Source organism: Desulfovibrio sp. (genome assembly GCA_016208105.1).
GTDB lineage: Bacteria > Desulfobacterota > Desulfovibrionia > Desulfovibrionales > Desulfovibrionaceae > Fundidesulfovibrio.
The window spans coordinates 401,833-517,175 of record JACQYS010000022.1 but is presented as its reverse complement, the minus strand read 5'-3'; the positions used below and the strand labels follow the sequence as shown (position 1 = coordinate 517,175).

Here is a 115,343-nt window from a genome sequence, read left to right as displayed (position 1 = left end):
CCCGGGACACGCCCTCGATGGCGAAGGTGAAGCTCACGTGCTCGATGGGGCTCACGTGCCCGGATTCCAGAATCTTGGCCACGAACTCGGCCTGCTTTTCGCGCGATATTTCCCCGGCCAGTAGCCTGGGCCACATGTCCGCCACGAAACCGGCGTGGTAGCACTGGCGGAAGGCGGCGTAGATGAGCGAAAGCGGTTCCGGGGTATAGGCCAGAAGGGCCACGTCGAGGTGTTTTGCGGGCATTGTCTCGCCTGTGCCCCGCCGCACAGGCGGGTTTAAGGGTGATTCTCCTGATTTGCCGCTTCGGCTATATGGGATTCCAAAGGGACGAAGTCCCTTTGGCCGCCGGAGGCATCTTCCTCTTCCAAGCGTCTTCAGCCCAGCGCGTGCGTCTTCAGGTGCTGGTAGGCCTTGGCCGTGGCCACCCGCCCGCGCGATGTCCGCTTAATGAGGCCGCACTGGATCAAATACGGCTCGTAGATGTCCTCCAGGGTCCGCACTTCCTCGGAGCAGGCCACGGCCAGGGTCTTCACCCCGACGGGGCCTCCGCCGAACTGGTCCACCAGGCAGGAGAGTATCTTGCGGTCCATCTGGTCCAGGCCGTGCGGGTCCACGTCCATGCGCCCAAGGGCCACGCGGGAGAGTTCCTCGTCGATGACCTCGATGGAGGACACCACGGCGAAGTCGCGCACCCGCCGCAAAAGTCGCCCGGCGATGCGGGGCGTGCCCCGCGAACGCTTGCCGATCTCCAGGGCCGCCTCCGGGGTGAGCTTGACGCCAAGTATCTTGGCGGCCCGGGTGACGATGGTGGCCAGTTCCTTGGGCGAGTAGAAATCCAGGCGGAAGATCACGCCGAAGCGGTCGCGCAGGGGTGAGGTGAGAAGTCCGATGCGGGTGGTGGCCCCCACCAGGGTGAAGGGCTCGAGATCAATTTTCACCGTGCGCGCGCCGGGCCCCTGGCCGATGATGAGGTCCAGCTTGAAGTCCTCCATGGCCGGATAGAGGATCTCCTCAACGGCCGGAGGCATGCGGTGGATTTCGTCGATGAAGAGGATGTCGTGGCTGCCAAGATTGGTGAGAATGGCGGCCAGATCGCCGCCACGTTCCAGCACCGGGCCCGAGGTGGAGATGAGGTTCACCCCCAGTTCCGAGGACATTATCTGGGCCAGGGTGGTCTTTCCCAGACCCGGCGGGCCGTAGAAAAGGGTGTGGTCCAGGGACTTGCCCCGCTCGGTTGCCGAAGAGAGATAGACCTGCAGATTGGAGCGCAGGTCGTCCTGGCCGATGAAATCAGCCAGGCGGTTGGGGCGTATGGTGTCTTCTACGGGCTTGGTCATGCTTTGGAGGCCGCGATCTTTTTCAAGCAGGCGCGTATGGCCTGGGCCACGTCCAGGTCCGGTTCGGCCTCCAGGGCCTCGCGCAGGATGGGACCGGCCTGGGAATCCGTATAGCCCAAGTTGACCAGGGCCGCCAGGGCGTCGCGGAACACGGACCCGGCCGGGGTCTGCCCGGACACGGCCTGGGGCGAGGCGGAGATGTCAGCCAGGGCGTACTTGAGTTCCAGGATCATGCGCTGGGCGCTCTTCTTGCCAATGCCGGGCACCTGGGACAGGGCCGCGACGTCCTCGCGCGCGGCAATGGAGGCCAGGTCCGCCACCGAGTAGCAGGAAAGCATGGAAAGCGCGGTCTTGGGGCCTAATTTGGGAACCTCGATGAGCGAGCGGAAGGCCCGGCGCTCCTCGCCTGAAGCGAAGCCGAAGAGGCGGGTGCCGTCTTCGCCGGTCTGGGCGTGCACGTACAGGGAGGTCTCTTCGCCCTTGCCCGGGAGGTTGGCAGCCGTGGGCGTGGACACGCTCAGTTCATAGCCGACACCCGAGGCCGTGAGGACCAGGCAGCTCTTTTCGGATTTCTCCAGGAGTTCACCGCGAAGATAGGCGATCATGGCTCCCCTGAGAGGCGCTTCACGCGCCTCTGGTTCAAGTGGCACACGGCCACGGCGAGCGCGTCCGAAGCGTCTGCGGCCAGCGGTTTTCGGCATCCGAGCACCTGTGCGACCATGAAGGCCACCTGCGACTTTTCAGCCCGGCCCACGCCCACCAGGCTTTTTTTCACCACGGTGGGCTCGTAGGCATGAACTCTCAGCCCGGCAACGGCGCAGCATGCCATGGCCGCGCCCCGGGCCTGCCCAAGCTTAAGCGCCGAGGAGACGTTCTTGGAGACGAACACATCCTCCATGGCCGCCTCGTCCGGCTTGTGGCTGGCCAGGAGCTTGGCCAGCTCCTCGAATATGGCCCCCAGGCGCAGGTCCATGTGGCCCAGGCGCTCCACCCGGATGACCCCGGCGTCAACCAGGGACAGCACTCCGGACTGTTCGCGGACGATGCCCCAGCCGGTGTTGCGCGAGCCGGGGTCCAGGCCAAGCACCACCACGGAGGCCATGTCAGGCCTCCACTCCGTTCATTACCATCACCATGCGCCTGCCGCCCTTGCTCGAAAGCAAGAAGGGATTCCAAAGGGCGCCGCCCTTTGGCCGCCGGAGGCTTCCCCCCTGGCATTCCTGCAGCAGCACGGCATGATCCGGCCCCTAGCCCAGCTCAGCCAGCAAGGCCTCGGGCAGTTCGAAGTTGGAATGGGTCCGCTGCACGTCGTCGTAGTCGTCCAGGGCGTCCAGGAGCTTTAAAAGCTTGCGGCCGGTCTCCACGTCCACGTCCACGGTGTTTTTGGGCACCATGGTGATCTCGGCGGACAGAAGCTCCATTCCGGCGTCCTCCAGGGCCTGGCGCACGGCGTCGAAGTCCTCGGGAGCGGTGTTTATCTCCCAGGTGTCGCCCTCGCCCAGCACGTCGTCGGCTCCGGCCTCAAGGGCGGCCTCCATCACCTGGTCCTCGGCGTACTTGGCCTTGTCGAGCTCGATGACGCCCTTCTTGTCGAACATCCAGCCCACGCACCCGGCCTCGCCCAGCTGGCCGCCGTTCTTGCTCATGATGGAGCGGATGTCGGCCACGGTGCGGTTGCGGTTGTCCGTGGCCGCCTCGATCAAGATGGCCACCCCGGCCTGACCGTAGCCCTCGTAGGTGATCTCGTCGATGTTGCCGCCGGCCAGCTCGCCCGTGCCCTTCTTGATGGCCGTGTCGATCTTGTCCTTGGGCAGGTTCACGGCCTTGGCCGCGGCAATGGCCGAGCGCAGGCGGGCGTTGATGCCCGGATCGCCTCCGCCGGACTTGGCCGCGAGCATCAGCTCCTTGGTGACCTTGGTGAAAACCTTGCCTTTCTTGGCGTCCTGGGCGCCCTTGCGCACCTGGATGTTCTTCCATTTCGAATGTCCAGCCATCTCTCCTCCGGATATGTCTATCAGCCCCGGTAACCGAGGCCTACGATGAACAGCTCGAAGCTCTCCGATCGGGAGCTTTTGGGTTTAGCGGTCTTGACCTTTTCAAAGGCCCCGCGCATGGAGTCCATGAACGGCTTCACATCCGGGCCCATGAACACTTTGGCGATGAAGTGGCCGCCCTGTATCAGGCAAGTCCCGGCCAGGGCAAGGGCCTGCTCGACAAGCTCCAGGGAACGGGCCTGGTCGGTCAGGCGGTTGCCCGTGGTGTTGGGGGCCATGTCGCTTATAACCAGATGAAAGGGTTTCATGGAATCAAGAAGCGCCGTGAACTCCGGCCCGGGTTCCAGGGCGTCGCACACCAGGAAGGTGACGTTCTCGGGAAAGGCGGTGTCCGTGGGGTTTCTGTCCACACCCACCACCCGTCCCGTGGGGCCGACCTTCTGGGCCGCATAAAGGGTCCAGGAACCTGGAGTGGCGCCAAGGTCCAGCACCTTCTGGCCGGGTTTTATAAGCTTGAAGCTCGCGTCCAGCTCCTGAAGCTTGTATACGGAACGGGCCGGGTAGTTCTCCTGCTTGGCGCGTTTGAAATAATGATCGTGCAGTTTTTTCATGGCCCCTCCGGCCCGGACCTGTAGCAAAGGCCGCGTGCACATGCCAGCCCTCCCCAGGCGGCTTCGCCTGAAAGACGAACTGGGCGTTACAAAAACGCTCACCAGCGGCCACGAGACCGTGAGGACGTCATCAAGCCGGAACTGGCTGGTGCTGGGGCTCGGGCCGGACCCGCAGGCCATGGCCCAGGGCTTGGCGCCGGACGCCGTGGTCAGCTACCTGGAGTGCCCCACTTTTTTCGACCAGGCCGGAGCCGACTGGCAGGCCGACATACCGGCCAACTGGCAACGGGTGTATACCTTTGATCCGCTAAGCGACCAGAACGTTCTCATGTATCAGGCTGCCATGCACCTGTTTCCCGGATTCTGGGGCCCGGTGGGAGCGGCCTTTGCCCTGCCTACCCCCGCCAAGCGCGACGGTTCTGGAGCAAAAACGGCTCTTATCCCACTGGTGCGCTCACGCCTTATCGCCTCGGAGGCCGCCCAGGCGCTCCAGGAAGAGGGGTTTCTGGTCCAGCCTGTGGCAGTAAACGGCCTGGTTCCAACCCTTGAGCAGAGCCAGCCCGAAATCTTTCTCTCCATCAACTTCGCGGGCCTCGATTCCTACGGAGCGGCGTATTCGCTGCTCGCCCGCGCCGAAGTGCCCGTGGCGGTCTGGTGCGTGGACAACCCCTTCCACTCCCTCTCGGGAGTAAAGAGCGGGTACTGGAAGGATGTCCACATCTTCGTCACGGACAGCTGGTTCGTGGAGCCCCTCAAGCGCCACGGCGCCAGGCACGTCCACCACCTGCCCCTGGCTGCCAACCAGGAGTTCTTCAAGGCCACCCCAAGCAGGCCGGATCTGGCTGACAAGCTTCTTTTCGTTGGCCGAAGCGCCTTTCCCGGCAAGAGCGACTTTTTCGCTGGCCTTACCGTGCAGGAGGACGCCTGGGCCGAGGCGCACACCATGCTCGCACGCGGTGAACGCCCGGATTTCGGATGGTGGGCCGCACGGTTGGGCATCGATTCGTTCTGGCCCGGCAGGCAGGCCCGCAGGGCCGGGTTCGCGGCGGAGGAGTCCGGCCTGGCTTGGCGGTCCATGGTGATACAAGAGGCTTCCAAGGCCGGAAACCTGGCCGTCTGCGGAGACGATGACTGGCGCAAGCACGTGGACGCCACGTACACCCTGCTCCCATCCGTGGACTACTACGGTCCCCTGGCCTCCATGTACGCATCGGCGAGGTATGTTGTGGGAGCCACCAGCCCCCTTCTGCCGCACGGGCTCACCCAGCGCCATTTCGACGTCTGGGCCGCTGGGGGCTGCCTTCTCACCGACGACACGCCGGGCCTGGGCATTTTCCCCGAGGAGCTGACCAAGCCGATCACGTTCAAGAGAGCCTCGGATATTGCAGTGGTGGCCAAGAATTGCGGCCCGGAACGGGACGGGCTCATCGGGCAGTGGCGGGAGCTCATCGCCAGGGAGCATACCTATGCCCAAAGAATACGCACCATCCTGGAGCGCATATCCCCTTGACCACCAGCGGCTAAGTGCCTAATGTGCGCGTCTCTTACGGGGGCGTAGCTCAGCTGGGAGAGCGCAGCGTTCGCAACGCTGAGGTCGTGAGTTCGATCCTCATCGCCTCCACCAAAGATTACAGGGCCTTACGGCGGAAGTCGTAAGGCCCTGAACTTTTTGGGATATGCGGCCGCGGGAAAGGCCTACAACTTACGGATTCATCACCAAAGTCTCAGCCCGCTCCGCGAGAAACGTCGCGTACCCCCGGTCCATGTGACGTGTTGAGAACAGATACACCGCTCCCGTGGACGCGGTGGTGAAGGTGATATCCTTACACTCCGGCCTCACAGCTATGGTTTTCAGGGCCGACTCTATCTCTTCAGGGGTTAGCCCGAAGGGCGGCGCCTCGAAAAGCTCCACCGGCACGGGTCGGGGGTAGTCCCGGCAGTTGGCCCTGATCTCTTCGGCCATGAGCGCCATCGGGGAGCCTTTGCGGTCCAGGATGAGGGCGTAGGTGCGGCTGAGAATGTCCGGGGCGTGGTAGAGGGTCTGGCCGGAGAGCCCCGTGAACGAAGCGATTCCGGGATTAGCCGACAGGGCCGCAGCGACCTCCTGCGGCAGTTCGGGAGCACGTTCAGCCTCCCCCCCCGCCATCATCGCCAGCACTTCGTCCAGCGTCACCAGCCGCACTTCCCGGCTGGCCTTGCAAACCGCCTCAACCGCGGCCTGCGCCAACGCCGCTTCCTGGGCGGCCTGAGCTGACCCGGAGTCCGTCACGCCCTGGGACAACGTGGCGTCTTGCCTGGGCTTCATCCCTTGCTCCCCGGGGTTCCCCCTGTGCTGCCCCCAGTGCTGCCGGGAGTGAGCTTGGCGGCCTGCAGCCCCTTGCCCACATCGGCAAGCCCAAGCCTGGCGTAGCTCTCCATGGTGGGCGCGCCCAGAGCCTTGTCCCAGCCCATGACCTCGTAAAATAAATCCATGGCCCGGGCGATGTCGGCCTGTTCCATGCGGATGGTGCCCTTGGTGAAGGGGGGCGTGTCACCCTTGTCGTGGTAGACCCATTCAGGCACCAGGTCGTGCGCCGCGCGCATGTCCGCCCGGCCCATGTCCCTTATGGTCAGGGCCCGGTGCAGGGTGAAGATGCGCTCGCCAATCAGGTCGAGCTCAGCCCGGTCCGTCTTCCTGCCCGTGGCCAGGCTATAGAACTTCGATTCCAGGCTGTCGTCGCCCGAGTAGCCCCGTTCCTTGAGGGGCGACGCCACCCAGGGCCCCATCCAGTTGCACAGACCAAGCGAGTCGTGCAGTTCCTTGCGCACCAGGGACCATCTGGCCCGCCTGGCCTTGGCCGCGTTCATGGGGGTGTAGTTGCCGGCCGCGTCCACGGCGTCGGCAGACCCCCAGATGTCCTCGGCCAGTTTCTTCTGCACCGCCAGGGGCAGGCCGTTTCGCACGAAGTTGCAGTGGGAATGGCACTGGGAGTCGCGGTTGTACTGGGTGTTTATGATCACCCCGCACTGGCCGTCGTCCTCGTTGGCGTGGTGCTTGGGGTGGCCCATCTTCCAGTAGAGGCTCGCATGGTCCTTGGTCCAGGACTCTTCGGGAACACCCCACTTGGAGAAGATGCCCCCCGTGCCCAGGCTCAGCACGTGGCCCAGCTCCCCCTTTCGCTCCGCGATGCGGGGGATGATGTCGAACAGGAAATCCGGATCGCCGGCCTCATACTTGTCCCAGGGGATGGAGGCGTATTCGTCCGAGCCGATCTTGGTTTTGAGAAGTCCGTCGTGATAAAGCTTCATCAGATCGCGCTGCAACTGGCCGTAGTTGCACCACAGCCCCAGGTCGTCAGCCAGGTGCATGCCCACCATGCAGGCTTCCAGGGCGGTCTGGCCCTTCAGGCCGCCGGGGAGCTTCTTAAAAAAGCTGCGCCCGAACAGAAGGCCGGTGCAGGTGTTCTGCCCCATTTCCTTGATGCCGTACTTGGCGGCCACCGAGGGCACCTTGACGATGGTATGGCAGCGGATGGGGCAGGCCGTGCAGCCGTTGCCGCGAACCGTGTGCTTCCAGGCGTTGTCGCCTAAAAAGAAGGCCGCGCTGTTGGTCCGGAAGGCGATGCGGTTAAGATCGTAGATGTTGCCGGTTATTTCGATGGGCGGTTCGGCCGCGCCCCAGCGTTTGCCCGGCTCGCCCACCCAGCGGGAACCCGGATTGTAGTACTCGGATTGGGGGGTGGGAAAGCTCGGCACCACGTGCTGGTTGTTGGCGCCGAGAATGGAAAGGTGGAACTTGACCAGCTTCTCCCACTCCGATTTGTCCCCCGCGATATGCACCGCGCCGCTTCCCTGCACCCCGATGGCCTTCAGATTCTTGGACCCCATCACCCCACCCACGCCGCCAGCGGAATGCGACACGGAATTGGCCACTATGGCCATGGGGGCAAGCTTCTCCCCGGCCTGGCCGATGGCCGCCACCGCGCAGTCCGCGCCCATTTCCTGGCTGATCTCCAGGGTGGCCCGTCGGATGCCCGAACCCCAGAGACGGGAGGCATCGCGGATCTCCACCCGGGAATTGCGGATGAAAAGCCATACAGGCCTGTCCGCCCGGCCTTCTATTATAATGCCGTCATACCCCGCGTATTTGAGCTTGGCCGCGAACTGCCCGCCCATGTGCCCCGAGCCAACAAGAGCTTTCGGCCAGACCGTGGGGAAAATGGTGGTCACGGCCGTTCGCCCGTTGCAGGGCACGCCCGTTCCGGCCAGCACGCCCGTGGCGAAGACCAGCTTGTTGGCCGGGTCGAATGGGCCGGTTCCGGCCGGGACCTCGTCCCAGAGCACCCGGTACCCCATGCCCGTGCCGCCGAGCATGTCCCCGTATTTCTCCACAGTATCCTGGGTGCTGATCTTTCCCGTGGAAAGATCCACCCGCAGCACCTTCCCGGCAAAGCCTCCGGTGGCAGCGGCCATAATGGGCTCCTTGAATAAACCTTACTTTGCGGCCGGATTTCTTCCGGACGGAACATGGCACTCGGCGCAGGCCTTGGCCTTGTTGGCCGGAATGAGGGACAAAAGCACCCCGCCCTTTTCCCCCTCCCGGGTGAGATCGCGCCAAGGGACATACCGTAGCGCTTCGGCCGGGCAGGCTTCCACGCACTTGGGCTTGCCGTTGCACAAAAAACACTTGGAGGATTTCTGGCGCTGTTCGTCAAAGGAGATAACGTTCCAGGGGCAGGCCCGCTGGCACATGCGGCAGCCCACGCAGGCAGCGGCGTTCACCACCCTGGCCCCGGTTTTGGGGTCGTCCGTGATGGCGTCCTGGGGGCAGGCCGTGGCGCAGGGTACCGGATGGGGGCATTGGCGGCACACGCCCTGGACCACCAACCCGTTGCCCCAGGAGCCCTGCATGCGCGGGCCTCCCGTCGGGCCTTCAGGGCCGAAATACAGCGAGCGGTCGATCTTGATGCGCGAAAGGGTGGGCTGGGCGCGGCCGTCGTTAAACTCCGTACAGGCCAGTTCGCAGCGCTGGCAGCCCACGCAGCGGGTGGGGTCGGCCAGCAGCATCCCCTTGGCGTTGTCCAGGATAACCAGCGGAGCATCCGCCCCGAACGCCTCGCATAACCCCAGAGCGGTGATGCCCCCCACGGCGCAGGCCGAAAACATGAGAAAGCCCCGGCGCGACAGCGCTGCCTCAAGGCCCGCCGCTTCGGCCGCCAGCTCGATGAGTTCAGGGTGTATGCCTCGTTTCATGTTCCCTCCCGCCGGGCAGGCCCTTGGCGCTCCCCGGCCTTGGCGCGCCGGAAAAATGATTATAACTGGTACTCCAAGACCTTGTGCACTTCAATCGCCAACCGCAAGCGGAAAATATGGACCCCAATATCGCCTTCGCCATCCAGGAATATCGAGAAGGGACGCTGCGCACCACCCGGGTGAACGCCATCCGGGAGATTCCCCTGCGCATCGTGGTCAACGGCCGGGATGTGGTCTCCATGCAGTGCACGGGCATTGAGCCCAGGTTCCTGGTGGCGGGGTATCTGTTCAGCTGCGGCCTGATCGAGACCGCGCAGGACATCACGGCCATGGATGTTACGGAAGACGGCCCAGGTATCACAGGTATCGAGGTACGAGTGGAGATAAGGGGAACCCCGGCCAGGCTTCTCGGCATGAGCCTCACCTCCGGCATGGGCAGGGACCTTCTGGCGCAAGCTGAGACGGAGACACCGGAGGGCAAACCCGGCCTGGCCCGCATCCCCTTGCCGGCCGAACCGTATCTGCGCCCGGAAAAAATACTGGACTTGGTACGCGAGCTCCACGCCCGGTCCACCCTCTACCGCCTGACCCGGGGCTGCCACAATTCGTCGCTGTGCACGGCGGAAGACATGCTTCTCTTCCGCTCGGACATCGGCAGGCACAACGCCATAGACACCATCGTGGGCCAATGTTTGCTGGAGAACATCGGTTTGCGGGACAAAATGATCGTGTCCACCGGGCGCATCGCCTCGGAGATCGTGCACAAGGCCGTGCGGGCCGGAATCGGGGTGTACGTGTCCGTAGCCGTGGCCACCAGCCAGGCCGTGGAAACCGCCAGGCGCTATGATCTGACGCTCATCGGCAACGCCACCGAGGACACATTCTGGGTGTACAACGACCCCGGCCGTCTGTTTTCCTAGCATTGGCTCCAGCCGCGAAGGCACCGCGTTCCGCCCGCACTATTTGGCCTGACACCCAGGTGTTCGGCCTGATATAGTTGATTTTTCGCAATTGCTGTTGCCCAATCCGGCCATCCCGAAGTATCATGTTCCTGAAACGGCATGATCGGCTTTGACGCGTCCGGCCTTGAAGGTCCCGCGCGGAGCAGATGCCGTTACGGCCCTGCCAACCATCATGGAGTACACCCGGATGGTCTCACCCTGGATAGACATCTCCGTGCCGCTTCGCACAGGCATGGTCCACTGGCCGGGCGATCCCCCCACCCGGATAAACCGCGTGCAGGACCTGACGCGCGGCGATGTCTGCACGGTGTCGCGCATCGACATGTGCGCCCACGCTGGCACCCACATGGACGCACCCGCCCACTTCATTCAAGGCGGCACCGCCATCGACAACATGCCGGTTGATACGGGCATCGGCCCCGCCCGGGTGATCGCCATCCAGGATTCACAATCCATCACCGCCCAGGAGCTGACCGGACACCGCATCAGGAAGGGCGAGCGTCTTCTCTTCAAGACCCGCAATTCTGGACGCTGCTGGGAAACCGACGATTTCTCCCCAGATTTCGTTTCCATAACCCCCGAGGCTGCCGCCTATCTCGCCTCGCGCAAGGTGAAGCTGGTGGGCGTGGATTCTCTCTCAGCCGGCAGTGCCCAGCCTGACGGGGACGAAACCCACCGGATACTCCTTTGGGCCGGGGTGTGGATCGTCGAAGGGCTTAACTTGTCGAAGGTGGAGCCGGGGCCCGTGCACCTTCTCTGCCTGCCCCTGAAGCTGGAGGGGGCCGAAGGGGCGCCAGCCAGGGCGATACTGCGCCAGGTCACCCGGGTCACCCGTCGAGGACGGAGCACGCGATGAACGCAGAAGAGAAAAGACTCCATGAGGACAGGAAAAAGAAGGCCCAGTGGAAGCTCTGGGGCCCCTACGTAAGCGAGAGGCAATGGGGCACGGTCCGCGAAGACTACAGCGACTCTGGCGACGCCTGGAACTCCTTCACCCACGACCATGCCCGTTCCCGCGCCTACCGCAACGGAGAGGACGGGCTGGCGGGAATAAGCGACGACCGCCAGATTCTCTGCTTCGCCCTGGCCCTGTGGAACGGGAAGGACCCCATAATAAAGGAGAGGCTTTTCGGACTGGCCAATGAGGAGGGCAACCACGGGGAGGACGTGAAGGAGTACTATTTCTACTTAGACAGCACGCCTACCCATTCCTACATGAAGTACCTCTATAAGTACCCTCAAGAGGCCTACCCGTATTCGGACCTGGTCCAGACCAACAAGGCCCGCTCCCGCCACGAAAAAGAATATGAGCTGTTGGACACCGGAGTCTTTAAGGACAATCGCTATTTCGACGTCTTCGTGGAATACGCCAAGGCCGCCCCGGATGACATCCTCGTCAGGATCAGCGTGTGCAATCGCGGCCCGGACCCGGCCCCTCTTCATGTGCTCCCCACCCTCTGGTTCCGCAACACCTGGTCCTGGCCGGACGGCGGCCCCAAGCCGGAACTTCGCGGCCTGGAAACCGGGAGTGGCAGGGCCATCCTGGCCAGGCATCCGGACCCCGCCATTCACGCGTCGCTGCCTGATTGCATCCTGCGCTGCGACGGTTCATGCGATCTTCTCTTCACCGAAAACGAGACGAACAACGAACGCATTTTCAAGACCCCCAACGCCTCACCGTACGTGAAGGACGGCGTGAACAACTATTTGGTGCACGGCGACGCGGGGGCGGTGAATCCGCAACAGACCGGAACCAAGGCCTGCGCCAATTATACGCTCGAGGTGGCCCCCGGGCAGGAAATCGTTTTGCGCCTGCGCCTTTCCCGCGCGCCGGATCCGGCTGACAGTAAAGCCTGCGAAAACGCCTTCGGGAACGGATTCGACAGCGTTTTCGCGCAAAGGATTCTGGAGGCGGACGAATTCTACCAGGCATTGACCCCGGACACGGTGGGCGCGGACGCGGCCATGGTCATGCGCCAGGCCCTGGCCGGAATGATGTGGAGCAAGCAGTACTACCATTTCGACGTGGACACGTGGCTCAAGGAGCACCAGGCCCACCCGCTCCACGGACCAAACCACTACTGCCGCAACAGCGAGTGGTTCCACATGGTCAACGACCACGTCATCTCCATGCCGGACAAATGGGAATACCCCTGGTACGCCGCCTGGGACCTGGCCTTTCATTCCGTGGCCCTGGCCCTGGTGGACACGGATTTCGCCAAGGACCAGCTCTCGCTCATGCTTCGGTCGGACTATATGCACCCGAGCGGCCAGGTGCCCGCCTACGAGTGGAACTTCAGCGACGTGAACCCCCCGGTGCATGCCTGGGCCACGCTCTTCTTGTACCGCACGGAGCAGTCCATGCGCGGCAAGGGCGACCTGGAGTTCCTCAAGCGTTCCTTCGCCAAGCTGATGCTCAACTTCACCTGGTGGGTGAACCGCAAGGACCGTTTCGGCAAGAACGTCTTCGAGGGCGGCTTTTTGGGTCTGGACAACATCGGCGTTTTCGACCGCAGCAAGGGCCTGCCCTCCGGCGGGGTCCTGGAGCAGGCCGACGGCACGGCCTGGATGGCCCTTTTCTGCCAGAACATGATCGAGATGAGCCTGGAACTGGCCGCCCACGACCCCACCTACGAGGAACTGAACCACAAGTTTCTGGAACACTTCGTGTGGATCGCTTCTGGAATGAACCGTCTGGGCCACGACGGCATGTGGGACGAGGAAGACGGCTTCTATTACGACGTCTTACGGCTTCCGGACGGGAGCGCCCATCGCCTGAAAGTCCGCTCCATGGTGGGCCTGTTGCCCTTGTGCGCCACCACCATCATCGAAAAGGGGCAGCGCGAGCGGGTGCCGCTTGTGAACGCCATGATCGACCAGCGTTTGAAAAAAATGCCTGAACTGCGCAGGAGCATGCACCCCATCGGCCCGGACCACAGAGGGGTCGGCGGCCGGGACATCCTGGCCCTGGTGAACGAAGAGAGGCTTCGCCGGATACTGGCCCGCGTGCTGGATGAGAATGAGTTCTTGAGCCCCTTCGGCATACGCTCCCTTTCGCGCCAGCACCTGGAGCATCCGTTCGTTTTTCGGGTCCAGGGAGAGGAACACCAGGTGGGCTACGTTCCAGGCGAGTCGGACAGCGGAATGTTCGGAGGCAACTCCAACTGGCGCGGCCCCATATGGATGCCGGTCAATCAGCTCATCATCCGGTCGCTCCTGCAATACTACCGCTACTACGGGGATTCGTTTCTGATCGAATGCCCCACCGGGTCCGGCAAAATGATGAACCTCTTTGACGTGAGCCAGGAGATATCAAATCGCCTGGCCCGGATATTTCTGCGCGACGAGTCCGGAAAGCGCCCGGTTTTCGGGGACATGGACATCTTTCAGACTGACCCCCACTGGCGCGACCATCTTCTCTTCTTCGAATATTTTCACGCAGACAATGGAGCGGGCCTTGGTGCGAGCCACCAGACGGGCTGGACAGGAGCGGTGGCAAAACAGCTCCAGCTCTTCGGTTTCGCGGACTCCAAGCGGGTGATTGATGCCGACGGAAGCGTTGTTTTCGTAAAAAAGAAGTGATCTTTTTGGGCTGACGCTCTTTCTATTTGGTTTCTTCTTCAAGAATCTTAAGCACTCTGGCCGCGGCATCCTCGAGTTCACGAAGCAGCGCGCCGGCCCCCTCCAGCATCCCCTCGCGCCCTGTCCGCTCCAGACGCATAGCGCACTGGCGCACAAAGCTTGCCCCCACCACGCCAGAGGCCCCCTTGAGGGTATGCGCGGCCCGGACCAGGAGGTGCTTGTCCCCGGCCTTGAGCGCTCCGCGCATTTCATCCAGCCGCTTCGCCACCTCGCGACCGAAAACTTCCACGAGCTCGCGCAGCATCCCGGGCTTGTCGGCATAATGGTCCCTGATCCACTTCCGGTCCAGGTCGGGAACGCGCTCCGCAGGTTCGCTGTTCTTTCCCGACGCATTGGCGCGTACCAGGCATCTCCCGTTCGCTACCTGATCGAGAACCCGCAAGAGCTCTTCGATATCCACCGGCTTTGGCGTGTAGCCGTTCATGCCTGCGGCAAGAAACCGTTCCCGGTCGCCTTTCAGGGCGTGGGCGGTCATGGCCACGATGGGAATGTTCGGATCATATCGGCCCGCGCTTGACTGGCGAATGACCCGGGTGGCCTGCACGCCGTCCATCTCTGGCATTGAGATGTCCATGAGGATGACGTCGTATTCTCCGGAGGCAAGCATTTCGAGCACGACCTTTCCATTGCAGGCCGTTGCCACCGTGTGCCCCGCCTCCTGCAAAAAAGACAGGGCAAACATCTGGTTCATTGTGTCGTCTTCAGCCAGCAGGATTCTCAAGGGCTTTCGCACGGGCTTTCCCGGGCATGCGTCTGGAGCCGCCTCGCCATCCGCGGCGCTCTCACCCGCCACAATGAGGACGGCTGAAAAGGAAAATGTCGAGCCGCTGCCAGGCGTGCTCTCCGCCCGGATCTCCCCGCCCATCATGCCAACGATCTTCTTGGATATGGCAAGCCCGAGACCCGTGCCGCCAAAGCGTTTCGTGGTTGACGAATCGGCCTGGGTGAAGCTGTCGAAGATCATGTCCAGTTTGTCTTCGGCGATTCCGATACCCGTATCGCGGACACGAAAGACCAGCCTGACCAGCTGACCTTCAGTTGGTTCGCCTGATGGCGCTTCATCCGGTTCAACCTCGACGCCAAGCGACACCTCGCCCGCGGGCGTGAATTTCAATGCGTTGCCAAGGAGGTTGACCAGAACCTGCCTGAGCCGTCCCTGGTCTCCGCTAAGGAAGTCGGGGACGGAATCGTCTACCGTGAGCTTCAGTTCAATCTTTTTCTTCTGGGCCTGGGCGGTGAAGCTCATCATGATTTTATCGAGCAGGTCCCGCAGGACGAAATCTTCCGTTTCCAGCTCGAGGCGCCCCGCCTCTATCTTGGAAAAGTCGAGAATATCGTTGATTATCTGCATCAACGCGTCGCCTGCGTCCAACACCCCCTCGAGGAACTCCCGCTGCTCTCCGGAAAGGTCCCGCCGGAGCACCAGCTTGGTGAGCCCCAGCATGGCGTTCATGGGGGTCCGTATCTCATGGCTCATGTTGGCCATGAATTCGCTCTTGGCGTTGCTGGCCGCCTCGGCAGCCTCTTTGGCCCGTAAGAGTTCCTCCTCCATTTGCCTGCGGTCGGTGATGTCCGCGATCAGGCCGTCGTAGGCCACCACCTTGCCGGCATCATCGCGCCTGGCCACCAGCGTGTTCGAAATCCAGCGAATACTGCCGTTCTTGTGGATGATCCGGTGCTCAAGGGGGAAGTACTGGTAGCCCGCAATGGCCTGACGGGAGTGTTCCAGAACGTTCGGGCTGTCATCGGGATGAACCATCTTGTGCCAGAGGTCCGGATCGGCGGCATAATCGTTCGACGTGTAGCCCGTGACAGCCTCGCATCCGGGTCCATGGTCGGTTGAAACCACTTGGCCGTCCTCGACCATGACCGTGTAGATGTAATTGGTCACCGAACCGAGAAGACGGCGATAGCGGGCTTCGCTTTCGCGCAAGGCCCCTTCGGCTTTTTTGCGCTCCGTAATGTCGCGATTGCTTCCGCGAATCCCCAGATATTCCCCATTGCCGCCGAAAATGGACTGGCTGCATTGTTCGATGAAACGCACTTCACCGTTTGGCCGCACTATCCTGAAAAGCAGCCCCTCCGATGTTTGCACCCCGCATGACTGCTGGTGACGATGGGCCAGGTACGTCGGGAGATCGTCGGGATGGATGATGCGCTCCAAAAGACTTGGATCGACCACGAATTCCGAGGACTCGCGGCCTGTGATGCGGCGGCAGGAAGGCGACTGGTACAGGGACTTTCCGTCTGGATCATGCCAGAACTCCCAGTCGTAGGTGTTCTCCGCCACGATGCGGTAGGTTTCCTCGCTCTTCCTGAGGGCTTCCTCCATGTTCTTGCGGCTGGTGATATCCTCGTAGGTGCCCAGCACGCCCCTGATTCTTCCCGAAGCGTCGCGCATCGGGACCTTGCTGGTACGCAGCCACAACGTGTTGCCGTCGGGCCCGGTCTGGGGTTCCTCATAGCCAAGCTTAGGCTGGCCGCTCTCGATCACCTCCCGGTCGTCGGCGCGGTATGCCTCGGCCTGATCCTCCCAAACCATTTCGAAATCGTTTTTGCCGACTATGTCTTCAGGGGAATTGAGCCCCGCATCGGAAGCGAAGGGTTTGTTGCACCCGAGATACTTGAGATCGAGATCCTTCCAGAAGACCCTGACAGGTATCGCGTCGAGGACTTGCAGCAGCATCTGATGAGACTCATGCATGACGCTCTGCTCCGCTTCGCCAGGCGCCGCGTGGGGGGATGAACCGGAAAGCGCCTCCTGGAGCTGGGCGTTTCCAAGGCGCGCCACGGCAAGCTCCGCGAGCAGTTCCAGCTTGGTCTTGTCAGCGTCCACGCCCTTTTCACCTCGGGTTAAATTGCGGCACGCCAGCCGGATGCGTGCAAGATGAGCTCATTAACACTAACCCGATAAAACTCTTCGCGCAATCGTGTTCGCGCCAACGTTTGCTCCTCTCGTGGCAATACCGGGAGCCATGCGCATGACCAGCCGAGAGCACAAGGGATGATCCCACGGCTTCAAGGCCCGAGCCTATCAATTAATATAGGTTAATAGAAAAACGGAGAGAAATATCATTCTTGACCTCAAAGGGTTCATAGGGCAACTAAAATAGAATAAACGTTTAACAGTGAGTCCTAACCCACGCGGGCTTGTCTCCGTGCGTTTTTTCGCGAGGACTCCGCACCACCGGCATGCCCCACTCCAAACACGCCGATCCTCTCTCCTTGCTCTCGGGCGGCCAGGCCCTGTCTCTCCTGGAGCTCGCCCAAAAATGTCTCTACTGCACAACGTACCAGGATTACCTGGAGATCTTTGAACAGCTGAAAAACGTTCTCCCCTTTGACGCGGCCACCTCCGGCCTGGCCAAGCTCGACCAGGACAGCAACATCGTTCACTACGAGCTGGCCAACATCAGTTATCCCGACGAGTGGATGAAAACGTATCAGGAGAAGGAATTCAACAAGGTGGATGTGATCGTGGGAGAACACTTCACGAAATTCTCGCCGCAGTTCTGGGCGAATACATACAAGAAGACCCCTCCGGCCAAGGAATTCATCCACCTGGCCGGTGATTTCGGCCTGGTCGACGGGTACACCTTCGGGGCGCGTCCGTTCGGGGTGTGCAAAAAGGCCAGTCTCTTTTCTTTCTCAGGCCGCTTCTCGAAATTCGATAAAAACATCATAGCGGTGTTGCAAATCATCATCCCCCATCTGCATCTGGCCGCATACAACACCATCTCGGCACTCAAAACAGTCCGGAACAGAGACGTCCTTTCCCACAGGGAAAAAGAGGTGCTTGGTTGGCTCAAGGACGGAAAAAGCTCCTGGGACATCTCCGCCATACTGGGGATAAGCGAGCGGACCGTGAACTTCCATGTCTACAACATCATGAAAAAGCTCGAAGTCGTGAACCGGGCTCAAGCGGTCGCAGTGGCAACCCACCTTGGAATGCTTGAGATTGACTGAACCAAGACACCAGCTCCGGCCTCTTTCTCCGGTTTATCTCTTCGAACTCTCTCCAATCCATTATGGCAGCCACAGCCACCACGCCATCCGGCATCCGGGTCGGCTTGCCCACAAGCGAGCACGGAAAGCCAAGCATGCTGAGCAGCCTGTACACCCTGTGCTCCACCACCAGATAGAGGTGGCGCACCCCAAAACGAACGCACCACTGATATACTAAACGATACAACAGCATCGACACGCTCACCATTCCTATCGGCGAATCGATTCTTGTTCCGCGCTCGCCACTGCTCACGCAAAGCCTTGATACTTCACATGTATCACTTGTTTTTACTATTTCATGATCACTGGACACGAGGCAGGAGAACTCCTTCTCAAGCATGAACCGATAGCTCGGCATGACAAGACGGAGATAGGACAATAACTCGTGATTCCTGTACACTCCGAAGTGTTCGGCGTGTTCATCGTACGAGTCGACCTCCCTGCCATCGGAGGCCTTCGGGACCCAACCGAGTTCTCCGGAAAACACTTCGTGCCTCAAGCGGTAAGCCTGTTCGACTTCATTCTGATAAACAATATTTTTTGCAGTTATATCACAATCTAGTACTATATCCCGTTTTTTATAGTATATTTGATTTTTAGTTACACATTTCCTGGCGATTTCCATGTGAAAAACTCCTTTTTCACATGGCCTAGATGTGCCCCACAAAATATTGAACTGTAATTTTTTACAGTCGCCGCCATCAACTGAAAAAAATAACAGGTTAAACTTACGGCACAGGAAGACGTAGAAAGATGCATCCTGACTTTTCCCGTTTCACTGGGATCCTCATGGGGGAGGTGTGCAATGAAAAGTTGTGACTCTTGCTGGTTCGCCCCGAAGTGGTCCTCGAGCGACCCTGAAGAAAAGGGTGTCTGTCGCTGGTCCGAGCTGTTCGATGGACCGCTCCCCGCGTCTTGGTGCCCCTGGATTGTGGGGGACAACCTCAAACAGGCCATCAATCGATGCCTTGTCCCGGTCAAACGGACCGACGGCAAGGAATGTGGGCGGTTCATGCCCACTACGGTGTAGCTTTAGCCGTGAATGCGTTACTGGTTTTCTCTCTGCGACAACCAGCCGTTCCATTCGACGCATGGTACGCATGACGCCTCTTGCCGCAAGCATGCTCACGTGTTCAACGCACTGGAAAGCCCCATTCCCTGGGGCTTTCCTTTTTTACCATCGCACTGCATCCCCCCACTCTCCCCGCAAGCCGCAACACGTTGGGACGCACAAGAAATATGGCTGTAACCTCCCGTTTTCCGTTGACATCCTGAAACAAAGTGCCGCAGTGTTTTTTCCACTTACATCGCGTCGAACGAAGTGGCCTCGCTAATGTGTACAAAGCAGGCGAATATGCTTTCTCCCTTTCAGAGCTTCCCTGTCGAATTCGAAGCCCTTGCCCAAAAAGCTCCAGTCTCCATCATGTTCATCGACAGCTCAGGCGTTGTCTCTTTTGTCAACGACTGGCACCTGGAGCATTTTGCCAGGGGGCTGCACGAAAGAAGTTATTTTCTCGGCAAATCCTTCTTCTCTCTTCCTGGAATCGTGTCCTCCGGGGTGGGTGATGCCATCAAACCGGTTCTGACCGGACAGGACGTTCTTCTCGAAAGAGTGTTCACGGCGGAGTTCAGCGGCGGTCAATCCGGGTATCAAACCATCCGGGCCGTTGGCGTGCGCTCGGGCAGCAATACCGGCGGCGCGGTCATCATCCGCGAGGATGTAACCCGCTGGGTGGAGATGGAACGGCATGCCCGCGAAGAACGCGTCCGGTTAAGAGCCCTTCTCAACGCCACGCAGGATTCGGCTGTCCTCATGGACGCGAACGGAAGACTTCTGGCCCTGAACGACGAAGCGGCCAGGCGGCGCGGGAAAAGCGTCGACGAGCTTCTGGGCAAAAGCATCTACAGGAACATGGACCCGGAAGCCGCCCAGTTCCGCCGGGCCATGGCCGAGAAGGTGCTCCTTTGCGGCAAGCCTGTGGAGTACGAAGAGCAGACGGGCGAGCGGACCTATTGGGTAAGCATCTATCCCCTCCCCGATGCGGCGGGTCGCACCGAGTATCTCGGATCATTCTCCAGGGACATCACCGAACGCAAGCACCTGGAGCGGGCCCTCATCCAGGCCAAGCAACGAGCCGAAGCATCCTTCGTGGCAAAAACCCAGTTTTTGGCCAACATCAGCCACGAGCTCCGCACGCCTCTGAACGGCATCCTCGGAGCGGCCCAACTGGCCGCGGACGATAGCCTGCCGGAGGAGCAGCGCGAACTCTGGAGCATCGTCAGCGAATCCGGGGAGCGGCTCCTGCGGTCCATCAATTCCCTTCTGGACCTGGCGGACATCACGTCCCACGCCCTGCAGCCGGCCATGCGCCCCTTCTCTCCCAAAAAGACCGTCTTGTCGGTCGTCGACAATTTCGAGCTTCAGGCGCGTCTCAAGGGCATATCGCTCAAGGCCGGCATCTCGCCGGACGTACCCGATGTTCTGACCGGCGACGAATTCCGCCTGCGCCAGATTCTCACCAATCTTCTTTCCAATGCGCTCCAATGCACACAGGAAGGTGAGGTACGGGTAAAGGTGGATGTCTTGCACAAAGCTTCCCAGGACAGCCGGGCGGCCGGCCCAATCACCTGCATCGGGGGCATACGCCTTGTTTTTTCAGTGGAGGACACCGGCATAGGCATCGCTCCTGAAAAACTCCCCTGCATATTCGAAAGCTTCTCCCTCACTGAAGACGCCCTTACCAAAACCCACAGCGGCGCGGGAGTCGGCCTGGCCATCGCCCGCAGCCTGGTGGAGCTCTTGGGGGGAAAAATCTGGGCGGAAAGCACTCCGGGTGCCGGGAGCACGTTCTCTTTCACCGCCTGCTTCTGGCCCGACGCGGACACGGCCGAAGGTGAACCGGGCCATGCGGCCAACATCGCGGAGGCGAACGGCATCCGGGTTCTCATCGTGGAGGACGAACACATCAACATGGCCACGGCATCGCTTATGCTCACCCGTCAGGGATACGCCGTGACCGGAGCCCAGGATGGCAGGGAAGGCTTGCGGGCGCTGAAGAACGGAAGCTTCGACGTTGTGCTCATGGACATTCAGATGCCTGTGATGGACGGCATCACAGCCACCAGGATGATACGGGGGGGCGAACTCCCCGGAGTGGACCGGCGTATCCCGATCATCGCCCTTACCGCGTACACCACGCAGAAGGACAGAACCCGCTTTCTCAAGGAAGGCATGGACGGATTCATTCCCAAACCTTTCAATGCCGACGATCTGACCGAAGCCATCGGCAAGGCGCTGATAGCCAGGGCAACCCTTTGAAATAGAGGGTTCTCTTTTCTTCCAATCCGTGCGAAATCATTCGGCATCCAGCCCCAGCAAGGAGCCGTTATGCCCCATCCGGACCAAAACCAGCAGGTCCAACTGCAAATCCCAGCCGACCTCGACTGCGTCTACCGCGACTTCTTCACCATCTTCGCGGGTCCCGACGACGTCATCCTCGAATTCGGCAACGTGAACCGCAGCGTCGCCAACCAAGTGAAGATCGCCGACCGCATCGCCATGACGCCCGCCAACGCCCTGCGGCTGCGTGAAGCGCTCGACAGGACCATCCTGGAAATGCAGCGCCGCGTATCCGCGTCGCGCACCGCGCAAGACGCGGGGTTCAACGGCGGAACAGCTTGAGCGCCAGGCGGGCAACCCAGGGAAACACCGCCAGCAGGGCCAGCGAGCCAAGAAGCTCCAGGGAGAGGACGTCGCGCACGTTGTCTATTCGGCCGAGTTCGGTCCCCGCGTTCACGAATACCGCCGTCCCGGGCAGCATCCCAATCTGCGACACCCAGTAGAAGGTGCGCAGCGGCATGGAAGTGAGCCCCATGCACACATTGATCAAGAAAAACGGCACCACGGGCACGAGCCTTAATGAAAACAGATACCATGCGCCCTCCTTGGCCAAACCAGCGTCGATCTTCCCCAGAACATTGGCGAAGCGGGACCTGACCGATTCCCGGAGCACATAGCGCGACAGGGCGCAGGCCAACGTGGCCCCAAGGCTCGACGCGAAGGACACGGTCACCAGCCCGGCCCAGAATCCGAACACCGCGCTGCCCGCCATGCTCAGCACCGCCGCCCCGGGCAGATTGAGCGCCGTGGCCGCAATGTAAAAAAGAAAATACCCGCCCAGCATAAGCACCGGGCGCTCTGAATAAAGAACCTGAAGAGCGTTTCGCGACCCCTTGAGCGACTCCAGGTTCAGATAACGCGGGCCATCCAGCACGAAAAACAGCGCCACGGCAGCCGCCACAACGGCAACCACCAAAGCTTTCCTTATCGTTTTTCCCGACATCTATTGCTCCTGGCCAGCCACCGGACTTTCTTGCCAGCGTTATAGGCCGGTGTTAAATAATGAGAATGGACTTCGACCCAGCGAAAATCGGCGTGGCCATCATCAACTCCGAGGCCTCCCAACACGGGAAGGACCGCCATGCGTTGTCCAGGCTGGGCTTTGAAAATATACATGTCTTCCCGGCATTTGGCGAGGCGAGGAAACACCTGCCGGAATCTTCCGTTCAGCTCATCCTGGTGGGAGATAGAGCCGGAGAACTCTCCGGCTCCGAATGCCTGCGCCTGATCAAGCACGATTCGGAAATCAAACACAAGGCTGTGGTCATGATTTCCTCGGAGGGTCGCAAGGAACGCGTGCTGGGCGCGGTGTCCGCCGGGTGCGGCGGCTACGTGCTCAGGCCCTACATACTGGACACCTTCGCCAAGCACCTGAAGGCCGCCTGGGAGAGCTCAAGGCCTGATGGGCACTGCCTGGAGAAGATCGAAAAGGGCAAAGAGCTCGTCAAGGCCGGACACTTCAGCGAGGCCATTGTCGAACTCCATTGCGTAACAGAAAAGGAAAACGACTCCCTGGAATGGTTCAACAAGGGGCTCGAACACCTGCGCAGACAGGAGTACGGCCAGGCCATCCTGTGCTTCAACAAGGCCCTGGCCGTGAACGCCATGTTCGCCGAGGCCTTCAAGGGGTTGGCCGATGCCCACAAGGGTCTTGGCGACATGGACAAATACCTCGAGTACTTAAACAAATCCGCCGAGATTCTGGCCATGCAGGACAAACTCCAGGAGCTTCGCGAACTCTATGTGGAGATCTTGAACCATGACCCGGAAGCCGCGAACCCGTACAACACCCTGGGGGTGCGCCTGCGGCGCTCCGGGGACCTCACCGGAGCGCTCCACGCCTACACCAGGGCGCTTGACTTAACGCCAACCGACGAGAACCTGCACTACAACATCGCCAAGGCGTACTTCCACGCGGGAAAACCCGGCGTCGCCGCCGACCATCTGCGCCAGGCGCTCAGCATCAGGCCGGATTTCACCGAAGCGGCGGACATGCTCGCATCCCTTGAAAAGAGTGGAACCTGAGCCCCTTCAACCAACTGCTCCCCTCCATCATCGCTTGATATTGCCCTACCTTGCGTTTATTACCGCCGCCTGGCGTGAAGTGACGCGGCCTTTAGCCCCCGAAACCTCAAAACCCGCGCCAGATCATCGGAGTATCATTCATGCCCGTTTCCGGGGGTCGCAACTTGCGCTCCATCAAAGCCGACGTCCTGCTCACCATCACCGCGCTGATCTGGGGCCTGGCCTTCGTGGCGCAACGCGTGGGCATGGAACACGTTGGCCCGTTCCTGTTCAACGGAGTGCGCTTCGCCCTGGGGGCCATCGCCCTTCTCCCCCTGGCGATCCGGTCCCGCCAGACCATGCGCCCGGCCCCGGGCCTTTGGGCCAATCCCTGGCAGGGATGCCTCTTCGCCGGTCTGGTCCTCACTTTCGGAGCAAGCCTGCAGCAGATCGGGCTTCAGTACACCACCGCCGGAAATGCCGGGTTCATCACCTGCCTGTACGTCATTCTGGTGCCACTGTTCGCCGCCCTTGGGGGCAAACGCACGCCTCTGGGGACCTGGCTCGGCGCCCTGACCGCCGTGGCCGGCATGTATCTGCTTTCTGTCACCGACGCATTCACCATCAATTCAGGCGATCTGCTGGAACTTCTGGGGGCCGTGTTCTGGGCCGGGCACGTGCTGGTGGCGGCCTGGTTCGCGCCGCGCATGAACCCCATCCACCTGGCCGTGGGGCAGTACGCCGTATGCTCGGTGCTGAGCCTCGTCATCGCGGTGGCGAGCGGGGAATCCTTCGCACCAGAGGGACTGATGCTCGCCGCCGGACCCATTCTCTACGGAGGCCTTCTGTCGGTGGGCGTGGCCTACACGCTGCAGCTGGTGGCCCAGCGCGACGCCAATCCGTCCCACGCGGCCATTATCCTGAGCCTGGAATCGGTGTTCGCCGCTTTGGGCGGCTGGTTTCTCATCGGGGAAGTGCTGACCGTGCGGGGTATGATTGGCTGCGCCCTGATGCTGGCCGGGATGCTCTTGTCCGAGCTGTGGCCGATGTTTCGTAAGAAGGCCTGATACCAAGAGGCGCAAGAGGAAGATGCCTCCGGCGGCCAAAGGGCCAGTGGCCCTTTGGAATCCCAAATAGCTTTGCGCCCGTCACCGGCATGCCGGTGGCGGGCGCAAAGCTTATTGAGGGTCCAGGGGGATCATCCCCCTGGCGGGAGAGTCCAGAGAGGGCGGCGCCCTCTCTGGCCGCGTTAATCCAGAGTCTGCCGGTAGCGCTTCACGGCCACTGTCATCATCACCACCAGAAAGAGCGCCATGGGCCACAGCTCGGGCGCGATGTCCGCAAAGCCGTTCCCTTTGAGCACTATACCACGCACCACCCGCAGGTAGTGGGTCAGCGGCAGCACCGACCCCAGCCACTGCGCCCAGTTAGGCATGCCCTGGAACGGGAACATGAACCCGGACAGCAAAATCGAGGGCAGGAAGAAAAAGAACGCCATCTGCATGGCCTGGAGCTGGTTCTGGGCCACGGTGGAGAAGGTGATGCCCACGGCCAGGTTTGCGGCTATGAACAAGATCGAAACACACAGAAGAAGCGGCAAGCTGCCGAGAATCGGCACCCCGAAGATCACCTTGGCCGCCAGGATGATGAGCAGCACCTGGATGTAACCCACCACGATGTAGGGAACTATCTTGCCGATCATCACCTCGAAAGGGCGTACCGGCGTGCACAGAAGGTTCTCCATGGTGCCGCGTTCGCGTTCACGGGTGATGGCCAGGGCGGTGATGATGACCATGGTCATGGTGAGCACCACGCCCATGAGCCCGGGCACGATGTTGAACTTGGTCTGTATCTCTGGGTTGTAGAGCCGCTGCACGCGAAGGTCCACGGGCCCGGCCTGGGCGCGGAGCGGGAGAAGCGGCCCGATGAGGTCGCGGTTCAGGCTCTGGCTGAAGATGACGTCCAACGCGGAGAGGGCGAACCCGGTGGCCGATGGGTCGGCCGCGTCGGCCTCCACCAGGGCGGTGGGCCGGTCCCCCCTGGCGATGAGCCGCCCGAAATCATCGGGGATGGTGAGAACGAACAGCACGTCTCCCCTGCTTAAGAGGCGCTTGGCCTCTGATTCCTTGGTGATGATGTTGGTTATGCGGTAATAGAGGCTGTTCTGCATGGCCGAGATGACTGTGCGGGAGAACTCCGAGTCGTCGTTGTTGAGCACTGCCAAAGGAAGGTACTGAGGGTTCGCGTTGATGGCGAAACCGAACAGCACCAGCTGCATGAGCGGAATGCCTATCATCATGGCGAAGGTCAGGCGGTCGCGGCGCATCTGCACGAATTCCTTGACCACCATGGCCCAGAAGCGGCGCGGAGAAAATAGGTTCATCCCTTGCCTCCGCTTAACGATTCGTTCATGAGGCTGATGAACACCTCTTCCAGGCTGGTGGCCACTTCACGAAACTCTTGGGGCCCGGACATGTAGGGGGCAAGGCTCTTTTCAAGGAGCTCCGGGTCCGGCCCTGAAACATGCAGGGTGTTGCCGAAGTGGGCCACCTGTTCGACTCCGGGAAGAGTCTTGAGAACCTTGGCCAGCTCGTAGAGCCCCTGGCCCGCCACCTCCCAGGTGGCCAGGCCGCGCCCGGCGACAACTTCCTCCACGGTTCCCTTGGTCAAGAGGTCGCCGTAGGCGATGTAGGCCAGGCGGTGGCAGCGTTCGGCCTCGTCCATGTAGTGGGTGGAGATGAGCGCGGTGAGGCCCTGGCCAGCCAGTTCGTGCACCTCGTCCCAGAAGTCCCGCCGGGCCTTGGGGTCAACTCCGGCTGTGGGTTCGTCCAGCAGGAGAAGCTCCGGTCCGTGGATGAGGCTCGAGGCCAGGGCCAGGCGCTGCTTCCATCCGCCGGAGAGCGTTCCCGCCAGCTGGTCCGCGTAGGGGGCAAGGCTCATGCGCTCGATCATCTCGCCCACCGCCTGCTGGCGGTTCTCCACGCCGTACACCCTGGCCATAAAATCCAGGTTCTCGCGCACCGAGAGGTCGCCGTAGAGGCTGAACTTCTGGGCCATGTAGCCCACTCGCGTCTTTATCCTGGAGGCGTCCTTGATCACGTCCATGCCCAGGCATTGCCCGCTGCCTGAATCGGGCTTCAAAAGGCCGCAGAGCATGCGGATGAAGGTGGTCTTGCCGGACCCGTTGGGCCCGAGAAAGCCGTAAATCTCCCCCTGCTCCACCCGAAGCGAGAGGTTGTTCACCACCACCTTGCCAGAAAAGGACTTGGTGATGCCGGTGACGTCGATGGCCGGACGGTTCACGACTTCGTACCCAGGCTTACGTCCACGGGCTGGCCGGGTTTTAACACCTTGGCGGTTTCAGGCTCGAAGCGGGCCTCCACCATGAAGACCAGCTTGGCCCTGAAGTCCTGGCTGTAGATCACCGGCGGCGTGTACTCGGCCTGGGGGAAGACGAAGTTCACCGTGCCCGTGAACGGCTTGGGGCAGCCGTCGCAGCGCACGGTGACCGTCTGGCCCACGGCCACCTTGCCCATGTCCGTTTCCGGAATGAAGAAGCGCACCTTCACGTTGGCCGGGGGCAAAAGCTTCACCACCGGGCTGCCGGCCTGGACCCACTCGCCCTTATAGTGGATCAGGTCGAACACCATGGCGTCCAGCGTGGCGTTCTGGAGTTTCTGGTCAAGGTACCACTGGGCCTGGTCCAGGTCGGCCTGGGCGGCCCTGGCCTGGGCCTGGGCCGCCAGGATCTGGTCGATGCGGGAGCCGAGCTTGCCTGTGGCCAGCTGGGCTTTGTAGTCGGCCAGGCGGCCCTGCGCGTCCAGATAGCGCGTGCGCGCCTGATCGTAATCCTCCTGGGCCACCGCGCCGGTGGCAAGAAGCGCGGCCCTGCGGTTCATCTCCAGCTTGTTCAGGGCCAGCAGCGCTTCGGACTGGTCTATCCGGGCCAGGATCTGGTCGATCTCGTCGGGGCGCAATCCCTTTTTCAGGTCGTTCACCGTGTCCTGGGCCTTGGCGAGGTTCGCCCTGGCCCTTTCCACGCCCTGCTGTTCCAGGGCGTGTTCCAGCACGAAAAGCCTGTCGCCCGGGCGCACCCAGGTTCCGCGTCCCACGGGCAGCTCGTCCAATCTGCCGGCCAGCTGCGAGGCCACGTACACGAACTCGCCCTCCACATAGCCCTGGTAGACCGATTCCGCCCCCTTGGAGCAGCCCTGGGCCAGAAGACCAAGCAACAAAACGGCAAGCAAGCGTGTTTTCATGCGTTCTCCCGGGCGGCTTTTTTCAGCAGTTCGCCAAGATAATCCGCCATATCAAGGACGGTGATGCCCGCGATGCGCTTCATGTGCGCGGGTATGGCCGGGGCGAAGCGTTTGCGCACCGGTTCGGTCAGGCAGGTGAACACCAGAGGACCAACCAGCGAGAAGTGGGTCAGGGCCGGATCCAGGCCGCACTGACCGGCCAGACTGGTCACCGAGCCGATGATCCGCGACCATTTGGAAAGCACCTGCTCGGGCAGGCTTTTTCCCTCGGACGCCAGCTCCCAGGCCATGATGCGCGGCAGCCTCGGGTCTTGCGTAAAGAGCAGAGCCACAGCCCTCAATATGCCCTGCAATTTTTCCAGGGCGCTGCCATCCAGGGAATCCACCCGCTCGACCGCTGTAGCCAGGCGCTCGAACTGGCGAAGGATCACCAGTTCATAGAGCCGGGCCTTGTCGCCCAGGCGGTAGTAGAGCATGGCCTTGTTCATGCCCGCACCCTTGGCGATGGCCTCCACCCGGGCTCCGGCGAAACCGTGCTCCGCGAACTCGGTGGTTGCGGCATCCAGTATGGCCATCTGCTGGGTGTCTGGGAGGGGAGTTACGGTCTTCATATTTACCGCATGGTTTAACCGGATGGTTAAACCTGGTCAAGCGTGATCTCGCGATGAACCCAATACGCTTGGCGGATGCGTCGATCCGGGAGGAAAACGGAAAAGAGGCCCAGCCAGGCTCGCTAGACCTTCACCTCGTAGCCCAGGTCAACCAGATCGGCGCGCTGGCCTCCCCGGATGCCCCAGTTCTCGCGGGGCTGCTCCACCACGATGATGAAGATGTCCCCGGCTGGAATCTTGAAGGCCGAGAGGTTCTCAACCACGCTGGCATACAGCGCCCCCTTGGCCTGGGCTGAGCGGCCCTGGAAGGCGAAGACCTCCACCAGAACGTACCGGTCGGACTTGCCCGGAGGCAAAAGCCAGTCGCTTGGATCAAACTGCTGGAAGCGGATGTTGCGGTCCGGCTCGGGAATGCCGAAAGCCTCCACCAGGGCGGCGTGCACACCGTTCATGATGCCCAGTTTTTCTTCGGCGCTCCACTGCCTGACCACGCTCACTCTTACCAAAGGCATTGTCGGCCTCTCTTGGATACGTTTTCGACAATATTTATTGAATAAAACCAACGAGGCTATTGAACCTTGTTCAAGGTCCTGGCTTCCTGCTCCGGAGTGGGGATGGCCCCCTTGGGTACGTCAGTGGTTTTGGCGGGGGGCTGGGCCTGCCCGGCTGGCGGGACTGCCGATGAGGGCTTCCGCGATTCCGCCTCGGGATGTGCGCCCCCTGCCTGCTCGGCCTGGGCTTCGCTGGCCTGGGCCTTGGCCCTTTCCATGAGCGCGGCAGGGGAAAGCTGCACCTCGATGTCGGACATGCGCTTCTGGATGTTATTAAGGGTTGCGAGCACCTCCTGGAAGTCCCGCTGGCGCTGGTTGGCGCATTCCTCAAGCTGGCCGCGCTGTTCGGCGAAGCGCCCCTCCAGGTCCGCCTGCATGCGCTCCTTCTCCAGGCGAAGAGACATCTTCTCCTCTTCCTGTTTTTTGCGCTCGCGCAGAACGTCCTCGAGCTGGGCGCGATTTTCGGATAATTCCTTTTCCAAAGTGAGGTAACGCGAGGCCACCAGCGTGGAGAGCGCGGCGGCCGCAGCGGTGACAACGGCGAATAAAATGAATGCTGCGGTTCTCATGACTGGAAATTACTCTCCAAATGTTCCATCCTCAAGACAAATCATTGCAAACCAAGCCCGGAAGTCCTACAGGACCACTCGCCTATGAACCTACCAATACTTCATCTCAAAAAACACGAGGAACGCCGCCTCATGGCCGGACACCTGTGGGTGTTCTCCAACGAGGCGGATACGGCCCAGAGCCCTTTGAACACTTTCACCGCCGGGGACCAGGCCGTCATCATGTCCGCCCGGGGCAAGACGCTGGGGGTCGGCTACGTCAATCCCGGCTCGCTCATCCTGGCCCGGGTCTGCGACAAAAACCCCAAGGCCAGGCTCGACCGCGCCTGGCTCTATTCCCGCATTTCCCAGGCCCTGGCCCTTCGCGAGACCCTTTTCGACAAGCCGTTCTACAGAATGGTGTACGGCGAGGGCGACCACATCCCGGGCCTTATCGTCGACCGCTTCGGCGACGTGCTCTGCGTGCAGCTGCTCACGGCAGGCATGGACCGCCTGCGCGAAGACGTGATCGACGTGCTGGACGAGCTTGTCCGGCCTGCCTCGATCCTCCTCAAGTGCGACTCCCGCTCCAGGCAGCTCGAAGGGTTGCCGCTCATCGTGGAGGCCGTGAAGGGCGAGCCCCCCTCCGAGGTGGAGGTCCCCGAGGGCCTTGGCCGTTACAAGGCAAGCCTGGCCTCGGGCCAGAAGACCGGCTGGTATTTCGACCAGCGCCCCAACCGGCTGGGCATTTTGCCCTTGTGCAAGGGCAAACGGGTGCTGGACGTCTTCTGCTACGCCGGCGCCCTGGGCATCGGAGCCGCGCTGGCCGGAGCCGATCACGCTCTTTGCGTGGACGCCTCCCAGGCGGCCGTCGACCATGTGACCGCCAACGCAGAACTCAATAACGTCTCGGACACTGTGGCCACCATAAAGGGCGACGCCGACGACGTGCTGGAGGAGTTGGCCAAGGAAGGCAGGCGTTTCGACGTGATAAGCCTGGACCCGCCAGCCTTCGTGAAGCGCAAGAAGGACCTGGAGCCCGGCATGGGCGCCTACCACAAGATAAACAAGTTCGCCGGGCGTCTTCTCGAGCCGGGCGGTTTCCTGCTCACTGCGTCCTGTTCGCAGCACATGGAAGCCGGCCAGTTCCAGCGTCTGGTGGCCTCGTCCCTTTCCGGGCGCAAGCGCGCCCAGCTCGTCTGGCGCGGTGGCCAGGGGCCCGACCACCCCATCCACCCCTCCATGCCTGAAACAGATTACCTGAAATCGCTTCTTTTCCGGGTGAATGCTTCACAAACCCCGGATCACGATTACACTGAATAAACCATGAACGCCGCCTCGGACTTCCTGCTGGCTCCCATCACCAAGCTCGGACGAACGGCCATAGGGCTCACGCTCGGGCTCGGGTCGTATTCCGTGTTCACGTTGCGTGGCTTGGGGCACATGGTCAGCCTGCCGCTGCAGTGGGCCAAAATGGTGCAGCAGGTGTACTTCATCGGGGTGAAGTCCGTTTCGGTCATCGCGCTCATAGGGCTTTTCACCGGCATGGTCCTGGGCCTTCAGGGCTACTACACCCTGGTGAAATTCGGGGCCGAGGGGCTTTTGGGCGCGGCGGTGGCCCTTTCGGTGATCCGCGAGCTTGGCCCGGTGCTCACGGCCATCATGATCACCGGCCGGGCCGGCTCCTCCATGGCCGCGGAGCTTGGCATCATGCGCATTTCCGAGCAGATAGACGCCTTGGACGCCATGGACGTGAGCCCGGTGCGGTATCTGGTCGGCCCCAGGCTGGCCGCCTCGCTCGTCTGTTTTCCGCTGCTCACGGCCATGTTCGACGTCATCGCCGTGTGGGGCGGCTACCTGACCGGAGTCCTGATGCTTGGAGTGAGCCCGGGAATCTACTGGGCGCGCATTTACGACAGCGTGGCCATGCAGGACGTGTCCGGAGGTTTCGTGAAATCCCTGGTATTTGCCGTGCTGGTGGCCTCCGTCTGCTGCTACGAGGGCTACTACACCCACAGGCGCCCGGGCGGCTTCGGTGCAAAAGGGGTGGGGCTTTCCACCACCTCGGCAGTGGTCACTTCCTGCGTTTCCATATTGGCTTCGGACTACGCGTTGACCTCTTTTCTGCTGTGATACTGTTGATTTCCGAGACGATGAGGCATATTTCGTGGACACAATGAAGAATCGTTCAGTAGAATTGGCGGTGGGACTGTTCGTGATGGCCGGGCTTTTGTGCGCGGCCTATCTTACCGTCAAGCTCGGCAAGCTCGAGGTCCTAAGCGGCGACACTTACGCAATAAAGGCCCGCTTCATAGACGTGACCGGCCTCAAGGAAGGCGCTGGCGTGGAGCTTGCAGGCGTGCGCGTGGGACGGGTGGAAGCAATCACGCTTACTCCGGACAAGCGCGCGGTGGTCACCATGAATATCCAGAAAGGCGTCAAACTGAGTGAGGACGCCATAGTGTCTGTGAAGACAAGCGGCCTTATCGGCGACAAATATCTTAAGATCACCCCAGGCGGAGCGGGCGACCCCCTTCCACCCGGCGGACTTCTCACCGATACCGAGTCATCAGTGGACATCCAGGAGCTCATCGGAAAGTACGTCTTCGGAGGGGTGAAGGAGGAAAAGAAATGATGGCACGTGCTTTGAACGTGCTGGCCTTTGCTCTGCTTCTGGTTCTTTCATCCCAGACGGCCATGGCCGGACAAGCCAAGGATTCCTTGAAGGAAAGCGTGGACGAGGTGCTCAAGGTGCTTTCGGCCACCAAACCCGGCGAGTCCGGGCGGACCGAGAAGCTCTACCAGGCCGTAAGCAAGGTCTTCGATCCCGAGGAACTGGCCAAGCGCACCCTGGCCTCGCACTGGGATGCCTTCAACCCCGATGAGCGCAAACGCTTTACCTTGGCCTTCGTCAAGCTCCTGGAGCGCACCTACCTGCGCCGCATCGAAGCCTACACCGACGAGAAGGTCGTTTTTCTGGACGAGTCCGCGCTTGGCGAGGGCCGCTCCGAAGTGAGCACCAAGATCGTCACCTCCACCAAGGAAGTGCCCATCGTCTACAGACTCATCAAGAAGAACGACTGGAAGGTCTACGACGTGGTGATCGAAGGTGTCAGCTTGGTGCAGAACTACCGCAACCAGTTCAACCAGATTCTGGCAAAGGAATCTCCGGCCCAGCTTATCGGCCGGGTCGAAACCATGGGCCAGGCCAGCTAGGAATCTTTGACCATGCGCTCCACAAACCGCCCCCTCATTTCGCTCCTCTCCCTTTTTCTCCTGTTCGCTCTCACGGCCGGTTGCGCTTCCAAGAAGGCCGCCAAGGCTCCCGTGGACTCCGAAGACGCGCCCCAGGTCCAGATAGCCGACCCCATCGAACCCTGGAACCGCTTCTGGTTCGGTTTCAACGACGTGTTCTACATGGGGCTGGGCAAGCCGTTCAGCAAGGCCTACACGACCGTTTTTCCCAAGTACGCCAGGGACCGGATCGAAAACGCCTATTCGAACTTCCTTTTTCCTGCCCGCTTCGTCAACGCCGTCCTGCAGCTGCGCCCGGACAAGGCATCCAGGGAGCTGGGTCGTTTCATCATCAACTCCACCTTCGGCCTGGGCGGCCTCTACGACCTGGCCGCCACCAATCCCAACATGGGGCCGCAAAGACTTGGTTTCGGCCAGACGCTCGGAATATGGGGCATGGGCCACGGGTTCTATCTGGTGCTGCCCATCCTCGGGCCCTCGTCCCTGCGCGACGCGATTGGCCTGGGAGTGGACGCGGCGGCACAGCCCACCTCGTACATTGAGGTCCCCTTCCTGCTTACCGCCGCCATCAGCGGGGCTGGCCGGTTGAACCGGATTCCGGAAACCCTGGACGTGTACGAGGAGCTCAAGCGCTCGGCGGTGGAGCCCTACAGTGCGGCCCGGGACGCCTATGCCCAGCTGCGGGCCAAAATAGTGGAAGATGCGTTGAGGGATGCCTGGGTCAGGTCGCTGAACCAGTAGAGCCCTTACCTGGCCATTGTAAAAGTTGGTCTTCTTAAGCCTGTTCAAAAAGTCCGCTGGCAAGGCGCAGGAAAAAGTCAAGGCTGACCAAAACGCAGGACAGCGTTTTGAGGCAATGCCCTTGGGCATTACCCGAAGGGTCAGCCCCCAGGACGGGGGCTGATCAAGCGTATTTGACATACGCGAAGGTTTGACTTTTGAACGGCAACGCCGCCAGCGGGTGTTTTTCAACAGGCGATTACGGGTGCTTGAAGGCCATTTCGTCCTTTAAGGAAAGGTGTTCGCCCGCGAGGCAGTAGGTGTTCCGGCCAGCCTCCTTGGCCTTGTACATGGCCGCGTCGGCTTTTTGAATCAGCACGCGAGGGTCGGCCCCGTCCCATGGGTAGAGCGCCAAACCGATGCTGGTGCTCACGTTGACCCGCACCCCGGACAGCACCCGCGTCTCGCACACGGCCTTCAGGACCTTGCGGGCCACCGCGGTCACGCCTTCCGGGGTCTTCACCTCGGGCAGGATGATGAGGAATTCATCCCCCCCCATGCGCCCCAGCGTGTCGGACTTGCGCAAGAGCCCGCCGATATTTCCCGCCACCATCTTGAGCAGCATGTCACCCACGTCGTGGCCGAGACTGTCGTTGACCGCCTTGAATCCGTCGAGATCCAGGAGCATGACCGCAAGCAGGCTTCCCCGCCGGCTGGCCAGGGCCAGCCCCTGTTCCAGCCTGTCTTCCAAAAGAAATCTATTGGGCAGTCCCGTAAGGGCGTCGTGATAGGCCATGTGCTTGATGGTGTCTTCAGCCATGCGGCGCTCGGTCACGTCCCGGACCATGAGCACATACCCGGAAGGTTTGCCTTCGCTCCCCCAAATCCCGCTGACTTTGGCGTTGATGAACCGGTTTGACGCGCCGTTGTCGATCACGGCTGAAAAACGATGGCTGTTTCCCTTCTTCACCTGGGACAGGCCGCGGCGGACACGGCTGACGGGAACCCCGATTCTCTTGTGGAATTCCAGGATGTCGGAACCGATTGAGCCAGCTTCTCCCGCTCCCAGAATGCCCTGCGCCGCATGGTTCACGAAAGCCAGGACATCGCCCTCCGTGGCGGCAATGCCCAGCTCCATGGAGGCATTCAGGATCGTGTCCAGATAGCAGGTCTTTTTTGCGGCCTCTTCCACCGCCTCGCGCAAAAGCTGGTCCTTCTCGCGGATGACCTCTTTGAGCATCTCCACGTAGCGGGCTTCCATGCCCTTGACGATATCCGACTGGGTGACCAGCCCCTCGGTGCTGCCATCAGAGCCAACGACAAGAAGGCGCCGGACCTTATTCTCGCGCATGATCGCCGAGGCCTGGTGGACCGGGGTATCGCTCGAAACGGTGAGCACAGGCCGGGACATGACCTCGCCCAGGGACGTGTCGGCCAGCTTCCAGCCGTCGGCCACCACGGCCACCATGTCGCGCTCGGTGAAGATCCCCGCCGGCTGGTTGCATTCGAGGGCCACGATGCAGCTGTAGGGCCCGCGCGCCATGAGCTCCAGGACGTTCTGGAGATTGTCCGCGGCGCTTAGGCAGGCCACCATGCGGGCCATGATCTGGCTGACCCGCTTGACCTCGACAAAATACTCGACGCCCAGGTTCTGGACCATGTTGGTCTGGGTGACCATGCCCAAAGCCCGCCCCTTGGCATCCACCACCACCAGATGGCGTATTCCCTGCTCAAGGAGCATGGAAAAGGCCTGGTGGATGGGCATGTGCTCCGGCGCGGTCAGTACCGGGCAAGACATCAGCTCTCTCACCTTGCGCGAAAGAAGCGACGGCCCGTGTTCGGCCAGGGCGGCGATCACTCCGCGTTCCGTTAGTATCCCGGCGGGCTTGCCCCGGCTCAAGGCCACGGCGGAGCTGATTCTGCCCTTGCGCATGCACGCCAGAGCTTCTTCCATGGCCGCTCCGACCGGAACGCCAATGACTCCCGGGGTCAAGATGTCCCGCAAGGTGGTTCTCACCAGGGAACTCTTGCCAGAATGTTCATCTGGGGGCATAGTATGCATAGTAGTGTTACATTATTGCCACAGACTTTATATTCCGGCAACACATTACAACTTCGGCTGCCCTATGAAAGAAATTCAGTGGGACGAAAGACTGCGCGTTGGCATTCCCGATATCGATGAACAACATCGAAAGCTTATTGAACTGTGCAACAGAGCATTCCAGGCCATCTCAAAGGGAATGACTGAAGCGGAATTCAAGGAGATAATCGCCGAACTCCGGCAATTCGTGAAGCTCCATTTCACCACGGAAGAGGAGCTCATGGAGAAGCACAAGTACCCTCGCCGGGACGAGCACCGCGCCGAACACGCCAAGCTCACCCAGACCGTCAAGGAATTCCACACGTCAGGATACAGGCACGAACATGTTCCACCGCAGGAATTGAAGGCGTTCCTGGCAAACTGGATCATAAACCACATCATCCGCCATGATTTAAGCTACGTGAAGCATTTCAAGGAAAAAGGCGTGGTCACTTCCTGAAGCCGCGCAGCTGCTTCCTGTCGCAATTAAGGATGCAGTTGTCGTAGCGCGCTTCGTCCCTGACGTTCTTGTCCCACACGTCCTGTTCTCTGCCCACCCGCGGCACCGGCTTCTTGCAGGCGTCGACGCACTGCCTGTAGCGCTCGTCCAGCTGCCGCTCTTTCTCATCCGCTTTCGAAGCTCCAAAGGCCTGGGGTGCGAGGCACACCAAGAATAGAAAGACACACCAGCGCATGGAACCCTCCCTTCGGACAGACGTCAGAATCCTCGCCGCGCGCAAAAAGCACCCGCATCCCTGCGCCAGGCCTCCGGAGATCAGTAGGCCCGGCAGCTGCCTTCGCTTGTCCCTATGCGTCTCGCGTGGCGAGCAATACATAATATACTGCAAAATTTTCATGCCCCGCAACTCTGAGCGGTCTTGCCTTTTGCGCCCGGACAGGACACAGGGGGTCTAAACGCTGCCTGCTGGCCGATCGGGCGTGCTCTTGCCGCCCGGCACCATGGAGGCGGCCTGCAAGAGCGGGTGTCGATATTCTCTCCCCTGGAGGGAACAACGTCCTGGGCAACCGCAACAAGGCAGGTTGTAAATGAGCTCACACGTCATCAAAAAGCTCAGCGCATCCGAATCCATCCGGAAATTCTGCGTGGCCTGCATGGGCGGCTCGTACATGCTGGTGGCGGAGTGTTCGGATTCGCAGTGCCCCTTGCACGTCTACCGCCAGGGGCCGGCTCCCCAAGCATCCAGGCCTCCTGTCCGCGCCATACGCCGCCAATGCCTCAGCTGCTGTTGCGGCAACAGGGAACAGGTCCGCGCCTGCGCGGCCTCTCCTTCCTGCAAGGACCCCTACTCCCCTTGCTACCTGTGGCGCTACCGGCTCGGCTCGCGCCCGGAAGTGTTCGAACGGCGCAAGCGCAAAGCCAAACGCACCCTGCTCACCCTGCCAGGACTCTCCCTGAATAAAGCGGTCCCGTCTCCGACAGCCTAAGACCGGAGACTTTTTCCGCCCGCAGCACCACGAACCAGCCGCCAGCTGGCAACTGTCCCGGCCCTGCCTCGAACAGGGCGGCCAACCCGGTCCACGTTTAATTGTGCGCATTTCGGACGCAATTTTGGTCCATTGAGCGATTGCATTGACTCGACCATAAGAGTCGGGCATAAGGTGTTGTCATGCCTGCCCGCCACTGTCCGGACATCCGGACTGGTTGCGCCTCCCACACCGTCCGAATTACCGGACTCCCTCCGTCAATCCGGAGGATCGGACAGACTCTAGTCGAATAACTTGTTGGATTTATTATGTTAAGAATATTGGAACGGAAGTTGTAATAAGTTTCGGTTAGTCAACGGTGGCGGCTGGGGCGAAATGCACGTTCGTCTCATTCCGTGAAACAAGATGGAAGCGCCGGTTTAGAATGCCGGTTTCCAATATCGGAGTAAGAATGCACCTCGACGCCTTGTTCAGCCCGAAAACCGTGGCAGTTGTTGGCGCTTCCAGGGATTCGGGCAAGATTGGCCACACCATCTTGAAGAACATGATCGAGGCCGGCTTCAAGGGCGAACTGTACCCCGTCAACCCGAAAGCCGAAACGGTTCTCGGGCTCAAGGCCTACAAGGACATCCCGAGCCTTCCATCCCCCCTTGATCTTGCCGTGCTCGCAGTGCCGCGCGAAACGGTTATCCCCTCCCTGAAGGCCCTGCTGGAGCACAGGCTGCGCGGCGCGGTCATCGTTTCCGCCGGGTACCGCGAATCCGGCAAGGAAGGATGGAAGATCGAAGCCGAAGTGGCCCGCATCTGCCGCGACAACGACATCGCGCTTATCGGCCCCAACTGCCTTGGAATCATCTCCACCGAGGACGGCGTCAACGCGTCTTTCTCTCCTGGCTTTCCCCGCAAGGGAAACATCGCGTTTTTCTCCCAGTCCGGGGCCTTGTGCTCCGCCATTCTGGACTGGGCCATCGGCGAATCCATCGGCTTCTCCAAGTTCGTGAGCCTTGGCAACAAGGCCGTGGTGGATGAAACCCACATGCTCTATGCGCTGGCCCAGGACCCGGAAACCAAGGTCGTTCTCGGCTACGTGGAGAACGTGGAGCACGGCGAGGCCTTCCTGCGCATGGCCCGCAAGATCACCCGGGAAAAACCCGTGATCATGCTCAAAGGCGGAACCACGGCGGCCGGGGCCAAGGCGGCCTCCTCCCACACAGGCTCGCTTGTGGGGTCCGAGCACGCCTACGAAGCCGCCTTCCGCCAGACCGGGATTCTGCGCGCCCACACCATCACTGAAATGTTCGACATGGCCCAGGCCTTTTCCAACCAGCCCCTGCCCCAGGGGCCGCGCCTGGCCATCGTCACCAATGCGGGAGGCCCCGCCATCCTGGCCGCGGACGCGGCCGAGAAGTCGCTCCTGTCCATGGCCCCGCTGTCGGCGCAGACGGTGGACACGCTCAAATCCGGCCTTTCGGCCTCGGCCGGAATATACAACCCCGTGGACATCCAGGCCGACGCCGACGCGAATCGCCTTGACCGCACCATTTCAGTGCTGCTGGACGATCCCCAGGTGGACAGCCTCATGGTGCTCATCGCGCCCACCGCGTTCACCCATCCCGAGAAGATGGCCAAGGCCATAATAAAATCCGCCGCGAACACCTTCAAGCCCGTGCTGTGCTGCTTCATGGGCAAAAGCCACATGGAAGCCGGCGCCATCCTGCTCAAAGAGGCCGGCATTCCCTGCTACCAATTCCCGGAACAGGCTGTGAGCAGCCTGGAGGCCATGTACCGCTACGGCGTCCGCAAGAGCCGTCCTTCCCCGGTCATGGCCAGCGTGGAAGGCCGCAAGGATGTGGTGCGCAAGGTCATCAAGGAAGCCCGTTCCCAGGGAATGACTGAAATTCCCGACGAAATGGCCCAGGACATCCTCAAGGCCTACGACCTCCCGGCAGCCAAAGCGGCACTGGCAAGAACTTCCGACGAAGCGCTGGCTCTGGGTTCCAAGATCGGATATCCTGTGGTATGCAAGGTGGCCTCGCCCCAGATCACCCACAAGGCGGACGCCGGGGCCGTGGCGGTAGGGGTCAGGACGCCCGAGGAACTGCGCACGGCATTTCTCGAAATCACCGGGCACGTGAAGATCACCCGGCCGGACGCCCACGTTTCCGGATGCATGATCCAGGAGCAGGCGCCCGCGAACATGAAGGAAGTGGTGCTCGGTTTCCGCCGGGACGACCACTTCGGGCCGCTTCTGCATTTCGGGCTGAACGGAATCTACATCGATGTGCTGGGCGACATCTCGTACCGGCTGGCCCCGGTATCCATCAATGACGCCCGCCAGCTCATCCGCGAAGTGGACTCCTACATGCTCCTCAAGGGGGTGCGTGGCGAACCGGCGGCGAACATCGAAGCACTCGAAGACATCGTCATCCGGCTCTCGCAATTGGCGATAGACTTCCCGGAGATTTACGAGGCCGAACTGGGCCCTGTTCTTGTCAACAATGAACGCGCCGTCGTAGCGGACGTGCGCCTTATGCTTCTTCCACAGTAGCCATAGGGAGTTCACGCGCATATGCCAGGACTGTATATCGGTTCCACAGCGCCTTTTTCCGGAAAGAACACCCTCTGCCTGGGTCTTGGCCTCAAGTTCCAGAAGGAAGGGCTCTCGGTGGGCTATTTCAAGCCCGTGGGCGCGCAGGCGGCAAAAATAGGAGACTCCTGGGGAGACCTGGACGCGGCCGCCATAAGCCAGGCCCTGGGCCAAAGCGTCGCGCCCGACCTGGCCACGCCGGTGCTGGTCACGCAGGACTTCATGCACAAGGTCTTTTCCCAGTCTCCCTGCCAGGACCGTACCGGCGAGATCGTGGCCGCGTACAAAAAGATCTCCAAGGGCAAGGACGTCACCCTGGTGGGAGGATCCGGCGGATTCCTGCACTCCGGACTTTACGCCTGCTTAGACGGCGCCACCGTGGCCAAGGCACTGAACGTGCCGGTTGTCATCGTGGACCGGTGCACCCACGAGATGAACTACGACATACTCCTGGCCATCAAGGAGCGCCTGGGCGAGAAGATGCTCGGATGCGTCCTGTCGGACGTCACCGGCCACTACCAGGAAGAGGTGAACTCCGTGCTCGTGCCGTTCTTGGCCAAGCGCGGCGTGAAAGTTCTTGGCATCATGCCGCACGACCGCCTGCTCGGAGCGGTTTCGGTGAACATCCTGGCCGAACGCCTGGGCGGCAAGCTCATCTCCAGCGCCCACAAATCCGATGTGGTGGCCGAGAGCTTCCTCATAGGCACCATGCAGGTGGAAAATTTCCTCACCCATTTCAGAAAGCACACCAAGGCCGCGGTGATCGTGGGCGGCGACCGCTCCGACCTGCAACTGGTTGCCATCGAAGGCAGATGCGCCTGCCTTATTCTCACAGGCAACCTCTACCCCAACGACATCATACTGGCTCGCGCCGAGAACGCGGAAGTGCCCATCATGGTGGTTCGCGAGGACACCTATTCCGTGGCCCGGCGCATGGAGGCCCTTCTCTCAAGGAACAAACTGCGCGACCCAGGCAAATTCCAGCAAGCATCCCAACTGGTGGCCGGCAATCTCGACATCGCCGCCATCAGGCAGGGTCTTGGGCTCTAACCAACCCATATTCATACACTGTAGAAAGGAAACAAGGCAATGGCACAGAAACTGATCAAGACCGTGGACGGCAATACCGCCACTTCTTGGGTGGCATACGCTCTCTCCGAATGCGCTGCCATCTATCCCATCACTCCTTCCTCCAACATGGGCGAGATGGTCGACGAGTGGGCTTCCCAGGGCATGAAGAACATCTTCGGCCAGACCATCAAAGTCCGTGAGCTGCAAAGCGAAGCCGGAGCCGCCGGAGCCGTGCACGGCTGCCTGGCCGCCGGCGCCCTGACCAGCACCTATACCGCTTCCCAGGGCCTTCTGCTCATGATCCCGAACATGTACAAGATCGCCGGCGAACTTCTGCCCGGCGTCTTCCACGTGTCCGCCCGCGCCGTGGCCGCCCACGCCCTGTCCATCTTCGGCGACCACCAGGACGTCATGGCCTGCCGCCAGACCGGCTTCGCCATGCTTGCCGGCTGCTCCGTCCAGGAAGCCCATGACATGGCCCTGGTGGCGCACCTGTCCGCCATCGAGTCCAGCGTGCCCTTCCTGCACTTCTTCGACGGCTTCCGCACCTCGCACGAAGTGCAGAAGATCGAGGTGCTCGACTTCGCCGAAATCGCCAAGATGGTGAACCAGGAGAAGGTGGCCGAGTTCCGCGCCCGGGCCATGAACCCCGAGCATCCGAACATCCGCGGCACCGCCCAGAACCCGGACATCTACTTCCAGGGCCGCGAAGCCGCCAACAAGTTCTACCAGGCCGTGCCCGGCATCGTGAAAGAGGTGATGAAGAAGGTCTCGGCAGCCACCGGCCGTTCCTACGGCCTCTTCGACTACTACGGCGCCCCTGACGCCGAGCAGGTCATCGTGGCCATGGGCTCTTCCTGCGAAGCCATCAAGGAAGTCATCGACGCCATGCAGGGCAAGAAGATCGGCCTGGTCACCGTGCGCCTCTACCGCCCCTGGTGCTCCGAGTCCTTCCTGGCCGCCCTGCCCAAGACCGCCAAGATCATCACCGTGCTCGACCGCACCAAGGAAGCCGGCTCCCTGTACGAGCCCCTCTACCTGGACGTGGCCTCCACCCTGCGCGACGCCGGCAACAACGCCACCTTGATCGGCGGCCGCTACGGCCTGGGCTCCAAGGAGTTCACCCCAGCCATGGTCAAGGCCGTGTACGACAACATGGCCGCCGCCAAGAAGAACCACTTCACCGTGGGCATCGAGGACGACGTGACCGGCACTTCCCTGCCCGTTCCCGCCTTCTCCGACACCACCCCTGCCGGCACCGTGCAGTGCAAGTTCTGGGGCCTGGGCGCGGACGGCACCGTGGGCGCGAACAAGGAAGCCATCAAGATCATCGGCGACAACACCGACATGTACGCCCAGGGATACTTCGCCTACGACTCCAAGAAGTCCGGCGGCATCACGGTTTCCCACCTGCGCTTCGGCAAGAAGCAGATCCGCTCCACCTACCTGGTGAACGCCGCGGACTACGTGGCCGTGCACAAGTCCAACTACGTGCAGCTCTACGACGTGCTGGAAGGCATCAAGGAAGGCGGTACCTTCGTTCTGAACTCCAACTGGTCGCTGGCCGACATGGAGAAGGAGCTTCCCGCCGCCACCAAGGCCGCAATCGTTGCCAAGAAGCTCAAGTTCTACAACATCGACGCTGTGAAGATCGCCCAGGGCGTTGGCCTTGGCGGGCGCATCAACATGATCATGCAGACCGCCTTCTTCAAGCTGGCGGGCGTGCTGCCCTTCGAAAAGGCCGTGGAGCTTCTGAAGAAGTCCATCCACAAGGCCTACGGCAAGAAGGGCGAGAAGATCGTGCAGATGAACATCGACGCCGTGGACCAGGCCGTGGCCGCCCTCGAGGAAGTGAAGTACCCGGCTTCCTGGGCCAATGCCAAGGACGCTGCCGCTAAAGCCGAGAACATCCCCGACTACGTCGCCAAGATCGCCAAGCCCGTTCTGGCCCAGAAGGGCGATTCCCTGCCGGTGTCGCTGTTTGATCCCGCCGGGTTCATGCCCGTGGCCACTTCCCAGTACGAGAAGCGCGCCGTGGCCATCAACGTGCCCGAGTGGATCAAGGAAAACTGCATCCAGTGCAACCAGTGCGCCTTCGTCTGCCCCCACTCCGCCATCGTGGCCAGCGTGCTGACGGACGGGGAGAAGGCCAAGGCCCCGGCCACCTACGAGACCCTTCCCGCCCAGGGCAAGGAGCTCAAAGGCATGCACTTCCGCATCCAGATCAACACCCAGGACTGCCTGGGTTGCGGCAACTGCGCGGACATCTGCCCGGCCAAGAAGAAGGCCCTGGAGATGAAGCCCATCGACTCCCAGACGGGTGTCCAGGTCCCCAACTTCAAGTTCTGCGAGACCGTGTCCTGGAAGCAGGGCCTCATGAAGCGCGACTCCGTGAAGGGCTCCCAGTTCTACCAGCCCCTCATGGAATTCTCCGGCGCCTGTTCCGGCTGCGGCGAGACCCCGTACGTGCGCGTACTCACCCAGATGTTCGGCGAGCGCATGATCATTGCCAACGCCACCGGCTGCTCCTCCATCTGGGGCGCCTCGGCTCCCACCACCCCGTACTGCAAGAACGCCGACGGGTTCGGTCCGGCCTGGGGCAACTCCCTGTTCGAGGACGCCGCCGAATTCGGTTACGGCATCGGCTTCGCCGTGGCCCAGCGCCGCGAACTCCTGAAGGACAAGGTCAAGGCCGCCGTGGCCGAGGCCGACGGAGACCTGAAGGCGGCCCTCACCGGCTGGATCGACGGCTACCTCGACGCTGAAAAGTCCGCCCTGTTCGGCGCCCAGATCAAGAAGCTGGTTGGCGCCATGAAGACCAAGTCCGCTGCCATGAAGGCCATCGAGGCCGACTTCGACCTTCTGGTCAAGAAGTCCGTCTGGTGCTTCGGCGGCGACGGCTGGGCCTACGACATCGGCTTCGGCGGCCTGGACCACGTGATCGCCTCCGGCGACGACGTGAACATCCTGGTCATGGACACCGAGGTGTACTCCAACACCGGCGGCCAGTCCTCCAAGTCCACCCCCACCGGGGCCATCGCCAAGTTCGCTGCCGCTGGCAAGCGCACCCGCAAGAAGGACCTGGCCCGCATCGCCATGACCTACGGCAACGTGTACGTGGCCGCGGTCTCCATGGGCTACAACAAGCAGCAGCTCATGAAGGCCTTCGCCGAGGCCGAGGCCTACCCCGGCCCCTCCATCATCCTGGCCTACGCCCCCTGCATCAACCAGGGCCTCAAGCGCGGCATGGGCAAGACCCAGGAGCAGGCCAAGCTGGCCACCGCCTCCGGCTACTGGCCGCTGTTCCGCTACAACCCGGACCTGATCGCCCAGGGCAAGAACCCCCTGCAGATCGACTCCAAGGCCCCTGACGGCACCATCATCGACTTCGTCATGAGCGAGAACCGCTACGCCGCTCTGGACAAGATGATCCCCGACGTGGCCAAGAAGCTGCGCGCCGAGCTCGAATCCGACATCATGGACCGCTGGAAGCAGCTGTGCGTCCTGGCCGGTGTGGATCCCAGCGGCGACGCGGAAAAGGCCAAGGCAGCCAAGGGCGCGGCCGACTCCGAAGCCTGCACCCTCTCCGCAACGGCCGAACATAACGGCGGCAACGCCGAGCCCTGCGACGACGGTCGCTCCGGCAAATAGGTAAAGAAATGTCCCCGGAATGGATGAAAATCTATTCCGGGGACAAAAAAAGTGATTATAGAAGTATACGGCAAGCGCAGAACGCTTGCCGACGGGTATACGGCCAACGGGCTGGCCGGCAGTAACCCCTCGCGGCATCGCCCCACCACAACCCCGCCCTAAAAGCCGCGAGCCTCACCACGCTGCCCACCTGCCGACTAGCCCTACCGTGCGGGGGGAGTGCCCTCTCCCCCCGCTTCTTTTTACTTGCCCGGCGGCTTAAACTGTAAGCCGCCGGGCATTTTTTATGCCTTCCTGCAATTTATCCCCAACATCTGTAACCCCGCCCCACTCCCCGGTCTCTTACGTGTGTCCATCGGCATCCAAAGCAAGCCCGCCCTTCCCGCACACCCCATCGAAAAAACCATATGCTGCACATCGCGTTGAAAATGCTCTTCGGAGACAAAGGCAAATACATTGGCATCGTTACGGCCATTGCCCTGTCTTCCATCATCATGATCCAGCAGCCCGCGATCCTGGTAGACATCCTGAGCCAGACCTACGGCACCATCTCGGACATAAGCCTGCCGGACATCTGGGTGATGGACCCGCAGGTACAGTCCATCGAAGATTCCAAGGCCATGCAGGACACCCTGCTCTACCGCGTGCGAAGCGTCCAAGGCGTGGAGTGGGCCGTTCCCTTCTACAAGGGCGGCCAGAAGGTGCGCCTTCCAAATGGCGAAACCGCCCAATGCCAGATGAACGGCCTTGACGACGCCACCCTCATCGGAGGCCCGGCAAAGCTTCTCCAGGGCAATCTCGTGGATCTGCACGTGTCCGACGCGGTCATCGTTGACGAGGCCGGAGCAAAAGGCAGGCTGGCGTCAACACCTAAGGACGGAGGCCCCCGCGTGCCCCTGAAGGTGGGGGACGTCCTGGAGATAAACGAACACCGGGCCCTGGTGGTGGGGATATCGCAGACAACGCCCAGCTTCATGTCCCAGCCGGTGCTCTACACCACCTACAACCGCGCCAAGACCTTTGCGCTGAGCGAACGCAAACTCCTGAGCTACGTGCTGGCCAAGGCCAAACCCGAGGAACGCCCCGAGGACGTGGCCAGAAGAATTTCGGCGGAAACCGGCCTCAAGGCCTACTCGTCCGAAGAGTTCAAGCAGGTGTCGCTCGATTTCATTCTGCACAGGACGAACATCTTAAAGAACATCGGCTTCGTGGTGCTCATCGGCTTCGTGGTGGGCACCGCGGTCACGGGCCAGATATTTTACAACTTCACCCTGGAAAACCTTCGCTACTTCGGCGTGTTCAAAGCCATGGGCGCCACTGGCGGGCAGCTCCTGCGCATGATCCTTCTCCAGGCGTTCCTGGTGGGTTTCGTGGGGTTCGGCCTGGGCGCCGGGATCACCGCCGCCTTCATGGCCGGCACAACCGGAGGCATGGGGCCGCAGCCCAAACTCACCTGGGAGCTCCTTCTTGGAAGCGGAACGGCCGTGATGGTCATCGTTCTTCTCGCGGCCCTGATAAGCGCCCGCAAGGTGATGAAACTCGAACCAGCCGTGGTGTTCAAGGGATAACCATGGGAAATGCTGCTGACACTTTGGCCATAAGCTGCCGCAACATAACCAAATGCTACGGGAGCGGAGACAACAGCACCTGGGCTCTTCGCGGCGTGGATCTCGACGTGCTCCCCGGAGAGCTGCTGATGCTGGTGGGACCGTCCGGCTGCGGCAAGACCACCCTGATATCGGTGATGGCCGGGATAATGGACCAGGACCAGGGAACATGCGAACTGCTCGGCCGGGACATGAAGAAGCTCTCCGAAAAAGAACGTCTTCAATTCCGGGGGCGAAACATCGGGTTCGTGTTCCAGGCCTTCAACCTGGTGCCGACGCTGACAGTGGCGGAGAACGTCTCCCTGCCGCTTATAATAAACGGTTGTTCCCAAAAGGAGTCATTGCTCCGGTCCAGGCGGTGCCTGGAGGATGTGGGCCTTCATGGCCGCGAGGATTCGCGCCCGCCGGACCTGTCCGGAGGACAGCAGCAGCGCGTGGCCATAGCACGCGCCCTGGTCCACGACCCGAGCATCGTGGTGTGCGACGAGCCCACCAGCGCCCTGGACCACGCCACCGGAAAAAACGTGATGGACATGCTCAAATCCCTGGCCGTTCGGGACAAGCGCACCCTGGTGATCGTCACCCACGACTCCAGGATATTCGACTACGCCGACCGCATGGCCAACATGGACGACGGACGCATCGAAAGCGTCCAGTCCAAGACTCCAGTTCAAGGAGTGGACTCTTGAAACTCAAACATTTGCTTCTCCCCGGAATTGCCGCCGTGGGCATCGCCTTTGCCGTGGCCGCGGCGTTCAGCTCGGAGCGCAGGCACGAACCGGCCCAGCCCCTGGCCCAACCCTCCCAGGCTCCCTACCAGCACTATGTCGGCGGAGCCGGACTGGTAGAAGCCAACAACAACAATATCTCGCTTGGAACGTCCGTTGCGGGCGTGGTGTCCAAGGTATTCGTGGAAGCCGGGAACACGGTGGAACCAGGCCAGGCCTTGTTTTCCATCGATGATCGCGAAACGCGGGCGGAGATAGCCGTCAAGGAGGCCAGCCTGGCCAAGGCCCAGGCGGCTCTGGAAGAGGCCCGGGCCTCCCACAAGGACTACCAGACGCAATTCTCCCTGGTGAAAAACGTCACCGACCGCCGGGCCGTGAGCGTGGACGACCTGGAAAAGCGCCGCAACGCGGAAGCCCTGGCCAAAGCCAAGGTGGAGAGCGCCAAGGCCGCCGTCTTGTCTGCCGAAGCCGAGCTCGCGGCCTCGAAAACCACGCTGGACCGCCTTACCGTGCGGGCGCCGCTTTCCTGCGAGGTGCTCCAGGTGAACATTCGCGCTGGAGAATTCGCCCCCACCGGGAGCCTCTCCACTCCGCTCATGCGTTTGGGACGTATGGACCGCATGAACGTGCGCGTGGACGTGGACGAGAACGATGCCTGGCGGGTGAGAGAAGGAACCAGGGCCATGGCATTCATGCGCGGCAACCGGGAGATGAAGGCCACGCTTGATTTCGTGCGGGTGGAGCCCTACGTCACCCCCAAGGTGTCGCTTACCGGCGGCAGCAGCGAACGGGTGGACACCCGCGTGCTCCAGGTGATCTACAGCTTCGACAGAAGCGAGTTTCCGGCCTTTGTCGGCCAGCAGCTGGACGTCTTCATAGAGACAACGCCCCCGTCATCCGTGGCCTCCGGAGCCAAGCAGGTCGCCGGGGGCGGGTTATGAAGCGCTTTGGCACAAGCATCGTCCTGCTTCCATTGGCGCTCTGCGCCTGCGTGAGCGTTGGTCCCGATTACAAGCGCCCGCAATTCGACGCCCCGCAGAATTGGGGGGAAACGGCAAGGCCCGTGGAAACGGCAGCCGGGATCGAGCAGGCCGCCTGGTGGAAGAACCTTGGAGATCCGGTTCTGGACAGCCTTGTGGAGCGGGCCGTGGCCAAAAACCTGGACGTGGCCCAGGCCAGAGCCCGCATCGCCCAGGCCAGGGCGGAAGTGGTTGTGGTCAGGGCCGGGGCTCTGCCCGCCCTGAACGCTGCCGGTTCCACCACGTCGAGCTACGCCGACGGTTCGGTGCTTTCATCCACTCCGGACACGTCATCGAATGCGACGGTTTCGCCATCCACCACATACCAGGGAGGTCTGGGAGTCAGCTGGGAGATCGACGTGTTCGGCGGCCAGCGACGCCAACGCGAGGCCTCCCGGGCAGCACTGGATGCCAGTACGGAAGACTTCAACGCCACCGTTCTGACCTTGCTTGGCGACGTGGCCAAAAACTACGTGGAGTTACGAACGTACCAGGAGCGCCTCGCCATTGCCCGGGCGTCCACCAAATCGCAACAAGAGAACGTGGCCGTCACCCTGGAACGCTTCAAGATCGGCCTCATAAGCCACCTGGACGTCTCCCAGGCCCAGGCGCAAAAGTCATCGACCGAAGCGGACATGCCCGTTCTCGAAGCGTCCATCAAGCAATCGATCCACCGTTTGGGGATACTCCTGGGCCAGGAGCCCAACGCGCTTAAGAGTGAGCTGGAAACGGTCCGAGCGGTGCCTGCGGCTTCTGGCGTGAACGCCCTGGGGCTGCCGTCGGAACTCCTCTCCCGCAGGCCGGACCTGCGCAAGGCCGAGCGCCAGCTGGCCGTGGCCTCGGCCAATATCGGGGTGGCCGCCGCCGAACAGTATCCAAAGTTCGACCTGACCATGGGGCTTGGGCTGCAAGGAAACGTGCTCACGAAGTTTTTGGGCCTGGCCAACTGGTACTGGTCCGTTGTTCCGGCCTTTTCCGCTCCGGTCATCGATGCCGGCAAGGCCCGGGCGGGCGTGGCCAAGAAGCGGGCCGTGTATGATGAGAGCCTGGCCAAATACCACGCCACCTTCCTCACCGCGCTGGAAGACGTGGAAAACGCCCTGAGCGCTTACGGCGCGGACGAGGAAAGGAAGCAAAGCCTCCAGCAGGCCGTGCTGGCCAGCGAGGACGCGCTCGCCCTGGCACGGGAACGCTACGCAAAAGGGCTCACCAGTTTCCTGGACGTTCTGTCCGCGGAAAAGACCCTCTACGAGGCCCAGGAGAACCACTGCAAATCAAGCGCCGCCGTTATCCTGGACATCATCACGCTGTACAAGGCCCTCGGCGGCGGCTGGGACTGCCAGGAGATCAAGGCGGTTACCCCCGCGGCATGAAACGGAGCGCATGTACGACGGACCGTGAAGATTCATTGTGCTCAGCAAGTTAGCCTTACGGACAGAGCACTTGTCTTTGGTTGGGAAGCCATATTTTTTCTGAAACATGAAACTTTGTTCATGAAATCTCTTGATGCAAGGGGCGGCCTTGGCTAAGGTGTTAAAAACCTTTCGAAAGGAGCCTATTGTCATGAAGAAGCTGCTTATTGCTGGTCTGGTCGCCGCCATGTCGCTCTCCGCTGGCGCCGCTTTCGCCGCCGGAAAAGCCAAAGCCCCCAAAAAGGAAGCCCCCAAGAAGATCGAGTGCTCCGTGGGTGACAAGAAGGTCATGACCGCCACCACCGACGCCTGCATGAAGATGGGCGGCCTGGTGATGAACTTCCCCGGACCTGCCAAGGACGCCCCCAAGGCTGCCAAAAAGAAATAACTTTCTTTTCGGCGTTGATTTTACTGGCGGGGGCTTCCGGAGGCCCCCGCCAGTTCTTTTTTCCCGCCCTCGTTTTTCATTCTGGCTCTTTTCCCGCTGATACAACGACGACGGCCCCCGCGGGGTGACCGATTTCCCGCGAGGGCCGTCTTCGACCGGGAGATAAAAGCCGGACAGGGTCCTGGAAGACCCCGCCCGGCGGTTCAGCTTATTTCAACAGGTCGTCCAGAAGTTCCACGGTGTGCTTCACCTGCACCCTGGCGCCTTCCTTGTCGAACCCGCCCTTGATCTGCATGACGCAGCCGGGGCAGTCCATGGCCACCGTGGGCGCGCCCGTGGCTTTTATGTTGGTGAGCTTGCGGGTGAGAATGGGCTTTGAGATCTCCGGGAACTTGAGCGAATACGAGCCGCCCATGCCGCAGCACATGTCGCACTCGAACATCTCGTCGATCTGGTAGCCGGCCTGGGTCAGGAGCTCCCTGGGTTCCTTCTCGGCATGCAGGGTGCGCTTCAGGTGGCAGGAATCGTGGTAGGTAATCCTGCCAAGGGTCTTGCCTTCCTTGAAGGTAAGCTTGCCCTCGTCCACCAACTGCTTGACGAAGGTGGAGAAGTCCACGGTCTTGGTGGCCAGGCGGCGCGCCTTGGGGAGCTTGTCGCGCTGTCCCAGGCTTTCGTACACCTCGATGAACTCGTGTTTGAGCGCCCCGGTGCAGGTGGGGCAGGCCGAGATCACGTAGTCCACTTCCTCTTCCAGCAAGGCGTTGACGTTGTCAGTGGCGTTGCTGGCCGCCACCTCGTAGGCGCCGTTGTAGCGGGCAGGAGCGCCACAGCAGGTCTGGCCCTTGGGGAAGGTGACGTTGTAGCCGGCCTTGTTCAGAATGCTCACCAGCTTCTCGCCCATTTCGGGGTAGGCGAAGTCGATGAGGCAGCCCGAGTAGAAGGCGATCTTCTTTTGCAGCACCGGCTGCTTGATGGTGTCGAACACGTCGCGGAAAGGCTTTTCCGCAATGGCGGGCAGGCTGCGGAAGTCGGACAGCTCGGAGAGGAAGAACGGCAGGTGCCGGATGAATCCTTCCTTGGCCCCCACCAGTTTCTGGGTCTTGGAGGCGGTGCGCAGCATGGCGTGGAACAGGGTGCGGTTGTTCACCACGCTGAAGATGGCCTTCTGCACCACTCCCTGGCCCTTTTCCTGGGCCAGCCTGCGCCGAATCTCCAGAATGAGCGCCGGAATGTCGATCTGCCCGGGGCAGACCTGCTTGCAGTTGCCGCACTGGATGCACAGGCCCTGGATGTCCTCGCTCTTTTTGAGCTCATCGAACCAGGCGGTGAGGATGGTGCCTATGCCGCCCGTGTAGACCTTGCCGAACACGTGGCCGCCCACCAGGCGGTACACCGGGCACACGTTCAGGCAGGAGGCGCAGCGGATGCACTGCAGGGCCTGCTTGAAGATGGGGTCGGCGGCCATCTCGGTGCGTTTGTTGTCCATGAGGATGATGTGCACGTCCTTCATGGAGCCGTCGTCATTGGGCGTGGGCCCGGTGATGAAGCTCACGTAGCTGGTGAGCTGCTGGCTGGTGGCGCTCTTGGGCAGGGCTACCAGTATGGGGGCGGCGTCGGCCCAGGTGGGGATGAGCTTTTCCAGGCCAACCACCGCCACGTGGATCTTGGGCAGGCTGGTGGTCAGGCGGGCGTTGCCCTCGTTGGTTATGATGCCGATGGTGCCGGTTTCGGCAATGGCCATGTTGGCGCCGGAGATGCCCATGTCGGCCTGGAGGAACTTTTCGCGCAGCTCCTTGCGGGCCACCTTGACCAGTTTCGGGATGTCGTTGGTCAGGCGCTCGTTTATTTCCTTGCTGAAGAGGTCGGCAACCTCGTCGCGGGTCATGTGGATGGCCGGCATGACCATGTGCGAAGGAGTCTGCCCGGCCAGCTGGATGATCCACTCGCCAAGGTCCGTCTCGTTCACCTGGACGCCCTGCGCCATCAGGTGCTGGTTCAGGTGGATTTCCTCGGTGGCCATGGACTTTGATTTGACGATGCTCTTGACGCCCTTTTCCCGGCACAGGCTGGCGATGTAGTCCTTCACCATCTGGGGGGAGCTGGCCCGGAAAACCTTGGCCCCGCGCGCCGTGGCCGCCTTCGCGAACTGGTCGGCCAGTTCGTCCAGGTGTTCGGCGGCGTATCCCTTGATGGCGGCGATGCGCTCGCGCAGCTGTTCAAAATCGATGCCTTCGTAGGCCTTGACCCTGGCCACGGCGTAGGCCTCGGAGAAGCGACCCAGGGCTCCGCTCAGATTGGCGTTGTGCAACGCCTTGTCGACTGATTGTTTAAAGAGTGTGTCAGCCATTAGTTTTGCCCTCCAAGGTCGTCGATGCAGACTATGATCAACCGCTCAGGCCCGTGCACGCCGATGGTGAGCACCCGCTCGATGTCGGCCGTGCGGCTGGGGCCGGTGATTATGGCCAGATAGGCGCAATCTTTCGGGTGAACGGTTTCGAGAAGCGTGGGCATGTCCGGCAGGATCTGATTGGTGCCGATGATGGCCAGGTGTATCCAGGGCAGCATGGAAGCCAGGCGTTCCTTGGGATCGGAGGAATTCTGGCAGACGCTGCCGGTGTTGGCCAGACCCCAGTTCATCTGGGTTATGCCGATCCTGGCCTGCTCGGCCAGATCCCGGGTGACACTGAACTTAAGCCCAGGGAATTCCTTGGCCAGCTCGTCCGTATCCACATCCTTCAGAAAGGGACATTCGGTCCATACCGCGTAGGAATGGGGGGCATCGGCCACCTGTTCCGTGCGGAAGGTTTCCTTGATGAAGGCCAGGGCCTCGCCTTTGGAAGCGAAGCGGTGCACTTCCGCGCTCACGGCTTCAGCTTTTGCTTTGAAAAGGTCAAACATATCGGTCCTCCAGGTTGAAGGGCGCCGGTCGAAACGCCCGTTTCCATCACAGCGCGCACGCGGTGCGGCCATTTGCAAGGTCTCTTAGCAGGCATTGCAAAGCAATGTGAACAATCTTTTCAAACAGCGGTAGGAATGCCTGAATGGTGTGTTTTGAGGCTTGAAAGGTATTAAGGCGCATTCTCTCAAAAGGGCCGGGGCAAAAAGCCAACCATTTCGGTTGCGAGAAGGTATCGCGCAAATCCAAGTGGCACGATTTTCCAGGCGAATGGTCTCAAAAAAAGGCTGGATGGGGGAACGGAGATCTTTGAGATGGCGCGGCGTCAGATATCGAAATGCGCCTTCAGGTCCTTGGCGTTGTAGCGGCTGACCAGGATTTCCGTGCGTTCGCGGTCGCTCATGATGAGCTTGTAGCTGCCGCCGGTCCAGGGGAGAATCTCGGCAACATGGTTCAAATTCACCAGATGGCTGCGGTGAGCCCGGAAAAAGCCATGAGGCACGAGACGGGCCTCCAACTCCGTGATGGTGGCCTTGACCGTGTAGCGCCCGTGCACGGCGTGCACGCTGATGCGTCCGTCATCGCTGGTGACGTGGAAGATGTGTTTGGGAAGGGTCGGCACTATGCGCTCGCCGTCGTACAGGGGGATTCGCCGCTCCTGGATGGCGCCGGGGCCGGAGGCGGGCTGGAGAGCGGAACTCTCCTCATCCAGACGGCAATACCGCTTGGCCTTGTCCACGGCCTTGCGCAGCCTGTCCAGCGTGAAAGGCTTCAGGATGTAGTCCAGGGCGTCCAATTCAAACGCCCTCACGGCGTGTTCTTCATAGGCCGTAACGAACACCAGCAGAGGTTTTTTGGGCAGATCTCCGAACAGGTAGGACAGCTCAAGGCCAGAGAGCCCGGGCATCTGGATGTCTAGAAACACCAGGTCGGGTTGCAGGGCCCTTACCTCGGGCAGGGCCGCCGTACCGCTGGAGGCCTCGCCAACGATGGCCACGTCCTCGATGCGGCCGAGCAGATGCTTGAGTTCGCGCCGGACCGGCCCCTCGTCGTCTATGATGAAGACCGTCAGGCTCATGAGCGCGGGATGGAGAAGGAGATGGTTGTGCCAACGCCCGGAGCGCTCTCGATGCGCAGGCCGTGCTGGGCTCCATGGATGGCCACCAGGCGGGCGTTCACGTTGCGCAGGGCCAGGCCCGTGCCGTGAGCGGGCTGGATGCCCGGGGTTTCGTCCAGCAGGGCCGCCACGGCCGCCTGTTCCATGCCCACGCCGTTGTCCTTGACGAAGATCCGCACCGCGCCGTTTTCATGATGGGCGCCGACAATGATCTCCCCGCCCTCTTCCTTGGGCATCAGTCCGTGGCGCAGGGCGTTTTCCACCAAAGGCTGGAGGATGAGCGGAGGAACCGGGCACTCCAAGGCGGCTGGTTCGATGTCGTAGGTGACCTTGAGCCGTTCCTCGAACCGGGCCCGCTCGATGGAAAGGTAATCCTCGCAGTGTTCCAGTTCCTTGGCCAGGGGGACGCTGGCCCCGCCGGGCTTTATGTTCTTGCGGAAGAAATCGCCAAGCTTCACCAGAAGATCCGAGGCCGTTTCCGGGTCGGTCCTGATATAATGCATGATGGACGTTATGGCGTTGAAAAGAAAATGCGGATTGATCTGGGCCTGGAGCATTTTGATTTCTGCGTCGGTACGCAGCTTTTTTTGCAGCTCGGACTCGATAAGGGCCTGCTCCGCCTGTTTCTTGCTGGTAATGTCGCGGACGATGGAGACCACGCATTTCTCCCCGCCGATTTCGACAAGCTCGCCCGACCGCTCGACGGTGATGACCTCGCCGGACTTCATCCTGTACTGGAGCTCCTGGTTCAAGGTCCGGCCCTGGCGCAAGAAACCCTCGTCGAGCTCGTAGCGTTCCTTGGGATTGGCGTAGATACCGATATCCATGGACGTCTTGCCGATGACCTCTTCGCGGCTGAACCCGGTGATCTCCACGAAGGCATCGTTGACGTCCACGTAGGTGCCTTCATGGAGACGCAGGATGGCGATCCAGTCCGGGCTGTGCCGGAAGATGCGCTCGAACTTCTCTTCGGACTCGCGCAGGCTGGCCTCGGTCTTCTTGCGCCCCTGTATGTTCACCCAAAGGGCCATCAGCATGCCTAGAAGGATCATGAACGCCGTGGACACGGCCAGCACCTTGCCCTGGTGCTCCTCGTAGAAGGAGGCTGGCCTGTTGATGAGGAGGCTCCCCTCGGGCAACAGGCTTTGGGACACGCCGAACCGGCGCAGCTGCTCGTAATCGAACATGAAGCGGTTGGTGCTCTCCTTCACCACCCCGATGTCGCGGGGGCGCTCCCCTCTAAGAATCCGCACGGCCATCTCGGCTGCTTCCCTGCCCTGGTCGAAGCCGCTGGTCAGAAGACCGCCGACGATTCCGTGGCCCAGGTAGAAGTCCCATACGCCGTAGATCGGCACCTTGGACTGCCCGGCCACGAGTTCTATTGACTCATCGTAATTGAACGGCTTTCCGGAACGGTCCCGGTTGTAGGTCAAGAGCAGGATGAGATCCCCCTGGGCCAGGGTCCTCACCTTGGAGAGGAGCTCGTCCATGTCCAGGTCTTCCAGGTAGGACACGGACACCTTTTTCTCGAACTCGGGCAAGACCTCGGAGAGCACCTTCTTGTTGGCCAATCCGGTAGCGGACCTGTCGTTTATCACCACGATGCGGTAGGTACCCGGATGCAGGGCCAGAGCCGTGCGCAGCGTGTTGCGGACATCATAGGCTTCCACGATGCCGGTGAAGAAATCCTGCTTTCCCGTAAGCTTGGCTTCATCGAAGAAATTCACGCCGCAAAAAACCACCGGGGCGTTCGGGAAGAGAGCCGCCCTTTTGTCCAAGAGGAACTGGAAGGCGTCGTCATCGGAAGCCAGCACCACGTCGAACGCCACCCGGGCGTATTTCTCCTTTAAGAAGGAGGCCAGCCTGGCGTCGTCGCCCGGGTTGTGGACGCGCTTTGCGTCCATGTACTCGGTGAACACCTCGATGTGATTGTCCTGCCTGAACACCGAGGCCATGCCGGCGTCCTCGCTGTCGGTCCAGGTCAGTCCCTTGTGGTAGGAATGCAGCACCAGAACGCGTTTCTTGTCCTGGGCGACGGCTGGCAACGCGCTCAAGAGGACAAGGCATACGGCCAGCATAACGCGGGCGGATATAGGGAAGCAAAAAATCATGGCGGGCCTTGGCCGGTCAGAATGAAAAGCGCTCAGCCGAAACGGCTGACGAGTTCACTCCTACCACGATCAAGGGCGCATGGGAATGGTGAGAAGCCGTCCGAGACGGCGCCTGGCGCGTCAACGCCGGGAGAAGTCTCTTTTTCCGACGTATCGGACGAACTGGCCGGCTTCCTTGAAATCCGGATTCAGGATCAAGGCCTGCTCCAGAACCCGGGTGCAGCTTTCAAGGTCTCCCTTGTCGAAATACACCCTGGCCATGTTGAAGTAGATGTTCTCATCGTTCTTCTCAAGCTCCAAGGCTTTTGAGAAAAACCCGATGGACTCGTCCAGATGGCCGTCCTTGCGCAATGAAACGCCAAAGCTGTTGAAACGGTTGCGATGTTCGTCCCTGGACATCTCGCACCGGCACATGAGCAAGCCGAGGATCTTTTTAATGCTGGCCATCACCCTTTTATGGGCAAGATCATAGCCGGGATCGGAATGGGCGGGAAAATCAACCTGATCCACCAGGAGCGCCTTGAGCGCACTGAATTCTTTGACGTCCAGGCTCCCCAGGGACACGGTATCGTCCCCGTCCAGAATCTTGCGGGCCAGACCAGCCACCAGAGGAACACGGTGATCCGTGTAGTAGAGAGGCTCAGGAGTGTATGATTTGATGAAATCCTTGACGTCAACGGATTTGAGAATGCCCGAGGGAACTCCCTGGTCGGTGAGCGGCTGCACCTCAAGGCGCGTGTCGGACAATTGCCGGACGTACCAATAGGTCACGTTTTTGTGATCCACCAGGGTACTGCCGGAACCGATCTCGCTCAGCTTGCGCAGGGAATACACTCCCAGCAAGGCCGGGAATGGGTCATGGCCGCTCATGCTGCCCCCAGAGCCACCGCCAGGCCACAGCACGGCAGGTACGGCTTGATGTGATGAGCTGCAACCCCGCCTAAAATGAGTATTACAGCCCGTATAGACACCCCATATCGCGCACCGCGGTGCCAGGAAAATGGGGATTGCACGAAAAACCGAGGGATCTTCACTCTCTTCGCCCGAGGCGTCCGGCTAAGAAGCGCCCGGCGGAGGGGAAATCCCCTCCCCACTCCGCCGGGCGACCATGGCTGCATCGGGCAAGCGTCAGGGGTACTCACCGGAAAAAGGCCATGGCTATTCCTTTGACCCTGATTTGGCAGGAAAAGTTACATGCTTCCCAAAAACCATACGCCGGCCGCTCACTTTCTGGAATTTTCCCGGACGTTCGCAGGCTCTACAGACAGGCTCTTGCCACCCAATGCCTTCGCCTCTCTTCTTTCGATTATTCACCCTCGGGCCATAAGTTGACTGAAATTAATCCGATAAGCCCTTGGGACACAGCGCCTGAAGGCCTGCTCCCAAGCCATCGGAGAAAACTGTGTAACGTGTCTCCAACACCTGGCCTCTCTCTTGGGGATGACACTCTGCCATGCCACACAAGCATAGCATTAAAAAAGATTCATCTTGCACATTTATAGCCATACAAATAATAATCACTGCTACTAACCAAACGTACAAGTATTTTATGTATGAAATGTAAACGCCCAACATCAATAACATGGCACTCAATATGCATATTGTAACGTTTTAACAATTGAGTTCAGGAACCATACCCGTCGTCACGTCGCTATTGTCATGTTTGTTTCGGGGTATGAATCGGCACGCGCACTCAACCCCGGCCGAGAGGAAATATTCATGAAAGAAACCGAACACGATGTGGAGATGCGCTTCCTGGTTCCGTCCCACTTGGCTACCGCGGCCAGGCAGGCGATATCGGCGCTAACGGTCAAGGAGATCACGCCTTACGTAAATTGCCCCGCCCCGGAAAGAAAAACAAACCCAAGCAGGTTGACGAACCAGGAGCTGGACCTTCTCCTGAGCGAATAAGCGTTCACGATTGGCGGGATGCGCCGGCACGGTATAGACTTCCAACAAAGAATGAATACTATCTAGAAAGGACTATAGCGAACCAACTCTAATGCCTGGGAGTTTATGGGATTTTACCTGAAAGCTGTTTCCGTTTCGTTGCCAACCAAAACAGCCGTCAGCTGTGAGGGATAAACCATGCGGAAAGCAATATACGTAGTTGAAATGCGTTTCCTGGTCCCGCCCCATCTCGTCGATGAAGCGAGACGGGCAATGCTCCCCTTCGCGGTCGACGAGATCACATCTCAAGCCATGTTCTCCGTCCCTGACAGCGAGCCCTTGCCGGACAAGCTGACGGACGAAGAGATGAACATGCTGATGACTGAACCTGGCCAGGGCACGCTCTCAGCCCCGGAGCGGAGCGTTCTCCTGAAAGAGCCGGAATCGGTTGAACCAGACGGCCAGGATCCGAAGGCACGCCAGGGAGGATATGGTTCAGCCAAACTGTCAGACTATCTTCTGGACGTGCTTCCATTGGAAATTGGTCCGGACAAACTCGCCCCCCATCTTTTGAACGTATTTTTGAGCGAGCCTGACCCGCGCAATTTGGCAAACCAGGAACTGAACGCCTTTTGGAGCGAACAGACCAAGGACTCGCTTCCAGACTCTGAACTGACCATGATTCTCAACGAACTTGATCCGAACGAGTTCCGCACCTGGAATTGATCATACTCGCTTTTTGACAGGTTAACTTAACAGACAAACGCGCTGCCGGCAGGGTGCCCCTCAGGCCCTCATGCCCGCAGCGCGTTCTTGATGGCATGGATCGTGGATGGCGATTCGGGAACACTCTGGAGGCTGCGCACTCTCCAGCCTGGACGACCCGGCTGGGCTGAGGCTATGCTCAATTTGAAATCGCCCCCGAGGGTTGTTCCACCAAGGAGGAGTTCTCCATGTATCCTTGCGATATCGCTCGGAAGTCATACTTTCGGGAATGGCAGCGTTTTGTGGATACCGGGGAATGCGACGCCACTGTCATCCGCCCTGTCATCCTCGAATCCTGGAAGCGCTGCCGGGCCCAGAACCTCAACCCCTACATGAGCGCCAGCGATTGCTGCATCACCGACCAGGACCACCTGGACGCCCTCCTGCGCTCCAACGCCGCGCTCATCTCCCTGGCCAAGCCCTACATGGACATCCTGGGCAAGGTTGTTGACGAAACCCACTTCATCGGCCTTTTGGCCAGCAGGCAGGGGCATGTTCTGCACGCCGTGGGAGACCCGGACCTGCTCGAATCCGCGGACAAGGGTTTCATCCGGCCCGGGGCAGTGCGCAACGAACACCACGCCGGGACCACCGGCATCGCCTTGAGCCTTATAAGCAAACAGCCCGTGCAGATTTTCAGCGCGGAACACTACTGCGCCTTCTACCACGACTGGACCTGCTCCTCCGCCCCAATCTGCGACGACTCAGGCGAGCTTATCGGCGTCCTGAACTTGAGCGGAGACTACCGCCTGATCCACAAACACACCCTGGGCATCGTGATCGCCATGGCCAAGGCCCTTGAACAGGCCCTGGGACTTCGCTCCACAAACACCTACCTGCAAAACTGCATCGACAGCTCCGAATACGGGTTGGCCGTGTTGGACAACAAGCAGAACGTCAAGCAAATCAACAAGATACTTGCGCAGTACACGTCGTCCCCGTCTGACAAGCTGCTCGGGCAGCCGGTTACAGAGGTGCTGTTCTCGTCCCCGCCTCTGACCAAACTGCTCGACAAGGACAACAGGCTCTTCGAGAAAAGCATCTCCATAAAAAAGAACGACAAATACAACACACTTCTCGTCAATACGCAGGCCGTCTACAACGAAGAGAACGAGCCCATCGGCAAGCTCATCATCACCAAGGAGAAAAAGGACATCCACCGCCTGGTCCACCGCATGGTGGGCGCCTACGCCACATTCACCTTCGAGGACATCCTGGGAAACAACGAGAGAATACGGCGCGCGGTGGAACTGGCGGGCAGCGTGGCGCCAACCAACGCCCGGGTCCTGATCCAGGGAGAAAGCGGCACCGGCAAAGAGCTCTTCGCCCAGGCCATCCACAACGCCAGCGACCTCCGCGACGGCCCCTTCATCGGCATCAACTGCAGCGCCATCCCCTCCGAACTCATGGAGAGCGAATTCTTCGGCTACAACGAAGGGGCCTTCTCCGGTGCGAAAAAAGGCGGCATGCCGGGGAAATTCGAACTAGCCGACGGCGGGACCATCTTCTTAGACGAGATAGACAGCATGCCCCAGGAGATGCAGATCAAGCTCCTGCGCGTGCTTGAGGAAAACAAGATCACCCGCGTGGGGGGCAACACGGTTATGCCCGTGAATGTGCGCATTCTGGCCGCCAGCAGCAAGAACGTGGGCGACCTGGTGAAGCAGGGGCTCATCCGCCTGGACCTCTACTACCGCATCAACACCATCATCCTGGACATCCCCCCCCTTCGCGAACGCACGGGCGACATCCCGCTGCTGGCCAGACACATAGCGGACATGGTCTGCCGCAAGCTGGGGCAGGGGAAAAAGGAACTCTCGCAAGACTTCCTGGCAGCCCTCATGCACCACGAATGGCCGGGAAACGTCCGGGAGCTGGGCAACATACTGGAACGCTCCATCCTCATCGCCAGGGACGCGCCGGTCCTGACCACTGGCCACCTGGACACCATCTGCTTCCAGATGGGGAAATCCGCATCCTGCTTTTCAGCTTCCGCAAGCGCCAGCCAGCCGGAAGCCGAGCCTGGCGCCGGACTCTCAGGCATCAGGCCGTTGAAAAACATTGAGCAGGAGGCCATTGCCGAAGCCCTGCGCCTCACGGGCAACAATCATGTGCTGGCTGCGAGCCTGCTCGGCATTCATCGCAACACTCTTCGCAACAAGCTCAAGGAATACAGCAACTAATCACAGTGTCTGCACAATAATTGTCCACAAAAAATGTGCACCTTCGTCAAGGTGCACATTTTTTGTACAGCAGGCCATTTCATTCTTGTCCGTTTCGCTTTCCCCTCTGGCCATGGTTGGCGCGCCTTAACACGTCCTCTAGCCCCATCCTTTAAGAATGGAACAACGCTTGCTCTTGGCCGTTCGACTGCAGGCTCCGTTTTTCTTTGCGGTCAGCCAGCGTTTTGCAGCGGATACTCTCAAGGCACTCTCAACAGACCTGGAGGAAGGCTTATGGAAGTAATTGGAATCATCGGAACGTTGGTCTTGCTGATCATCGTGGCGTACCGAGGGTATTCCGTCATTTTCTTCGCCCCGATCCTCGCTGTGGCCGCAGCGGTGATGCAGGGCCTGCCCATCATGCCCACCTACACCGAACTCTTCATGGCCAAAGCTGTCACCTACGTGAAGAACTTCTTCCCGGTGTTCATGCTGGGCGCGGTCTTCGGAAAGATCATGGAAGAAAGCGGCATGGCCAAATCCGTGGCCCACAAGATATTCGAATCGCTCGGGCCAAAGCACGTCATGCTCTCCACGGTGCTGGCCGCGGCCATTCTCACCTACGGCGGCGTGAGCATGTTCGTGGTGGTCTTCGCGGTGTATCCGTTCGCCGCGGCCCTGTACAAGGAAGCGGGCATCCCCAAGAAGCTCTTGCCCTCGGCCATTTTTTTGGGCGCCTTCACCTTCACCATGGACGCCCTGCCCGGTTCGCCGCAGATACAGAACCTCATTCCGTCCAACTTCCTGGGCACCAGCGTCTATGCCGGCCCGTGGATGGGAATCTTCATCTCCATCTGCATGTTCAGTTCCGGCATGTGGTGGCTGCACCACCGGGCCAACCAGGCCTTGGCCCGGGGCGAGGGCTACGGGGAGCACACCATAAACGAGCCCGAGATAAAGGAGGACGTGAAGCTGCCCTCCTGGCAGATATCCGTCCTGCCCCTGATCCTGGTCCTGGCCATCACCTACATCGGCAACAATATGATCACCTGGGACCCCAAGGTGCTCGAACCCATAGCCGCCATGAAGATCCCGCTCATGGCCCCGAACATCAAGAGGGTCATCAGCACCTGGTCGCTCATCATCGGCCTGGTCTGCGGCATCTCCCTGACCGCGGCCATCGGCTACAGGCGCATGCCCTCGGGCGGCATTAGCAAGGCCATCAGCGTCGGCGCCGTCGGGTCTCTCCTGGCCATCATGAACGTGGCCTCCGAGGTGGGCTACGGCAACGTCATCGCCGCCCTGCCCGGCTTCAAGACCATCGCCGACGCGGTGCTGGGACTCACCCTGGGCAACAACCCCCTGGTGTCCGAAGCGGTGACCATCAACATTCTCTGCGGCATCACCGGATCGGCTTCTGGCGGCGTGTCCATCGCCCTGGACCTGTTCGGCAAATACTGGCTGGACTGGGCGAATTCCGTGAACCTCTCCCCGGACGTGCTGCACCGGGTGGCGGCCATCGCCTCGGGCGGCATGGACACCGGCCCCCACAACGGAGCCATCATCACCCTGCTGGCCGTGTGCGGCCTGACCCACCGCCAGTCCTACCCGGACATATTCGCGCTGACCATCCTGAAGATCCTCATGGTGGTTCTCGCCCTGGCGTTCTTCGCCGTGTTCGGCATAGCCTGAAAACGAAGGAGACTTGAACAATGGCCAGCATGACAGCACACTTGGCCAGACAGCTGGTGGACGCGGGAGTCGAAAAGGCCGACAAGGATTTCGGCCGCCCCATCTGCATAAGCGTCTGCGACTGGCATGGAGACCTCGTGGCCTTCTTCAGGATGGACGCGGCGCCCCTGCGCACCATCTCCATCGCCCAGCAAAAGGCTTACAGCGCGGCCCGCATGGGCAGCACCACCGAGGCCTTCCTGGCCAGGCTGCGAAACGAGCAGGTCGACATCAGCTACTTCTGCGACCCTCTGCTCACCGCCCTGCCGGGAGCATCACCCGTAAAGGACAAGGAGGGCGGGATTATAGGAGCAGTGGGTATAAGCGGACTTCTGCCCAGCGAGGACCAGGGCCTGGCGGATCACCTGGCCCAGAACGCCCTCTCATATTGAACGCATACATATTCCCCAGGAGGTTTGAATGTCCCCGTCGAAGAAACTGAAATACTGCGCCTACAACGAATGGAACGATTCGCTGTGCGACACATATTCCCCGGTAATGAACCCCAGTACCGGGCAGGTGATCGCCCAGGCCCCCATCTGCACCCAGGCCGAAGTGGAGAACGCCGTGCAGGCGGCCAGGGCGGCCTTTCCCGGCTGGTCCCAGACACCGGTCGCGGTGCGCACCCAGGTCATATTCCGCTTCCGCGAGCTGGTGAACAAGCATTTCGAGGAACTGGCCACGACCCTGGCCACGGAAATGGGCAAGAACCTCGACGAGGCCCGGGGCGACGTGTTCAAGGTGGTGGAAGCCTGCGAAGTGGCGGTGACCGTGCCCATGGAAATCCAGGGATCGACCATGATGAACGCCACCCGAGGCCACGACATAAGCCTCTATTACGAGCCGGTGGGCGTCTTTCTGGGCATAGCGCCCTACAACTTCCCGGCCATGATCCCCTTCGGCTGGTTCATCCCGGTGTGCATCACCGCAGGCAACACCATGGTCTTGAAGGCCGCCACCATGGTCCCCCAGACCGGCATGCGTCTTCTCGAGCTGCTCATCGAAGCAGGGCTGCCCAAGGGCGTGGTCAACCTTGTCACCTGCAGCCGCAACGAACTGACCGGCCTCTTGTCCCACCCGGAAATCGACGGAGTATCCTTCGTGGGATCCACCTCGGTCGGCCTCAAGATCTACGCGGCCGCCTCAGGGGCGGGCAAGCGGGTGCAATGCCTGACAGAAGCCAAGAACCACGCCCTGCTTCTCGAGGACGCGCCCCTTGAATGGTCCGCGAAGCGCATAGTAAACTCCGCTTTCGGCTGCGCCGGCCAGCGGTGCATGGCCTTGCCGGTGGTGTGCGTACAGGAATCGGTGGCAGACCGTTTCGTGGACATCCTGCAGGCCCTGGGCAAAAAGCTGGTGGTGGGCGCCGCCTACGACCCGAAGACGGAACTCGGCCCCCTGGCCAGCGCCGGGCAGAAGAAGTTCGTGACCGACTGGATCGACAAGGGCGTGGCCGAAGGTGCGAAGCTGGTGCTGGACGGGCGCAACTGCGCTCCCAAGGGGCTTGAGAACGGCTTCTACGTCGGCCCCACCATCTTCGACCATGTGACCAAGGACATGACCATCGGCGACGAGGAGATCTTCGGGCCCGTGGTGTGCGTCAAACGGGTGAAGGATTTCGAGGAAGGCCTGGCCATCATGAACGCGAACCGCTTCGCGAACGGGTCATCCATCTTCACCGGAAGCGGCCACTACGCCAGGGAATTCGTAAGCCGGACCCACGGCGGCATGGTGGGGGTGAACGTGGGCATACCCGTGCCGCTGGCGTTCTTCCCCTTCTCGGGCAACAAGCAGTCCTTCTTCGGCGTGGTGCACACCCTGGGCCGCGAAGGCCTGCGCTTCTACACCCGGGTAAAGACCGTGACCACCAAATGGGTCTCGCCCGAGGAATCCGGAGTCGGCAAGGTAAGCACCTGGGAAGGCACCATCAACCGCGACCTCTAGACACACCCCATTCCAGGGTTTGGTCCCGGCCGATGTTCAGGCGGCCGGGACCAAACCCGACGGGATATTCCTTTCAACATCAGGGACACTTCCACAAGCCAGGCTCTCCCGGCAACACCGGATCCGCCCGCTTCCTGCCTGTGAGCGTCCCCTGCCCTGCGAGGCCTGGCGGGCAGGCAAAAAAATGCTCCGGGGTTTCTCCCGGAGCGCTCATCTTTGCAGGACAGTCCGCAATCGCCTCTAATAAGCTTGTGGCTTCACTGAACACAGATCGGCATACCGCTCATGATCTTGCCCTGGTTGCTGTGGCGATAAAAAAACAGTTCAAGAACTTCCTTCGGGGATATCCCCGTATGGATTTGTATTTTCAGCAGCAGCCTCGCGAGCTGACCGCCATCATAACCATCAACAAGTATTCCGTACAACGTCAGAAGAGACTTCAACAGTATCCACTTGTTATGATACGTTGAGCCATCCCATATTTTTACAAACACCTTCCGCGAAAGATATCCTCCGTTTCCTTCATCATCCCAACACAACCCTGTATTAATCAGCATCTGGCTCCAATGCTTGCAGGATTCATTTATATTCCCTGCCAATGTATCAATATCACTGAGGCTCAATGAATCTATGAGATTCTTCAAATCGTCGTAAGCCTCTTCCCACCTTTCTTCAGTGATCAACTGTTCCAGCGTATTGTGATTCATGAATTTATATTCCATGGCACATGACATCTGATTTTCTATTTTACAGAATACGCCGCCTATTGGTTCCAGAACAAAACACAACTGCTGTTTCCATGGAGTATCCTACGGAATCCCGCCTGTTGCCAAGGTAGGAAAACCAGAAGGATACGGGAGAATAGCACGGGGAATATATCCGGCTAAAACCGCGCAACTGTTCAGCAAACCAGGACAATCCCCTGGTCCAGCCACTGTGGCGTAGACACGAGTATCGGCGTACTCCGATGTTTCCACACCCTGCTTGCAATTCCCACCAAAATGCACCATTTGAGGCACTATGAGGTTCAATTCTCACCCAAGCAGCATGGCGCAACAAGGCCGCAACCGGGTGAGCCGCAATGCAGCGGGGTTCTTCCGCCACACGCCGCAGCGAACAGTGCTTGTTATTTCCCACATTGTACTGCTGCTGTTTGTTCTTGCTTTCCACGCCTCGTTCGCGCAAACGCAGACCCCGGCTTCTTCTTCGCACAAGGCTCTTCAAACCCCTTTACCTTCCCTCGAAGACAAGCATGTTGTGCTTCTCTACTCGGCGTCTTTTCTGCCGGCCTACAGAAGACACAGCGCAGCTCTTTTGAACACACTGGAAAAGGCTGGAGTTTCAAGCGCCAACATCCACTACGAAATCCTTGAACTTGGGCGCAACACCACCCCGGAATACCAGGACTCCCTCTCAAAATGGCTCCAGGAAAAGTACCGGGGCCTCAAGATGGACGTTATCATAACTGTCGACGGCCCCGCTCAGGACTTCATTCTCAATAGAGGCCGCATGCTGTTTCCCGGCACCCCGATCATTTCCGTTCTCGCACCTGTAACACTAAATGACCCGGTTCCAGGCCGTAGCATCATCCAGATACCCGCCAAGGTTAATTTTGAAGGAACCCTGGAAACGGCCTTGCAACTCTTTCCGGAGACGAAGACCGTCTATTTCGTCATTGGAGACGCGCCGGTTGAAAAGCAATGGCTGGCAATAGCGAAAACCGCTTTCACCCCATGGCATGGCAAACTGCGGTTCGATTATTCCGCATCAAGCACATATGAAGAGATGCTCCAGAAAGCCGGTTCACTCTCTCCCGACAGCATCATTTTCTATCTGTCCTTCTACCGGGACCCCACCAACCGCACGTTCGTCCCGCTGGATGTGGCCAGAGAGACAACGCGTATAGCCAAAGTGCCTGTTTTCGGCGTGTACGACACGCTTTTGGGAGTGGGCGTGCTCGGCGGTTCGATGTTCAGCTACGAATATGAAGGCCATCATAGCGCCGAACTGGCGCTCGACATCATGTCCGGGAAACTCAAGCCGGCTGAACAGCTGACCGTCATCCCCTGCCTCGCTCGCCCAATGTTCGACTATCAGCAGGTGGAACGCTGGCATCTGGACATGGACGCCTTTCCCGAGGGAAGTGTTTTCACCAACCGCTCGCCTACCCTCTGGGGACAGTACAAAGAGGCCGTCATTGGTGCGCTTGGGGTGTTGCTGGTTTTGAGTACGCTGGTGGCAGCGCTTTGGAGAATGAACCGGCGCCGCAAACTGGCCGAAACCGATGCGCTTTTAAGCGAAGCGAGGTTCCGGGCTCTTGTCGAACAGGCCCCCGAAGCGATCATAGTCACCGACGTTGACAGCAACCTGACCGTCGATGCCAACAAAAACGCCTTCAAGCTTTTCGGCTGCGAAACACTCGAGCAGATAAGCAACCGGGTGGACCTCTATTTCCTGCCCGAGCAGCCCGACCATCTTCCCTTGAGCGTGAGCATGAACGACCATCGCACCAGGGCGCTGGCCGGGGAAGAGGTGATATTCGAGCGGGCAATCCGAAGCGCCCAGGGAATTGTTCGCATATGCGAAGTGCGGCTGGTTCTTTTGCCTTCGGCGGAGCGCAGACTCCTGCGCGCCAGCTGGATCGACGTCACCGAACGAAAGCATGCCGAGGCCGCCATGGCCTCGTCCTTGCGTGAGAAGGAGATCCTTCTGCGCGAGATTCACCACCGAGTGAAAAACAACCTGCAGATCATCAGCAGCCTCCTGAGCCTGCAAGGCCAGGGCACCAACGACCCAGCCGCCCTGAGCATCTTAAACGACAGCCAAGGCCGGGTTATGTCGATGGCCCTTATTCATCAACAACTCTACGAATCATCCGATTATCGGGGAATAGACGCGGGCAAATACCTGCACAAGCTTTTATCCAGGCTGGTGACCGCCCTGAAAGGAGCGCGCACCATCGACCTCAAGATCGAAATGCCCGCAATCCACATGAGCCTCGACCAGGCCATACCCTTTGGGCTCATCATGAACGAGCTGGTCACCAATTCGCTCAAGCACGCATTCAGGGACAAGAGTTCCGGGATGATCGGGATCTCCGCGATAGAGCAGGAGGATTCGGTGGTTTTTCTTATCCAGGACGACGGAGCGGGCCTGCCCCCGGGCTTTACGGTAGCAACAGCCGCTTCGCTCGGGCTGCAGATCGTCACCATGCTCACGGACCAGCTTCATGGCTCACTTGAGTTGGAATCCCAAGGCGGCACACGCGTCCGGCTACAGCTCCCCAAGAAGGCGGACCACGCCTGACCCGTTATCATGGCCATGGTTTCTGCTCCCGCGCGGCACGGGAAGCAGGCCACGATGTGGACCACTGGTGCCCAGAAACGTTCCGGTATTGAACATGCCGTTTTTGGGCAGCGGGCCGGAATGTGGGACCCCGGCGACCCGGTCCACAAGGGCGGGGATTTCCTTCTCCGAGTAATCCTCGGATTTGAGCACCGCGGCGAAACGATGCAGGACCTGGCGGGCCTGGATGGCGGAAAGACGCCCGTGTAGGCGATAGAGACGAATCCAAAGGGATTCGTTGAGAGGGTCGGCCCCCAACGCCTTTTCAACAAGGTCTATCGCGGCTTGCGGCCGGCCGGCGTCAGCCAGCTGCCCTTCCCAGGTCAGGGCCAAGTTTACCAGGGTCTTGGTCAGGGAGGTGCGGAAATGGCATACGCCATCCTCTCCCATCAGCCCCTGGGCGTACTCCCCTTTCCAGAGCGCATTGGCGTGGGTGAAGGCGTTGCCCGCCTGCCAGAGCTCCCGCAGATCCCAATGCCCCAGCCCACGTTTCACGCACTCGAGAAACTCGTGAGCGTCCACGCGGCAATGCGCCAGCCAGACCACCCCTTTGTCCCGGACGAGATAGTCCTGGACCATGTTTTCCGGCAGTACCTTCGCCAAGACCTTGCGGAGGCGGGAAACCAAGGTGTGCAAATTCGCCTTGGCCGATTCATCGGCGCTTTCCGGCCAGAAATAGAGCTGCGCGGTCTCCTGGGACAACTTCAGGCCGGGAGAGGCCAGCAGCATATAGAGCAGTTCCCGCTGCGCCGGGGTGAAATCCTCAGCGTGCAAGATCGGCACACCTTTGCGTTGGATCGTAAAATCACCCAGGGTGTTGACCGTCAAAAGCGGGATTTCCGTCCCGTCTTCCCGGAAGCCCGTATCGATACGTTCGGCTGCCAAGGCGCGGGCGTAGTCGGTCTCGATCCCTCTTGCCACCGCGAATCCGAGCACTGCCCGGATTGATCCGGGAGCCCAGGCCCAGAGATGTTTGCAGGCATTGCGGCGCATCAGCTCGAGCCCGAATTCCACGTCTTTGGCAGCCGCCTCGTGTTCGCCCAGACCAAGATACACCGCGCCTCGATGCATGAGCCCGCAGGCTTCGAGATGCTCGGCGGGCATTCGCCTGGCACTCTCGATTGCATGCGTCAGCAGTTCGATCGCCAAGGTGTGGTCGCCGCACAAGCTCATGGTCAAGCCGGTCAGGAGTGTATTCAATATGATGAAATACGCCCCTCCGGCCTGCTCCCGCAGGCTTGTGGCTTCCGCCGCGGCTGCCAGGGCCTGCCCGGGTTGTCCGCCCATGGCCAGCCCCACGGCCTGAAGCTGCAAGACCTGGCTGCGAAGATGCGGACCAAGCGGCTCCCGCAAGGCCCGGGCGGCGAGCTTTTGTACGTCATCCGGCTTTCCCTGATTGATGGCGATGTCCATCTCCCAAATACTGGTGGATGGCCCTGCCATCGATTGAGAACACAGCGCCATGCCCGCTTCTTCGACTAGCCGTTTTTTCTGATCGAAATAATTGTCGAACTGGCTGTCGTGAAAAAGATGGCTCGAAAGCATCACCCGTATGCCCAGCCGGTTGAAGGAGCCGACCTCGGGGCGGTTGACCAGTGCTGCCGCCTGCTCCAGCCACAGATGGGCCAAAGACCTGTCCCCCGTGAACATACCCGGGCAGCCCATGACCATAAGCACGGCGGCTTCGAAATTGACCAGATGATTCTTCCGGGCAAGCGTCAGGGCAAGGGTGGCGTATCTGGTCGCGGTGGCGATGTCGGCCCGCAGGAAGCCATAGCCCATGGCCAGGCCGCGGGCCACGAGGATTGCCGCGAAAGGATCAAGCGCATCCTGAGCTTGGGCGAACAGTTCTTCGGCGCGGGGAAGCAGTTCTTCATCCTCGCGGCAATGTCCGGTGGTGGCAATGCGGACGGCGATGATGTTCGCCACACTGAGCAGTTCGCCCAGCTGGTCCCGCTGTCCGGAGAAGTACGCCAGTGAGATCGACAGAAGGGGCAGGGCTTTGGCCGGAGAGAAATCCAGATACGCCAATGCCAGACACAAGGGAGCCCAACCAAGCCGGGAGAGCTCCTGTTCTGGAATTTCGCTTAATATGTCCAACAATGCAGAGGTCTTGTTTTCAGCAAGCAAGCGCATGCCGCCCGCTTGAAGAACGCGTTCCACTTCCTTGTAGTCTCGGGCCAGCACAAAATAGCGCAACGACTGGGACATCTGGACATTGCGGAAGAAAAACCGGCCGGCTTGGCGGTAGACAGCCTGAATGTCTTCGGGGGACAGGGTTTCCCTGGCCTTCTCCCGGAGAAAGTCCCGGAAGAGGTGGTGCATGCGGTACATACCGCACTCCGGGCTTAAAGAGCGCATGAAGATGTTTCGCCTGGCAAGTTGGCCCAACTCGGCCCCTATGTCAGGGAGGTTCGTGAGTTCCTTGGCCAGCTGAACCGGCATCGTCTCCAGGAGCGAGAGCCTGAGCAGGGGCTGGTGGAGCCTTTGCTGCAAAGGAGTGAATATCATTCTCCGGAAATAGCTCATTATTTCCGCACGCCCCTTATGGAGCCACTCCTCTGAAGGCGATTCGACGGTTTGTTTCGACAAATGCACCCCAAGCAGGACAACCCCCAGAACCCATCCACCAGTCATGGAATGAACCTTTCGGGCGGTATCGTAGGATACGGGGAGCTTTAACACCTGCTCGTACAAGTCCGCGACCTCTTCCAACCCGAACGCCAGATCCTCGTTGGTTATAACGGCAAGATGACTCTTTGGATGATAAACAGCCGGGAGCGGAACAGGTTCGCGTGCCGACAGGATGAAACGCAGCTTGGGCGGGGCGTTTTCGATCAGGTGATTGAGGACGTACAAGCTTTTTTCATGGCGGATGAGATTGTGCGCATCATCGAACACCAAAAACAGATCATCCCGGAGGGAGGTTTGAAGCTCGTTCAGCATCACGTCGATATGCCGCGCAAGATCGGGCAAAGCGGCATCGTCCCCCGGCAAACCAGGGAGGCTCGCCTTGGAAAGGCAACCAAGAGGATGATTGGTAATGCAGGAATGTATGGAAATAAGAAATTGACAAGGGTCCGCGTCTTCAGAGGCCACTTGATGCCACGCGAAATCCCGGCCAATGCGCTTGAGAAGCTGTTGTATGGTGGTTGTCTTGCCCTGCCCAGCCTGGGCTTCGAAGAGAAGTATCGGCTTATCGTAATTGTTGAGACGGGAAATATCGTCAACAAGGCGCTCTCTAAAGAGAAAATGCTGCGTCCTTATTTGAGGATTGTAGTGCATATTTGAAACTTCGCGCGGTGTACGCTTCAATTGCAAGTATTGTTTGTTTGGTTATCCACTGGAATTGCGGCGTTTGCTCCCTGCCCTAAGCGTTTAGACCACCCACAACGAAAGCCGCTGGCATCTGTTGGAAGGTTCATCAGCAGCATGCTCCCCGCGGGGGGGCACGGCCTCAGGGGCGGGGGGCTTGTGGCCCGGCGAACCGTGGGGCCAGCATGCGCCGGATTCCCAGCGCCGGTTTTCGATCGAGCAGTTTATCTCCTCGCATTCCATGATGATTTCGCCCTTGAAAATACCGGCTACTGCGTGGCGTGATGTGAAGCCTTGCAATGAGGCCGCCTGCCTGTTCGACGAATTGATAACGCAAAGCCTGGAGAGGCGGCTGTCAGGTATTTCCGTGATTTTTTTGTAGCGGGATTCCGCTACACGGCGGATCGATCAATAATCTTCTCTTAACACCAAGCGCATGAAATGCTTGGCGTGCGCCGGGCCGGACGGCCGCGCCGGTTTGGACTTTTGAACATTTTCAGTGCATTGCTGGGCAAACGTGCCCAGCTGGGGCCGAAGCCAGGGCTGCTCGCCTTTTGCCGTTCAGGTGAGCGCGGGCAGGGACAATACGGACGCCGGGGAGTAATGCCGGGGCATGTGCATGGATAAAAGCGTCAGAAAGGCTCGAGCCGCCCTTTTGTTGGCCATGCTCCTTTTGCTTGTCTGCGGGTGTTCCGGAAACGGCAAGACCATGCCCGTGGCCGAAAACGGCGTAATCGACCTTTCCACCTGGGATGCGGCGCGGGACGGGCCGGTGAGGCTCGACGGACAATGGCAATTCTTTTGGGGACGCCTGCTTGGCCCCGGGGATTTCACGCCCGGCGCCGTGGACTCATCCGATTTCTTGCACCTGCCCGGCACCTGGAAGGGCCATGAGTATCACGACCAGCCCCTGCCCGGCCGTGGGCAGGCCACCTTTCGCCTGCGCCTGTTGCCTGGTACCGGCGACAACCAGCTGGCCCTGCGCCTTTTCGCCATTCATGGGGCCTACCGGCTCTGGGCCGACGGAAAGCTCATCGCCTCCAGCGGTGTCATTGGCAACGACGATGCCGGGGAAATAGCGAACCGCTCCCTGGTTCTTGCCAAGCTTGAAAGCCATGCCGCGCCCATAGAATTGGTGCTACAGATATCCAACTACACTCTCCGCAGGGGCGGCGTGTTGCATCCGATAGTCTTGGGCCTCCCGGATCAATTGGAACGGGACCATATTCGGACTTGGGCGTGGTCAATGTGTTTCGTCGGCGGCATGCTCATCATGGCCATCTACCATTTCGCCCTCTTCTTTCTCAAAAAGAAAGAGATCTCTACACTCTATTTCGGCCTGGAATGCATTATATTTTCCTGCATCTTCGTCACCTTTGACTCATCAGACTGGCTTCTGGCATTCATGTTTCCACACATTGATCCAGGAACCATCGCAAGAATATGCATAGCTGCCTATGCCATCTCCGGATCTTTCATATACAGATTCTACAGATCCATGTATCCAAAGGAATTTATCATTTTATTTCAGCACATTTGCGACATTAGAAGTGTTGTGTTTGTGTTCATAGTTATCACACAGCGTCAAAGCGTCATGTACGATTCTGTTCCTTGGCTTTCTGTTGTTACATTCGCACTGAACATTGTCTATCTTGTTTCGCTCTCACTTTGCCTCTGGCGCAGGCGCGATGGTGCGCTTGTTTTATCTCTCGGTTTTATTGTGCTGTCTGCGACTTCCATTTACGACATCGCTTGGCATGTTTTCAGCCACGGCGGCATTGACATGCTCCCTCTCGGAGTGCTCGCTTTCGTCCTCTCCCAGGCCTTGGCCATGGCCCAGCGTTTTTCCAATGCCTTCACTGCCGTTGAAAAGCTCTCCACGGACCTGCGGGTGGAAATGGACGAGCGCACCCGGCTGGAACGGGAAATCGTCAATGTCAGCGAGGAGGAGCGCCGCCGTTTGAGCCACGATCTGCACGACGGCCTGTGCCAGCAGCTGACAGGCACCCGTATGCGTTGCGCGGCCCTGGCGCGCCGCCCCATCGCCGAGCCAGCCGTGGAAATGGAAGTCCAGGAAATCGCCGCGCTGCTGAAAGATTCGGTCAGCCAGGCCTACGACCTCTCCCGGGGTCTTTGGCCGGTGGAACACGCTCCTGGTGATGTCAGGGCGTCTTTGGCCGAACTGGCGCGGCAAGCGGGCCGGTCGAGCGGTATCGACATCGACTACTCGGAGAATCTGGCATGTGCGAGATGCCGCAACGAGCATCTCGTGCAGCTTTTCCGCATCGCTCAGGAGGCGGTGGCCAACGCCGTCAAACATGCCAAACCGGCCTGCATCGACATCGCTCTTCACTGCGGCCCGGACAGACGCCTTGTCCTCACCGTGCGTGACGACGGCATCGGCCGCCAGGCCGCGTCTGTGCCCCAGGGGGGACTCGGTTTGCGGATCATGGCGTACCGGGCGAGCATGATCCAGGCGGAGCTTACCATAGACGACGTCGCCGGGGGCGGGACCTTGGTGTCCTGTTCCCTTGTGTGCGCGCCGGACAGAACCCCACGGGAGGACGGCGATGGATAAGGCTGCGTCATCTGGACTTCGCGTCTTTCTGGTCGACGATCATCCGGTCATGCGAAACGGCCTGTCGCTGCTGCTGACGCAAAGCGGCTACGCCGTGTGCGGCGTGGCAGGCAGCCGGTCGGAACTTCTGACCCGCATAGACGCGGCCGGGGCCGCCGTTGCCCTGGTGGACCTCTCCCTGGCCCAGGAGTCCGGGCTGGACATGATAGGCGACTTGACCGCCCGGGGCGTCCCGACGCTCATCTACTCCATGCACGAGGACAGCAAATCCATCGAACAGGCCTTTAGCCACGGGGCCATGGGCTACGTCACCAAGCGCGAGGTCGAGGATGTTCTGCTGGGCGCCATCCAAGCGGTGGCCGAGGGGCGGCGTTACGCCAGTCCGGAGGTCATGCGCAGCCTGGCCGACCGGGTTCTTTCGCCAGGTGACAGCGGGGAGGCGGCCTTGAGCCAGCGCGAGAGGCAGATACTGGACAGGCTCGGGCGCGGCGATACCTGCGCCGAGATGAGTAAGGCCCTAAACATCAGCTCCCACACCGTGGAAACCTATTACGGCCGGCTGGTACGCAAGTTGGGCCTTTCCAGCATGAAGGAGCTGCGCCAGTTCGCCATCCGGCGGCAGGGCTGACTTGCCGGGTTCCTCTCCCACCTTTTTATGACCCGGGCTCAAGGTGATCCTGGTATTGATAAAGCGTATCGCGTCTTATCCTGATCAGCTTGGTTCCTCGCCCGGCTCGGCCATGCCCGTCCATGCTATCGCGTAATTTCGCTACACGAATTTCACGAAAATACCTGACAACCGACCTTGGCGTTTTTGCCTTATTCTTACCCCAAATACTGGAGTTGCCCCTGCTAAATCGGACACCCTGCGGTTGCTGACGAGCGGATGAACTCCCAGGGAGATTTCATCCGCAGACCATTGCGGGGATGCCTCTCGTTGTAGTCCTCGAACCAGTTGGGAAGCTGAGCCAGGACTGGCCGCATCAGGGCGTTCGTGCACGCGCACGTAATCCCGCTTGAAGGTGTTTACTAAGGCCTCGGCCATTCCGTTGCTTTCCGGGCTGCGCACTGGCTATAGCGTGCAATTATTTCACTGAGTCTTTAGCCAGATCAACCGACGATGCACTCAAATTCTATCAGGACCAGGAGCTAGGCAAGCAGCTTAAGGATTTTATAAAACTTGCCGGGGGCAACAAGTCTCAAAAGACATGGGCAAATCTTAGGTTGGTTTCGTAGTCATGCTTGGAGCCTGGGTTATCCTAGCTCTAGGCGTGTTTCCACGGGTATTGCGATTACTTTTGACATCATGCAAAAGAAGGTAGGGTTACGAGTAGGTGGGTCAGATTCACCTTAATTGTTTGTCTGGGAGTTTGTTTCAATGGATCAGGTCAAAGATTCAAACGCCTCTGTTGAGATCACTCCTGGTTTGAACCCTAGAACGGAATCAACAAGCAGGCCTCCCGTTAAACCCACAAATGACCTTTCTTTTGATTTGTCTGATCGTGCGGAGAGAATCAGAAGAAACTTGCTTGTCTTTTCATCCATAGGAATATTTTTTTCGAATTTTAACATAGTCATACAAAATATTAATTATTATGGTGTAACATTTCAAAATTTAAATAATACTATATTGTATTCTGCAATACTGGCATTAACATTATACGAGTTTATAAATTATATCACAACTTACTTTTATGAAAGATATAATGATATACGAAAGCAATTAATATCATTGGCTGATGAGAAATTGTATTCGCAACACAGTACAGCAGTAAATGAAGAGTTGAAGAGCTTAAGGAACAAGTCAAAGTACATATTTAGTTTTAAAACAATAGGACTTGACTTTATTGTTCCTGTTGGCGCTGGTGCTGTTTGTATTTATATTTGTCTTTCAAAAGTATGATTTATTTTCTTTAAGTGTAATTAGGAGAAATTTCGTTTAGAATCTGGAGCAATTAATGCCAGCAGATGTACAACAGCACTTTGAAATCATCATGACACATCTAACGAATATTGATTACTTGTCGTGGATGAAAGTCATTGTTGGGCCATTGGCTGGTGCATTTATTGGCGCATACTCTGCTTTCAGATGGACAATAAGAAAAGAAGAGTTGAAGACTGTTGGTGATAATAAAGCGAGTGGCGACTTCGTTATCTTCACCATCATTCAACAGTATTCATTGCTGAAATCTATCAAAAAAGAACTTGATGGGGTAAGAGACAAGCAATACAAATACTTACAAATGGATATTTTAAACATGGTTGACTATTCAAACGTAGTGATTGACTATAAAACGCTATCGTTCTTAATAAACACAGAGAATCATATAGTAATGGGAAGGCTTTCAGGGTTAGAGAAAAGTTTTCATTTATTCATCAATAATATTAAAGAGTTTAATGCTATCAACTTACAATTGCAAAAGCTAGCGATACAAATTAAGGATAAAGTTTGGTATGATAGGACATTAGATGAAATTGATAAAATGTTGCCTAAAAATATTGTAGCACAGGCAAGCTCTTTGGTTGATGAAATATATGAAATGGAAGGAAAATTATTGAAAAATATTCCATCAGTAGCTGTTGAGTTTCATGAAATCTTAAAAAAGAAATATCCAGATCACCAATTCATACCTCTTCCAACGTATTTTACAAAGCCAATCACCACACAAGAGGTTAACAGTGATGAACACTAAATCTATTCGTTTCTTGTTGTTCATACTGCTAGTATTGGCTGGTAATGCTGTAGCTAGCGAGCCTGACGGGTTTAGGGGTCTTAAGTGGGGTTCACCTATACCTTCTCATTTTATAAAAATAATCCCCGCGCAAAATAATCATTGGTATAGAAACCCAAACGAGAAAATGTACATCAATGGCGTTATCATTAAAGATGTCACATATCAGTATTATAAAAATAGATTACTCACGATCGCGGTAGAAGGTTATCCCGACGACAAGGGTAAACTCTTGGCAGAGATTGGTAAACAGTATGGAAAATATTCTGAGAAGTATAATGACGATGATGAGGATGTGTATAATTGGTATTTCCCGACTGTAAATATTACATATAGACCAAAGACTAAACTAAGAAATTCAGCGAAACTATTCTCGGAGCTTATTATTACTTACAGACCTTTACTCAAAGAACACCAAAAAGAGTTTCCGTCTGGCTTCTAGTGACACATAATAATCTTAACTGGTAGTCATATTTTATAGCCCTTGCTTTCTTAGACAATTTGAATGTCGCAATACCGGCGTAATTGTACTCATTAAACGGTGTAATTGCTCCAGAAACTTTTGAGAAAATGGAGTACGGTTCTCTTTTGATACAGTATTGATATATTACTTGTAAGTCATTACTATTCATGGTGCAATAGTATCTTTCATATTGTTATTTTGTTTGAAGCAGTTACCTGGATTACCGTGAAATCAAAAGCCGTTTGAATCGTAGAAACTCCGGCGAGGTCCGCCACTTCGGGGATCGGGAATACTCCAAGGAAGACCTTGTAGCCGAGATGGGCGCGGCCTTACTTTGTGGATGCGCCGGGATTTAGCGCGAAACCTTGGAAAATTGCGCCGCGTATATTTCAGGATGGACCAAGGCTTTTAAGGGCGATTCCAAGCTTGCCGTCCAGGCAGCATCCCAGGCCTAGCGGGCAGCGGGCAGCGGGCAGCGGATTTCATCCTTGGCGTGCAATAGAGCAAGACCACCGGGCAGAGTAAAGAAGATCAAGGACGAATCACAGGAAAGGCCGGGTTTATCGGCCTTTTTCTTTGGATTTCTTTGAAAGTTGGAAATCTGGGGACGGCTTGCGCTGTCGTTTGTACCAGATATGTACCACTAGAGTTATTTTACTAGATTTAATGGAAAAGGGCCCTACGGATATTCTCCGTAAGGCCCTGATTTCCTTGGTTGCGGGGGTGGGATTTGAACCCACGGTCTTCGGGTTATGAGCCCGATGAGCTACCGGTCTGCTCCACCCCGCGTCGTTGGGAAAGTGGTGATTACGCTCGAGGGGTCATGCTGTCAACAGCTATTTGAAAAAAGCGGAGAATATCTCTCAGCCGCAGCACTTTTTAAACTTTTTCCCGCTGCCGCAGGGGCAGGGATCATTGCGCCCCACCTTGGGTCCGGAGGCGACCACAGGCTCCTGGGTGGACTTCACCTTGCCGTCCAGGTAGCGCCATTCCCCGCCCTTCTTGCGAAAGCGCGCCCTCTCTCGCATCTGCTGCTCCTCGCCGTCCATCTCGAAGCGGGCCACGAACTCCACCTCGCCCTCTTCATCCCCTTCCTGTCCGGCCTTGGTGGAAAGAACCGTCAGTCCCTTCCAGGTGGCCTTCTCGGACCATTCCTTGGCTCCGGGTTCGTCGAAGGTAGCGTGCCAGCGCGGGTCCAGGGAGCGCTTCAGATGGGCCATGTCGCCCAGGGCATAGGCCGAGTAGCGCGAGCGCATGAGGGCCTCGGCCGTGGGGGCCAGGCTCTTTCCGGAAACGATGGGGCCGCAGCATTCCGACAGGGAGCGTTCGGAGCCGCAGGGGCAGGGGTCTTTGTCATTCATTGGTCACCAACCGGTTAGATAGCGTTCAACAGGGGCGAAATCGTCCGTCAGTACCAGGGCCCCGGCCAGGTCGGGGGCCGGTATGCGCCTGTCCAGTTTCGTCTGCATGGATTCATCCGGGCTGGTCCACTGCCTGGGCGCGGAGGACTTGAAACAGACAAGCAGGATGTTCTGCAAATCGGTTTCGGCGCTCGATCCCCAGGCCCGCACGGCGTGGACCTGCGGGAACACGGACGCGTAGGTGGCGAAGAAGGATTTGTAAAGCCTGGATTTCGGCCCTTCAAGAGCGGCGATGGTGTTCACGATGAGCACGCCGTCGTCTTTCAGGGCGTCCGCGATCTTCCTGACGGTCTCCACCGTGGCCAGATGAAAGGGAATGGAGGCCGCCGAATTGAACACGTCCTCCACGATCACGTCGTAGCGGCTCGAATTGGCGTTCAAAAACGTCCGGGCGTCTTCATGAATGATGCGCTGGCGCGCGTCGTCCGGCAGGAAGAAATGGGCTTTGGCCAGGGCGGTGATGCCGGGGTCGATCTCCACCACGTCGAGCGTGGCCGACGGATGTTTTGAAAGCACATACTTTGGAAAGGCGTACGCGCCGCCGCCAAGCACCAGCACCCGGCGCATGTCCGGAGAAAAATGGGAGGCCATGGGCAGGTAGCGGGTGTAGTTTAAGGCCAGGGCATTGGGCTCGTCCGGATAGACGCCCCCCTGCACGCCCTCGGGCCCAGTGCTCAAGGCCCGCATGGCCCGGCCGGAGGTAAAATCGCGCGAGGGATAGACCAGCACCCTCTGGTAAGGGGTGTCCACATCGATGACGCCGGAAGCGGCCAGGGAACGCGCGTCCGCCGCCGCCACCAGGTACAAGGCCACGAACACCCCGGCCAGGGCGGCCTTGAGGGGCCATTTGCCCACGTGGCACAGAATGGAGGCCAGAGCCAGCACCGAGGCCATGAGAAAAAGGATCATGGCGCTGCCGAAGAAGGCTATCAGGAAGAACCCCCCGGCAAAGGTGCCCACGATGCTGCCCACCGTGGACAGGGCGTAGAGCCTGCCCACCGTACTGCCAGCCCGGGAGCAGTCCGTCATGCGGATTCTGGCCGCGAAAGGCGACACCATGCCCAGAAGCGTGGCCGGAGGGGCGAACAGCAGCACCACGGCCTGAACGGAGCTGAAATGAAGGCCGCTGCCGGACGCCTGGATCATCTCCACCACGAATGAACGGGAAAAGCCGATCAGGCCGGTGAACACGGCGGCCAGGAGAATGACCAGAGACAGGGCTTTTGGCGAAGGATGCCTGTCCGCCAGGCGCCCGCCCCACCAGTACCCCAGGGACAGGGCCGCCAGGATGACGCCGATGACGCTGGTCCAGACCACGGTGGATGTTCCGAGAAAGGGGGCCAGCACCCGCGTGGCAGCCAGTTCGACCACCATGACCACGGCGCCGCACAAAAAGACCACGAGTTCCAGCATGCTCCCACCTTGGCCTGGAATTGGCAAAGAGGTTAGTTTCCTACTCCGGCTTTTTCCCAAGCACAATCCGGTCATGTCCGGCCAGATCAGGCAGGACGGCTGCGGCTTCGAAACCGAAATCCGCGGATTCCAGAAAACCCTTCACCGCTTCGCCCTGCTTCCAGCCGATTTCAAGAATGAGCACTCCGCCCGGAGCGAGGGTTCTCCAGGCGACCTCCACAATGCCGGGATAGGCCTCCAGGCCCGTGGTTCCGGGGACCAAGGCCGAGACGGGCTCGTGCGCAGCCACCTCGGGCGAGAGTTCGCCGTATTCGCCTTCGCTCACGTAGGGAGGGTTGGACACGATGAGTCCGTAGCCCCCTGACTTTGCCGGCAGGCCGGAGAAGGAGGCCTCCACGAATTCCAATCTGTCCCGGACTCCATGACGAACGGCGTTGCGCTCGGCCACGGCCAGGGCGCCTTTGCTCACGTCCAGGGCCACCCCGCGCGACGTGGGCAAATGCGTGGCCAAGGTCACGGCCAGACAACCGGAGCCGGTTCCCAGGTCCGCGAAGGCCAGATCGCTCTCCCCCGGAATGCGGCGCAGGGCCTCCTCGACTATCATCTCGGTCTCCGGTCTGGGGATGAGAACGTCGGGCGTCACCTCGAAGGCGAGGCTGAAGAACTCCCGTTCGCCGGTAATGTAGGCCACGGGTTCTCCAGCCCCCCGCCTGGCCACCAGCGGACGCAGGAGGTCCAGCTCCGTAGGTCGTAGCGGGCGGTCCATGTTGAGAAAGAGTCCCACGCGGTCAAGGCCAAGCCCCGTGGCCAGGAGCACCTGGGCCGAGAGGCGCGGGGAGTCGACTTGCTTGTCGCGCAGATAGGTTTCAGTCTTGAGGAGAATATCCCGGACAGTGGGCTGTTTGGTCATGCCTGGGCGGGTTCATACCTTTGGGGCGCAAGTATTCCAAGCCCTTTCTCAGGCCTTGGCCCCTCTTTCGCGGCCGAGCATCTTCCGAAGCGTTGCGAACAGGACCTCCGGCATGACGGGTTTGGTGAGGTAGCCGTCCATGCCCGCTTCCAGGCAGCGCTCCTTGTCGCCGGACATTGCGTGCGCGGTAAGGGCCAGGAGAATCATGCGCCCGGGCAATGGAAGCGCGCGTATGGCCCTGGACAGCTCGTAGCCGTCCATCTCCGGCATCTGGACATCCAATAGGGCGGCATCGAAGGCATCCTCTGAAAGAACCTCCAGGGCCTCCTTGCCCCCGGCGACTGCCCGGGTGTCCACCCCCGCCATCTTGAGCAGTTCCGCGGTGAGTTCCCTGTTCAAGGCATTGTCGTCCACCACCAGAACCCGCAGGCCTTCCAGCCCGGAGGCTTGGCCACGGCTGGCCACAGGCTGAACCGCTTCGGACGTATCCAGTTCGAACCGGGCCGTGAACGTGAAGGTGCTTCCCTGGCCTGGCGAGCTCTGAACAGCGACATCCCCGCCCATCAGGTCCACGAGTTTGCGCACGATCGACAGGCCAAGGCCGGTGCCCTCGAACTTCCGGGACATGGAGGCGTCCGCCTGAACAAAGGGACTGAACACGCGTTCGATCTGCTCCTCGTTCATGCCGATGCCGCTGTCCGTAACGGTGAAGGAGAGCGTAGCCTTCCCGGGCTCTGTTTCAGCGCCGCCCACGGATACGTTCACCCCGCCCTGGCTGGTGAATTTCACGGCATTGCCCACCAGGTTGATGAGAATCTGCTCGAGCCTCAAGCTGTCTCCGCTCAGATACAAGGGAACACCGTCCTGGATGTCCACTGAAAACTCGATCCCCTTTTCCTTGGCCTTGGTCGCGTAGATATCCGAAATCCTGTCCAGAACGGACCCAAGCGAGAAGGGGGCGGAAAACAACTCCATCTTTCCGGCTTCGATCTTGGAGAGGTCCAGCAGATCGTTTATTATTCCGAGGAGTACGTGGCTGGCCGAAGCCACCTTTTCCAGGTGGCCGCGCAGGGTCGGCGGCGGGTCCTGATGCAGGGCCAGCTCCGTGAGCCCGAGTATGGCGTTCATGGGCGAGCGGATCTCGTGGCTGATGTTGGCCAGAAAATCGCTTTTGGCCTGGTTGGCCGCCTCTGCCCGTTCACGGGCCTCGACCATGCTCATCTCCAGCGCCTTGCGCTCCGATATGTCAAGCACCAGCCACAGCACGCACGGCTCGTTGAACACTTCGATGAGGGCGGCGGAGGAAAGCACGTGAACCAGTTCCCCGGAGCGGTTCACCAGCTCCATCTCCCGGTTCAGCACCACCCGCCGCTCCAAAACCTCTTCGAGCAGCTCCCTTCGCTTCTCCATGTCGTACCACAACCCGAGCTCGGCCGACGTGCGGCCCAGGACATGCTCCACCGTGTAGCCAGTCAGCGAGCAGAAGGCCTCGTTCACCTGGATGATGCCTTCGTCACGGACCGAGATGATGCCCACGGCAACTGGGCTGTAGAGAAAGATGGTCCTGAAGCTTTGCTGGCTCTGCCTGAGTTCCGCCTCGGCCTTGACGCGCTCCTCAATCTCGATGCGAAGCGAGGCCGTCTGGCTGGCCACGGTCTCTTCCAACTGCCTGCGCCGGGTCTTCAGGGCGCTCAGACGGAAGGAATAGAACGCGTACGCGGCGCCCGCGCAGGCAAGCACCAGCGCCGTCTTGAACCACAAGGTCTTCCAGTAGGGCGGGACGACCTCCATGGAAATCGCCAGCGGCGTTTTGCACCAGTGGCCCTCGTTGTTGCTGCCTTTGGCCAGGAAGCGGTAATTGCCCGGATCGAGGTTCGTGTAGGTCGCCCTGCGTGAAGAACCTATCTCCACCCACTCGGCGTCAAACCCTTCCAGCTTGTACGCATATTGGTTCCTTGCCGGATTGGTGAAATCCATGGCCGCGAATTCGATGGTCATGCTCTGGTCGCTGGGACTCAGCACCACCTTGCCGCCGCTGCCCGCGGAAGACAGAGGCCTAACATGGTTGTTTACGCGAAACTCCGTGACCGCCAGGGACGGGGCGTGGAGGTTGTCCCGCACATCCGCCGGAAAGAACGCGTTCAGTCCCGAGAAGCCCCCAAAGAAGAGTTCGCCGTTGTGCCCCTTGTGGAAGGCGTTCATGTAGAACTCCACCCCGACCAGCCCGTCGCGCCGAGAATAGTTCCTCACTTCCCCGGTTGCCGGGTTAAGCCGCGATATGCCCTTGAAGGTGCTCATCCACAGCCTGCCCTGTCCGTCCATGGCCATGCCCTGGATGCCGTCGTCAGCCAGGCCGTCCCGCTCCATGTAACGCTTGAACCTGCCCGTGGACGGATCGAAACGGTTCAGTCCCTGGTCCGTCCCAACCCAGAGCACGCCGGTAGCGTCTTCCACGATGGGCGTGACCCGATCATTCGAGAGACTGTCAGGATTTTTCGGGTCGTTTTTCCAGCTGGTGAACGTGCCGTTCCATGGGAGAAAACGGTTCAACCCGGCATTGGTACCCATCCACAGGGAGCCGTCCCGGGACTGGGTGATGAAGCGGACCCTGTCGTGGCTTATGCTCGCCGGGTCCTTGGGATCGTTGACATAGCGGGTGGCGCGCCCGGTCCGGGGGTCGATCCGGTTGAGCCCGCCCTTGCTGGTTCCGGCCCAGACGATTCCGGCCTGGTCCTCAAAGAGCCACCAGATTTTATCCTGGCTGATGCTTTGGGGGTCATCAGGCCTGTGCCGGTAGTGGGTGAATTTCCCTGTGGATCGTTCCAGGACGCTGATGCCCTGCTCCACAGTGCCAACCCATATGCGCCCCCTGGAATCCTCCATGACGCAATTGACCTGATCGTCGGCCAGGCTGGCCGGGTCGCCCCCGTCATGCCGGAAACGCTCCACGACCTTTCGGGTCCGGTCCATCCTGGCCAGGCCGTTGTAGCGAAGCCCAACCCAGAGGTCGCCGTCTTTTCCAAGAAAGACCGAGCTCACTTCCTTTCCAGGCAGTGAGGAAGGATTGCCCGGTATCCGGCGGTAGGAGGCGAACCAGCGCGAACCCGGGACAAGCTTGTTCAGCCCTCCTGAATAGGTGCCCGCCCAGAGGATGCCGGATGAGTCCTCCAGAAGAGACATCACATCGTCCTGGCTTATGGAGTCAGGGTCGTAGGGGTCGTGCCCGAAAAGCTCGAACCGTCTTTGGGACCCGTCCTCCACCAGGCGGCCGACCCCTTTCAAGGTGGCCGCCCAAAGCGTGCCCAAGTGGTCGCGTACCAGTTTGAATACGCCTATCGATTCCAGGTGGGTTTCAAAGGTCCCGGTCGACACGTCGAGCCTGAAAAGCCCGACCACGTCGCTGACGATCCACAAGACAGTGCCGCTTTCAAAATACAGCTGATTGATTTGGGCGGTGGCCAGGCTTTTGGAAAGCGCATCGCTCATGGCGGGCTTGAGCGCTCCCGCGGAGCCGTCCAGCATGAACAGGGACTTGCGCGAAGCTGCCCATATTCTCCCGCTGTTATCCTGGGCAATGGACACGATTTCCCCACTGCCCTTGGGCGCCCCCTCCTGGGCGATCAGCCGGAACGTTCCGGTATTCCTGTCCAGTTCAGCCAAACCGCCCGCGGTACCCACACGGATCACGCCTGAACGGTCCTGATGGATCGCGTGCACTTCGTTGGCCGGGATGCTCGCCGGGTTGGCCTTGTCGTGCAGATAGTTGACGAAAGAATCGAGCGCCTTGTCGTACCGGGAAAGGCCGCCGTTTCGCGTCCCCACCCACAGGGTGCCCGTGTCGTCCACGGCCAGGGAACGAATATTCGCGTCCGCCAGGGAACCAGACTTCCCCTGATCCGACCCGAACGTTTTGAACGAGTACCCGTCATACCTGTTGAGCCCGGCATAGGACCCTATCCAGAGAAACCCCTCATGATCCTGGGCCAGGCAGACTGCCGAGGACTGCGACAGACCGTCCTCAACGTCAAAGTGCTGGAAGCGGGGGATAAAGCGGGATTCGGGCGAGCTCTGCTCCGCCATGGCGGGAAGACAGGCCAAGGCAAGAAACAACGACAGGAACAAAAAACCTTCCGGCAGCCGAGTAAGAACGCGGGCAAAGCGTGCGGCACGTTGAAGAGACGGCAAGGCACTCCCCGGGGGTGGAATGTTGCTTGATGAGGAGAAAAGCTATTGCATGGCCATTTTTTAGTAAAGGTTTGTTTTATCTCCGCTGATCGATCGAAACTTCATGGTGATTTCGTATATTGTCCCCGACACTCTGTGTGCGCACCGAAAAACGCTACTGTGAATTCGTTGTCGAAGAATCGTGGTTTTCCGGACCGTAGCGGCCCTTGTAGGATGCGATCAAGATCGCCTCGGCAACGGAATCGACAATATGGTCCCATCCAACAAGCGAATCTGTACCGAATCGTTGCAGTCTAGCCTTGAAATGCGACCTGAGCCCGGCGACATAGAGATCGATCCCCCTGGGCCTGCATTTTTTTATGAAGCCCTCAAGAGCGTTCACGCCGGTTGAATCTGGGGTCGCCGCTGAGAAATCACCCTTGGGAAAAACAAAGGCCCGGGCGAACCCGGGCCTTATAGCCGTAGCAGAAGATTGTGAGAGAGGCCTTTAGGCTAAATCGGCCTGGGCCTTGAGAGCCTCCGTCTGGAAATGATTGGTGAGGGCGCCCATCATGTCTTCGATGTCGCCGTCCATGATCTTGTCCAGGTTGTGGAGGGTGAAGTTGATGCGGTGGTCGGTCATGCGTCCCTGGGGAAAATTGTAGGTGCGTATGCGCTCGGAACGGTCGCCGGACCCCACCTGCTGGCGGCGGTTGGCCTCCTGGGCCAGGCGCTGCTTTTCCTGCTCCAGGTGCAGAAGCCGCGAAAGAAGCACCTTCATGGCCTTGGCCCTGTTCTTGTGCTGGCTCTTCTCGTCCTGGCAGATGACCACAAGTCCGGAGGGGATGTGGGTGACCCGCACGGCAGAGTCCGTGGTGTTCACGCTCTGGCCGCCAGGGCCGCTGGAGCGGTACACATCCACGCGCAGCTCGTTGGGGTCCAGCTGGACGTCCACCTCGTCAGCTTCGGGCAGCACGGCCACGGTGGCGGCCGAGGTATGGATGCGCCCCTGGGATTCTGTGGCCGGAACGCGCTGCACCCGGTGCGTGCCGGATTCGTATTTCAGGCGGCTGTATACCTTTTCGCCGGAAATGCTGGCGATTATTTCCTTGTACCCGCCGGTGTCCGAGGGAGATTCGCTCATCACCTCGATCTTCCAGCGGTTGCGCTCGGCGTAGCGCATGTACATGCGGAACAGGTCGGCGGCGAACAGGGCCGCCTCCTCGCCGCCGGTGCCGGCGCGGATTTCCAGGAGAATGTTCTTCTCGTCCAGGGGATCCTTGGGCAGGAGGAGAACCTTCAACTCCTCCTCGAGGTTCACCATCTCGACCTGGCCGGTGGCGATTTCCGCCTTGGCCATCTCGCGCATCTCAGGATCGGAGTCTTCAAGAAGAAGCGTGTTCTCCGCAAGGTCTTCCTTGAGCTTTTTGAAGCGCCTGTACACGCCGACCACCTCGCCCAGGTCGGCGTGGGCCTTGGTGAGTTTGCGGTAACGTTCCTGGTCGGACAATATCTCGGGGGAGGAGAGTTCCTTCTCCAGTTCCAGGTATCTGGCTTCGATGCTTTCAAGCTTGGCGAACATAGTGTGTTTCCGGTTATTTCTGGCCGAGAGCGCCTTTCAAGGCGGCAATGGCCACCTCGATCTGGGCGTCGTCGGGTTCGTGCGTAGTGAGCATCTGCATGGCCATGCCCGGGCAGGACAGGGCCTTGCACAGGATGTTCTTATGGAACTTCCCGGAAAATTTGATGATCTCGTAGGAGATGGCGCTTATGGGCACCATGAGCAAAAACTTGACCGTGACGATGTACACCTGCTTGAGCACGGCGTTCTGCGGAGCCCAGGCCTGCAAGAGAAGCGGCACCAAAAACGTGTAGAGCACGATGGACACGCCCAGCACGAAGAGAAGGAAGGTGGTGCCGCAGCGGGGGTGCAGGCGCGAAAAATCGCGCACCGCCTCTGGAGAGAGGTTGATGTTGTTCTCGTGGGCCCAGATGACCTTGTGCTCGGCCCCGTGGTACTGGAACACCCGCCTGATATCGGGAATGAAGGAAATGGCCCCGATGTAGCCCACGAACATCAGCAGTTTGAAAAGCCCGTCCCACATATGGAAGGAAAGCTCCTCGGCATCGCCGGAAAGGCCTATCCAGTTCATGCCCAAAGAGAAAACGTGCGGGGCAACAACGAATAAAAGCAGGGCGAAGCCGATGGCGGTGACCATGGTCAGGGCCATGGCCCAGGGGGAGAGCTCGCCCTCCTCCTCGTCCAGGGACTGCTGGGCGGAAAAATTGAGCGCCTTTATCCCGTTGACCAGCGTCTCCAGGAGCACGGGAAATCCGCGCACGAAGGGCTTCTTGAGCCATGTGGCGCGCGTCAACGTAAACCAGGGGCGAGTCTCCACAAAGATCTCGCCGTTAGGCTTTCGTACGGCGATGGCCAGGCAGTCCTTGGAGCGGATCATAACCCCCTCCATGACAGCCTGCCCGCCGACGGTTTCGTTCGCGCCTGGCGCTTCGTTGTTGGGCATACTTAAAAGAAAGAAAGCGGCGCCCGGGGCGCCGCTTCACGCTTATGGGCCTTGCATCACGTCCCGGTAGGCTTAAAACCTCAGGGACGACGCCAGCTTGGAACCATTATTCTTACGGGATGAAAAAACACGGGCGTTTTTTCAATTGCCACTTAGGCCAGCCTGTCGCACACATCCCGGAAATGCTTGCACCGGGAGGCACCGTAGGAAGGATCGTGACGACCCTCCCAACAAAGACGCGAACTAGTCTTTCTTGTCTTCGAACTTCGCGTACTTCTTGCGGAAGCGGTCGATGCGACCGGCGGTGTCCACAAAACGCTGCTTGCCGGTGAAGAAGGGGTGGCAGTTGGAACAGATTTCAACGTTCACGTTCTCACCCTTGGTGGACTCGGCCTCGCTCTGGTACCCGCAGTGGCAGACGATTTTCGCCTTAAACGTCTTGGGATGGATATCGCTCTTCATGAAAAGCTCCTATTGATCAAATCGAAGAGGGGCTCTATACACCCACCTCTACCGGGTGGCAAGCAAAAACCCGCCCTTTTCCGCGGCCACGAGCCGTGCTAGGAACCCTCGCAGTCGACAAGGATCTTAAGTACCCCAGCACAACAAGAAACGAGTATATCCCTACTCCTGAAAGCGGCTCGCCGCCTTAGTCAAACAGACACGGGGTCCCGCCCCGTTGCCCAAGCCAACCCCACCGAGGTCTTCTATGTCTCTTACCGGGAAAAACAGCATCGTTGCCAAATATCTTTTAAGCCACGGCAAGGCCATTTCTTCCTTCGAACACGTAAGCGTGGACGCCATCCGTGCCGGGTTGGACGAGGGCCGCATGGCCCTCTTGGCCAACCCCGCCCATAAGAATGTGTCGCCGACTCTCATTGGTCAACCCGGCCGTGTGAAGGTGAACGCCAACATCGGCACGTCCCCCATGATCAACAACGTGGAGATGGAGCTGAAAAAACTCCGCCTGGCCGAAAAGGCCGGAGCGCACACGGTGATGGACCTCTCCACTGCGGGCGATCTGGACGAAGTCCGGGTCCGCATCCTGGAGGCTTCCCCCCTGCCGCTTGGCACGGTGCCCCTCTACTCCGTGGCCCAGCCCTACGTGGCCAAGGGACAGGACCCCAGCGACTTCTCGGTGGGGGAGCTCTTCGAGGAGATCGAGAAGGAAGCCGAACAGGGCGTGGATTTCATGACCCTGCACTGCGGCGTCACCGCGCGCGGGGCCTCCCTGGCCTCGGACGGACGGCGCATCCTGGGCATAGTCTCCCGAGGCGGTTCGCTTCTCGCCCGCTGGATGAAGCGCAGAAACGCCGAGAACCCCCTGCTCGAAGGCTACGACGACCTGCTCAAGATCTGCCTCAAGCACAACGTGACCATTAGCCTTGGCGACGGCCTGCGCCCAGGCGCCGGGGCCGATGCCGGCGACGCCGCCCAGTGGGAGGAGGTCTCGGTGCTGGGCGATCTGGCCAAGCGCGCCATCGCCTACGGCGTTCAGATCATGATCGAAGGCCCTGGCCATGTGCCCCTGCACCTGGTGCAGAGCCAGATCCAGGGCATCAAGCGCCTCACCAACAACGCCCCCCTCTACGTTCTCGGCCCCCTGACCACGGACGCGGCCGCCGGATACGACCACATCGCCGGGGCCATCGGCGGGGCCCAGGCAGCCTACTTCGGCGCGGACTTCCTGTGCTACCTCACCCCGGCCGAACACGTCACCCTGCCCGGCCCCGAGGACGTGTGGGACGGAGTGAAAGCAAGCCTCATCGCGGCCCAGAGCGCTGAAACGGCCCTGGGGCGGCCCTGGGCGGTGGAGCGCGACCTGAACATCTCCAAGGCTCGCGCGGCCCTGGACTGGGAGGCCATGGCCGACAACGCCCTGGACCCGCACACCCTGCGCAAGCGCCGCAAGGACTTCCACAAGGAGAAGGAATGCGCCATGTGCGGCTCCTTCTGCGCCATCCGCATGCTGGAGAACGTGGACCACTCGCCCGTGCCCTGCGAAAAGAAGTAGTTACAGGCACCTGCCGTCCAAAGTCGGCAAATGCATAAATCCCTCCGGCCCGGAGAACGCGAGACGTTTTCCGGGCCTTTTCTTTTGCGCGCCGGCCGTGCTAGAATCTCACCTGAATCAGGCTCGTAGTGGCCTGGAAAGCCAACAACGGAGAGACTCCATGTACAAGCTCGTGCTCGTGCGCCACGGCCAGAGCCAGTGGAACCTGGAAAACCGCTTCACCGGCTGGACCGACGTTCCCCTTTCCCCGCTGGGCGAAAAGGAAGCCCTAGCCGGAGCCAAGGCCCTCATGGATGCTGGGTACGGCTTCGACCTGTGCTTTACCTCCCTGCTCAAGCGGGCCGTGAAGACCCTGGACATCGTGCTGGAGGCCATGGACCTCATGTGGCTGCCCGTGACCAAGTCCTGGCGGCTGAACGAACGCCACTACGGCGCCCTGCAAGGGCTCAACAAGCAGGAGACGGCCCAGAAGTACGGCGACGAGCAGGTGTTCATCTGGCGCAGAAGCTACGACACGCGCCCGCCCGCGCTGGAAGCGGACGACCCGCGCCATCCGCGTTTCGACCCGCGCTACGCCGGGCTCACTCCCGCTGAACTCCCTAGCGTGGAGTGCCTGCAGGACACCGTGGCCAGGGTGATGCCCTACTGGCACGACGTGTTGGCTCCCGCGGTGAAATCCGGAAAGCGGGTGCTGGTGGCGGCCCACGGAAATTCTCTTCGGGCCATGGTGAAATACCTGGACAACATAAGCGACGAGGCCATCGCCCAATTGAACATCCCCACCGGCATCCCGCTGGTCTACGAGCTGGATGCCGGACTCAAACCCATCAAGCATTATTACCTGGGCGACCCGGACGAGATCGCCAGGCAGATAGAGGCCGTGGCCAACCAGGCGAAAACCAAATGACAAAGGCCGCCCGGATGGGCGGCCTTTCACATTCTTCAGGCGCTACAATCCCAGTGCCGCGTCCGCGCAATCCTTCCTCAAGGCAACCGCAGGACACGAAAAATCAAACAACATTAACTTGTTACGAACAAATACCTGTTTCTCAACACCGCGACACTAAGGCTTCCCTTCCCCAGGTTTCCCGTCCGGCTGCAGCCCTTCCCGCAGCTGTGCTTTCTCTGTCGTGGCCTGGCCTTCGCTCTTGGCCTTCTTCACCCGCTTGCGCCAGGCCCCGCCAGTGGTGAACGACTCCCAGCCCCAGCGCAGCCACTTGATAAGCGAAATCGCCATCCACAAGGACCAGGCCAGCATGGCGCCCCGGTACCACCACAACGATTTCGAAAACACCTCGGAGACCGGCAGGGTGTCGCCAATCCGGTCGAAATACCAGATCAATTTGTAGGCCGAGGAACCGTTGCCGGTGATGTACATGGAGGGCAGGCCGAGCAGGCCGGTGCGGATGGCCTCAAAGAGGCTCGACAGCCCGGAGATGGTCAAAAGCACCAGGCCGATCTGAATGGCGTTGAACCAGAACCAGTCCGCATTTGCAGCGTATCTCCGGCGGGCCCCCAGGGCCAGAAGCCACAGAACGGCTGCCAGGGCAACGCTTAAATCCACCTGGGTGAGCCCAAGCCCCAGGAGAAACCATTGCCAACGGTTCAGCGGAGCCCAGGGCACGAAGCCGAGAACGAAGGCGATGAGGGCAGCGGCGGCAACCGCGCTCCAGATGAGCACGGCCGGGGCCATGGGCGTGTTTCCCTTGGCCAGGAGGATCCAGCGGTCCTTGGGCATGTCCACGGTCACCGTGGCGTTCACGGCCTGTTGGCCAAGGAACACGGCGGGAGTAGCCACGGTATCGAGCGACTGCCTGGGCTGCCTCCAGGCCACATGGATATCCTGCTTGCCCGGGGCAAGGGCCAGCCCAATCTCGTGAGGCTTGTCCCCGGACCAGGGCACCGCCCTGCCCGCAACGCTCACCCCGGTCACCTCCGAATGCTCCGGCAGGCGCAGGACATGGCGGCCGCCCAGGGCCGAACGCAGCGACAGGGTAAGCACGGCCGAATCCAGGCGCGCCCCGGGAGTATATTGCAGGCGGGCCGAATCGATGGTCAGGCTTTCGCCAGGGGCCGGTCCCGGACGGGTGACGGCTATGGCCGCCTTTTCCCCGGGCCAGGGCCGCCACATGGGCGACCAGCGCCCTTTTTCATCCAGGCTCGCGGACACCGGTATGCCCGACAAGGTGATGTCCCACACCGGAGACGAGGTAACGCGCCAGGTTTCGGTCCAGAGAGTCCCCTGCGAGGCGGTAAGCTCTAGAAGAGGTACCGTGTCCAGCCTGGAGCGCCAGCTCACCTGGCGCTGCCCGGCGGCCAGGGAGGCAACGGCCTTGCCGTCCACCACGCGAACCTCCTGGCCGACGACGTTTTCGCCCTGAAGCAACGGCACTTCCGCCACCACCGGCTCTCCGGTCTGGGTGAGTCTGCGGACCGTGGTTACGCTTTCCCAGGTGAGGCCAAGCTCCAAAACGCGCGACACCTCAAGAAACGGCTGGACCACAGCGGTAATGCCTGGCTTTCCCGCCTTCCCGGCATCGTCCAAACGCGAGAACTTGAGCCCGCCCTCGACGGCTCCGTCCGGGCCAAGGCCAAGCACGCTCCAGCCCGGGGCGTCCACGGCACCCATGCGGGGAGCAAAAGCGGATGAAATACTAAACGACACGCCAGCAGGGGCCGCGCCGGACATCACCACCCTGTGCGCACCTACCTCCAAAAGCACCCACAGGCCGCCGTCCTTGGCGAAAAGCGGGGCGGGCTTGCCGTCCACAACGACCGACTGGGGCCGCCAGCCGTCGCTCACTGCGGGAAGCGGCAGCACCAGCCGGGTGGCAGCGCCGGTCTCCATGGTCAGGCGCAGGGTCTGCGCGTCCAGGAAAACGGCCATGCTCGAGACGCCCGCGCAGTTCGGGAAGCAATCGGACGGTTTGGTCAGCCGGGTGCGCAGCTCGTCCAGAATCTCCTTGGGAGGAACCTGCCCGGCAAAGGATTGTGCCGCCGGGAAGAACACCAGGAACGCTGCAACAGCGGCCAGTGTCCCGCGCCCCACGCCCCTAAGCCGTTTGACATTAGCCAGAAGCCACAGGGAGGCCAAAAGAAGGAGCACCCGGGCAAAGCAGACGGCCGACGCGACCAGCGGAGGCACAAGATAGAGGTGCATGGTCTGGGACACCTCCACCGGTCCGTTCCAGCGAAGCGAAACGGTGCGCCATCTCCAGGTGGGTACCCCTGGCCCGGTCTGGATGACGCTGTTGGGGTCCTGCTCAAGTGTGGTCTGGGCGGAAGGTTCATTCAGGGCCTGCCTGGCATCCTTCTTGGCCTCGCGGGCGGCCATGGGGGCGGGAACGGCCTGGGGCGCCACACCTTCGCCAGCCGGGGCCAGCGTCTTGCGTGCAGCAACTCCGGGACTGGAGATCTGGTCGATGAGTCCAGGTCCCAGCTGTTCAAGCTGCGGGTACACTCCCGAGCGTACCTGGCCCAAGGCGAAGGGGATGGACATGGCCACCAGCCCCAAAAACACCACCCCGTGGAGCACGCGCACGCCGGACGCGGCCCGCTTCCACCCTTCCCCGCCGTCCGGGCGGTCCAGAGCCTTGGCCAGCCCGAGCACGGCCAGCAGGGCAAGCCAGGGCGTGATCGGAGCCATGGGCTCGTGCTGGGCCAAAACGAGATAGCCGGTCAGAACGAGCCCCGCGCGAAGTCCGCAGAGTTTCCAGGCCACCAGGGCCATGAACAGTGTGAGGAATATGTTCATCAAATTCCAACCGCTCACCCAGGAATGGCTCACCGTATCGGGCCCGGCCGCGTGCAGAAGGCGCCACCCGGGCGGCAGGTTGATTTCAGCCGACAAGGACGAGGCGTCCTTGCTCCAGCCCAGTGCCGGGAGCGGGGAGAACACGTCCCGGTAGCGCGATTCGGCGGTGAGGTTCACCGATGCCTCGCGAAGCTCCACGCCGGAGAGTTTTTCCTTTCCAAGAAGCACCAGAGGCAGCTCCTTGCCTGGCAGAGCGGCGCGACCTAGTTCTCCAGGAGGTAGCATGGTAAGCGACCAGCCGCTGCGCATGGTGCCTGTCACATGGTCCTGGGCGGTTGCCCCGGAGCCGTCGAAATCCAGCCAGAACGTCCTTTTGATGTGCAGGTCATCCCCGCGAGGCCCGGACTCGCCCCGGCGGATGACCTCCATGGCCAGCGTGGCTCCGGTATCAGCAAGATAGGCCGGATATTTCTTCCAGGCGTCGGGCAAATCCGTGGTTTGGGGATCGATGGAGGATAGCCCGCGCAGCTGCAGCTCACGCAAGGCCGGGTCGGCCGCGAAGGCCCACACCTCGCGTCCGAAGGGCGTAATCGCTGGGCCGAAAGCAAGGCCCGGCTGCGCAAAGCGGCTGGTTATCTCCAGATCGTAGCGCCCTGCCCCGGCCTGGGCCATCACCTGCCCGGCGGGGCCAAAGCCCACCTGGACAGGGGAGTTGACGGCCATGGGCAGCGTGCCCTCGGGAAGCAGGCCGTCCAGGACGATGGTCCTGGCCCTGCCCGAAACCTCCAGCCTGGCCAGGGTGGTCACGGTCATGGGGACGCCGTCGCGCAGAAGCCTGAAAACCTTCACCGAAACGGAGTCCTCGGGCGCCTTGCTTGCGGATTGCCCTGAGATGTCCAGATTGCCGTCCGGACCAAGTTTCGGCGCAGTGACGGGCACGCCGTCGACCAAAAGCTCCAGCACTCCGGTCTGCGGGGCGATGCGCACAGCCTTGGGCCTGCGCTTCCAAGGAAGCTGGCCTGTGATCTGGTGTTCGCCGGGTTCAAGCCTGACCGTGGGCGTTCCGCCCTGGTCGATCACAGCGGCCGGGTGGCCGTTCAGCTTCACTGTGGCTGGCCAAAGCCCCGGAGCCACGGGCAAGGGAACGTTCTGAGCGGCGAACACCCTCCACGTTGTGGTGAATGTGCCGCCCGAGCCGTCCGCAATGAAACTCAGCCGGGTTGGAAACAGGCACTGTCTTTGGGCCGGGTCGCCAGCCAGGGGCGGGCACAGGGAGTGTTCCTGTCCGTAAAGCACCCAGCCTTCCCACGGTTTTAAATCCTGGGGAACCCAGGGCCGGTCCTGTGCTGAAGCCTGCGCGCTTAAAAAAAACAACAGGAGCAACGAAGCGAAATATCGCATGGAGGTTCCTTGATCGACGGCTGAAAGTGCTTATGCTATAGCCCATTCGCCTTGATTTTGGAAAGAAATTCAAATGCCTGAATCCTCCGATTTTTCCTCCCTGCTTTTGGCCTGGTTCGCCAAGGCCAAACGCCCCCTTCCCTGGCGCGAAAGCTACGATCCCTACCAGGTCTGGCTTTCCGAGATCATGCTCCAGCAGACCCAGATGGACCGGGCAGTCAGCTACTTTAACCGGTTTCTGGCCCGCTTTCCGGACGTGCAGACATTGGCCCGGGCCAGCGAGGACGAGGTCTTAAGCCTCTGGGAAGGGCTTGGCTACTACAGCAGGGGAAGGAATCTGCTCAAGGCGGCGCGGGTGGTGGTGGCGCAACATGGCGGCCTCATACCGTCCGATCCGGCGGCATTGAACGCCTTGCCAGGAGTTGGCGCCTACACCGCCGGAGCGGTGCTCTCCATCGCGCACAACCGGGACGTGCCTGCCGTGGACGCCAATGTGGAAAGGGTGTTGTCCCGATGCTTCGATCTGGCCGATTCGCCACGGGACCCGGCGGGGAAAAAACTCTTCGCTAACCTCGCAGCCAAGCTCATCCCTTCGGGGCAAGCCAGGGACTTCAACCAGGCCCTGATGGAACTTGGCGCACTGGTATGCACTCCCCGCAACCCAGATTGCGCGGCCTGTCCCCTGAGCGGAATCTGCGGGGCGCTTGCAAGCGGCACAGTGGAGGAGCGCCCGTCCCTGCCGCAATCCAAGCCGGCCATACACATCGGCATGGGAACCGCCGTGATCATGCATCAGGGGCTCTTCTTCGTGCAGAAGAGAAATCCGGGCGGGGTGTGGGCAGGGTTGTGGGAGTTCCCTGGCGGGCAGATGGAGCCGGGAGAAGAACCGGAGCGGACCGCCCTGCGCGAGGTTGCCGAGGAGACCGGTTTCACGGTCCGATCGCTCGGAAAGTTGGCGGTAATTAAACATTCCTACACCCGCTACCGGGTGACCATGCACGCCTATCTCGCCGGGTTCCCGGACGGAACGAAACCGCCTGAGCCGGTGCTTACAGCGGCCACTTCCAGCCGGTGGCTCCCCTTCGAGGCGCTCGCCGGCCTGGCCTTCCCGACCGCCATGCGGAAACTGATGCGGGCCATCGAACGCGATCCGAGGCTTGCCGTTTAATCGGATTTTCGAACAAGGCTTGCCTTTTGCCGGGCAACGGCCATCAGGTGAGATGTTTGAACGGCAGCTTGATCCTGAAACGGGCGCCCTTGCCCGGGGACGAATCCAGGACAATGCTGCCCTTGTGGTTCTCGGAAACGATGAAATAGGCCACGGAAAGCCCAAGCCCAGTGCCCACGCCGATGCTTTTCGTGGTGAAGAACGGCTCGAAAACCCGCTTGCGGACGTCTTCGGTCATGCCCGGACCGTTGTCCTCGATTTCAACCACCGCCAGGTTGCCTTCGGCCCGTGTCCGCAGGGTTATCCGAGGCAGAGAGTGTTCCTGGGACGTCTCCTTGAGCGCCTGGGCCGCGTTTTTAATGATGTTGAAAAAGACCTGCTCTATTTCCATGGACTGGCACTCGACCATCCCAAGATCAGGCTCGTAATCGCGGACTATCTCGATTTTTTTGAAGTCGAAATGCTTCTTCAGGTCGTAATCGCCCGCGGCAAGCTCGACCGTCCTGTCGAGAAGCTCGGCAATATCGCATTCCAGGTAGTCTCCGCCCGACTTCCTGGCGAACCCGAGCATGTTCTTGACTATCTTCGCGGCCCGCTGCCCAGCATCCCGGATTCCTTCAAGAAAGCCGTCCAGTTCGCGCTCGCGCATATAGGCGCGCATGGCGTCAAGATCGATGCCCACGGATTTGGCCGCGGCCGCGTTTGCCGGAAGGGCCGGGTCCATCCTGCGGTTTAAGACCTGCACCGCCTGAAGAATGGACGCCAGGGGATTGTTGATCTCATGGGCCATGCCGGCCGCCAGGCCGCCCACGGAAAGCATTTTCTCGGTCTGTACCATCATCTCCTGGATGCGCGTGCGCTCGGTGATATCCTCGATCACCGCCACCGCCTTTGACCCCGTTCCGCCTTCAGATCGCAACGGAGCCGCTCCCAAGAAGAGAATCGAGCGTCCTCCTTGCGGCCTGCGGTACCAGGCGGTTCTCGGCTGAACGGGTTTGATGCCGGCAAGGGCCTTGGCCATGGGCAGGTCTTCAAAGGGCAGGGGGTGGCCTTCCCGCGTTTCGAAACGCCCGGTCCAGGGCTGGCCGGTTCCGGGATCGTCGGTGTCTAGGCCAAGCAGGTCCAGGGCGCGCTGGTTTATGTACTCCGGGTTACCGCGCCTGTCGAAGGTGGCTATGCCCACCGGGATGGTCTCCGTCAGAATGCGGTAGCGGGCTTCGGAATCGCGCAAGTTGGAGATCGCGTTTCGAAGCACCCAGAGCGCCACGCCCACCAGGCCGAGAACGGCCAGGGAGATCGCCCCGTTGAGCGCGGCCAGCTTTGCCGCCGGGCGGAGCAGTTCGGCCGAATCCGCTTCCAGCACCAGAAGCCAACCCGCCTTGGCATTATTGACGGACAAGGCCATGCGCTCGGTCTGCCCTCCGAAATAGTGAACCGCCTGTCCAGACAAAGAGGCCCTTAGCGATTTTGCTTCGCTGGGAGCCGGGCTGAATTGCCCTTCGCTCTTCCAGGAGGGCGTGGCCAGAACGGAATCATTCATGTCCAGGAGAAACGCCCCACCGGTTTGACCGACCCGGACTCCATCCAGAAGCTCCCTGGACACCCTCGGGATGTCCATCACCAGCACCATGACACCCAGTACCGTGCTTTGGCTCAGAATCGGCGCGGACACCACCAGCACGGGCTGGCCGGAATACTTTCCGGCGGAAAGGGTCTCCATGGCCAGATTCCCGTGCATGGTACGCTTGAAATACTCCCGGTCCGCCACATTGATGGCGCCCACCATGCCGGTAGCCGAGGCAGCCACCACTTCGCCATCCGGCAGGGCAAGAAACACCCTGTCGTATTCATTGTACAATGCCCGCTCCGCCAGACGCTTCTCCGCGGCAACCCTGGCCGAACGCCCCAGATACCCCTCGGAAAGCGCCAGCCTGAAAACCTCCTCCTGGCTCCAGAGGATGGCGTCGGATTCGATTCCCCTGATCTTGTCCGTGACCTCCTTGTTCAAGAGCATCAACGCCTGGCTCATCTGAGCCAGGGACAGCTCCTCCACGGAGCGCTTCGTATAGAAGTAGGAGATGGTGGTGGTCAGTCCGACCCCGAGCATGACCACGAAAAGGATCGGCACGAGGTAGGGCTTGTTCAGAGTGGAATCCATCACTGTACCATTTGGTCTATTTGATAACGGCTCCGGCCGCTTCGATGATCTCGTACGGTATATTCACGTGCAGGCGCTCAGCCATCTTCAGATTCACCAGGATAACTCCCTTGTCGTTTATCCTCATGGGCAGTTCACCGGCCTTCAGCCCATTGCCGAGGACTTCGCGCGCCATGGCGCCCGCCAGATATCCCTGCTCGTGGCCTGCCTCCAACACCCCGCACATAAGGCCATGTTCAATGGCTATGTCCGAGAAGCCTATGGTGGGCAGCTTATTGACCGAGTCAACCCAGGCCATCACCTCGTCCGGCGATGCCACCTTCCCGGTCCTCTCGTCTATGAGGGTCTGATAGAGCCCCATGGCCAGCGAATCAGCAGCGGTCTGATACTTGAGAACCATCTGCTGCCACTGCTGGAAGGTTCTCACTGTATCGGCAGCGACAACTTCAAGGGAATACGGGCCGTTCGCAGCCAGATCCTCCTTCAGGTCATTCACTACGTAGCCGCCTGATTCGGATGCGTCCACAAAAAACGCAACGCTCTTCACTTCCGGCATGAGTTTTTTGAGAAGAGCGAACGCTTCCCTATAATGCCACCTCTCCCGAATTCCGGACACGTTCGATGTTGGAAAACCGTATTTGGCTGGAGGCGCGTTTACACCGCAAAAAACCACTTGCGGCCGTTGCTTGTTCTTCAGGAAAGGAACAACGACATACTCTTGGGCTGCATCGTCAGCTGCAATGACCACGTCCGGGGCGAAGCGTTCGATCTTGCGGCCGATCTCATCGCCTTTTTCGGTCAGCTTCTTGGGGTCGGGAACTCGTTTTGCGTCTAGGTAATACGTTTCATATGCGATGTTTAGCCCCTGCAAGCCGTCGCGAATACCCTGATTGATATTCTGGCACCAGACGTATTCCGGATTGTAGCTTTGGACGATGAGGACCCGCTTCGGCTCGGCGGAGTCGCCGTAAACCACCGCGGGATCAGAAAACAGGAGAGAGAAGAGAACGCACACGAAGACGGAGGACAAAAAGTGCGCCGAGCCAATGCCGCTTCGCATAGGGTCTCCTATGGACTGGGGCACTCCCCGGACACACCGCACAATTCCGAGGGACCATTTTCCCTAACCGTCCGGAAGAACAGCCGGGCCATGACACGTCATTGCGCTCCAACCACAATAACAGAACACTTCAATGAAGAATGACCGAACCCGCCGCTTCAATCATCTCGTAAGGGATTTCCATATGGAACCTCTCCGCCGCCTTCAGGTTCACAAGGATGACTCCCTTGTCGTTTGTGCGAACAGGCAAACTCCCTGCTGAAACACCTGTGAGCAGCACATGCCGAACCATGCTTCCGGCCAAGAAGCCCTGCTCCTCACCTGATTCCAATACACCACAGAGGATTCCGTGGTCCAAGGAAAAATCCGCAAAACCCAGTGTGGGTTTCGTGTTCACGGAGTTGGTCCAGGCCATGACTTCCTCGGAGGAAACGATTTTGCCGGTCGTTTCGTCGCGCAGTGAATGGTAAAGCCCCAGGGCGAGGGTGTCAGCCTGGCCTTGAAGCCTCAGCACGGACTTCTGCCACTGCTGAAATGTCGCAATGGATTCCACGGCAACCATGTCGAGATCATACGGGCCGTTGCGGTCAATGTCGTTTTTTATATCATCCACAAGGAATCTGCCGGAATCCGAGGCATCCACCAAAAACGCTGTGCTCTTCGCCTTGGCATCGAGCCTTTTGAGCAGTTGGAACCCCTCGCGGAAGTGGAACCGTTCCCGGACTCCGGAGACATTGCGCGCAGGTAACCATAGGCGGCGGGGGGTGCGTTCACACCGCAGAATATTACCTGGGGGCTCGTTTTGCCCTTCAGGTAGGGCACTACAAAATACGTCTGGGCGACATCGTCGGCCGCGATCACCACGTCCGGACCAAAATCCCGCAAGCGTTCCAGGGCCTTCTGCCCTGCTTGCGTGAGCCACGGCGTGTCCGGATGGCGTTTGGCGTCCATATATGCGTAATCGAAAACAACTTTTTGCTCTTTAAGAGCTTCCAATATCCCGGCATTGATGTTCTGCGTCCAGACATACTCAGGATTGTAGCTGTGCACCACGAGAACGCGGCGGTACTCCTCGGAACCGGCCGAGTAGGCCCCGTCAGCCACGAATGCCTCCAGGACGAGCGCGCCAAGAACAAAAGCCGCGGCAAGAAGCGTCCTGAACGGACGCATCAATGCACCACGCTCGATGCAGATTCGATGATCTCGTATGGAACGAGAACTCCCAATCGTTCCGCACTTTTCAAATTGACCATCACGAACCCCTGCATTGTTGACAAAACCGGCAGTTTCCCCGCGGGGCCCCCCTGGTCCAGGACCACGCGAACCATTTTCGCGCCTTCAAATCCCTGTTCATAGCCTGATTCCAGGACACCGCACATGATCCCGTCCTCTTCCGCGAAGTTCGCGAATCCCACCGTGGGCTTGCCGCACGCCTCGAGCGTCCAGTCCATCACTTCGCCCGGGGTGGCCACCTTGCCGGTCTCTTCGTTTAACAAAACCTGATAGACAGGCAGCGCGAACGCGTCGACAAAATCCTTGTTTTCGAGAACCGCCCGCTTCCACTGCGCGAAAGTGCGGACCAGCTCCACCGGCCCCACTTCCACGCAATACGGTGCCTTGTACATGTCCTTCATCATCTGCGAAGCTATGGCCCGGCCGGTATCGGATTCATCTGAAATGTACGCCACTTTTTGAACCGAGGGGGAAATGGATTTGAGCAGGGCGAAACTCTGGCGGAAGTGCATACGCTCCAGAACGCCCGACACGTTGGCGGCTGGGTAGCCGTATTTCACCGGGTCGTCGTTCACGCCGCAGAAGATCACCTGAGGGGCGGACTTGCCGCGAAGATAGGGTACGACGAAATGGTATTGGGCCGCATCGTCGCAGGCCAGCACCACATCGGGGTTGAACTCCTTGACGCGTTCCCAGGCTTTGCGGGCGGCCTTGGTGAGCTGGGCAGGAGAGGGGCTTCGCTTGGCGTCCAGGTAGACGGTTTCAGTTTTTATAGCCGTACCGTCGAATACGGCAGCGATACCGGCATTCATCCGGGCTACCCAGGAATACTCCGGATGGTAGCTGTGCACCACCAGGACCCTGTGTTCCGTGGCGTGAACGGTTCCAGGCAACAGCCAGGCCAGAACCGCAAGGCCGAAAAGTATTCTAAGCCACATCAAGCCTTCCCCGCAGGTCGTCCCAGGCCGTAATGCCCAGCTCCCCCGCGGCCCGGGGCAACTCTTCGGCCAGGCGGAAACTGAAATCCGGCCGGATGAAGTTGGCCGTGCCGACCTGCACTGCATGCGCCCCGACCAGGATGAATTCCAGCACGTCCTGGACCGAGGAGATGCCCCCCATGCCCACCACGGGTATGCCGACCGCCCGGCACACCTGCCACACGCAGCGCAAGGCTACAGGCTTGATGGCCGGGCCGGAAAGACCGCCCACTATGTTGGCCAGCCTGGGCCGGCGGGTGCGGACGTCCACGGCCATGCCGGTAAGGGTGTTTATGAGCGAGAGGATGTCCGCGCCGGCGGCCTCCACGGCCCTGGCCATGGCCGCGATATCCGCCACGTTGGGGGAGAGCTTCACCATCACGGGCTTATTGCCGGCCCGCTTCTTTACGGCCTCGGTCACCCTGGCGGCCTGAACGGGGTCCTGTCCGAAGAGAACTCCGCCGGCCTTCACGTTGGGGCAGGAGATGTTCACTTCCAGTGCGGCAATGCCTTCCTCGGCTGCCAGAACCCCGGCCAGTTCGGCGAACTCGTCCGGGTCGCAGGCGTAGAGATTGGCCACCACCGGGGTGTCGCGCCACGGGAGCAGGGGCAGCTTCTCCTTGAGGAAGCGCTCCACCCCGCAGTTCTGAAGGCCTATGGCGTTCAACATGCCTGAAGGCGTCTCGGCCACCCTGGGCATGGGATTGCCTTCGCGGGGTTTCAAGGACAGGCCTTTGACCACCATGGCGCCAAGGGTGCGCAAGTCCCCGTACGGAGCGAACTCCAGGCCGTATCCGAAGGTGCCCGAGGCGGTCATGACCGGATTTTTCAAATTCAGTCCGGCAAGGGTGACGCGGCAGTCCATCTGATGCTCCTAGAGGGTGATTTCATGGGACCAGAACACGGGCCCCTTGGTACACGTCTGCACGTTGTGCCCGGAGTGGTCTTTGGCCACGCAGCCAAGGCAGGCTCCGACCCCGCAGGCCATGCGGTTCTCCAGCGACACCTGGCAGCGGACGCCGTGCTTCGCGGCCGCGGCCTGAACGGCCTTTAAAAACGGCGTCGGCCCGCAGGCCAGGGCCAGGTTGCCCGCATGCGCGGCCATCCTCTTCTCCAAGAGGGCCACGAACTTCGGGATATCCTCGGCCGTCCTGTCCTGGAAGGATTCGGCGTTGGTCACGCGGGCCAAGTCCTCGTAGGGGTAGCAGGACAAGGGCGGCCTGTGCCCGAAAAGGAGGGAGAGCTGGGCGGGAGTGGGATGGGTGGCCGCATACTCCACGAAGGGAGCCAGGCCGATGCCTCCGGCCAGAAGGAGCGTCGGGACTCCGGGCTCGACGGCAAAGCCGTTTCCCAGAGGCCCCCAGATGGTAACGGTGTCGCCGGGAGCCAATCCAGTCAATGCTTTTGTGCCTCTCCCGGCGACCTGAAAATGGAACACGAGCCTGTTCTCAAGTGCGCGGCAGATTGAAAAAGGCCTGGCCCAAAGCGGATCGAACCCCCAGGCCGGAGGCCTCAGCATGGCGAACTGTCCGGGCCTGACCTCGCCGAAGCCGGGATTCTCAAGTTCCAGCAGCCAAAGCCCGTACTCCTGGCCTTCCGGGCCGTGGGGCCTTAGGCCCAAGACCTTCACGTCATAGCATCTGTTCGTGGACATGTATTGCTCCTGAACAACTAGCTACCCATATGGCGGCGATTAGTAAATGTTTCGCCTCCAGACCCTGCCCTTCTTGTTTTTCCGGTACTTTCCGGGTAGGATATATAACTGGCTCAATAGCGAAATATCTCGCGTTTTGGGGGCCTTCCCTATTGACACACCCTGCCTCCCGCCGCACATACAGTATTGTCGGCAAAAATCGTCCAAAGACGTACGGGGGCGCTAAGTGGATCGGAGAGCGGTGATGAAGACACAGGAAGTGGGAGACAAAACCAAGATCTTCCACAAAGGGCAGGTCATCTACAAGGAAGGCCAGTCCAGCAACGAGGCCTACATCATCAAGCAGGGGGCCGTCGGACTCTTCCGCATCACGGGAAACAAGCGGGTCAATCTGGGTATTCTCCGCCCGGGGCAGATTTTCGGCGAGATGGGCGTCATCTCCGAGGAAAAGCGTACGGCTTCGGCTGAAGCTTTGGACTACACGGAGGTCATCGTCCTCGACCAGACGCTTTTGCACACGCTGCTGCTCAAGAGCCCGCGCCCTATCCAGATCATCACATCCTATCTGGTGGAGCGCGTCCGCGCGTTGAACGCCCGGATGCCGGACCGTCCCTGCGCCAACACCTTCGCCTCGGTCTGCAGCGTGATTCTGCTCGCCTGGCGCGCCGCCACCAAGACCACCCCGAAGAATGAAGCCCCCCAGGTTTCCACGGTCGAGCTTTCCAAGACAATAAAGGAGATCCTGCTCATCTCCCAGGTGGAGATCGACGACATCTTCGACAGGCTGGCCAAGGTGCACATCATAGACATCGTGGACATCAAGGGCACCTACTACCGCAAGGACCCTCTCCTGGGCACCATGAAGAAGTCCAGCGACTACGTGAAGGAGCGCCTGCTGACCATCCCGGACACGGACCGTTTCGCCCGGGTGGCCAAGAACCTGGCCAAGGACCACCACGACTCCTGCGCGACGGACATGGAGTTCATCGATTTGGACGATTTCTGTGCCGAAGTGGGAGCCCAGCCGGACACCATCTTGAAGAAGGTCGCCTACGGGGACATCCCCCCGAACGTCTTCTTCTTCCACAAGGCAACGGCCATGTCCTTCGCTGCGCAGAAAGGGCCGGACTATTTCCAGCGGGCCAAACGCCCCCGCCTGAAAATCGAAGACCTCCAGTCCGTGGACGACATCATCGCCGTGGACAACGCCACCCTGGAAGAGGCCCTGACCAAGCTCGGCTTTTACAAGATCTCCGTCCTGGTCTCCATGGCCGGAGACGAAGCCCGCAAGAAGATCTACCACAACCTGTCCAAGAACATCGCCTCGGTGGTCAAGGGCGAGGTGGAAGGCATGAAGGAGCTGGACACTGGCGAAGCCTCGGACGTGGAAGACGAGCTTTTGGATCTCATAAAGTCCATGAAGGGGCTTAACGGGTGAACATAGCAACCGTCATAGGGTTCGTCGCCGGCATCATCGTCCTTGGAACGGCCACGTTCTTCGCCACAGACTCTGCCCGGGTGTTCATCAACCTTCCCGGGCTGGCCATCGTGCTCGGCGGCACCCTGGCCTCCACCTTCATCTGCTTCCCCCTGAAGGAAGTCACCCGGGTGTTCAACATCTTCCTCACCGCCTTGAAGCGCGAGGAACTGCCCATAGGCAACTACATCGAATCCATCGTGCAGATCGCACGGGACGCCTCGTCTCGCGGCAAGGTCCACCTGGAAAGAACGCTGCCCGGCATTGAGAACGAATTTCTCCAGAACGCCCTCCAGATGCTGGTGGACGGCTACTCGCGCGACGAGATGAAAGAGATCCTCGAAACGCGCATCGAGCAGACCTACCAGCAGGAAATTTCCTCGGCCGGCATCTACCGCACCATGGCCAAGCTCTCCCCGGCCTACGGGCTCATCGGCACGCTCATCGGTTTCATCGGCCTCATGCAGGCCATGGGAGGCGGAGGCATCGCCAGCCTGGGCCAGCACATGGCCGTGGCCTTGACCACCACCCTGTACGGAATCCTGCTTTCCAACCTGATATTTCTGCCTATCGCGGTGAAGGTGGAAAAACGCATCGAAGAGCGGGTGCTGCTCATGTGCGTGATCCGCGACGGCGTGCTTTTCATCAAGGACAAGACTCCGGCCGCAATCGTCTACGACAAGCTCAAGGCCTACCTGCCACCCAGGCGCTGGGCCTCCATCGGCACGCGCCCCTGATCCGGCAACGGCGAAGGGGCGTCTGGAATAACGGGGTCGTTTACCCAAACGCGACTCAAGGCGAAAATGCTCAAGCTTTCCACACTGAGGGGACGGCTCAAGGAAGAGGACGAGGGGACGTGGTTCATTTCCCTGGCGGACCTGCTCACCCTTCTGTTGTGCTTCTTCGTTCTCATGGTGTCCGTTTCGCAGCTGGACCAGGAGCGCTACAAGAAGGTCGCCCAGTCCATGGAGGAGGCGCTCAAGGTTGAAAAGGCCAAACGCGAATCCGCCCAGACCCAGCCCAAGCCCCTCGGATTCTCCCTGAAAGAGGACGCCGCCGCCACCGGGCAGCTCTACCCAGTGGTGCAGCCGGCCCTGCCCCCCCAGGTGTACCAGACGCCTCCCGGCCAGGCCACGCAGCCACCGGCCGAGACCGGGCCCAGGCAGCAGCAAAAGACCATGGACGAGCTGGGCGCGGAACTGGGCATGCGCTTCGCCCAGGACCCGGCCGGAGTGCAGATCGAAAAACGCGAGGGCGGATACGCCATCACCCTCAAGGGCGCCGTGCTCTTCGACCGGGCCAGCGCCGAATTGAGCTCGCCCTCCGTTACCTATCTCGATTCCATTGCCGCCTCCCTGCGCGGCACTCCCTACAAGGTGATCGTGGAGGGACATACCGACAACGTTCCGATCCAGTCCTTCCTCTATCCGTCCAACTGGGAACTCTCGGCGGCCAGGGCCTCGCGCGTGGCCCGCTATCTCATCGACCACGGCGTGGCCAGGGACCGTGTCCAGGTGGCCGGATTTGCCGAAACCAGGCCCGTAGCTCCCAACGAGAGCCCCCAGGGCCACGGCTTGCCCGAAAACCAGGCCCGCAACCGCCGCGTGGTCGTGTTGATCAACCCTTGACTAGCAAGCACACACTGGACCGGGGGCACGACCAGGCCTCCCATAAGCTCAAGGGGATATTCTCGACCCCTTCCCTTCCGGGCGAGGCGCCCGACCCGCTGTTTCCCAAACGCTACTGGTTCGCCAAAGAGGTCGGCGACGGCATGCTCTCCGTCCAGCTTTTGGACGAACACTTCCTGCCGACCCCGAAACAGCATGTGGTGAAGAAGGACACTTTCCTGGAAGGGTCCACCCTGGAGCCGGATCTCGGCTACCGTTTGCTCACCCAGCGGGTGCTCAAGGGCGACTACTACCGCCAGCAGGGCCTCAACGTGGAGGCCAAGATAGAATACCAGCAGGTGCTGCGTATCGACGAGGAGAACATCCGGGGCAATTTCGGCATGGGCATCGCCTACCTGGCCCTCAATCAGCTTGAGAAAGGGCGCTACGCCTTTGAAAAGCTCGTGCAGCTCGACGAGAGCTTCCTGCCCGAGCACAAGCATCTCTTCAACGACTTCGGCATCGCCCTGCGCAAGAAGGGCCTCTTCGAAGAGGCCATTGCGTTCTACAACCGGGCCAAGACCCTCTGCCCGGACGACGAAAACCTGCTTTTGAACATAGCCCGGGCCTGGTACGAGAAAGGCGATGCGGAAAAGGCCTACGAAGGCCTGAAGGGCTGCCTGGAGATCGAGCCCGGCTTCAAGGAGGCCCTGGCCTTCCTGGCCTATCTTCGCAAGCACCGCATCTTCCCCAAAGACGCCCACCTGAAGGCCCATTTCGACCGTGAGGCGCTTAAGCGCAGCGAGCTGGGGTCGCTGGTGGACGAGGGCTAGCCAAGCCTGACCCGGTTTCTTCCTCCGACAAGGAGAGTCGCATGCAAACTATCCTCTACGTAAAGGCCTCGCCCCGGGGGCCCAGGTCCCACTCCATCGCCGTGGCCGACGCTTTCCTGGAGGCCTACCAGGAGTTGCACCCGGACAGCCTGGTGAGAACCAGGAACCTGTTCGAAGAGCAATTGCCCGCCTTCGACGGACCGGCGCTTACGGCCAAGTACAACGTCATCCACGGCCTGACCCACGACCCGGAACAACTGCGGGCCTGGCAGGGGGTGGAGCGGTACGTGAAGGAACTCAAGAGCTGCTCCAAGCTGGTGATGGCCGTGCCCATGTGGAACTTCAGCATCCCCTACCCGCTCAAGCACTATCTGGACCTTGTGGTCCAGCCGGGGCTCTCTTTCGGGGTGAACGAGAACGGAGCCTTCGGGAAAATCGAGAACAAACCGGTTTTCGTGGCCTATGCCAGCGGCGGCCAGTACCCGCCGGGATCACAGGCCCAGACGATGGACCACCAAAGGCCGTACCTGGAGATGATCCTCAATTATATTGGGCTTACGGATATCCGGTCCGTGCGGGTGGAGGCCACCCTGGCCGGGGAGGAGACCGTCACGCAGAGAAGAGAGACCGCGTTCGCGCAGGCACGGGAGATGGCGAAAACGTTTTGAGTGGCGCTATATATCCTGGGCGCTGTCGATGGTGCCCTTGGACGGCGGCCCGCCGGGCATCCCCGCCCCCTTGGGCGGCTTGAACTCGCGCCCGAAGAGCTTCAGGTGGAGCTTTAAGGCCTCGGTGAAATTGGGGTTTATCCACAGTGCCTTCAAGAGCGCGTCCTGCGAGCCCCGATTATCCCCCATGAAGAACTGGGCCTTGGCCATGTTGAAGTGGATGTTCTCGTCGTCCGGAGTGAGTTCCAGCGCCTGCCGGTAGGCGTGCAGCGCCCCGGGCAGATCCCCCTCCTTGCGCAGCCTGACCCCCAGGGTATTGAAGGGGTTGGGGCTGTTGGAGTCGTACTTGAGCACCTCGATGAAGAGCTCCTTGGTTTCCTCCAGCCTGTTGAAATGGGCGAAGGTCTCGGCGGCCTTCTGCAGGTAGGTCTTGTAGCCTTCCAGATCGCCCTTGCCCTTGTAGGCCTCGGCCAGGCCCTTGTAGGCCTCGGCGTAGAGCTCGTTTATCTTCACGGCCTTCTTGAAGGCCAGAATGGCCTGGCCGTACTTCTGCTTCACCAGGTACTTGCAGCCCATGTCGTAGTACTTCTGGGCCTGGTTGTCCTCGCTGACCAGCTCCTCGAAGGTTTCGATGGCTTCGTCGTACTTTCCGGCCGCCAGCAGGCGCTTGCCTTCGTTCAACTGGGCGTGCTCGATCTCCACCAGCTTGTCGACCTTGAGCGCCCGCAGCATGTGCCGGTGGAAGGTCTCCACCGAGTAGGGCCTCAGCACGTAGCCGTCCACTCCCGCGGCGATGGCCTCCAGCACCCGGTCCTTCTGCCCCTCGTTGGTCACGAAGACCACGGGGGTTTCCTTCAGGTTCATGTTCAGGCGCAGGAGTCTTAAGAATTTGAGCCCGTCCATGTCCGAAAGCTGCGAATCAAGGACGATGAGATCGACCGCCCGCTCGCCAAGGAAATCGATGGCTTCCGACCCTGAAGAGAACTGCTGGATCATGGAGGCCTTGAGCTGTTTCACGCACTGGCGGTCGCGACGGGAATGCTCTTCGAGGCCGGAAACAACGGCCACGACATCCAGCTTGACGGGGTACGAAGCGTTATCCGGCACAAGCGGCTCCGGGGAGATATGTTGCGGTGAAAAAAGACTTACCGATTAAGCACTGCATAAATGCTGTTTCTTAGTTGCGTCAACTCCTCGGTTCGCGGCAGCAGATCGAACAGCTCGTCGGCATGACCCCTTTCCAGAAAAGCACGGCGGGAGGCCTTGAAGTTCAAGTCGAAAACCCAGCTTATGAGCAGCAGCTTGAAGTCGTTTTCATAGCGCATGAGGGCGTAGTCGCCCATGTTCCCTGCGCGGATCTGGTCGACAATGGCCTCGGAGTAGCGCTCCGGATCGTCGATGACGTGCAGGGTGACCACATCGGAGCGCTTTCCGCCCGGGCGCAGGTAGTCGAGCATGATCCGGGTGATGTCTAATTTGTCGCTGTCGCGCACGATGCGGGTTACAGTATCCAGCTCGGGGGATATGCCTCCTGGCAGGTCTCGCCGATTGTGCATGGCCACAGAACCAAGGACCAGCACGCGCATATCATGCCCAAGATCATTAAGAAACGGGTTCGAACGCAAGGCCTTTGCCCCGAGGTGGGCGTGGTTGGCCGAGAGTGAATCCTTGAACGTCTTATAGGTTCGGTATTGGGGAAAACGCCCGGCATCGTGGTAGAGCGCGGCAAGATGGGCGATGGAGGTCAATTGCCCGGAGAGGCCAAGCGACGAGGTGATTGCCCGGGCTTCGGCCAGTACTTTCAGGGAGTGCTCCCGCTTGAGCAGCAAATGACCGTCGTCCTCGGGGTTTCCGGTGAGAAAACCCTGGACATACTCTTCAAACCAACTGATATGCTTTTCGATCATTGCGGCCTCTCGGGAGATTGGAACGCCCGGGTTCACTGCACCATCGCAAGAGGTTTTTCAAGAACAAACCCTTGTCTCTCCCGGGCATTCTCTTGTACATTATTTGGCACGTATCCCCGCTCTTGGAGGCAATTGATGAAAGCTCTCGTGGTTGAAGACGATTTCGCCAGCAGGAAACTGCTGCAAAAAATATTAGCCCCTTACGGTGAAGTGGACATTGCGGTCAACGGAGTGGAGGCCATAGAGGCCTTCACCAAATCCCTGGAGGAAGGAGCCCCCTACGAGCTCATCCTCATGGACATCATGATGCCCGAGATGGACGGCCAGACGGCGCTCAAGAACATCCGCGCCATCGAGCGGGAGCGCAACATCACCTCCATGCAGGAAGCGAAGGTTATCATGACCACCGCCCTGGACGACCCCAAGAACGTGGTGGAAGCCTACTACAAGGGCGGCGCCTCCTCCTACGTGCCCAAACCCATCGACAAACAGATGCTCCTGCATCTTCTTAAAAACCTGGGGCTTATTTCCTAATGCGCCTGATCCTGGCCCTCGCAGCCCTTTTGGGGGCATTGCCTGAACGCGCGGCCCTGGCGGCGGACGCCGTGGGCACGGCCAGCAAAGCGGCACTTGGGGCCTTGGACATCATCTTCATCGGCATTGCCGGATATGTGCTCTGGCGGGTGATCTCGAACATCGCCAACCGCAAGAAGGACGACAACGACAACGGCAACACGTACGACGTGCCTCCCGAGGACGATGGCGACACCCAGGACCCGCGCGAGCGCCGCAGCCGGGCCGCCCAGGCAGCCTGGGAATATTTGACCGGGGAGCAGGCCAAGGAGCTTCATCCTGAACTCGAAGCGGAAAAAGACCTTCCGGGAGCGTTCAACGAACGCGAATTCTTGCGCGGGGCCAAGATGATCTACGGCCGGGTGAAGCAGTCCTTTGCGGCGCGGGACATGGCGGATTTACGGCAGTTCACCTCGCCGGACATGATGCGCCAATTCGAGCAGATGAATTCCGAGCGCCCGGAAAGGGAAGAGGTGGCCGTGCTCTTGGTGGATGCCAGGGTGCTGGACGTGAAGAAAACTGAAAAGCAGACCCAGGTGGAGGTGGCCTACGACGCCACCGTGAGCGACGATCCCAAGACCAAGGAGTCCAGGAAGGTCAGCGAAGTCTGGCGCTTCGTGCGGGACGAGACGGTCAAGGATGGGACGTGGCTCTTGGAGAGCATGGAGAAGACGCAATAAACAAAGGGGCCACGAAGGCCCCTTCTTAATTCCGATATCTTTCACGCCTTACAACGGCACTCCATTCTCGGCCACATCCTTCTTCAGAAGCTCAAGCAAACGCCTGCTCACCGGACCGGGTTTTCCATCGCCAATCGGCCTGCCGTTATACTCCACTATGGAGAGGCACTGGGAGGTGGTGCCCAGTATCAACATTTCCTTGGCCTGAGAGATGTCGTCCTCGTCAATCGTCTTGTAGCAGTGTTCGATCTCGCCCTTGGCCAGCTCCAGGACCCTCAGGAGCGTGGTGCCGGACAGGGCGTTGTCCAGCTTGGGCACGGTGATGCACCCGCTCTGGTCCACCAGGGCGATGTTCTCCGTGGCCCCCTCGGCCAGGAAGCCCCGTGAATCGAAGCACACCGGGAAGTCCTTGCCTTTGGCCGTGGCCTCCTGCTTCATGAGCACGTTGGGCAGATAGTCGATGCTCTTTATTGTGGCCAGGTAGCTCTGCTTGGCTGGAATCGAGGTGCGAAACGCCGTGACGCCCTTCTCGTAGAAAACCGCCGGTTTGGGCGTATACTGGTAGGCGGCGATGTACAGGCTCGGTTCCGGGCATTCGCTAGGGTCGATGCTGAAGCCGCCGGGGCCGCGCCCCAGGAGCATGCGGAACAGCCCGAACTTGGTGCCCGCGGCGCGCCCGAGCTCGAGCATTATCTTGCGAACGTCTTTCCAAGGACACGGCGGCTTGAGCCCGATGGCGTCGCCGGAGCGGCCCATGCGGGCAAGGTGCTCGTCCAGCTGGTAGACGCGGCCATCCACCCACTTCACTGTTTCGAAAACGCCGTCTCCCCGGTGCACCAGATGGTCGTCCCAGGGCATGAGCATGAGCGCCGGGTCCTTGCAGATGGCCCCGATTCGGTGCTCGTAAAAGGCCAGCACCTGCCCGGCGCCTGGGCGCGGGGCGGCGAGCATTTTTTCCAGATATTGAGAGCTGCTAAGTATTTCCACGTTGACTTCCGGTTTGAGCGGTTTCGATTGGGGAGCAAAAAACAAAGGCGAGGGGGAAAAATCAAGCCCCGCGCGTATGCATCATACGCGCGGGGACACTCTTGTAAAGCGGGGGCATCACACTCTGCCCCATGCCGGGCGCTAGATCTTCAGTTTGCCCTTCTTCATGAGCAGCTCGGCGATCTGCACGGCGTTCAGGGCCGCGCCCTTGCGGATGTTGTCCGCCACGATCCACATGTTCAGGCCGGAATCCACGGTGTCGTCCTGGCGGATGCGCCCCACGAACACGTCGTCCTCGCCAGCGGCCATGATGGGCATGGGGTACATCTTTTCATTCGGATTATCATACACCTGCACGCCCGGAGCCTGGGAGAGTATGGCCCGAGCCTCCTTGGCAGTGCAGGGCTTCTCGAACTCCAGGTTCACGGATTCGGAGTGGCCGTAGAACACGGGCACGCGCACCGTGGTGGCCGTGACCTTGATGGAGTCGTCGCCCATGATCTTGGCCGTCTCCTTGATCATCTTGATTTCCTCGAAGGTGTAGTCACCCAGGGAGAACACGTCGATCTGCGGCAGGCAGTTGAAGGCGATCTGGTGCGGGTAGACCTTCACCTCGGGGTCGATGCCGTTGAACATCTGGCGCACCTGGGTTTCCAGTTCGGTGATGGCCTTCTGGCCCGTGCCGGACACGGCCTGATAGGTGGAGACCACCACGCGCTTGATGGTGAAGGCGTCGTGCAGGGGCTTCAAAGCCACCACCATCTGGATGGTGGAGCAGTTGGGATTGGCGATGATGCCATTATGCCAGTCCACGTCGTCCGGGTTCACCTCGGGCACCACCAGCGGGCACTTGGGGTCCATGCGCCAGGCGCTGGAATTGTCCACCACCACGCAGCCGGACTTCACGGCATACGGGGCGAAAGTCTTCGACGTGGAGCCGCCGGCCGAAAACAGGGCCAGGTTCACGCCCTTGAAGCTGTCTTCCTTCATTTCGCGAACGGTGAGCTCGCCGCCCTTGAAGGGCACGGTGGTACCGGCCGAGCGCGAGGACGCCAGGGCGATCACCTCGTCGGCGGGAAAATTGCGGTCTTCCAGGGTCTTGAGCATTTCGCGGCCAACGGCCCCGGTGGCTCCGGCAACGGCAACGACGAGCTTGGACATTGTATTGGCTCCTTTTTGAGGGGAGGAGACGCCTGCGGCGGCCAGAGAGGGCGCTGCCCTCTCTGGACTCTCCCGCCAGGGAACTTCGTTCCCTGGACCCGTTATAGCTTCGCACTCCAGGGCGAAACAACGCTCTGGGGCGCGAAGCTACTCAAAAGTTTTTGAAGGAGAGTCCAGAGAGGAAACTTTTTTCAAAAAGTTTCCTCTCTGGCCGCCGGAGGCCTCTTCCGGCTGCATTAATCTTCTCTTAATCGAGCTTCAAACCTTTCACGATATCAAGGCAGGCCTGGGCCTTGTTGAGCGTGTACAGGTGCACTCCGGGCGCGCCACGCTCTATAAGGTCCCGGCACTGCTTTCGGGCATACTCTACGCCCACTTCCTTCACGGCGTCGGCCCCGCCCTTGTCGTTGGCGGCTTCCAGGCGGGAAAGGTAGTCCGCCGGGATGGTGGCCCCGCACAAGGAGAGGATGCGTTTGATGGAGGCCAGGTTCATGATCGGCAAAACGCCCGGCAGTATGGGCACGCCGATTCCCCTGGCCCTGCACCTCTCCACGAAACGGAAATAGTGGTCGTTGTCGAAGAAGAGCTGGGTGATGGCGAAGCTTCCGCCCTTCTCGACCTTGAGCTTCAGGTAGTCGATGTCCTTGTCCAGGCTATCGGCCTGGGGATGCTTTTCCGGATACCCGGCCACGCCGATGCACATGTCCGGATAGGCCTTGTGGATGAATCCGGCCAGGTCCGAGGCGTACTGGAAGGCCGCGTTCTCGGGCTTGAAATCGGGCTGACCCTGGGGAGGGTCGCCGCGAAGGGCCAGAACGTTGTCCACACCGGCGGCCACCAGGGCGTCCAGGAAGGAGCGCAGGTAGTCTTCGGAAGCCCCCACGCAGGTCAGGTGCGCCATGGGGTTCAAGCCGAAGTCGCGGGAGAAGCGCGTCACCAGCTCAAGGGTGTTGGACTGTGTGGAACCGCCAGCGCCGTAGGTGACGGACACGAAAAGCGGATCGAGGCTGGAGAGCTTGCCTACCTCGTAGAAGAAGGCGGGCCAGGCTTCCTTGTCCTTGGGGGGGAAGAACTCCAGGGAGATGAAACGCTTGCCCTGGGCCAGGAGATCATTGATGCGCAAGAAAGGCTCCGTGGGAGATGGGAGTCTACGGTAAAGGGCGCTTTACAGCGCCGACAGCTCCTTAACGATGTCCCGGTCCGCTTCCAGAAACGGCAGGTGCAGGGCCTCGGCAGGGGTGAGCCAACGAAGCCCCTGGCCTTCCAGAGGACGGGGAAGCCCTTTGAAATCACGGATATGAAAAAAAGACAAGCGCACGGTGAAATCGGGATACTCGTGAATTTTTTCCCGCCAGTACTCCACCCGCACGGCCTCCACGTCCAGCTCCTCGCGAAGCTCGCGAACCATGGCGCAGGCCGCGTCCTCCCCGGGCTCCACCTTGCCGCCAGGGAATTCCCAGAGCCCGGCATGGGCCTTGCCCTCGGGACGACGAACGCCCAGGTACCGGCCGTCCTGCCAGATGATGCCCGCCACAACGTGGATCATGCGCCCTCCCTGCTTGAACGGACGGCCTGCGGCGCGAGCAGCCGGGGAAAGGAGTCCGGGCGCGGGTGGATCATCACAGGGCCTCCCGGCGGGTTTCCAGGGCGGCTATCTCCTCTTCCAGGGTGCCAAGTTCCAGCACCAGAACGTCGCTCTTCTCTTTGAGCGCGTGGTACTCCTTGGAGAGTTCGGAGAATTTGGCGGCATCGGCGTAGGTGTCCGGATCGGCCATGACCTGCTCGACACCGGTCTGGCGGGTGAGCACGTCCTCAAGCTCGGCCTCGAGGGCGGCGTAGCGGTCCTTCTTGGGCTTTAATTCGCGCGAGAGGGCGTTTCGCTCCTCGGCCTGGCGGCGCTTCTCGGCCTGGCGGCTCTCGCGGGTCTCGGCCTTCACCTTGGGAGCGCAGGACACCTCGCAGGCGGCCTTGGCCTGATCCTTCAGGTGGCGCTCATAGGCCTCGTAACCGCCCAGGAACTCCGAAAGGCCGTCGTGCCCCACAGTCCAGACCACTTCGGCCGCCTCGGAAAGGAGGTAGCGGTCGTGGGCCACGAACAGGATGGTGCCTTCGTAATCCGAAAGGGCGTTGACCAGGGCCTCGCGGCTCTCCAGGTCCAGATGGTTGGTGGGTTCGTCCAGCACAAGAAAGTTGGCCCGGGCCAGGAACAGGCTGGCCAGAACCAGCCGGGACTTCTCTCCGCCCGAGAGGTCGCGCACGAAACGCTCGAAATAGCTCTCCCCAAGCATGAAAAGCCCGAGCACCGAACACAGCTCTTCGGTGGAGGCCTTGGGGTCAGACATGCGGCGGATCTCGGACATCACCGTCTCGTTGGGCCGCAAGATCTCTGTCTGGTGCTGGCTGAAATAGCCCATGCGCACCATGGAGCCCATCTTCACCCCGCCGCCGGTAGGCTTGAGCTCTCCGGTTATGCATTTGAGAAGCGTGGTCTTGCCCGCGCCGTTGGGCCCGGCCAGAGCCACCTTCTGCCCCCGGTACAGATTGAAGGTGAGTTTGGGCCATAAAGGTTTGCCGCCGGGAAAGGCGAATTCCAGCTCGGCGGCGGACAATATGTTTTTGTCTGCCCGGGCTGGTTGCGGCAGCTTGAAATCGAGCGTCTTGGCCTTGCGCTCGATGTTGGCGGTCACGGAGGAAAGCTCCTTCTGGAGCTTGTCCACGGCCTTCAACTTGCTCTGGGCCTGGCGCGCCTTGGTGGCCTTGGCCCCGAACCGGCTGACGAAGGCCATCTGGCGTCCGATGGCTCCGGCCAGCTGGGCGGCCTGGGCCTGTATCTGCTGCTGGGTCTGGGCACGCCACTCCACGAATTCGCTGAAACTGCCCGAGCGGACAGCTGGCTTGTCCCCCCCCAGGAAGAGCACCTGGGTGCCCACCCGGTCCAGGAAGATGCGGTCGTGGGCCACGAACACCAGGACGCCCGGGAAGCACAAGAGGTACTCCTCGAGCCATTCGACGGCCTCGATGTCCAGGTGGTTGGTGGGTTCGTCCAGCAAAAGGACGTCGGCCCCGGCAACCAGGACCCGGGCCAGCTTGGCCCTCTCCCGCCAGCCGCCGGAAAGGAGCCTAACAGGCCCCGGCCAGGCGTCGTCGGAAAAACCAAGCCCCGAGAGAATGGCCTTGGCCCTATGCTCCGGGTTGTAGCCCAGTGAGTGCTCCATTTCGGCCTGGCGCGTCGTGAGGGCCGCCAGGGCGTTCTCGTCGTGGGCTAGGTTGGCGTGTTCCCATTCGCGCCAGAATTCCTTCCAGGAGGGGAGCGCGCTCATCACCCAGGCCAAGAGCGGCTCGTCCAGATCCGACCCTGCCAGTTCCTGGGCCACATACCCCAGGCGCGCGCCAGCCGGAAGGATGACCCGCCCGGAATCGGGCTCGGC

96 protein-coding genes, 2 tRNA genes and 3 pseudogenes (2 of these 101 only partly in view) are annotated in these 115,343 nt (G+C 60.3%); 50 read left to right on the top strand and 51 right to left on the bottom strand.

The genetic code is table 11. The features are described 5' to 3' along the window. From HY795_14940 to HY795_14915, 6 genes are all read right to left on the bottom strand, one after another. Positions 1–244, bottom strand: the 5' portion of a protein-coding gene (locus tag HY795_14940) for an FAD-dependent thymidylate synthase (GenBank protein MBI4806523.1). It extends 491 nt beyond the left edge of the window; 244 of the gene's 735 nt are visible here — the first part of the coding sequence; the start codon lies at positions 242–244; its stop codon lies off the left edge, out of view. Between the two features lie 131 nt (positions 245–375). Continuing rightward, complete coding sequence (ruvB, locus tag HY795_14935) at positions 376–1,338, bottom strand: Holliday junction branch migration DNA helicase RuvB (protein ID MBI4806522.1); 963 nt, start codon at positions 1,336–1,338, stop codon at positions 376–378. Further along, the gene (gene ruvA, locus HY795_14930; GenBank protein MBI4806521.1) at positions 1,335–1,943 is read right to left on the bottom strand and encodes a Holliday junction branch migration protein RuvA; all 609 of its coding nucleotides are present in this window, start codon (positions 1,941–1,943) and stop codon (positions 1,335–1,337) included. The genes ruvB and ruvA overlap by 4 nt, the downstream gene beginning before the upstream one ends. After that, positions 1,940–2,440, bottom strand: a complete 501-nt coding sequence (ruvC, locus tag HY795_14925; protein ID MBI4806520.1) for a crossover junction endodeoxyribonuclease RuvC — start codon at positions 2,438–2,440, stop codon at positions 1,940–1,942. The genes ruvA and ruvC overlap by 4 nt, the downstream gene beginning before the upstream one ends. 145 nt (positions 2,441–2,585) lie before the next feature. After that, positions 2,586–3,332: a YebC/PmpR family DNA-binding transcriptional regulator gene (locus HY795_14920; GenBank protein ID MBI4806519.1), complete on the bottom strand. Its 747-nt coding sequence runs from the start codon at positions 3,330–3,332 to the stop codon at positions 2,586–2,588. Positions 3,333–3,352: 20 nt separating this feature from the next. Continuing rightward, on the bottom strand, positions 3,353–3,943 hold the full coding sequence (locus tag HY795_14915) for an RlmE family RNA methyltransferase (GenBank protein ID MBI4806518.1): 591 nt from the start codon (positions 3,941–3,943) through the stop codon (positions 3,353–3,355). Positions 3,944–3,983: 40 nt separating this feature from the next. Between HY795_14915 and HY795_14910 the strand changes: the two genes are divergently transcribed. Together HY795_14910 and HY795_14905 are read left to right on the top strand one after the other, a co-directional pair. Then, positions 3,984–5,453: a glycosyltransferase gene (locus HY795_14910; GenBank protein MBI4806517.1), complete on the top strand. Its 1,470-nt coding sequence runs from the start codon at positions 3,984–3,986 to the stop codon at positions 5,451–5,453. A 38-nt stretch (positions 5,454–5,491) separates the two neighbouring features. Next, positions 5,492–5,567: transfer RNA gene (locus tag HY795_14905), tRNA-Ala, on the top strand. Between the two features lie 78 nt (positions 5,568–5,645). On the opposite strand, the gene HY795_14900 is transcribed toward HY795_14905, so the two are convergent. Genes HY795_14900 through HY795_14890 form a run of 3 tightly spaced genes read right to left on the bottom strand, consistent with a single transcriptional unit; the run spans position 5,646 to position 9,175 of the window. Next, entirely contained in the window at positions 5,646–6,212 is a 567-nt protein-coding gene (locus HY795_14900; GenBank protein MBI4806516.1) for a hypothetical protein, read from the bottom strand. Between the two features lie 32 nt (positions 6,213–6,244). Beyond that, entirely contained in the window at positions 6,245–8,395 is a 2,151-nt protein-coding gene (locus tag HY795_14895) for an aldehyde ferredoxin oxidoreductase (GenBank protein MBI4806515.1), read from the bottom strand. Between the two features lie 21 nt (positions 8,396–8,416). Next, positions 8,417–9,175 carry a 4Fe-4S dicluster domain-containing protein gene (locus tag HY795_14890; GenBank protein MBI4806514.1) on the bottom strand — a complete coding sequence of 253 codons (759 nt, stop codon included), beginning with the start codon at positions 9,173–9,175 and terminating at the stop codon, positions 8,417–8,419. Positions 9,176–9,291: 116 nt separating this feature from the next. On the opposite strand from HY795_14890, the gene fdhD reads away from it, so the two are divergent. The 3 genes from fdhD to HY795_14875 all read left to right on the top strand — a co-directional run bounded on the left by fdhD (position 9,292) and on the right by HY795_14875 (position 13,719). Then, the gene (fdhD, locus tag HY795_14885) at positions 9,292–10,095 is read left to right on the top strand and encodes a formate dehydrogenase accessory sulfurtransferase FdhD (GenBank protein ID MBI4806513.1); all 804 of its coding nucleotides are present in this window, start codon (positions 9,292–9,294) and stop codon (positions 10,093–10,095) included. Positions 10,096–10,309: 214 nt separating this feature from the next. Then, positions 10,310–10,993, top strand: a complete 684-nt coding sequence (locus tag HY795_14880) for a cyclase family protein (GenBank protein ID MBI4806512.1) — start codon at positions 10,310–10,312, stop codon at positions 10,991–10,993. Beyond that, positions 10,990–13,719 carry a glucosidase gene (locus HY795_14875; protein MBI4806511.1) on the top strand — a complete coding sequence of 910 codons (2,730 nt, stop codon included), beginning with the start codon at positions 10,990–10,992 and terminating at the stop codon, positions 13,717–13,719. Before HY795_14880 ends, HY795_14875 begins: the two co-directional genes overlap by 4 nt. Before the next feature lie 22 nt (positions 13,720–13,741). Here the strand turns inward: HY795_14875 and HY795_14870 are convergent, their stop codons facing one another. Further along, positions 13,742–16,615 carry a PAS domain S-box protein gene (locus HY795_14870; GenBank protein ID MBI4806510.1) on the bottom strand — a complete coding sequence of 958 codons (2,874 nt, stop codon included), beginning with the start codon at positions 16,613–16,615 and terminating at the stop codon, positions 13,742–13,744. 356 nt (positions 16,616–16,971) lie between these two features. On the opposite strand from HY795_14870, the gene HY795_14865 reads away from it, so the two are divergent. Further along, on the top strand, positions 16,972–17,745 hold the full coding sequence (locus tag HY795_14865) for a LuxR family transcriptional regulator (protein MBI4806509.1): 774 nt from the start codon (positions 16,972–16,974) through the stop codon (positions 17,743–17,745). Here the strand turns inward: HY795_14865 and HY795_14860 are convergent. After that, positions 17,666–18,409, bottom strand: a complete 744-nt coding sequence (locus HY795_14860; protein ID MBI4806508.1) for a GNAT family N-acetyltransferase — start codon at positions 18,407–18,409, stop codon at positions 17,666–17,668. The two genes, HY795_14865 and HY795_14860, sit on opposite strands and share 80 nt — an antisense overlap. Before the next feature lie 180 nt (positions 18,410–18,589). Here HY795_14860 and HY795_14855 point away from each other — a divergent pair, with 180 nt between their 5' ends. The 3 genes from HY795_14855 to HY795_14845 all read left to right on the top strand — a co-directional run bounded on the left by HY795_14855 (position 18,590) and on the right by HY795_14845 (position 21,466). Beyond that, positions 18,590–18,814, top strand: coding sequence for a hypothetical protein (locus tag HY795_14855; protein ID MBI4806507.1), 225 nt, complete (start codon positions 18,590–18,592; stop codon positions 18,812–18,814). 324 nt (positions 18,815–19,138) lie between these two features. Next, on the top strand, positions 19,139–21,103 hold the full coding sequence (locus tag HY795_14850) for a response regulator (GenBank protein ID MBI4806506.1): 1,965 nt from the start codon (positions 19,139–19,141) through the stop codon (positions 21,101–21,103). 69 nt (positions 21,104–21,172) lie between these two features. Continuing rightward, positions 21,173–21,466, top strand: coding sequence for a hypothetical protein (locus tag HY795_14845; protein ID MBI4806505.1), 294 nt, complete (start codon positions 21,173–21,175; stop codon positions 21,464–21,466). On the opposite strand, the gene HY795_14840 is transcribed toward HY795_14845, so the two are convergent. Then, positions 21,447–22,127 (bottom strand): TVP38/TMEM64 family protein, encoded by a 681-nt coding sequence (locus tag HY795_14840; GenBank protein MBI4806504.1) that lies wholly within the window; start codon positions 22,125–22,127, stop codon positions 21,447–21,449. The genes HY795_14845 and HY795_14840 overlap by 20 nt on opposite strands. Before the next feature lie 59 nt (positions 22,128–22,186). Here HY795_14840 and HY795_14835 point away from each other — a divergent pair, with 59 nt between their 5' ends. Further along, entirely contained in the window at positions 22,187–23,209 is a 1,023-nt protein-coding gene (locus HY795_14835; GenBank protein MBI4806503.1) for a tetratricopeptide repeat protein, read from the top strand. 140 nt (positions 23,210–23,349) lie between these two features. Then, positions 23,350–24,255 (top strand): DMT family transporter, encoded by a 906-nt coding sequence (locus HY795_14830; GenBank protein ID MBI4806502.1) that lies wholly within the window; start codon positions 23,350–23,352, stop codon positions 24,253–24,255. A gap of 182 nt (positions 24,256–24,437) precedes the next feature. On the opposite strand, the gene HY795_14825 is transcribed toward HY795_14830, so the two are convergent. From HY795_14825 to HY795_14800, 6 genes are all read right to left on the bottom strand, one after another. Beyond that, positions 24,438–25,571, bottom strand: a complete 1,134-nt coding sequence (locus HY795_14825) for an ABC transporter permease (protein ID MBI4806501.1) — start codon at positions 25,569–25,571, stop codon at positions 24,438–24,440. Beyond that, a complete protein-coding gene (locus HY795_14820) occupies positions 25,568–26,491 on the bottom strand; it encodes an ABC transporter ATP-binding protein (protein MBI4806500.1) in 924 nt (307 codons plus the stop codon). Before HY795_14820 ends, HY795_14825 begins: the two co-directional genes overlap by 4 nt. After that, a complete protein-coding gene (locus tag HY795_14815; GenBank protein MBI4806499.1) occupies positions 26,488–27,447 on the bottom strand; it encodes an HlyD family efflux transporter periplasmic adaptor subunit in 960 nt (319 codons plus the stop codon). The genes HY795_14820 and HY795_14815 overlap by 4 nt, the downstream gene beginning before the upstream one ends. Then, entirely contained in the window at positions 27,444–28,058 is a 615-nt protein-coding gene (locus HY795_14810) for a TetR/AcrR family transcriptional regulator (GenBank protein MBI4806498.1), read from the bottom strand. Before HY795_14810 ends, HY795_14815 begins: the two co-directional genes overlap by 4 nt. Positions 28,059–28,180: 122 nt before the next feature. Next, positions 28,181–28,570 carry a tautomerase family protein gene (locus tag HY795_14805; protein ID MBI4806497.1) on the bottom strand — a complete coding sequence of 130 codons (390 nt, stop codon included), beginning with the start codon at positions 28,568–28,570 and terminating at the stop codon, positions 28,181–28,183. A gap of 56 nt (positions 28,571–28,626) precedes the next feature. Then, on the bottom strand, positions 28,627–29,178 hold the full coding sequence (locus HY795_14800) for a hypothetical protein (protein ID MBI4806496.1): 552 nt from the start codon (positions 29,176–29,178) through the stop codon (positions 28,627–28,629). An 84-nt stretch (positions 29,179–29,262) separates the two neighbouring features. Between HY795_14800 and HY795_14795 the strand changes: the two genes are divergently transcribed. The 5 genes from HY795_14795 to HY795_14775 are packed head-to-tail and all read left to right on the top strand — an operon-like array spanning position 29,263 to position 33,153. Then, on the top strand, positions 29,263–30,480 hold the full coding sequence (locus tag HY795_14795) for a class I SAM-dependent rRNA methyltransferase (protein ID MBI4806495.1): 1,218 nt from the start codon (positions 29,263–29,265) through the stop codon (positions 30,478–30,480). Positions 30,481–30,483: 3 nt separating this feature from the next. Next, on the top strand, positions 30,484–31,290 hold the full coding sequence (locus HY795_14790) for an ABC transporter permease (protein MBI4806494.1): 807 nt from the start codon (positions 30,484–30,486) through the stop codon (positions 31,288–31,290). 43 nt (positions 31,291–31,333) lie between these two features. Beyond that, positions 31,334–31,792 (top strand): outer membrane lipid asymmetry maintenance protein MlaD, encoded by a 459-nt coding sequence (mlaD, locus tag HY795_14785; protein MBI4806493.1) that lies wholly within the window; start codon positions 31,334–31,336, stop codon positions 31,790–31,792. After that, entirely contained in the window at positions 31,792–32,373 is a 582-nt protein-coding gene (locus HY795_14780) for an ABC transporter substrate-binding protein (GenBank protein MBI4806492.1), read from the top strand. Before mlaD ends, HY795_14780 begins: the two co-directional genes overlap by 1 nt. A gap of 12 nt (positions 32,374–32,385) precedes the next feature. Further along, positions 32,386–33,153 carry a VacJ family lipoprotein gene (locus HY795_14775; GenBank protein MBI4806491.1) on the top strand — a complete coding sequence of 256 codons (768 nt, stop codon included), beginning with the start codon at positions 32,386–32,388 and terminating at the stop codon, positions 33,151–33,153. Positions 33,154–33,391: 238 nt separating this feature from the next. Here HY795_14775 and HY795_14770 read toward each other — a convergent pair whose 3' ends face one another. Further along, positions 33,392–35,149 (bottom strand): diguanylate cyclase, encoded by a 1,758-nt coding sequence (locus tag HY795_14770; GenBank protein ID MBI4806490.1) that lies wholly within the window; start codon positions 35,147–35,149, stop codon positions 33,392–33,394. Between the two features lie 109 nt (positions 35,150–35,258). Here HY795_14770 and HY795_14765 point away from each other — a divergent pair, with 109 nt between their 5' ends. Next, entirely contained in the window at positions 35,259–35,672 is a 414-nt protein-coding gene (locus tag HY795_14765; GenBank protein MBI4806489.1) for a hemerythrin family protein, read from the top strand. Here HY795_14765 and HY795_14760 read toward each other — a convergent pair. Beyond that, entirely contained in the window at positions 35,662–35,907 is a 246-nt protein-coding gene (locus tag HY795_14760) for a hypothetical protein (GenBank protein MBI4806488.1), read from the bottom strand. The genes HY795_14765 and HY795_14760 overlap by 11 nt on opposite strands. 352 nt (positions 35,908–36,259) lie before the next feature. Between HY795_14760 and HY795_14755 the strand changes: the two genes are divergently transcribed. From HY795_14755 to HY795_14715, 9 genes are all read left to right on the top strand, one after another. Next, complete coding sequence (locus tag HY795_14755; protein ID MBI4806487.1) at positions 36,260–36,658, top strand: restriction endonuclease; 399 nt, start codon at positions 36,260–36,262, stop codon at positions 36,656–36,658. A 439-nt stretch (positions 36,659–37,097) separates the two neighbouring features. Continuing rightward, entirely contained in the window at positions 37,098–39,206 is a 2,109-nt protein-coding gene (locus tag HY795_14750; GenBank protein ID MBI4806486.1) for an acetate--CoA ligase family protein, read from the top strand. A 21-nt stretch (positions 39,207–39,227) separates the two neighbouring features. Continuing rightward, on the top strand, positions 39,228–40,295 hold the full coding sequence (locus HY795_14745) for a phosphotransacetylase family protein (GenBank protein MBI4806485.1): 1,068 nt from the start codon (positions 39,228–39,230) through the stop codon (positions 40,293–40,295). 39 nt (positions 40,296–40,334) lie between these two features. Beyond that, the gene (gene nifJ / locus HY795_14740; protein MBI4806484.1) at positions 40,335–43,967 is read left to right on the top strand and encodes a pyruvate:ferredoxin (flavodoxin) oxidoreductase; all 3,633 of its coding nucleotides are present in this window, start codon (positions 40,335–40,337) and stop codon (positions 43,965–43,967) included. Positions 43,968–44,374: 407 nt separating this feature from the next. Beyond that, complete coding sequence (locus HY795_14735; protein MBI4806483.1) at positions 44,375–45,535, top strand: FtsX-like permease family protein; 1,161 nt, start codon at positions 44,375–44,377, stop codon at positions 45,533–45,535. A gap of 2 nt (positions 45,536–45,537) precedes the next feature. After that, the gene (locus HY795_14730) at positions 45,538–46,263 is read left to right on the top strand and encodes an ABC transporter ATP-binding protein (GenBank protein ID MBI4806482.1); all 726 of its coding nucleotides are present in this window, start codon (positions 45,538–45,540) and stop codon (positions 46,261–46,263) included. After that, positions 46,260–47,243 carry an efflux RND transporter periplasmic adaptor subunit gene (locus HY795_14725; protein ID MBI4806481.1) on the top strand — a complete coding sequence of 328 codons (984 nt, stop codon included), beginning with the start codon at positions 46,260–46,262 and terminating at the stop codon, positions 47,241–47,243. Before HY795_14730 ends, HY795_14725 begins: the two co-directional genes overlap by 4 nt. Further along, positions 47,240–48,694 carry an efflux transporter outer membrane subunit gene (locus tag HY795_14720; protein MBI4806480.1) on the top strand — a complete coding sequence of 485 codons (1,455 nt, stop codon included), beginning with the start codon at positions 47,240–47,242 and terminating at the stop codon, positions 48,692–48,694. Before HY795_14725 ends, HY795_14720 begins: the two co-directional genes overlap by 4 nt. Before the next feature lie 190 nt (positions 48,695–48,884). Next, a complete protein-coding gene (locus HY795_14715; protein ID MBI4806479.1) occupies positions 48,885–49,121 on the top strand; it encodes a hypothetical protein in 237 nt (78 codons plus the stop codon). A gap of 208 nt (positions 49,122–49,329) precedes the next feature. On the opposite strand, the gene HY795_14710 is transcribed toward HY795_14715, so the two are convergent. From HY795_14710 to HY795_14690, 5 genes are all read right to left on the bottom strand, one after another. Next, complete coding sequence (locus HY795_14710; protein ID MBI4806478.1) at positions 49,330–51,468, bottom strand: LUD domain-containing protein; 2,139 nt, start codon at positions 51,466–51,468, stop codon at positions 49,330–49,332. Next, on the bottom strand, positions 51,468–52,019 hold the full coding sequence (locus tag HY795_14705) for a lactate utilization protein (protein ID MBI4806477.1): 552 nt from the start codon (positions 52,017–52,019) through the stop codon (positions 51,468–51,470). Before HY795_14705 ends, HY795_14710 begins: the two co-directional genes overlap by 1 nt. Before the next feature lie 323 nt (positions 52,020–52,342). Further along, a complete protein-coding gene (locus HY795_14700; GenBank protein MBI4806476.1) occupies positions 52,343–53,095 on the bottom strand; it encodes a response regulator transcription factor in 753 nt (250 codons plus the stop codon). After that, entirely contained in the window at positions 53,092–55,245 is a 2,154-nt protein-coding gene (locus tag HY795_14695; GenBank protein ID MBI4806475.1) for a histidine kinase, read from the bottom strand. Before HY795_14695 ends, HY795_14700 begins: the two co-directional genes overlap by 4 nt. Positions 55,246–55,365: 120 nt before the next feature. Next, positions 55,366–56,115 carry a tetratricopeptide repeat protein gene (locus HY795_14690; GenBank protein ID MBI4806474.1) on the bottom strand — a complete coding sequence of 250 codons (750 nt, stop codon included), beginning with the start codon at positions 56,113–56,115 and terminating at the stop codon, positions 55,366–55,368. Between the two features lie 849 nt (positions 56,116–56,964). Between HY795_14690 and HY795_14685 the strand changes: the two genes are divergently transcribed. The 6 genes from HY795_14685 to HY795_14660 all read left to right on the top strand — a co-directional run bounded on the left by HY795_14685 (position 56,965) and on the right by HY795_14660 (position 63,737). Further along, positions 56,965–57,156: a hypothetical protein gene (locus HY795_14685; protein ID MBI4806473.1), complete on the top strand. Its 192-nt coding sequence runs from the start codon at positions 56,965–56,967 to the stop codon at positions 57,154–57,156. Between the two features lie 177 nt (positions 57,157–57,333). Next, complete coding sequence (locus HY795_14680; protein MBI4806472.1) at positions 57,334–57,861, top strand: hypothetical protein; 528 nt, start codon at positions 57,334–57,336, stop codon at positions 57,859–57,861. Between the two features lie 227 nt (positions 57,862–58,088). Then, positions 58,089–60,083, top strand: coding sequence for a sigma 54-interacting transcriptional regulator (locus HY795_14675; protein ID MBI4806471.1), 1,995 nt, complete (start codon positions 58,089–58,091; stop codon positions 60,081–60,083). Positions 60,084–60,356: 273 nt separating this feature from the next. Further along, positions 60,357–61,754 (top strand): GntP family permease, encoded by a 1,398-nt coding sequence (locus tag HY795_14670; protein MBI4806470.1) that lies wholly within the window; start codon positions 60,357–60,359, stop codon positions 61,752–61,754. A gap of 20 nt (positions 61,755–61,774) precedes the next feature. After that, positions 61,775–62,185, top strand: coding sequence for a heme-binding protein (locus HY795_14665; GenBank protein ID MBI4806469.1), 411 nt, complete (start codon positions 61,775–61,777; stop codon positions 62,183–62,185). Between the two features lie 28 nt (positions 62,186–62,213). Beyond that, on the top strand, positions 62,214–63,737 hold the full coding sequence (locus HY795_14660; protein ID MBI4806468.1) for a CoA-acylating methylmalonate-semialdehyde dehydrogenase: 1,524 nt from the start codon (positions 62,214–62,216) through the stop codon (positions 63,735–63,737). A 257-nt stretch (positions 63,738–63,994) separates the two neighbouring features. Here HY795_14660 and HY795_14655 read toward each other — a convergent pair whose 3' ends face one another. Beyond that, positions 63,995–64,444, bottom strand: coding sequence for a hypothetical protein (locus tag HY795_14655; protein MBI4806467.1), 450 nt, complete (start codon positions 64,442–64,444; stop codon positions 63,995–63,997). 607 nt (positions 64,445–65,051) lie between these two features. Between HY795_14655 and HY795_14650 the strand changes: the two genes are divergently transcribed. Continuing rightward, positions 65,052–67,043, top strand: coding sequence for a PAS domain S-box protein (locus HY795_14650; GenBank protein MBI4806466.1), 1,992 nt, complete (start codon positions 65,052–65,054; stop codon positions 67,041–67,043). Here HY795_14650 and HY795_14645 read toward each other — a convergent pair. After that, on the bottom strand, positions 67,011–69,941 hold the full coding sequence (locus tag HY795_14645; protein ID MBI4806465.1) for an ATP-binding protein: 2,931 nt from the start codon (positions 69,939–69,941) through the stop codon (positions 67,011–67,013). The genes HY795_14650 and HY795_14645 overlap by 33 nt on opposite strands. 24 nt (positions 69,942–69,965) lie before the next feature. Here HY795_14645 and HY795_14640 point away from each other — a divergent pair, with 24 nt between their 5' ends. The 3 genes from HY795_14640 (at position 69,966) to HY795_14630 (ending at position 73,603) form a co-directional block, all read left to right on the top strand. Beyond that, positions 69,966–70,373, top strand: coding sequence for a hypothetical protein (locus HY795_14640; protein ID MBI4806464.1), 408 nt, complete (start codon positions 69,966–69,968; stop codon positions 70,371–70,373). A gap of 733 nt (positions 70,374–71,106) precedes the next feature. Further along, positions 71,107–72,975: a sensor histidine kinase gene (locus tag HY795_14635; protein ID MBI4806463.1), complete on the top strand. Its 1,869-nt coding sequence runs from the start codon at positions 71,107–71,109 to the stop codon at positions 72,973–72,975. Continuing rightward, positions 72,968–73,603 (top strand): response regulator transcription factor, encoded by a 636-nt coding sequence (locus HY795_14630; GenBank protein MBI4806462.1) that lies wholly within the window; start codon positions 72,968–72,970, stop codon positions 73,601–73,603. Before HY795_14635 ends, HY795_14630 begins: the two co-directional genes overlap by 8 nt. A gap of 224 nt (positions 73,604–73,827) precedes the next feature. On the opposite strand, the pseudogene HY795_14625 reads toward HY795_14630, so the two are convergent. Next, positions 73,828–74,047: pseudogene (locus HY795_14625) on the bottom strand (transposase). Between the two features lie 306 nt (positions 74,048–74,353). Here HY795_14625 and HY795_14620 point away from each other — a divergent pair. The 4 genes and pseudogenes from HY795_14620 to HY795_14605 all read left to right on the top strand — a co-directional run bounded on the left by HY795_14620 (position 74,354) and on the right by HY795_14605 (position 76,625). Beyond that, complete coding sequence (locus HY795_14620; protein MBI4806461.1) at positions 74,354–74,878, top strand: hypothetical protein; 525 nt, start codon at positions 74,354–74,356, stop codon at positions 74,876–74,878. Positions 74,879–74,933: 55 nt separating this feature from the next. After that, entirely contained in the window at positions 74,934–75,668 is a 735-nt protein-coding gene (locus HY795_14615) for a hypothetical protein (protein ID MBI4806460.1), read from the top strand. Next, entirely contained in the window at positions 75,658–76,149 is a 492-nt protein-coding gene (locus HY795_14610; protein MBI4806459.1) for a hypothetical protein, read from the top strand. Before HY795_14615 ends, HY795_14610 begins: the two co-directional genes overlap by 11 nt. Positions 76,150–76,385: 236 nt before the next feature. Further along, positions 76,386–76,625, top strand: a pseudogene (locus HY795_14605) (hypothetical protein). A 257-nt stretch (positions 76,626–76,882) separates the two neighbouring features. Here the strand turns inward: HY795_14605 and HY795_14600 are convergent. From HY795_14600 to rpmE, 9 genes are all read right to left on the bottom strand, one after another. Then, a tRNA-Met gene (locus tag HY795_14600) sits at positions 76,883–76,959 on the bottom strand. 74 nt (positions 76,960–77,033) lie between these two features. After that, positions 77,034–77,531, bottom strand: a complete 498-nt coding sequence (locus HY795_14595; protein MBI4806458.1) for a YchJ family protein — start codon at positions 77,529–77,531, stop codon at positions 77,034–77,036. Between the two features lie 3 nt (positions 77,532–77,534). Continuing rightward, on the bottom strand, positions 77,535–79,004 hold the full coding sequence (locus tag HY795_14590; protein ID MBI4806457.1) for a fused MFS/spermidine synthase: 1,470 nt from the start codon (positions 79,002–79,004) through the stop codon (positions 77,535–77,537). Positions 79,005–79,044: 40 nt separating this feature from the next. Further along, on the bottom strand, positions 79,045–79,914 hold the full coding sequence (gene prmC / locus HY795_14585; GenBank protein ID MBI4806456.1) for a peptide chain release factor N(5)-glutamine methyltransferase: 870 nt from the start codon (positions 79,912–79,914) through the stop codon (positions 79,045–79,047). Between the two features lie 48 nt (positions 79,915–79,962). Beyond that, positions 79,963–84,036: a response regulator gene (locus tag HY795_14580; GenBank protein MBI4806455.1), complete on the bottom strand. Its 4,074-nt coding sequence runs from the start codon at positions 84,034–84,036 to the stop codon at positions 79,963–79,965. Between the two features lie 217 nt (positions 84,037–84,253). After that, positions 84,254–84,481, bottom strand: a complete 228-nt coding sequence (locus HY795_14575; protein MBI4806454.1) for an STAS domain-containing protein — start codon at positions 84,479–84,481, stop codon at positions 84,254–84,256. Positions 84,482–84,586: 105 nt separating this feature from the next. Then, positions 84,587–85,660, bottom strand: coding sequence for a peptide chain release factor 1 (gene prfA, locus HY795_14570; GenBank protein MBI4806453.1), 1,074 nt, complete (start codon positions 85,658–85,660; stop codon positions 84,587–84,589). Positions 85,661–85,673: 13 nt separating this feature from the next. Continuing rightward, complete coding sequence (locus HY795_14565) at positions 85,674–86,537, bottom strand: DUF1385 domain-containing protein (GenBank protein MBI4806452.1); 864 nt, start codon at positions 86,535–86,537, stop codon at positions 85,674–85,676. Between the two features lie 309 nt (positions 86,538–86,846). Beyond that, entirely contained in the window at positions 86,847–87,065 is a 219-nt protein-coding gene (rpmE, locus tag HY795_14560; GenBank protein MBI4806451.1) for a 50S ribosomal protein L31, read from the bottom strand. A gap of 247 nt (positions 87,066–87,312) precedes the next feature. On the opposite strand from rpmE, the gene thiC reads away from it, so the two are divergent. Beyond that, the gene (gene thiC / locus HY795_14555; GenBank protein ID MBI4806450.1) at positions 87,313–88,617 is read left to right on the top strand and encodes a phosphomethylpyrimidine synthase ThiC; all 1,305 of its coding nucleotides are present in this window, start codon (positions 87,313–87,315) and stop codon (positions 88,615–88,617) included. 160 nt (positions 88,618–88,777) lie between these two features. Then, positions 88,778–89,524 (top strand): 2,3-diphosphoglycerate-dependent phosphoglycerate mutase, encoded by a 747-nt coding sequence (gene gpmA, locus HY795_14550; GenBank protein MBI4806449.1) that lies wholly within the window; start codon positions 88,778–88,780, stop codon positions 89,522–89,524. A gap of 156 nt (positions 89,525–89,680) precedes the next feature. On the opposite strand, the gene HY795_14545 is transcribed toward gpmA, so the two are convergent. Beyond that, complete coding sequence (locus HY795_14545) at positions 89,681–93,772, bottom strand: hypothetical protein (GenBank protein ID MBI4806448.1); 4,092 nt, start codon at positions 93,770–93,772, stop codon at positions 89,681–89,683. A gap of 73 nt (positions 93,773–93,845) precedes the next feature. Between HY795_14545 and mutY the strand changes: the two genes are divergently transcribed. Next, entirely contained in the window at positions 93,846–94,940 is a 1,095-nt protein-coding gene (gene mutY, locus HY795_14540; protein ID MBI4806447.1) for an A/G-specific adenine glycosylase, read from the top strand. A gap of 43 nt (positions 94,941–94,983) precedes the next feature. On the opposite strand, the gene HY795_14535 is transcribed toward mutY, so the two are convergent. From HY795_14535 to HY795_14510, 6 genes and pseudogenes are all read right to left on the bottom strand, one after another. Next, the gene (locus HY795_14535) at positions 94,984–97,098 is read right to left on the bottom strand and encodes a PAS domain S-box protein (GenBank protein MBI4806446.1); all 2,115 of its coding nucleotides are present in this window, start codon (positions 97,096–97,098) and stop codon (positions 94,984–94,986) included. Positions 97,099–97,114: 16 nt separating this feature from the next. Further along, positions 97,115–98,158 (bottom strand): hypothetical protein, encoded by a 1,044-nt coding sequence (locus HY795_14530; GenBank protein ID MBI4806445.1) that lies wholly within the window; start codon positions 98,156–98,158, stop codon positions 97,115–97,117. 130 nt (positions 98,159–98,288) lie between these two features. After that, positions 98,289–99,328 (bottom strand): annotated as a pseudogene (locus HY795_14525) (hypothetical protein). After that, complete coding sequence (locus tag HY795_14520; protein ID MBI4806444.1) at positions 99,328–100,329, bottom strand: hypothetical protein; 1,002 nt, start codon at positions 100,327–100,329, stop codon at positions 99,328–99,330. Before HY795_14520 ends, HY795_14525 begins: the two are co-directional and overlap by 1 nt. Continuing rightward, a complete protein-coding gene (locus HY795_14515; GenBank protein ID MBI4806443.1) occupies positions 100,319–101,233 on the bottom strand; it encodes a dihydroorotate dehydrogenase in 915 nt (304 codons plus the stop codon). The genes HY795_14520 and HY795_14515 overlap by 11 nt, the downstream gene beginning before the upstream one ends. Positions 101,234–101,242: 9 nt before the next feature. Then, positions 101,243–102,022, bottom strand: a complete 780-nt coding sequence (locus tag HY795_14510) for a dihydroorotate dehydrogenase electron transfer subunit (protein ID MBI4806442.1) — start codon at positions 102,020–102,022, stop codon at positions 101,243–101,245. Between the two features lie 244 nt (positions 102,023–102,266). On the opposite strand from HY795_14510, the gene HY795_14505 reads away from it, so the two are divergent. From HY795_14505 to HY795_14485, 5 genes are all read left to right on the top strand, one after another. Continuing rightward, complete coding sequence (locus HY795_14505; GenBank protein ID MBI4806441.1) at positions 102,267–103,460, top strand: cyclic nucleotide-binding domain-containing protein; 1,194 nt, start codon at positions 102,267–102,269, stop codon at positions 103,458–103,460. Continuing rightward, a complete protein-coding gene (locus HY795_14500; GenBank protein MBI4806440.1) occupies positions 103,457–104,236 on the top strand; it encodes a MotA/TolQ/ExbB proton channel family protein in 780 nt (259 codons plus the stop codon). Before HY795_14505 ends, HY795_14500 begins: the two co-directional genes overlap by 4 nt. Positions 104,237–104,302: 66 nt before the next feature. Beyond that, positions 104,303–105,127, top strand: coding sequence for an OmpA family protein (locus HY795_14495; GenBank protein ID MBI4806439.1), 825 nt, complete (start codon positions 104,303–104,305; stop codon positions 105,125–105,127). Beyond that, positions 105,124–105,939, top strand: a complete 816-nt coding sequence (locus tag HY795_14490; protein MBI4806438.1) for a hypothetical protein — start codon at positions 105,124–105,126, stop codon at positions 105,937–105,939. Before HY795_14495 ends, HY795_14490 begins: the two co-directional genes overlap by 4 nt. A gap of 41 nt (positions 105,940–105,980) precedes the next feature. Then, positions 105,981–106,607 carry an NAD(P)H-dependent oxidoreductase gene (locus HY795_14485; protein MBI4806437.1) on the top strand — a complete coding sequence of 209 codons (627 nt, stop codon included), beginning with the start codon at positions 105,981–105,983 and terminating at the stop codon, positions 106,605–106,607. A gap of 6 nt (positions 106,608–106,613) precedes the next feature. Here the strand turns inward: HY795_14485 and HY795_14480 are convergent, their stop codons facing one another. Then, positions 106,614–107,603 carry a tetratricopeptide repeat protein gene (locus HY795_14480; protein ID MBI4806436.1) on the bottom strand — a complete coding sequence of 330 codons (990 nt, stop codon included), beginning with the start codon at positions 107,601–107,603 and terminating at the stop codon, positions 106,614–106,616. Between the two features lie 149 nt (positions 107,604–107,752). Further along, a complete protein-coding gene (locus HY795_14475) occupies positions 107,753–108,514 on the bottom strand; it encodes an HD domain-containing protein (protein ID MBI4806435.1) in 762 nt (253 codons plus the stop codon). 135 nt (positions 108,515–108,649) lie between these two features. Here HY795_14475 and HY795_14470 point away from each other — a divergent pair, with 135 nt between their 5' ends. Further along, positions 108,650–109,048 (top strand): response regulator, encoded by a 399-nt coding sequence (locus tag HY795_14470; protein MBI4806434.1) that lies wholly within the window; start codon positions 108,650–108,652, stop codon positions 109,046–109,048. Continuing rightward, positions 109,048–109,767, top strand: a complete 720-nt coding sequence (locus HY795_14465) for a Tim44 domain-containing protein (protein MBI4806433.1) — start codon at positions 109,048–109,050, stop codon at positions 109,765–109,767. Before HY795_14470 ends, HY795_14465 begins: the two co-directional genes overlap by 1 nt. A gap of 48 nt (positions 109,768–109,815) precedes the next feature. Here HY795_14465 and HY795_14460 read toward each other — a convergent pair whose 3' ends face one another. The 5 genes from HY795_14460 to HY795_14440 all read right to left on the bottom strand — a co-directional run. Beyond that, positions 109,816–110,718 carry an aminotransferase class IV gene (locus HY795_14460; protein MBI4806432.1) on the bottom strand — a complete coding sequence of 301 codons (903 nt, stop codon included), beginning with the start codon at positions 110,716–110,718 and terminating at the stop codon, positions 109,816–109,818. A gap of 177 nt (positions 110,719–110,895) precedes the next feature. Continuing rightward, entirely contained in the window at positions 110,896–111,915 is a 1,020-nt protein-coding gene (locus tag HY795_14455) for an aspartate-semialdehyde dehydrogenase (GenBank protein MBI4806431.1), read from the bottom strand. 247 nt (positions 111,916–112,162) lie between these two features. Further along, on the bottom strand, positions 112,163–113,038 hold the full coding sequence (gene metF, locus HY795_14450; protein ID MBI4806430.1) for a methylenetetrahydrofolate reductase [NAD(P)H]: 876 nt from the start codon (positions 113,036–113,038) through the stop codon (positions 112,163–112,165). Positions 113,039–113,080: 42 nt separating this feature from the next. Continuing rightward, entirely contained in the window at positions 113,081–113,461 is a 381-nt protein-coding gene (locus tag HY795_14445) for a (deoxy)nucleoside triphosphate pyrophosphohydrolase (GenBank protein MBI4806429.1), read from the bottom strand. A 73-nt stretch (positions 113,462–113,534) separates the two neighbouring features. Further along, a protein-coding gene (locus HY795_14440; GenBank protein MBI4806428.1) for an ABC-F family ATP-binding cassette domain-containing protein crosses the window boundary here: on the bottom strand, positions 113,535–115,343 show its 3' portion. The gene runs 156 nt beyond the window's last position; 1,809 of the gene's 1,965 nt are visible here — the last part of the coding sequence; its start codon lies beyond the right edge, outside the window; its stop codon occupies positions 113,535–113,537.

Coding starts and splice junctions, on each gene's coding strand:
- HY795_14830 (MBI4806502.1), top strand. CDS start 23,350: ATGCCCGTTTCCGGGGGTCGCAACTTGCGCTCCATCAAAGCCGACGTC.
- HY795_14660 (MBI4806468.1), top strand. CDS start 62,214: ATGTCCCCGTCGAAGAAACTGAAATACTGCGCCTACAACGAATGGAAC.
- ruvA (MBI4806521.1), bottom strand. CDS start 1,943: ATGATCGCCTATCTTCGCGGTGAACTCCTGGAGAAATCCGAAAAGAGC.
- ruvB (MBI4806522.1), bottom strand. CDS start 1,338: ATGACCAAGCCCGTAGAAGACACCATACGCCCCAACCGCCTGGCTGAT.
- HY795_14860 (MBI4806508.1), bottom strand. CDS start 18,409: ATGGAAATCGCCAGGAAATGTGTAACTAAAAATCAAATATACTATAAA.
- HY795_14810 (MBI4806498.1), bottom strand. CDS start 28,058: ATGAAGACCGTAACTCCCCTCCCAGACACCCAGCAGATGGCCATACTG.
- HY795_14655 (MBI4806467.1), bottom strand. CDS start 64,444: ATGAATCACAATACGCTGGAACAGTTGATCACTGAAGAAAGGTGGGAA.
- HY795_14510 (MBI4806442.1), bottom strand. CDS start 102,022: ATGTCCACGAACAGATGCTATGACGTGAAGGTCTTGGGCCTAAGGCCC.
- fdhD (MBI4806513.1), top strand. CDS start 9,292: ATGGACCCCAATATCGCCTTCGCCATCCAGGAATATCGAGAAGGGACG.
- HY795_14565 (MBI4806452.1), bottom strand. CDS start 86,537: ATGATCCGCTCCAAGGACTGCCTGGCCATCGCCGTACGAAAGCCTAAC.
- HY795_14515 (MBI4806443.1), bottom strand. CDS start 101,233: ATGGACTGCCGCGTCACCCTTGCCGGACTGAATTTGAAAAATCCGGTC.
- HY795_14635 (MBI4806463.1), top strand. CDS start 71,107: ATGCCCGTGGCCGAAAACGGCGTAATCGACCTTTCCACCTGGGATGCG.
- HY795_14465 (MBI4806433.1), top strand. CDS start 109,048: ATGCGCCTGATCCTGGCCCTCGCAGCCCTTTTGGGGGCATTGCCTGAA.
- HY795_14485 (MBI4806437.1), top strand. CDS start 105,981: ATGCAAACTATCCTCTACGTAAAGGCCTCGCCCCGGGGGCCCAGGTCC.
- HY795_14790 (MBI4806494.1), top strand. CDS start 30,484: ATGAACGCCGCCTCGGACTTCCTGCTGGCTCCCATCACCAAGCTCGGA.
- HY795_14505 (MBI4806441.1), top strand. CDS start 102,267: ATGAAGACACAGGAAGTGGGAGACAAAACCAAGATCTTCCACAAAGGG.
- HY795_14840 (MBI4806504.1), bottom strand. CDS start 22,127: ATGTCGGGAAAAACGATAAGGAAAGCTTTGGTGGTTGCCGTTGTGGCG.
- HY795_14895 (MBI4806515.1), bottom strand. CDS start 8,395: ATGGCCGCTGCCACCGGAGGCTTTGCCGGGAAGGTGCTGCGGGTGGAT.
- HY795_14590 (MBI4806457.1), bottom strand. CDS start 79,004: ATGCTGGAACTCGTGGTCTTTTTGTGCGGCGCCGTGGTCATGGTGGTC.
- HY795_14470 (MBI4806434.1), top strand. CDS start 108,650: ATGAAAGCTCTCGTGGTTGAAGACGATTTCGCCAGCAGGAAACTGCTG.
- HY795_14445 (MBI4806429.1), bottom strand. CDS start 113,461: ATGATCCACGTTGTGGCGGGCATCATCTGGCAGGACGGCCGGTACCTG.
- prfA (MBI4806453.1), bottom strand. CDS start 85,660: ATGTTCGCCAAGCTTGAAAGCATCGAAGCCAGATACCTGGAACTGGAG.
- HY795_14630 (MBI4806462.1), top strand. CDS start 72,968: ATGGATAAGGCTGCGTCATCTGGACTTCGCGTCTTTCTGGTCGACGAT.
- ruvC (MBI4806520.1), bottom strand. CDS start 2,440: ATGGCCTCCGTGGTGGTGCTTGGCCTGGACCCCGGCTCGCGCAACACC.
- rpmE (MBI4806451.1), bottom strand. CDS start 87,065: ATGAAGAGCGATATCCATCCCAAGACGTTTAAGGCGAAAATCGTCTGC.
- HY795_14765 (MBI4806489.1), top strand. CDS start 35,259: ATGAAAGAAATTCAGTGGGACGAAAGACTGCGCGTTGGCATTCCCGAT.
- HY795_14910 (MBI4806517.1), top strand. CDS start 3,984: ATGCCAGCCCTCCCCAGGCGGCTTCGCCTGAAAGACGAACTGGGCGTT.
- mutY (MBI4806447.1), top strand. CDS start 93,846: ATGCCTGAATCCTCCGATTTTTCCTCCCTGCTTTTGGCCTGGTTCGCC.
- HY795_14760 (MBI4806488.1), bottom strand. CDS start 35,907: ATGCGCTGGTGTGTCTTTCTATTCTTGGTGTGCCTCGCACCCCAGGCC.
- HY795_14805 (MBI4806497.1), bottom strand. CDS start 28,570: ATGCCTTTGGTAAGAGTGAGCGTGGTCAGGCAGTGGAGCGCCGAAGAA.
- HY795_14800 (MBI4806496.1), bottom strand. CDS start 29,178: ATGAGAACCGCAGCATTCATTTTATTCGCCGTTGTCACCGCTGCGGCC.
- HY795_14665 (MBI4806469.1), top strand. CDS start 61,775: ATGGCCAGCATGACAGCACACTTGGCCAGACAGCTGGTGGACGCGGGA.
- HY795_14715 (MBI4806479.1), top strand. CDS start 48,885: ATGAAGAAGCTGCTTATTGCTGGTCTGGTCGCCGCCATGTCGCTCTCC.
- HY795_14815 (MBI4806499.1), bottom strand. CDS start 27,447: ATGAAAACACGCTTGCTTGCCGTTTTGTTGCTTGGTCTTCTGGCCCAG.
- HY795_14675 (MBI4806471.1), top strand. CDS start 58,089: ATGTATCCTTGCGATATCGCTCGGAAGTCATACTTTCGGGAATGGCAG.
- HY795_14695 (MBI4806475.1), bottom strand. CDS start 55,245: ATGATTTTTTGCTTCCCTATATCCGCCCGCGTTATGCTGGCCGTATGC.
- HY795_14780 (MBI4806492.1), top strand. CDS start 31,792: ATGGCACGTGCTTTGAACGTGCTGGCCTTTGCTCTGCTTCTGGTTCTT.
- HY795_14795 (MBI4806495.1), top strand. CDS start 29,263: ATGAACCTACCAATACTTCATCTCAAAAAACACGAGGAACGCCGCCTC.
- HY795_14845 (MBI4806505.1), top strand. CDS start 21,173: ATGCCCCATCCGGACCAAAACCAGCAGGTCCAACTGCAAATCCCAGCC.
- HY795_14460 (MBI4806432.1), bottom strand. CDS start 110,718: ATGCTCGCCGCCCCGCGCCCAGGCGCCGGGCAGGTGCTGGCCTTTTAC.
- HY795_14610 (MBI4806459.1), top strand. CDS start 75,658: ATGAACACTAAATCTATTCGTTTCTTGTTGTTCATACTGCTAGTATTG.
- HY795_14880 (MBI4806512.1), top strand. CDS start 10,310: ATGGAGTACACCCGGATGGTCTCACCCTGGATAGACATCTCCGTGCCG.
- HY795_14495 (MBI4806439.1), top strand. CDS start 104,303: ATGCTCAAGCTTTCCACACTGAGGGGACGGCTCAAGGAAGAGGACGAG.
- HY795_14705 (MBI4806477.1), bottom strand. CDS start 52,019: ATGTTTGACCTTTTCAAAGCAAAAGCTGAAGCCGTGAGCGCGGAAGTG.
- HY795_14915 (MBI4806518.1), bottom strand. CDS start 3,943: ATGAAAAAACTGCACGATCATTATTTCAAACGCGCCAAGCAGGAGAAC.
- HY795_14855 (MBI4806507.1), top strand. CDS start 18,590: ATGAAAAGTTGTGACTCTTGCTGGTTCGCCCCGAAGTGGTCCTCGAGC.
- HY795_14875 (MBI4806511.1), top strand. CDS start 10,990: ATGAACGCAGAAGAGAAAAGACTCCATGAGGACAGGAAAAAGAAGGCC.
- HY795_14690 (MBI4806474.1), bottom strand. CDS start 56,115: ATGAGCGGCCATGACCCATTCCCGGCCTTGCTGGGAGTGTATTCCCTG.
- HY795_14850 (MBI4806506.1), top strand. CDS start 19,139: ATGCTTTCTCCCTTTCAGAGCTTCCCTGTCGAATTCGAAGCCCTTGCC.
- HY795_14620 (MBI4806461.1), top strand. CDS start 74,354: ATGGATCAGGTCAAAGATTCAAACGCCTCTGTTGAGATCACTCCTGGT.
- HY795_14825 (MBI4806501.1), bottom strand. CDS start 25,571: ATGAACCTATTTTCTCCGCGCCGCTTCTGGGCCATGGTGGTCAAGGAA.
- HY795_14530 (MBI4806445.1), bottom strand. CDS start 98,158: ATGCGAAGCGGCATTGGCTCGGCGCACTTTTTGTCCTCCGTCTTCGTG.
- HY795_14535 (MBI4806446.1), bottom strand. CDS start 97,098: ATGGATTCCACTCTGAACAAGCCCTACCTCGTGCCGATCCTTTTCGTG.
- HY795_14670 (MBI4806470.1), top strand. CDS start 60,357: ATGGAAGTAATTGGAATCATCGGAACGTTGGTCTTGCTGATCATCGTG.
- HY795_14455 (MBI4806431.1), bottom strand. CDS start 111,915: ATGTCCAAGCTCGTCGTTGCCGTTGCCGGAGCCACCGGGGCCGTTGGC.
- HY795_14735 (MBI4806483.1), top strand. CDS start 44,375: ATGCTGCACATCGCGTTGAAAATGCTCTTCGGAGACAAAGGCAAATAC.
- HY795_14835 (MBI4806503.1), top strand. CDS start 22,187: ATGAGAATGGACTTCGACCCAGCGAAAATCGGCGTGGCCATCATCAAC.
- HY795_14755 (MBI4806487.1), top strand. CDS start 36,260: ATGAGCTCACACGTCATCAAAAAGCTCAGCGCATCCGAATCCATCCGG.
- HY795_14890 (MBI4806514.1), bottom strand. CDS start 9,175: ATGAAACGAGGCATACACCCTGAACTCATCGAGCTGGCGGCCGAAGCG.
- HY795_14775 (MBI4806491.1), top strand. CDS start 32,386: ATGCGCTCCACAAACCGCCCCCTCATTTCGCTCCTCTCCCTTTTTCTC.
- HY795_14720 (MBI4806480.1), top strand. CDS start 47,240: ATGAAGCGCTTTGGCACAAGCATCGTCCTGCTTCCATTGGCGCTCTGC.
- HY795_14685 (MBI4806473.1), top strand. CDS start 56,965: ATGAAAGAAACCGAACACGATGTGGAGATGCGCTTCCTGGTTCCGTCC.
- thiC (MBI4806450.1), top strand. CDS start 87,313: ATGTCTCTTACCGGGAAAAACAGCATCGTTGCCAAATATCTTTTAAGC.
- mlaD (MBI4806493.1), top strand. CDS start 31,334: ATGAAGAATCGTTCAGTAGAATTGGCGGTGGGACTGTTCGTGATGGCC.
- HY795_14920 (MBI4806519.1), bottom strand. CDS start 3,332: ATGGCTGGACATTCGAAATGGAAGAACATCCAGGTGCGCAAGGGCGCC.
- HY795_14730 (MBI4806482.1), top strand. CDS start 45,538: ATGGGAAATGCTGCTGACACTTTGGCCATAAGCTGCCGCAACATAACC.
- HY795_14595 (MBI4806458.1), bottom strand. CDS start 77,531: ATGAATGACAAAGACCCCTGCCCCTGCGGCTCCGAACGCTCCCTGTCG.
- HY795_14680 (MBI4806472.1), top strand. CDS start 57,334: ATGCGGAAAGCAATATACGTAGTTGAAATGCGTTTCCTGGTCCCGCCC.
- HY795_14700 (MBI4806476.1), bottom strand. CDS start 53,095: ATGAGCCTGACGGTCTTCATCATAGACGACGAGGGGCCGGTCCGGCGC.
- HY795_14545 (MBI4806448.1), bottom strand. CDS start 93,772: ATGCGATATTTCGCTTCGTTGCTCCTGTTGTTTTTTTTAAGCGCGCAG.
- prmC (MBI4806456.1), bottom strand. CDS start 79,914: ATGACCAAACAGCCCACTGTCCGGGATATTCTCCTCAAGACTGAAACC.
- HY795_14475 (MBI4806435.1), bottom strand. CDS start 108,514: ATGATCGAAAAGCATATCAGTTGGTTTGAAGAGTATGTCCAGGGTTTT.
- HY795_14480 (MBI4806436.1), bottom strand. CDS start 107,603: ATGATCCAGCAGTTCTCTTCAGGGTCGGAAGCCATCGATTTCCTTGGC.
- gpmA (MBI4806449.1), top strand. CDS start 88,778: ATGTACAAGCTCGTGCTCGTGCGCCACGGCCAGAGCCAGTGGAACCTG.
- nifJ (MBI4806484.1), top strand. CDS start 40,335: ATGGCACAGAAACTGATCAAGACCGTGGACGGCAATACCGCCACTTCT.
- HY795_14520 (MBI4806444.1), bottom strand. CDS start 100,329: ATGTGGCTTAGAATACTTTTCGGCCTTGCGGTTCTGGCCTGGCTGTTG.
- HY795_14865 (MBI4806509.1), top strand. CDS start 16,972: ATGCCCCACTCCAAACACGCCGATCCTCTCTCCTTGCTCTCGGGCGGC.
- HY795_14745 (MBI4806485.1), top strand. CDS start 39,228: ATGCCAGGACTGTATATCGGTTCCACAGCGCCTTTTTCCGGAAAGAAC.
- HY795_14710 (MBI4806478.1), bottom strand. CDS start 51,468: ATGGCTGACACACTCTTTAAACAATCAGTCGACAAGGCGTTGCACAAC.
- HY795_14615 (MBI4806460.1), top strand. CDS start 74,934: ATGCCAGCAGATGTACAACAGCACTTTGAAATCATCATGACACATCTA.